We start from the raw sequence: 115,343 nt of genomic DNA on the forward strand, positions 1-115,343 counted from the left end.
ACGGCATCAAGATCGTGCACTGGGGCGAGGTGGCCGACGGCGAGGCGATGCGGCTGCGCGAGTACTTCCGTGACCAGGTCTTCCCGGTGCTCACCCCGCTGGCGGTGGACCCGGCACACCCCTTCCCCTACATCTCCGGGCTCTCGCTGAACCTGGCCGTGTCCGTGCGCGACCCCGAGACCGGCGCGCCGCGCTTCGCCCGGGTGAAGGTGCCCGACAACGTGCCGCGCTTCGTGCCGGTGGCGACCACCGAGGACGAGTCGGTGTTCCTGCCGCTGGAGGACCTCATCTCCGCGCACCTCAACCAGCTCTTCCCGGGCCTGGACGTCATCGACCACCACCTGTTCCGGGTGACCCGCAACGCCGACGTCGAGGTCGAGGAGGACCGCGACGAGGACCTGCTGCAGGCCCTGGAGCGCGAGCTGGCCCGCCGCCGGTTCGGTCCCGCCGTCCGGCTCGAGGTCACCGAGACCATGGACCCGCAGATCCTCGACGTGCTGCTGCACGAGCTCGAGGTCTCCCCCAGCGACGTGCTGCACGTGCCGGGTCTGCTCGACCTGGCCTCGCTGATGGCCCTCTACGGCCTGGACCGGCCCGAGCTCAAGGACGAGCCGTTCGTGCCGGCCACCCACCCGCGGCTGTCCGAGGGCGAGACGCCCAAGAGCGTGTTCGCGACGCTGCGCGAGGGCGACGTGCTGGTGCACCACCCCTACGACTCCTTCGCCACCAGCGTGCAGCGGTTCATCGAGCAGGCCGCCGCCGACCCGCTGGTGCTGGCGATCAAGCAGACGCTGTACCGCACCTCGGGTGACTCCCCGATCGTGCAGGCGCTCATCGAGGCCGCGACCGCCGGCAAGCAGGTCGTCGTCCTGGTGGAGATCAAGGCCCGCTTCGACGAGGAGGCCAACATCAGCTGGGCCCGCTCGCTGGAGCGCGCCGGCTGCCACGTCGTCTACGGCCTGGTGGGTCTCAAGACGCACTGCAAGACCGCGCTGGTGGTCCGCCGGGAGAACGGCGTGCTGCGCCGCTACTGCCACATCGGGACCGGCAACTACAACCCGAAGACCGCCCGGATCTACGAGGACCTCGGCATCCTCACCGCCGACCCGCGGGTGGGCGCCGACCTCACCGACCTGTTCAACACCCTCACCGGCTACTCCCGGCAGACCACCTACCGGTCGCTGCTGGTCGCCCCGCACGGCATCCGCGCCGGCCTGGTGGAGAAGATCCGCCGGGAGGCCCGGCACGCCGCCGAGGGCCGCGCCTCGGGCATCCGGATCAAGGTGAACTCCCTCGTCGACGAGGAGCTCATCGACGCCCTCTACGAGGCCAGCAACGCCGGGGTGCCGGTGGAGCTGTGGATCCGCGGGATCTGCGCGCTGCGCCCGGGGGTGCCCGGGATGAGCGAGAACATCCGGGTGCGCTCGATCGTGGGCCGCTTCCTGGAGCACTCCCGGGTGTGCACCTTCCTCAACGACGGCACGCCGGAGTGGTGGCTGGGCAGCGCCGACCTCATGCACCGCAACCTGGACCGCCGGGTGGAGGTGCTGCTGCGGATCGGTGACGAGCAGGCCCAGGCCCAGCTGGAGCGGATGTTCCAGAACGCCATGGCGCCGGAGACCCGCAGCTGGCAGCTGCGCGCCGACGGCAGCTGGGAGCGCACCGGCGAGCGCGACCACCAGGCGATGATCATGGCCGGTGAGCTCGCTGGCTGAGCGCCTCACCCCGGCCGCCGGGGGCGCGCTCTGGCGGCGTGGTCCCGGCGGGGTGCTGGAGACCGCGGTGGTGCACCGGCCCAAGTACGACGACTGGTCGTTGCCCAAGGGCAAGCTGGACGCCGGGGAGCACCCGCTGCAGGCCGCCGTCCGCGAGGTCGTGGAGGAGACCGGGCTGCAGGTCGCCGTCGGCCGGCGCAGCGTGCAGACCCGGTACACCCACCGGGCCGGCCCCAAGCGGGTCGACTACTGGACGATGCAGCACGTCGCCGGGGACTTCGTGGTCAACGACGAGGTCGACGAGCTCCGCTGGCTGCCCGTGCCCGAGGCCAGCCGGCTGGTCACCCACCCGCACGACGCCGCGGTGCTCACCGACCTGGCCCGCGCCGACGTGCCCCGGACGCCGACCCTGCTGCTGGTGCGGCACGCCAGCGCCGGGGAGCGGTCGGACTTCGACGGCCCGGACGACGACCGCCCGCTGGACGCCCGCGGCCGCTCGCAGGCCCGCCGGCTGGCCCAGGTCCTCACCGCCTTCGGTCCCACCGAGATCCTGTCCGCTCCCCCGCTGCGCTGCCGGCAGACCGTCGCCCCGCTGTCCCGGGCGCTGGGCCTGCCGGTCGGCGAGGTGCCCGAGCTGGGCGAGGACGGCTTCGGCGCCGACCCGGAGGCCGGGCTGGACGTCGTCCGTCGTCTGCTCGAGCCGCGCAGCACCCCGGGGGTGACCGTGGTGGCCAGCCAGGGCGGCGCCATCCCCTCGGTGCTCATGGCGCTGGGGGTGCAGCACGCCACCACCGGCGGTGCGCTCTGGCCGCCGGCGGCCAAGGGCAGCGTGTGGGTCCTCGGTGGTCGCCCGGGGGCGCTGCTGGCCGACTACTACCGGGACTTCCCGGTCGACCCGGACGCCCCGGCCTGAGGGGTCAGCGGCGGCGGCGGAGTGCGAGCGTGCCGCCGCCGGCAGCGAGCACCACGACGCCCACGGCGACCAGGGCGGCGGTGCTGCTCCCGCCCTCGTCGTCCTCGGTGCTGGCCGCGGCCTCGCTCGGCCGGGCCTGCTCCGGTGTCGTGGTGGCGGGCGCTGCCGTGGTCGCCGGCGCGGCCGTGGTGGGCACCGGGCCGGCGTAGCCGAAGGCGACCGTGCCCTCCAGCCGGTGGCCGTCGGCGGAGGTGACCGCCCAGGTGACGATGTGCGGGCCGGTCGCCGTCGGCGCCACCGGCACGGTGACCACCGCGCCGTCGGCGGTGGCCTCCCCGGTGGCCACCGCTGCCCCGTCCGGGCCGGCCACGGTCACCTCGGGCCCCCGGACGGCGGCGCTGAACGTGAGCGTGACGGCCGCCAGCGGCTCGGTGACCGTGCTGCCCTCGGCCGGGGTGGACGCGGTCAGGCCGGTGTGCGCCTGGGCGGTGCCGGCGGCGGTCAGCCAGGCGGCCAGCGCGAGCAGGAGGACGAGGACGGACCGGCGGGGTCGGGAGGTGGACACGGGTGTCCAGTCGCCGCCCGACCCCGCCGGGTTCCCGACGGTCAGACGACCGGCAGGGTCCGCGGCAACCAGGCCGGGCGGGCGGCCTCGAAGGCGGTCACGTCCTCGAGGTGCCGCTCGGTGAGACCGACGTCGTCCAGGCCCTCCAGCAGCCGCCAGCGGGTGTAGTCGTCGATGTCGAACCCGACCGTCCGATCGGCCCAGCGGACCTCCTTGGCGACCAGGTCGACGGTCACCTCGAGGGTGGGGTCGGCCTCGCTGGCGTCCTGCAGCGCCTCGACGTCGGCCGCGGGCAGCTGCACGGTGAGCAGCCCGGACTTGGTCGAGTTGTTGCGGAAGATGTCGGCGAAGCGGGCGCTGACCACGACCCGGAAACCGCCGTCGAGCAGCGCCCAGTTGGCGTGCTCGCGGGAGGAGCCGGTGCCGAAGTCCGGGCCGGCGACCAGGATCGAGGCGCCGGCGTACTCGGGCTTGTTGAGCACGAAGTCCGGCTCGTTGGTCCGCCAGGCCACGAACAGCCCGTCCTCGAAGCCGGTGCGGGTGATCCGCTTGAGGTACTCGGCCGGGATGATCTGGTCGGTGTCGACGTTGGTGCGCCGCAGCGGGGCGGCGGTGCCGGTGTGGGTGGTGAAGGCGTCCATCAGAGCGCTGCTCCCTGCAGGTCGGCCGGGGCGGTGAGCTTCCCGGTGATGGCCGTGGCGGCCGCGACGGCGGGCGAGACCAGGTGGGTGCGCCCGCCCTTGCCCTGCCGGCCCTGGAAGTTGCGGTTGGACGTCGAGGCCGACCGCTCCCCCGGGGAGAGCTGGTCGGGGTTCATCCCCAGGCACATCGAGCAGCCCGCACCGCGCCACTCGGCCCCGGCGGCGGTGAAGACCGCGTCCAGGCCCTCGGCCTCGGCCTGCTGCTTGACCCCGATCGAACCGGGGACGACGAGCATCCGGGTGTCGGCGGCGACGTGGTTGCCGCGCAGCAGCTCGGCGGCGACCCGCAGGTCCTCGATCCGGCCGTTGGTGCACGAGCCGAGGAACACGGTGTCCACGCTGATGTCCCGCAGCGGGGTGCCGGCGGTCAGGCCCATGTACTCCAGCGCGGACTCCGCGGCGGCCCGGTCACCGGCGTCGGCGATCTGCGCCGGGTCGGGCACCGAGGCGCCGATCGGCAGGCCCTGGCCGGGGTTGGTGCCCCAGGTGACGAACGGGGTGAGCGACGCGGCGTCGATGACGACCTCGCGGTCGAACACCGCGTCGTCGTCGGTGCGCAGCTGCGCCCAGGCCTCGAGGGCGGCGTCCCAGTCGGCGCCCTGCGGGGCGTGCGGGCGGCCGGCCAGGTAGTCGGCCGTCGTCCGGTCGGGGGCGATGAGCCCGGCGCGGGCGCCGGCCTCGATCGACATGTTGCAGATGGTCATCCGCGACTCCATCGACAGCGCCTCGATCGCGCTGCCCCGGTACTCGATGACGTGGCCCTGCCCGCCACCGGTGCCGATCTCGGCGATGACGGCCAGGATGACGTCCTTGGCGCTGACGCCCAGGGGGAGCTCGCCGTCGACCCGGACCGACATCTGCTTGGCCGGGCGCTGGGGCAGCGTCTGGGTGGCCAGCACGTGCTCGACCTCGCTGGTGCCGATGCCGAAGGCCAGCGCGCCGAAGGCGCCGTGCGTGGAGGTGTGACTGTCCCCGCAGACGATCGTCATGCCGGGCTGGGTGAGCCCCAGCTGCGGGCCGATGACGTGCACGATGCCCTGGTCGCGGTCGCCCATCGGGGCGGTGCGCAGGCCGAACTCCGCGGCGTTGTCGCGCAGGGCCTGCACCTGGGCCCGGCTGACCGGGTCGGCGATGGGCGCGAGCAGGTCCGTGGTCGGGACGTTGTGGTCCTCGGTGGTCATCGTGAGGTCCGGACGGCGCACGGTGCGCCCGGCCGCGCGCAGGCCGTCGAAGGCCTGGGGGCTGGTGACCTCGTGGACGAGGTGCAGGTCGATGTAGAGCAGGTCCGGTTCGCCCTCGGTGCGTCGCACCACGTGCTGTTCGTAGACCTTCTGCGCCAGGGTCTGCCCCACGGCTGCGCCTCCTGTGTCCGGTGACTTGCCATCCCACTGTGCGGGATGAGAGTGTCAGCTCGTGGGACAGCCTAACCCCGTTGCCGTGTTGGACAAAGCCGTCGCGATCCTGCACGCCGTCGCGGCCGAACCGGCCACCCTCGCCGAGCTGGTGGCCCGGACCGGACTGCCCCGGGCCACCGCGCACCGGCTCGCCGTGGCCCTGGAGGGCCACCGTCTGGTGCGGCGCACCCCCGACGGCTCCTGGACCCCCGGCCCGGTGCTGGCAGAGCTCGCCCGCGGCGGCGCCGACCGCACCGAGCAGCTCGCCGGCGCGGCCACCCGGCACCTGGTCGCGCTGCGCGACCTCAGTGGCGAGAGCGCCCAGTTCTACGTCCGGGACGGCTCGGTGCGGGTCTGCGTCGCCGCTGCCGAGCGGCTCTCCGGGCTGCGCGACACCGTGCCCGTCGGCGCCCGGCTGCCGATGACCGCGGGCTCCGCGGCCCACGCGCTGCTCGCCTTCGCTCCCGCCGACGAGGTCACCCCGCTGCTGTCGGCGGCCAGCTTCACCGCCCGCACCCTGCTCGACGTCCGCCGCCGGGGCTGGGCGCACAGCGTGGCCGAGCGCGAGCCGGGTGTCGCCTCGCTGTCCGCCCCGGTCCGGGACGGCGCCGGCGGGGTGCTGGGCGCGGTGTCGGTCTCGGGCCCGGTCGAGCGGCTGGGCCGCCGGCCCAGCCCCGCGGTGGTCGGCGCCGTCCTCGACGCCGCCGTCGCCATCGGCCGCGCCACCCGCTGACGCGAAGGGCGCTTCTCGTCAGCTGAGGCGGTGGGCTCCCGGGCCGGGGACGGCGACGAAGGTGCGGTAGGTGCCGCCGGCGGGCTGGACGGCGGCGGTGACGGCGTCCAGAGACCCCGTGTCGACCAGCACGATCGCGCTGCCGCCGAAGCCGCCGCCCACCATGCGCGCGCCGTGCGCGCCGGCGGCCAGCGCGGTGTCGACGACGGCGTCGAGCTCGGGGGTGGAGATCTCGAAGTCGTCGCGCAGCGAGGCGTGCCCGGCGGTGAGCACGGGGCCGATCGCCCGGGGGTCGCTGCCGTCGGTGAGCAGCCGGACGACCTCGAGCACCCGGTCGTCCTCGGTCACGATGTGCCGGGCGCGGCGGCGCAGCACGTCGTCGGCGATCGTCGCGACGGTCTCCACGGTGGCGTCCCGCAGCGCGGTGACCCCGAGGTCGGCGGCGGCCGCCTCGCACTCCCGGCGCCGGTCGCCGTAGCCACCGTCGGCGTGGCTGTGGGTGTGCCCGGTGTCGACCACCAGCAGCGCCAGGCCGGCCGCGGCCAGGTCCAGGGGCACGTGGGCGGTGGAGCGGTCCCGGGTGTCCAGGAAGAGCGCGTGACCGGCCCGGCAGAGCAGCGAGGCCGACTGGTCGAGGATCCCGGTGGGCGCGCCGACGAAGTCGTTCTCGGCCCGCCGGGCGACGTCGACGAGGTCGTCCACGGCGAGGTCCGGGCGGAGCAGGTCGCGCAGCGCCAGGGCCACCGAGCAGGTCACCGCGGCCGAGGACGACAGGCCGGCGCCGGCCGGGACGTCGCCGTCGACGAGCACCGACAGCCCGCCGGGCAGCTCGAACTGGGTGGCCACGCCGGCGACGTAGCCGGCCCAGCCCCCGGGGTTGCCCGGTCGCAGCTCGGTCATCGGCAGCTCGACGTGCACGCCGGGCTGCTGCACCGACGCCACCGAGAGCAGTCCGTCGGTGCGGCGCCCGACCGAGGCCAGCACCCGGTGCGGCAGGGCGATGGGCAGCACGTAGCCGCCGTTGTAGTCGGTGTGCTCGCCGATCACGTTGGCCCGGCCGGGGGCCAGCCAGACACCCTCGGGGTCGGCGCCGAACAGCTCGCGGAAGGTCACGGCAGGACCACCTGGCGCAGCTCCTCCGCGACGCCCTCGGGCGAGGTGTCGGAGACGAAGGCGCCCATCCCGGACTCCGAGCCGGCCAGGTACTTCAGCTTCCCCGGGGCGCGGGTGAAGGAGAACAGCTGCAGGTGCAGCCACCAGTCCTCGCGTCCCTCGTGCACCGGGGCCTGGTTCCAGGAGGAGATGTAGTTCATCGGGGCCTCGAAGCGGTGCGCGAACCGGCCCAGCACGTCCAGGTACAGCTCGACGAAGGCGTCCCGCTCGGCGTCGGTGAGCGCCGCGACGTCGGGCACCCGACGGTGCGGGAAGAGCTGGAGCTCGTAGGGCCAGCGGGCGGCACCGGGCACGAACGCCGTCCAGTGCTCGTTGGCCGCGACCACGCGGGGGCCGGTGCGCTCGGCGGCGAGCACGTCGGCGAACAGGTCGCCGTCGTAGGCCCGGGCCTGGGCCAGGACCCGCTGCACCCGGGGGGCGAGGAACGGGTAGGCGTAGACCTGCCCGTGCGGGTGACCCAGGGTCACCCCGATCTCCTCGCCGTGGTTCTCGAACAGGAACACCTGCTCCACCCCCGGCAGCGCCGACAGCACCTCGGTGCGCTGCGCCCAGGCGTCGACGACCAGCCGTGCCCGCTGGGCACCCAGGTCGGCGAAGGAGCGGTCGTGGTCGGCGGTGAAGACGATGACCTCGCAGCGGCCCTCCCCGGGCCGCAGGGCCACCAGCGGGTTCCCCTCGGCGTGCGTGGGCACGTCCCGGTCGACCTCGGTCGACAGCGAGGGGAAGCGGTTCTCGAACACCGCGACCTGGTAGTGGGCCTCGGGCACCTCGGTCGCCCGCTCCGGGGTCGAGGGACACAGCGGGCACTGGTCGGTCGGCGGCAGGAACGTGCGGGTCTGCCGGTGGGCGGCGATGACCACCCACTCCCCCAGCAGCGGGTCCCAGCGGACCTGGGAGCGCGTCGCCACCGGCGGGAGGTCCCGCGGGTCGACGGCGTCACGGGACACGGGCGCGTCGTCGAAGTAGACGATCTCGCGGCCGTCGGCGAGGTGGCGGGTGGTGCTGATCACGATTGTGAACGCTAACACCCGCCACCCGGACGCCCTAGATGGTGGACACCGACCCCGCGTCCACCCGGTAGTTGCTGCCGTTGACGAAGCTGGCGCGCTCGGAGCACAGGAAGGTGATCACGCTGGCGACCTCCTCGACCTCACCGCGGCGCCCCAGCTCCATGCCCGGCCGCTCCTCGTCCAGGAAGGACTCGATCGCCTCGTCGACGGAGGTGCCGTTCTCCTCGGCCCGCTTCTCCATCATCGCGTCGGTCATCGGGCTGGCGATGAAGGCCGGGGAGACGGCGTTGACCAGCACGCCGTCGGAGCCGTAGCTCTTGGACAGGCCCTTGGTCAGGCTGAGGACGGCGGCCTTGGCCGCGCAGTAGGGCAGCTCGTCGACGTAGGGCTGCACCGCGTCCTCGCTGGCGAGCAGGACGATGCGCCCCCAGCCGGCGGTGCGCATGCCGTCGACGAACGCCCGGACGACGCGGACGACGGCGAAGAAGTCGATCTCCAGGGTGGAGCGCCAGCCCTCCTCGTCGATCTCGTGGAAGAGCCCCTGCGCCCCGGTGATGCCGGCGGCGTTGACCAGGATCTGCGGGTCGCCGATGGCGGCGACGACCTCGGTCTTGAGGCGGTCGACGTCGGCGGCGTCGGTGAGGTCGGCGGCGATGGCGGTGACGCCGTCGCCCAGCTCGGCAGCGGCCTTCTCGAGGGCCTCGGCGTCCACGTCGGTGATGACGACGCGCACGCCCTCGGCGAGCAGCATGCGGGCGGTCTCGCGGCCGATGCCGGAGTCCGCTCCGGTGACGAGTGCGGTGCGGCCGCTGATGCCGAGGTCCATGGGGTCTCCCGTGGTCGTGCACCCGTGGGCCGGGTGCGTCCGGGGGTCTTCCTCCCCCGGACGCACCAGGCTGACACCCGGTGTCAGCAGCTCCTCAGCCCTTGGCGGCGACCTCGGCGGCGTACCGCTCGGTCATCGTGGCCACGGCCTGCATCTGCTGGGCCGCGTAGTCCTCGCGCTTGAGACCGGCCCGCTCCTTGGCCTCCAGCGTCGACTGCGCGTGGGTGACCTGGCCGCCCTGGAAGTGCGGGAAGACGTGCTGGGCGATCAGCTCGTAGGAGCGCTTGGTGGCCTCGGGGGCGGCCCACTCGTGGGCGAGCAGCAGCATCGCGCCGAAGCCGCCGGACTGGTCCCAGAGCTTCTGCACCTGCGCGCGGGCGTCCTCGACGGTGCCGATCGCACCGATCCCGGCGTCGTTGATGAAGTCGATCATCTCCTTGACGTCGCCTCCCTCCACCGCCATCTGCGGGAAGGCCGCGGTCTTCTGGAAGTACCGGAACCACGACTCGATGCCGAACTGGACGTCGGCGTAGGCCTGCTCGCGGGTCTCCGCGATGTGCATGAGCCCGACCAGCCGCCAGTCGGCGCGGGAGACGGTCTTCCCGTGGGCCTCGGCGCGCTCCTCCACGACCGACCAGTGGTGGGCGAGGGCGTCGAAGCCGTCCGGGGAGAGCGTGGCGCCGATGGACAGCAGCCCGATGCCGTGGGTGCCGGCCTGGCGGGGCCCGGTGGGCGAGGCGACGGCCGCGACCGTGACGTCGAAGAGCGGCTCGCTGTAGGGCCGCAGGTGCAGCCGGGCGTCGACCAGGGTGTGCGTGCGGGTGGTCGCCGAGACGGTCTCGCCGTGGAGCAGCCGCATGATGATGTCGAGGTTCTCGGCCAGCAGCTCCCGCGTGTCGGTGGGGTCCAGGCCCAGCATCATCGAGTCCGTCGGCAGAGAGCCCGGGCCGCAGCCGAGCATCACCCGCCCGCGGGTCAGGTGGTCCAGCAGGACCATGCGCTCGGCCACCCACAACGGGTTGTGGTAGCTGATCGAGGTCACGCCGGTGCCCAGCTTGATCCGCTTCGTCCGCTCGGCGGCCGCGGCGATGAAGATCTCCGGCGAGGCGATGATCTCGCTGCCCGCGGAGTGGTGCTCCCCGATCCAGGCCTCGTCGTAGTCCAGCCGGTCCAGGTGGGCGACCAGCTCGAGGTCGCGCTGGAGTGCCGTCGTGGGGTTCTCCCCCGCCGGGTGGAACGGGGCCAGGAAGATGCCGAACCGGAGCCTGCTCATGGACGCCTCCGCGCTGAGGGGTGGGTGAGACCCCGATCACACGGCACCCGGCGGGGAGCGTCAACGGTTGCACCGGGTTGCCCGCCGGACGCAGAAACACCCCCCGACCCGGGCGGGTCGGAGGGTGTCTGGTGGTGCGGTGTAGCCCCGAAGGGATTCGAACCCTCGCTACCGCCGTGAGAGGGCGGCGTCCTGGGCCGCTAGACGACGGGGCCAGAACTGTGTGCAGATGTTACCTGAGGAGATCACGCTTCCTCGCTGGGGTACCAGGACTCGAACCTAGACTAACGGAACCAGAAACCGTCGGGCTGCCAATTACCCCATACCCCATGGGCTGTGCTGTTGTCAGCGCCTCTCAGCGCCGTCGGAGACACTACCCGATGCCCTCCCGGGCTTCACGCACCCCCCTGCCGTGACCACCGCGGGTCGGGCGCCGGCGGACCCGGCGCCCCGCCGAACGGGGGCAGCGGCGGGGCCGGCACCCAGGTGGGCTGCCGGACCGGTGTCCCCCGGAGGTCGACGGCCGGGCTGACGAGCTCGGGCCGCAGCACCGCGCGGGAGCGGGCGACGAGCCAGACGTAGGCGCCCATGGCGACCAGGTCGAGCAGGGTGACCAGCAGCCCGATGCCGGCCGGGGGCACCGCGGTGGCCACCTCGTCGCCGAGGAGCCCGATGGTCAGGAAGACCACCACGTTGTTCACCGCGTGCAGCACGATCGCCGCCTCCAGCCCCCCGGTGAGGTTCGTGACCCACGAGGCGGCGAGCCCGAAGGCGAACCGGTCTGCGAAGGTCAGCACGTCCGGCGGGGCGTGTGCGGCCGAGAAGAGCGTGGCCGTCACCAGCGCGGCGACGACCGGCCCGGCCTTCTCCGAGCGGATCCACGCGGTGAGGGCCTGGGTCAGGTAGCCGCGGAAGACGTACTCCTCGGCGGCGGACTGCAGCGGCGTGGTCAGCAGCACCACGAGCACCAGCCAGACGTAGCTGGAGTCGGGGCCGGTGATCGTGCCGGACTCGGCGGTCAGGCTGATCCCGATGGTCACCAGCACGCCGACGCCCAGGGTGAGCAGGGCGCGCCAGGTGAGCGGTCGGAACAGCCGCCAGCGCAGCCGGCCGGTGACCGAGGACGACCAGCCCGGCCGCATGCCGTGCGCGACCGCCCAGCAGGCCCAGACGATCGGGATCGCGACGATGAGCGACAGGTTGGTCATCAGCAGCACGCCGGGGTCGACCAGGTCGAGCAGGTTGGCCTCGGGCACCACGCCGGTGACCAGCACCGCGACCACGACGAGGACGGCGGCCACGGCGTAGAGCACGGAGAACAGCAGCAGGCCCAGCACCGGACGCCACCAGGCCCAGTCGCGGGCCCGCATCAGCCGCTCGTAGGGCTGCGGTCGGTCGAAGGGCGGGGCCCCGGGCGGGGTGACCGGTCGACCTCCCACCGGCCGTGGCGGCAGCGGTGGCGGCGGCGGGGCGGGCACCCAGCCGCGGGGCACCTGCGCCGGTGCCCCCCACCGGCCGGTGGGGGGCGGGCCGCCGTACTGCCAGGGCTGCGCCTGACCCTGCTGGGGACCCGCTCCGCCGGGCATCACGCGCTCGCGCGCTCCCGGGCGACGGCGAGCCGGGCCAGGGTGGTCTCCCGGCCCAGCAGCTCCATCGACTCGTAGAGCGGCGGGCTGACCGTGCGCCCGCTGATCGCGACCCGGACGGGCCCGAAGGCCTGCCGCGGCTTGCGGCCCAGCTCCTCGACCAGGGCCTGCTTGAGCGCGGCCTCCAGCTCGGGGGTGGTCCAGTCGGTCAGTGCGGTCAGCGCAGCGGTCGCGGCGTCCAGCACCTCCACGGCGTCCGGTCCGGACAGCTGCTTGGCCACCGCCGCCTCGTCGAACACGACGTCGTCGGTGAAGAGGAACCCCAGCAGGCCGACGGCCTCGGAGAGCACGACCATCCGCTCCTGGGCCAGCGGCGCGATGGCGTCGAGCACCCGCTGCTGGTCGGCCGTCGGCGGCTCCGCGACCAGGCCGGCGCCGGCCAGGTACGGGGTCACCCGGGTGACGAACTCCTCCACCGGCAACGCGCGCAGGTGGGTGGCGTTGATCGCCTCGGCCTTCTTCAGGTCGAAGCGGGCCGGGTTGGGGCTCACCCGGCGGACGTCGAAGGCCTCGACCATCTCGGCCATCGAGAACACGTCCCGGTCCTCGGCGATCGCCCAGCCGAGCAGCGCCAGGTAGTTGGCCAGGCCCTCGGGGAGGAAGCCGCGGTCGCGGTAGAGGTCCAGGTTCGACGTGGGGTCGCGCTTGGACAGCTTCTTCGCGCCCTCCCCCATCACCAGCGGCAGGTGCCCGAAGCGCGGGGCGCCCTGGGTCACCCCGACGGCGGTGAGCGCCTCGTAGAGCGCGAGCTGGCGGGGGGTCGAGGACAGCAGGTCCTCCCCGCGCAGGACGTCGGTGATGCCCATCAGGGCGTCGTCCACCGGGTTGACCAGCGGGTACAGCGGCTGGCCGCCGGCCCGGGCGAGCACGAAGTCCGGCACGGCGCCGGCGGCGAAGGAGACCTCGCCGCGCACGAGGTCGTCCCAGGCCAGGGCGTGGTCGGGCATCCGGAGCCGGTAGACCGGCGAGCGGCCCTCGGCGCGGAACGCGGCCTTCTGGGCGTCGGTGGTCTCCCGGTCGGCGCCGTCGTAGCCCTGCTTGGGGTCCTGACCGGCGGCGACCCGGCGGGCCGACACCTCCTCGGGGGTGGAGAAGGACTCGTAGGCGTGCCCGCCCTCGACCAGCTTGGCCAGCACGTCGCGGTAGACCTCGCCGCGCTCGGACTGCCGGTAGGGCCCGTGCGGGCCGCCGACCTCGGGGCCCTCGTCCCACTCCAGGCCCAGCCAGCGCAGGCTGTCCAGCAGGTGCCGGTAGGACTCCTCGGTGTTGCGCGCGGCGTCGGTGTCCTCGATGCGGAAGACGAACTGCCCGCCGGTGTGCCTGGCGTAGGCCCAGTTGAACAGCGCGGCCCGCATGACGCCGACGTGCACCGTGCCGGTCGGCGAGGGGCAGAACCGGGTGCGGACCGGCCCGGTGGGGGCCGTCACGACGCGGTGGAGACGGTGTCGGCGCCGGTGACGGTGTTGGTCAGCTCGCCCAGGCCCTCGATGGCGCAGGTGACCGCCCCGCCGGCCCGCAGCGGGCCCACCCCGGCCGGGGTGCCGGTGAGGACGACGTCCCCGGGCAGCAGGGTCATCACCTGCGAGATGTAGGAGATCAGGGTGGGGACGTCGAAGAGCAGCTGGCTGGTGCGGCCGTCCTGGCGGAGCTCGCCGTCGACGGTGGCGGTGACCGACAGGTCGGCGGGGTCCTTGCCGATGCCGGGCAGGTCGGTCTCGATCCACGGGCCGATCGGGCAGAAGGAGTCGAAGCCCTTGGCCCGGGTCCACTGGTTGTCGCTGCGCTGCATGTCCCGCTCGGTGACGTCGTTGCCGATCGTGTAGCCGAAGACGCTGGACAGCGCCTGCTCCGGGGTGACGTGCCGGGCCCCGCGGGCGCCGATGACGACGGCCAGCTCGGCCTCGTGGTGCACGTTGGTGCTGCCCGGCGGGATGCGGATCGCGTCGCCGGGCCCGATCACCGAGGTGGAGGGCTTGAGGAAGAGCAACGGCTCCTTCGGGGCGTCCCCGGTCTTCATCTCCGCCACGTGGTCGGCGTAGTTCTTCCCGACGCACACCACCTTGCTGGGCAGGATCGGGGAGAGCAGCCGGACGTCGGCCGCGGCGTGCCGCTGACCGGTGAAGGAGATCTGGCCGAAGGGGTGGCCCTCGATCTGGGCCACCTGGCCGTCCCCGTCGAGGACGCCGAAGGACATGCCGGACGGTGAGGCGTAACGGACGATGCGCACGCGTCGAGGTTACTGACCTGGTGCCACCGGCTCCCTGCGGCCAGGATCGGGCGATGGCCTCCCGCATCACCGCCGTCGCCGTCGACGCCCTGGACCCGCCCGCGCTCGCCGCCTTCTGGGCTGCCGTCCTCGACTGGGAGGTGGTCGGCGAGGAGGACGGCGTGGTCAGCATCGCCCCGCCGGGCCAGCCGGAGAAGGGCCCGGTGCCGGGGCTGGACTTCCTCCCCACCCCCGACCCCACGCCCGGGAAGGTGCGGCTGCACCTGGACCTGAACGCCACCGACCGCGACCAGGCGGCCGAGCTCGAGCGGCTGCTGGCGCTGGGGGCGACCCGCGCCGACGTCGGTCAGGGCCCGCCGTCCGAGGACATGACCTGGGTCGTGCTCGCCGACCCCGAGGGCAACGAGTTCTGCCTGCTGGCCTCCACGGTGGCACCGCTCAGCGCACGCTGACCCCGTCCGGCCGACCCGGGGCTCAGCCGGAGGCGAGGGCCGCCAGGCGGTCGCCGACCTCGGCGGTGCGCAGCGGGGAGCGCTTGTCCCGGGTGGAGAGGTCGAAGGCCACCGCGGCGTTGACCTTGCGGGCCTGCTCCGGGCGCCCCAGGTGCTCCAGGAGCAGCCCGACCGACAGCACCGTCGCGGTGGGGTCGGCCTTGCCCTGACCGGCGATGTCGGGCGCCGAACCGTGCACCGGCTCGAACATCGACGGGTTGGTGCCCGAGGCGTCCAGGTTGCCGCTGGCGGCCAGCCCGATGCCACCGGTCACCGCAGCGGCGATGTCGGTCACGATGTCGCCGAACAGGTTGTCGGTGACGATCACGTCGTAGCGGCCGGGGTCGGTCACGAAGAACATCGCGGCGGCGTCCACGTGCTGGTAGGCCACGGCGACGTCCGGGAACTCCGTGGAGAGCTCCTCCACCGTGCGCGACCACAGCGACCCGGCGTGGCTGAGCACGTTGGTCTTGTGCACCAGCGTCAGGTGCTTGCGCGGGCGGGTCACGGCGCGTTCGAAGGCGTACCGGACCACGCGCTCCACGCCGAAGGCGGTGTTCAGGCTGACCTCGGTGGCCACCTCGTGCGGGGTGTCCTTGCGCAGCACGCCGCCGTTGCCCACGTAGGGGCCCTCGGTGCCCTCGCGCACGCACAGCATGTCGATCTCGCCGGGGGCGGCCAGCGGGCTGGTGACGCCGTCGTAGAGCTTGGCCGGGCGCAGGTTCACGTGGTGGTCGAGCTCGAACCGCAGCTTCAGGAGCAGCCCCCGCTCGAGGATGCCGGCGGGCACCGACGGGTCGCCCACCGCACCCAGCAGGATCGCGTCGTGCTGGCGCAGCTCGTCGAGCACCGTGTCGGGCAGGAGCTCCCCGGTGCGCTGCCAGCGGGCGGCCCCGAGGTCGTAGTGGGTGCTCTCGACGTCGGGGGCCACCTCACCGAGGACCTTGAGGCCCTCGGCCACCACCTCGGGTCCGATGCCGTCTCCAGGGATCACAGCCAGCCGCATGGGGCCCGAGGCTAGTGCCCGGCACGGACGGCGTCCCCACCCGGACACACCGGCGCCCCCCGCACGGGTGTGCGGGGGGCGCCGGGTGCGCGGTGGTGCTGCCGGGTCAGCCGGCGGGCGGGGCGTCCGCGGGCGTCTCGACCGGGGCGTCGGCCGGGGTCTCGACCGGTGCCTCCGCGGGCTCCTCGGTCACCGGGGGCACCGTGGTGGTGTCCTCGGGCGCCGGCTCCACCGGGGTGGTGTCGGCCGGCGGGACCTCGGTGGTGGTCGAGGTGTCGGCCGCCGTCCCGGCGATCGGGACGGTCTGGGTGCGGCCCGCGCCGGTGCTGTTCTGGCTGAGCAGCACCATCGCGGCCTTCTCCCCGCCCACGGCGGTGTCCGCGGCGTAGGACGCCGCGTCCTGGGTCACCGTGATCTCGGTGCCGTCGGCGGCCGGGACCACGATCGCGGACTCGCCGTCGACGTCGAAGGACAGCCCGGGGGCGGTCGGGTCGAAGCTCATCGCCTGGGGCGCGAGCTCGGGCAGACCACCGGTGGTGACCGTGCCGACGTCGTCCACGGTGCCGTTGGCGCTGGAGGACTGGACACCGAAGGTGATCCGGCCCAGCGGCTCCGGGAACGCCGACAGCGGGACGCTGAGCACCTGGACGTCGGAGTCCATCGCGTTGGTGTCGACGAGGCCGTCGTAGACGTTCATCGGCGTCACGACGGGCTCACCGCCCGGCCCGACGAGGTTGAAGTCCCGGTCGGTCAGGACGACCAGCGGCACGTCGTAGTCCTCGATGCGGGTGGTCGTGACCTGGTAGTCCCAGACCCCGTCCTCGGTCGCGTCGAGGAACACCCCGTAGTTCACGGCCGTCTGCGCGGTGGTGAAGCGCCCGTGCGCGGAGACCGCGAAGTACAGGCCGGCGTCGTCGTACTGCAGCACGTCGGAGGCGACCCCGACGCCGGCCAGGTCGACCGACCGCTCGAGCTCGGTCTTGTAGCAGTCCGAGGCGGGGGCGGTGGTGCACTCGGGCAGCTCCGGGCTGTAGCCGAGCTGCTCGAACCCGCTGACCAGCGAGGTGTAGCTGCTGGGGTCCAGGGCCGGGCCGTTGGCCACGCCCTCACCGGTGAGGGTGATGGACGAGCCGTCCTCGGCTGCCGTGGCGGCCAGCGTGGAGGAGGGCTTCGGGTTGGCGTGCACCGGCACCCGCAGGGTCTCCCCGCGGTTGTTCTGCGGGGTGAAGAAGACCCGACCGCTGGCCTCACCGACGAACTGGCGGCCGTCGTCGACGACCATCGTCGGGTCGGCGACCTTGAGCAGCTGGTCCTGGGTGGCGGTCATGGTGACCGTCACCGTGCGGCTCTGGCCCGGGGGCACGGTGAGCCGCTGGGCGGACAGCGCGTACCGGACGCCCGGCTGGGCGACGAGGGCGTCGTAGGACACCCGGTAGACCGCGGCCCGGTCACCGGTGTTCTCCACCGTGATGGTCCGGCTGTCGCTGACCTGCTCGGCGTCGACCTCGACGACCCCGAAGGACGCCGACACGACGCCCGAACCGGCCTCGGCGTAGGCGAGCACCTCGTTGGCCAGCGCCGCCGACGCGTCGATCCGGCCGGCGCCGACCCGGTTGGGCCCGTAGACCTCGCCGGTGCCGTCGGGGCCGGTGGTCAGGTCGTGGCCGGCAGTGTTCATCAGGTCGGCCTTGACCTGCTCGGTGCTCCACTCCGGGTGCGCCGCGCGGATCAGCGCGGTGACGCCGGCGGTGACGGGAGCGGCCATCGAGGTGCCGGAGAGGGTGGCCCCACCGGAGCCCTGCCCGACACCGGCGGAGAAGACGCTCACGCCGGGGGCGGCGACGTCGGGCTTGACGCCGTCGGCCTGCCGGACCCCGCGGGAGCTGAAGGACGCGAGCTGGTCGACCTGGCCCGGGTCGGTGGTGACCGAGGAGGACTTCAGGCCGGGGCCGAAGGTGACCGTGACGGTCGTGCCCGCGGCGACGGCACCGGTGAGGGCCGCACCGTCGGTGGCGGTGACCAGGATGCCCGGGATCTGCGGGACGCCGGTGATGCCGGTCTCCAGGGCGTCGCCGTCGTCGACGATGACGAAGCCGATGGCCCCCGCGTTCACCGCGTTGGTGCCCTTGACGACCGAGCCGCAGGTGAACCCGTCGGCCTCGATCAGCAGGATCTGGCCGGTGGCGTAGCCGGGCGGCAGGGCCGCGCAGCCGGACTCGTTGCCGGCCGGTGCGGCGATCAGGTCACCGGTGACGTCGGGCTTGATCGTGCCGCCGTCGTCGGTGTCGCTGTAGGCGATGGACCGCAGGCCGGGGCGGGCGCCCTCGACCAGGCCCTCGGGCGAGACGACCTGCCAGCCGTCGAGCACCGCGTAGCCGTCGTTGCTGGCCGCCACCGCGATGCCGCGGGGGGCGTTGCCCGGCGAGCCACCGATGTCGTAGCTGTCGGCGGCGTTGCCGGCGGACAGCACGGCGAGCATGCCGAGCTCCATGGCCCGGTCGATGGCCATCGAGTCGGCGTCGTCGGCCAGGCCGTAGTCCGAGCCCAGGGAGAGGTTGACGACGTCGAGGTGGTCCTCGGGGTTGCCGTCACCGTTGGGGTCCAGCGCCCACTCGATCGCCTGCATGGTGACGTCGGTGGAGCCGTCGCAGCCGAAGACCTTCAGCGCGTACAGCTCCGCACCGGGCGCCATGCCCGGCCCGATGGACAGGTCCGAGGGGACGCCGTCGTCGTAGCCGCCGCGGTAGGTGGTGCCGTCGGCGTTCACGCCGTACCCGGCCGACGTGCCGGCGACGTGCGAGCCGTGGCCGTTGCAGTCCAGCGGGTTGTCGTCGGGCATGGCGACCGGCTGGTAGGCCGGGCTGGCCGGGTCGGCGTTGTAGCTGTCGCCGACGAAGTCCCGGCCGCCGACGACCTTGGCGTTGGGGTAGATGCCGGCCGGGGCGGGCTGCGCCTCGTAGGCCTGCAGGGTCTCGTACTGGTCGACGCTGCCGCTGCCACCGAAGTCGGTGTGGGTGTAGTCGATCCCGGTGTCGATGATGCCGATGGAGACGCCCTCGCCGGTGTTGCCGAGGTCCTCCCAGGCCTGCACGGCCTCGACGACCGACGCGGCACCGGTGTTGCTGATCTGCTTGGGCGCGATCGGGTGCACGGCCACCACGTCGGGCAGCGCGGCCAGCGCCTCGTAGTCCGCGGCGTCGGCACGGACGGCGACCCCGGAGAGCACGGTGGTCGTGGAGTACAGCACCTCCGCGGCGGGCACCGCGGCCGGCACCTCGCTGGCGACGGCGGCCGCAGCGGCCTCGGCTGCGGGCTGTGCGGCAGCGGCGGCGACACCGGCGGCGGCCTCCCCCGAGCCGGGCAGCGTCTCGGCGAACACCTGGGACGTCGAGGGCGTACCGGTCTCGACGAAGAAGGAGGTCGGTCCGCTGTCGGGCAGCCCGGCGGGGCGGCTGCCGTCGCGGCGGGCGTCGAGCTGGCCCTGGACCTGCTGCAGCTGGTCCCCGGTGAGGGTGACCGGCTGCTGGCCGGCGCGGGCTGCGATGTCGGCCGGGGCGGCCAGCGCGTTGCCGGCCCCCGCGGTCATGGTGAGGGCCGCCGCGATGGCGACGACCCCGCTCCGGGCGAGGACGCGGTCGCGTCCGGCCCGGGTGGTGCTGCTCGTCCTGGGAACCACGTGCACCCCTGTCAGCGATGAACTGGATGTGTCGGCGTCGGCCGGCCCCCCGCGCACACCTCGTGTGCGCCTGGTCGCCGCCTGCGAGAAAGCGTGGTCGTCAGCACGGCTAAGCACCATGGGCCACCTGGCCCACACCGGGCGCTGCAGGTGCGCGCAGACGGCTCTAGGGACCGCCCGGTACCGGTCGAACCGCCCGGGCGTCGCGCAGACGGGGGCTGATCGCGCGCAGACGGCCCAGCGGGACACCGCCGGACGTCGTGGTCGACACGCGTTCAACCACCTGGCTGGCAGTCCGCTGTCCGTCCGGTGGACACCACCCGTACACGCGACAGCGGCGCCGACCCCGGTGGGGTCGGCGCCGCTGGCAGGTCGCGGGGGTCGGTCAGATCGGGTTGAGGTCGGCCGCCCGGGCCTCACGGGCCCCGATGCGACCGGCGATGTCGGCGAGCAGCTCGCCGGTGACCTCGCTGTCGACGGTGACGGCCATCAGGGCCTCCCCGCCCTGCGTGGTGCGGCTGACCTGGGCGCCGGCGATGTTCACCCCGGCCTCGCCGAGCGCGGCCCCCACGGTGCCCACCACGCCCGGCCGGTCGGCGTAGGTGAAGAACAGCAGGTAGCCCTTGGCCTCGAGGTCGATCTCGAAACCACCCACCTCGGTCAGCTTGGGCACCTGGTTCTTGCCGTACAGCGTGCCGGAGACGGTGACCCCGGTGCCGTCGGCCATCGCACCGCGCACGGTGATCAGGTTGCGGTAGTGCGGGCTCTCCACGTCCTTGGTCAGCGTGACGTCCAGCCCGCGCGCCTCGGCCAGCAGCGGGGCGTTGACGTAGCTGACCTGCTCCTCGACGACGTCGGTGAAGACCCCGCGCAGCACGGCCAGCTGGACGACGGAGACGTCGAACTCGGCGATCTTGCCCAGCACCTCGACCGACACCGACTGGGCCAGTCCACCGGCGACGGCGGTGAAGACCCGGCCCAGCTTCTCCGCCAGCGGCAGGCCCGGACGCACGTCGGGGGCGACGACGCCACCGGCCTGGACGTTGACCGCGTCGGGCACGAAGTCGCCCTGCAGGGCCAGCCGGACGCTGCGCGCGACCGCCGTCCCGGCCTTGTCCTGGGCCTCCGTGGTCGAGGCACCCAGGTGCGGGGTGACGACGACGTTGGGCAGCGCGAAGAGCGGGCTGTCGGTGCAGGGCTCCTTGGCGTAGACGTCGATGCCGGCCGCACCGACCTGACCCGACTGCAGCGCCTCGGCCAGCGCGGCCTCCTCCACGAGCCCACCGCGGGCCGCGTTGACGATGATCACGCCCTTCTTGGTCATCGCCAGCTGCTCGGCACCGATCATCCCGAGCGTCTCGGGGGTCTTGGGCAGGTGGATGGTGATGAAGTCCGACTCGCGGAGGAGGTCCTCCAGCGACACCAGCCGGACGCCGAGCTGGGCGGCGCGCCCGGGCTGGATGTAGGGGTCGTAGGCGATCAGCGTGACGCCGAAGGCGGCCAGCCGCTGGGCCACGAGCACGCCGATCCGGCCCAGGCCGACGACGCCGACGGTCTTCTCGGTGACCTCGACGCCGGTGAACTTCGAGCGCTTCCAGGTGCCCTCGCGCAGCGAGGCGTCCGCGGCCGGGATGTGCCGGGCGGCGGCGAGGAGCAGGGCCACCGCGTGCTCGGCGGCGCTGACGATGTTGGAGGTGGGGGCGTTGACCACCATGACGCCGCGGGCGGTGGCCGCCGGGACGTCGACGTTGTCCAGCCCGATGCCGGCGCGCGCGACGACCTTGAGGTGCGGGGCCGCGGCGAGGGCCTCGGCGTCCATGGTGGTGGCGCTGCGCACCATGACCGCCGCCGCGTCGGCGAGGGCCGGCAGCAGGGCGGCCCGGTCGGCGCCGTCGACGTGCCGGATCTCGAACTCCGAACCCAGCACCTCCAGCGCACTGGGGGCGAGCTCCTCGGCGATCAGGACGACGGGCGCAGGGGTGGTCACGGCTGGACAGCCTAGGGCGCGCGCCCCCGGCACCTCCCGGGGAGCCCGTGCCGGAGCTGCCCGGCGACACCCGGGAGGGTCGGCCCTGCTTGCCCGGTGGGGGTGCCACGGCCATCCTGGCTGTTCACCGCCGGTCCCCCGGGACCGGCCCCGCGTGGAGGAGACCATGAGCGACGAACGGGACGAGCAGGGCCGACCGGAGTCACCCCGGTACGGACAGGACCCGTCTCCGGGGTCGAGCGGCTGGGGCCGGTCGGCCGACCAGCCGTCGTACGGGCAGCCCCCGCAGGACCAGTCCTCCTACGGCCAGTCCTCGTACGGCCAGTCCTCCTACGACCAGTCTTCCTACGGCCAGTCCTCCTACGGCCAGGGCGGGTACGACCCGTCCGCCTACGGCCAGGGCGGGTACGTGCAGCCCGCCTACGGCCAGGAGGCGTCCCCGTACGGCTACCAGGCCGCCTACGGCCAGGGCGGGGTGCAGGGCCAGGGCTGGGGCACCGCTCCCCCGGCCCGGCCCGGTGGCGTGATCACCGCCGCCGTCCTCGGCTTCGTCTTCGGCGCGATCGGCGTCCTGGTCACGGCCCTGTTCCTCATCGGCGGGGCCGCCCTCACCGGGGCCAGCTCCAGCGCGAACTCGCTGGACGACGAGTTCGGCCTCGGCCAGGTGTTCGGCAGCGGCTTCGCCGCAGCCGCGGGCGTGGTCTTCGTCTTCGGCCTGCTGGCCCTGGTCTGGACGGTGCTGGTCATCTGGGGCTCGGCGTGGGCGCTGACCGGCCGGAGCCGGGTGCTCCTGCTGGTCGCCGGTTCCGTCTCGATCGCGGCCACCGGGCTGGCCTTCATCGGTGCGCTGAGCGGCGCGGGACAGGAGGGCGCTGCCGGCGGGCTGGTGGTCACGCTGCTCTTCTTCGCCGGGGCGATCGCGATCGTGGTGCTGCTCTCGCTGGCACCGGCGAGCCAGTTCTTCGCCGCCCACCGGGCCCGTCGCGCCGCCCTCGGCTGACCAGCGCCCGGACATGACCGACGGGGGGCCGGGGCCGGACGACGCGTCGACCGGCCCCGTGGCCGCGCCCCGGCAGGTCACGGCGCCCCTGTCGGTCCCGCCCCGGACCGCCGAGGGCTACGGGGGTCCACCGCCCACCCGGCGCCCGCTGCCGGCACGGGTGCCACCCCCGCCGTCCTGGGGGCAGGCTCCCCCGCCGTGGGCCGCCACGCCCCCGCCCTGGGGAGGGTGGGGGCCGCCGCCCGGTCGGCCGTGGCAGCCGCCTCCCCCGCCCCCACCCCCGGGTCCCCGCCCCTGGACGACGACCACCGCCGTGGTGCTGGGCCTGGTGCTGGTCGGCTACCTGGGCTGGCTCACGGTCGACCTCGCGGCGACCGGTCTGGACGCCCGGGGCAGCGGGGGCACCGACCCGGACCTGGGCGACAGCCTGCGCCGGGGTGTCGGGGGGTTCCTGGTGGCCCTCTCGGTCGGGCTGACCCTCGTCACGATCGGGGTCGCCGCGGCCGTGCTGGCCTGCGCCACCGGACGGACGCGGGTGCCGCTGCTCGTGGTCTCCACCGTGGGCGGGGTCCTGCTGCTGCAGCCGGTGCTGTCGACCCTGGTGGGGGTCGGTGACCCGGGGGCGACCCGGGCGCTCACGCCGCCGGTGCTGCTGGCCTGCGTGCTGACGGTCGTGTTCCTGTCCTTGGCACCGTCCGCGCGTTTCGACGCCGCCCACCGGGCGCACCGGGGGTGGGCCGTCCATGATCGAGCCCCCGTACCCAGGTGAGAGTGAGCCGATGACCAGCCCGAACCCGCCCCAGGACCCGAACGCCGGCTGGCAGCAGCCCCAGCCCGGCTGGTCCCCCGCCCCGGACGGCCCCACCGCCGGCGTCCGGCCGCCCCAGGTGACCGGTGCCGCGGTCGCAGCCGTGGTGATCGGCGCCCTCGGCGCCCTGGGGGGCCTGCTCAACCTGGCCGTCATCGGCACCGTCTTCGACGTCAGCCCGTTGCTCGGTGTCCTGGTGCTCGTCTCGCTGGTCGTCGCCCTCGCCGTGCTGGCCGGCGGCATCCAGCTGCTGCGCGGAGGGGACGAGAAGCTCCTGCTGACGGCGCTCTACGCCTCGATCGCGCTCAACCTGCTCGTGGTGGTGCTCAGCCTGGTCGACGGTTCCTTCCAGTTCTTCAACCTGCTGGGCTTCCTCATCCCGCTGGTGATCGTCTTCCTGCTCCGCCAGCCCCCGGCGCAGCAGTACCTGGCCGGGCGCCGCGCCGCGTGACCGCCGGAGGCACCGGGCGTCCCCCGCCGGCGGTCGTCGCCGCGGCCGCCCTCGCCGGACTGCAGGCGCTCTTCTGCCTGCTCCCCGGGTTGTCCGGGCTGAGCCTGGGCGTCAACGGGCGACTGGACTTCCTCGCGCTGGGCCTGCTCTACCTGGTGCTCTCGGCCGGGGCGGTCTACGGCGCCGTGCTGGCGGTCCGCGGGCGCAACGGCCGGGTGCTGACCGTCGTGGGGGTGGCGCTGGTCGTGGTGTGGGCGGTCAACGAGGTGCTGTCGGTCGTCACCGGGATCGGCTTCGACGTCCTGTCGGCCCTGCTGCTGGCCCTCGCCGTGGCCGTCGTGGTGCTGATGCGCCGTCCCGACGTCGCCGCCTGGACCGCGCCGGCCGCCTGAGCCCGGACGCACGACAGCCCCTCCCCGCAGGTCGCGGGGAGGGGCTGTCGTCGTCGTGCGGGGGTCAGCGCTGGGCGCTGCCGGTGTAGTCGTCGCTGGCGGAGACCCAGCTCATGAGGCCGCGCAGCTGGCGCCCGGTCTCCTCGATCGGGTGCGCCTCGGCGGCGGCGCGCTTGGCCGTGAAGTCCGGCGCACCGGCGTCCTGGTCGGCGATGAAGGCCGCGGCCCAGGTGCCGTCCTGGATGTCCTTGAGGACCTGGCCCATCGTCTCCTTGACGCGGGCGTCGACGACCCGCGGCCCGGAGGTGTAGTCGCCGTACTCGGCGGTGTCGGAGACCGACCAGCGCTGCTTGGCGATGCCGCCCTCGTACATGAGGTCGACGATCAGCTTGAGCTCGTGCAGGCACTCGAAGTAGGCGATCTCGGGCTGGTAGCCGGCCTCGGTGAGGGTCTCGAACCCGGCCTGCACCAGGGCGGACATGCCGCCGCAGAGCACGGCCTGCTCGCCGAACAGGTCGGTCTCGGTCTCCTCGGCGAACGTCGTCTTGATGACGCCGGCGCGGGCACCGCCGATGGCCTTGGCGTAGGACAGCGCCAGGGCCTGGGCCGAGCCGGAGGCGTCCTGCTCGACGGCGATGAGGCAGGGCACGCCCTTGCCGTCGACGAACTCGCGGCGGACCAGGTGACCCGGGCCCTTGGGGGCGACCATGGCGACGTCGACACCGGCCGGGGGCTTGATGTAGCCGAAGCGGATGTTGAAGCCGTGGCCGAAGAACAGCGCGTCGCCGTCCTGCAGGTTGGGCTCGACGGACTCGGCGTAGAGCTTCCGCTGCACGTGGTCCGGCGCCAGGATCATGATCAGGTCGGCCTCGGCGGCCGCCTCGGCGGGGGTGACGACGCGCAGGCCCTCGGCCTCGGCCTTGGCCCGGCTCTTCGAGCCCTCGAGCAGGCCGACGCGGACGTCCACGCCGGAGTCGCGCAGCGACAGCGAGTGGGCGTGGCCCTGGCTGCCGTAGCCGATGACGGCGACGGTGCGCCCCTGGATGATCGACAGGTCGGCGTCGTCGTCGTAGAAGATCTCGGCGGCCATGTGCGGGTGACTCCTCTGGGTTGGGGTGGTGGGGTCTAGGCGGAGCGCTCGACGGGGCGCAACGTACCGGCGCCGCTCATCGAGCGTGGGCCGCGGCCCAGGGCCACGGTGCCGGACTGCGCCATCTCCTTGATCCCCAGCGGGGCGAGGACGGCGAGCAGCGCCTGCAGCTTCTCGGGGGTGCCGGTGGACTCCAGGGTGACGGTGTCGGTGTTGACGTCGATCACCCGGGCCCGGAACAGCTCGGCGGTCTGCAGCACCTGGGCGCGGTCGGCCAGCGGGGCCCGGACCTTGACCAGCAGCAGCTCGCGCTGCACCGAGGCGCCGTCCAGCTCGACGATCTTGATGACCTCGATGAGCTTGTTCAGCTGCTTGGTGATCTGCTCCAGCGGCTGGGACTCGACGTCGACCACGATCGTCATCCGGGACAGGTCCGGGTTCTCGGTGGGTCCGACGGCGAGGGACTCGATGTTGTAGCCGCGGCGGCTGAACAGCGCCGAGACGCGGGCCAGCACACCGGACTTGTTCTCGACCAGCACCGACAGCGTGTGCCTCGGCATCAGACCTGCCCCTCTCCGAAGACCGGGCGGACGTCCCGCGCGGCGAGGATCTCGTCGTTGCTCGCACCGGCGGCGACCATCGGCCACACCTGGGCGTCGGAGCCGACGGTGAAGTCGATGACCACCGGCCGGTCGTTGATCGCCATGGCCTGCTCGATCGTGGCGTCGACGTCCTCGGCGGTCTCGCAGCGCAGCCCGACACACCCCAGCGCCTCGGCCAGCAGCACGAAGTCCGGGATGCGCACGCCGGCCCGGCGGGTGCCGTCCTCGTTCTGCACGTGCAGCTTGGTGTTGGAGTAGCGGCCCTCGTAGAACAGGGTCTGCCACTGCCGGACCATGCCCAGGTTGCCGTTGTTGATCACGGCGACCTTGACCGGGATGCCCTCGATGGCGCAGGTGGCGAGCTCCTGGTTGGTCATCTGGAAGCAGCCGTCGCCGTCGATGGCCCAGACCGTGGCCTCGGGCCGACCGGCCTTGGCGCCCATCGCGGCCGGGACGGCGTAGCCCATCGTCCCGAGCCCGCCGCTGTTGAGCCAGGTGCCCGGCTTCTCGTACTTGACGAACTGGGCGGCCCACATCTGGTGCTGGCCGACCCCGGCGCAGTACACGGCGTCCGGCCCGGCGATCGCACCCAGCCGCTCGATGACGTACTGCGGGGACAGCGCGCCGTCCTCGGGCAGGTCGTAGCCCAGCGGGTAGGTGGCACGCCAGCTGTCCAGCTGGGTCCACCAGGCGGACAGGTCGGGGCGGCCCTGGTCCTCCTGCAGGTCCCGCAGCGCGGCGACCAGCTCGGTGATGGTCTCCTTCGCGTCGCCCACGATCGGCACGTCGGCCTTGCGGTTCTTGCCGATCTCGGCCGGGTCGATGTCGGCGTGCACCACGGTCGCGCCGGGGGCGAAGGTGGACAGCTGGCCGGTGACCCGGTCGTCGAAGCGGGCGCCCAGGGCGACCAGCACGTCGGCCTTCTGCAGGGCGGTGACCGCGGTGACGGTGCCGTGCATGCCGGGCATGCCCAGGTGCTGGGGGTGGCTGTCGGGGAACGCGCCGCGGGCCATCAGGGTGGTGACGACGGGGGCCCCGGTCAGCTCGGCCAGCTCGGCGAGGACCTCGCTGGCGTGCGCCTTGAGCACCCCGCCGCCGACGTAGAGCACCGGCTGCCGCGCGGCCTGGACGACGGCCGCGGCCTCGCGGACCTGCTTGCCGTGCGGGCGGGTGGTCGGCTTGTAGCCGGGCAGGTCGATGCGTGGCGGCCAGGAGAAGTCGGTGGTGGCCTGCAGGACGTCCTTGGGGACGTCGACCAGCACCGGCCCGGGCCGACCGGTGGAGGCCAGGTGGAAGGCCTCGGCGATCCGCTGGGGGATCTCGGCGGCATCGGTGACCAGGAAGTTGTGCTTGGTGACCGGCATCGTGATGCCGCGGATGTCGGCCTCCTGGAAGGCGTCGGTCCCGATCGCGCCGGAGGGCACCTGGCCGGTGATGGCCACGATCGGCACCGAGTCCATGTAGGCGTCGGCCAGCGGGGTCACCAGGTTGGTCGCGCCGGGCCCGGAGGTGGCCATGCAGACCCCGACCTTCCCGGTGGCCTGGGCGTACCCGGTGGCGGCGTGCCCGGCGCCCTGCTCGTGGCGGACCAGGACGTGGCGCACGGAGGAGTCGAAGAGCGGGTCGTAGAGCGGGAGGATGGCCCCGCCCGGGATGCCGAAGACCATCTCCACCCCGACCGCCTCGAGGGAGCGGACCAGGCTCTGCGCACCGGTGATGCCGGTGGCCGGCTGGTGGGTGGCGGGGGCGGCGGCCTCGGCCACCGAGCCGGCTGCGGTCTCCAGACCGGCCAGCGACTCGGCGGCGGCGGCGGTCGGGGCTTCGGCGGTGGTGCTCATCTGGGTGGTTCTCCCTGGACGCGAGGGTGGGTGTGCGGAGCGGGTCCGGCGGGTTCCGGCCAACAAAAAACCCCTCGTGCCAGGAGGCACGGAGGGGTGAGCGCGTCGGTCGGTGGACCGACGCGCTAGTCGATGACTACGAGGAGCCGGGAGCGCAGCACGCCCACACTGTGCGCCCTGGCACGTGTCGCCGTCAACCACGTCGTCCCAGTCAGTGGAACGACGGCGACCGTTCCGTGGGACGCAGGACCTCGGGGTCGAAGCCGTCCACCACCGCGGCGAGATCGGCGGCCCGGGCCGGGCGGGCGAGCAGGAACCCCTGCACGAACCGGCAGCCCAGCTCCTGCAGCGCGGCCAGCTCCCCCGGCGTCTCCACGCCCTCGGCGACGACGTCGATCTGCAGCTGCCGCCCGAGGGCGATGACGCTGCCCACGACGGCCGCGCCGCGGGCGTCGTGCTCGATGCCGGCGAGGAACTCCCGGTCCATCTTGAGCACGTCCACCGGCAGCCGGGCCAGGTAGGCGAAGGAGGAGTAGCCCCGCCCGAAGTCGTCCAGGGACACCACGCAGCCCATGTCGTGCAGGGTCTGCAGGTCGCTGTCGAGCCGGTCCTGCTCGCTCATCAGCACCGACTCGGTCACCTCGATCATCAGCCCGTGCGGGGGCAGCCCGGAGGCGGCCAGCGCCTGGGCGACGTCGGCCACCAGACAGCCCGCCTGCAGGTGCCGCACGCTGATGTTCACGCCCAGCTTGAGGTCGCGCCCCCCGGCCCGGAGCGCGGCCAGCTCGCCGCAGGCCCGGTCGAGGACCCAGCGCTGCAGCGGCACGATCAGCCCGTCGTCCTCGGCCAGCGGCACGAACTCGTCGGGCCCGACCTCCCCCAGCACGGGGTGGTCCCAGCGGACGAGCGCCTCCACGCCGAGCACCCGGCGCTCGAGCACCCCGACCACGGGCTGGTAGTCCACCCGCAGCTGGCCCGCGGCCAGGGCCTGCGGGAGGTCCCGGGCGAGCCGGGTGCGCCGGGTGGTGGCGGCGTCGGCGGCGTCGCCGTGGCTGCGGACGCAGCTCTTGCCGGCGGCCTTGGCCGCCCGCAGCGCCAGGTCGGCCTGGCGCAGGGTGGTCGCGACGTCGTCCTCGGCGCGCAGCTCGGTGACCCCGATGCTGGCCGACAGCGCGAACACCGGACCGTCCGGTGACCCGTCGGGCGCCGAGGCGCGGTGCTCGCGGTCCAGCCCGGCGACGACCCGCTCGGCCAGCGCGGCCGCCTCGGTCAGCCCCGACCGCACCAGGACGGCGAACTCGTCCCCACCGAGGCGGGCCACCAGGTCGGGCTCGCGGACCAGCCCGCGCAGCTCGTCGGCCACCTCGGCCAGCAGCCGGTCCCCCGCCTCGTGCCCGGCGACGTCGTTGACGGACTTGAAGCCGTCGAGGTCCAGCAGCAGGACGCTGGCCGGGCCGCCCTCCTGCGCGCGGGCCCGGGCCACGCCGAGGGCGGCCATCAGCCGGGCCCGGTTGGGCAGCCCGGTCAGGAAGTCGGTGAACGCCATCCGCTGCAGCTCGCGTTCGGCGGCCCGCCGGTCGGTGACGTCGCGCAGGTGCAGCACCCGGCCCTCGACACCGGCCGCGCCGTCGGTGCCCCCACCGAGGGCCTCGACCTCACGCCAGGCGCCGGCCCGGGTGCGCACCCGGAAGGCGTGCGCGCCGGGCTCCCCGGCCACCGCGGCCGACAGCGCGGCGCCGTCCTCGGGGTGCACGAGGTCCGCGAACGCCCGGTCGGCGAGCTCTCGGGGCCCGTAGCCCAGCCGGCCCTGCACGGAGTCCGACACCCAGGCCAGCCGGGTGCCGCGGTGCAGGACCACGGTCACGTCGTCGGCGTCGAGCACGAGCGAGCGGAACCAGGCCTCGGCCCGGGCCAGCCGACGGGTCAGCCGCTCACCGTCGGCCACCCACAGCACGCTCCGGGCGGCGGTGAGCAGCAGCAACACCAGCGCTCCGACGCCCTCGGCGAGACCCACCGGGCTCCCGGCGGCCACCCCGGCGACGAGCAGCACCCCCACGGCCGACGCCGAGCACCAGCTCAGCAGCACCCCGGACAGCGGTTGGGTGCCCGCCTCCGCACGGGGCGGCGGGACACCGGGCCCGGGGTCGGCGGCCGCGCCGAGCACCACCGCGACGAGCACGACGGCCCAGGCCACGACGGTGAGCAGGTCGAGGGTGGCCGAGTCCAGCGCGGCCGCGACCGCGCCGTTGACCGCGACCACGGCCGTGGCCAGCCACTGCACGGTCACCCACGACCCGGTGGCCCGCCGCCCGGCGGGCAGCACCGCGGCGGTGAGCAACCCGATCGCGGCCAGCAGCGCCCCGACCGCAGGGAGTGCGGCGGCCACCAGGGGGTCCCCGGCCGTGCCGGAGCTGCCGAGCGCCTCGCCGACCACGACGGCGGCCACCACGGAGACGGCGACCAGCACGATCCCGGCGTCCAACCAGGAGCGCGAGCCCACCCGGCTCCACCAGCGGCCGGGTCCCTCGCCACCCAGCAGCGCCACGCTGCCGGCCAGCACGAAGGGGACGGCGAGGACCAGGGGCAGGTCCTGCGGACCGCTGCGGCCCGGGTTGAGTCCCACGCCCAGCAGGCCGGCGACCGCCTGGCCCGCCCCGACCAGCAGCAGCGCGACCCCGAGCAGCCGCCAGGGCCGCCCGGCGCGACCGGGTCGGGCGATCCGCCGCAGCAGGGCCGCGCCGGTGCCGGCCGAGGCGACGGCGAGCCCGGCGGGCAGCACCCGGTCGGCGAGACCGGGGACGGCCAGGCTCGACGCGACGGCGACCACCAGGACGGTGCTCAGCGCGCCCAGCAGCGGCCCGACCCGGGGGCCGGCCGGGGCCGTGGGGTCGGGGGTGGTCGGTGCCGGCAGCGAGGTGCGCGACGCCATCGACTCAGACCCGCCCGACCAGTCCCGGCCACAGCTGGCCGGCGTCGGCCTCCAGCATCCCGACGAAGCGGGGCAGCGAGAGCGGGCGGGACAGCAGGAAGCCCTGGGCGAAGCCGCAGCCCATCGAGCGCAGCACGGCGAGCTGGCTGGGGGTCTCGACGCCCTCGGCGACGACGTCGATGCCCAGCCGGGCGCCGATGCCGATCACCGACTCGCACAGCGCCCGGGTCTGGGTGTCCTTGTCCAACCGGGCCAGGAACGTGCGGTCGAGCTTGATGATGTCCACCGGGAGCCGGGTCAGGTGGGCCAGCGAGGAGTAGCCGGACCCGAAGTCGTCCAGGGCCAGGTGCACGCCCATCAGCCGCAGCGCGGCGAAGTCGGTCTCCACGTGCATGCCGTCGGCCAGCACGGTGGACTCGGTGATCTCGATGACCAGCCGCTCCGCGGGCAGCCCGCTGGCCTGCAGGGCCCGCGAGACGTCCCCGACGAGGGTGCCGCTGGCCACGTGCACCGCAGAGACGTTGACCCCCAGCTTGAGCGGGGTGTCCCCGGGCTGGGGCAGGGCGACCGCGGCGGTGGTGGCCTCGGCGAGCACCCAGCGCTGCAGGTCCCCGATGAGGCCCGAGCGCTCGGCGATCGGGATGAACTCCTCCGGCTCGAGCTCGCCGTAGGAGGGGTGCCGCCAGCGGGCGAGCGCCTCCACACCGGTCACCCGCTGGGTGGCCAGGTCGACGATGGGCTGCCAGGCCAGCGCGAACTCACCGCGGGCCCGGGCGCCGACGAGGTCCTCGCGCAGCCGCTCCCGGCGGTCGCGGGCCGCGCCCATGGCCGGGTCGTACCGGCGCACCGACCCCGGCCCGGCGGTCCTCGCGGCGACGACGGCCAGCTCGGCCCGGTCGATGACCCCCGCAGGGGTGTCCCCGGCGGCCAGGGGGACGAGCCCGACGGCCGCGGAGAGGTCGACCAGGCCCAGCTCGGTGGTGACCGGCTGCTCCACGACCGACAGGCAGCGGGCGGCCACCAGGTCGGGCTCGCCGTCCACCCCGTGGGCCAGGACGGCGAAGAGCTCGGGCCCCACGCGGGCGACCTGGTCGTCGCCGCGGACGGTGGCGCGCAACCGGCGGCCGACCTCGACCAGGGACACGTCGACGACGTCGCGGCCCACGTTCTCCCGGGCCTCGGCCAGGCCCTCCACCTCGAACAGCAGCAGGGCCACCCCGGGGGCGTCCCCCACCTCGCGGAGCTCCTCGGTCAGGGCCCGGACGTGGGCGGCGCGGTTGGGCAGTCCCGTGACCGGGTCGCTGAAGGCCAGCGACCGCAGCTCGTCCTCGGTGTCCAGCCGGGCCGTGATGTCGCGGCACTGCAGGACCAGGGCCGCGACGTCGGCGTCGGCCCGCAGGTCGGTGATGCCGACCTCCAGCACGCGCCAGGTGCCGTCGGCGCCGGGCAACCGGAAGCTGCGCAGGCCGGAGAGCCGGCCGACCGGCACCGCCGGGTCGGTGAGCCAGGCACGGACGGCGTCGACGTCCTGCGGGTGCACCCGGTCCAGGACCGGGGCGCCGGTGAGCGGCAGGCCGGACCGCTCGGCCGGCCCGGCCAGCGCGGGCGCCGCCCAGGTGACGGTCAGGTCGGCGTCGAGCACCAGGACGGCGTCGCTGCTGGAGCGCACGAGGGAGCGGAACCAGGCCTCGCTGCGCTGCAGGCGAGCGCCGACCCGGACCTCGTCGCGGGCCGAGACGCCCCGGTGCACGGCGGTGAGGACGAGCCCGAGGGCCACGGCGACCAGGGCGGCGCCGGTCGGGGGGTGGCCGAGCAGGGCGGAGCCCAGCAGCAGGACCGCGGCCACGACGACGACCACGTGCGGCAGCAGGTGCCCGGCCATGGTCAGCCGGTCGGTGAGCCGGTGCTGGTCCCCGGGCGCGGCGTCGTCGTCGCCGTCCCCGTCGTCCCGACCGGGATCGGCCGCCGAGGCGGCCAGGAGGAGCGTCGCACCCACCAGCAGCAGCGCGCGGGCCGCCAGCGCGGTGCCGGTGAAGGGGGCCTCGGAGCCCAGGGCGCCGAGGGCGTCGCCGACGGTGAGCGTGACCAGGGCGGCCAGCACCAGGGCACCGGTGACCCGGCGGGTGGCGTCGGCGGCGGTGGCGAGGGTGAGTCCGGCGCCCAGGAGGACCGTGGCGGCCAGGCAACTGGCCTCCAGGGCGGCCCGGGAGGTGGTGTCCAGGTCGTCGGCCAGCGGGCTGACCACCAGCACCTGGGCCAGCACGAAGGCGGCGGTGCAGAACAGGGCGATCTCGGTGAGCAGCCGGGCACCGCCGGCCCGCAGCCGGCCGCGGCCCAGCAGCACCAGCACGCCGAACGCGCCGAGCAGGTGGGCGGGGACCGAGGCCGCGGTGCGCCAGGCGTCCACCTGGCCGGTGCCGCCGGAGACCAGTTCGGCCAGCCCCGCGGTGGCGAGACCGACGAGCAGGGCGACGCCGAGGGTGCGCCACCCGCGGGCCGCGCCGGCCCCGCCGCGGCGCAGCAGGAGCAGACCGGTCAGCGCCGTGACCGCGGCCACGAGGGCCGCAGCGGCGAACCGGCGGTCCTCGGCCGGGAGGGCGAGGACGCCGGCGAGCAGCACCAGGGACGCCAGTCCCAGCGTTGCCGCTCCTCGACGCAGATGATCCACACGCTCAGTGTCGGCAGCTCTACTTAGCGTGAACAGGCGAGGCTCGCCGGGAGTCACCCGTTCGGGCGGTCCCGGTGGTCACCGGAGTGTGACCACCGGGACCGGTGACTCACCCGCAGATGGCGCCCTGGGCGGCCGAACCGACGAGCTTGGCGTACTTGGCGAGGACGCCCCGGGTGTAGCGCGGGGCCGGCGGGGCCCAGCCCTCGGCCCGGCGGGCCAGCTCGTCGGCGTCGACGTGCAGGTCCAGGGTGCGGGCGGCGAGGTCGAGGACGATCCGGTCGCCGTCCCGGACGAAGGCGATCGGCCCGCCGTCGGCGGCCTCGGGGGCGATGTGGCCCACGCACAGCCCCGTCGTCCCCCCGGAGAACCGGCCGTCGGTGAGCAGCAGGACGTCCTTGCCCAGCCCGGCGCCCTTGATCGCCCCGGTGACGGCCAGCATCTCGCGCATGCCGGGCCCACCCCGGGGGCCCTCGTAGCGGATGACCACGACGTCGCCGTGCTTCAGCGTGCCCTCGGTGACCGCGGCCATCGCGCCGGCCTCGCCGTCGAACACCCGGGCGGTGCCGTCGAAGACCTCGGCGTCGAAGCCGGCGCTCTTGACCACCGCGCCGTCCGGCGACAGCGAACCGCGCAGGACGGTGAGGCCACCGGTCTTGTGGATCGGGTCGTCCATCGCCCGGATGATCGCGCCGTCGGGGTCCTGCGGGCCGATGTGCGCGAGGTTCTCGGCCATCGTCCTCCCCGTGACGGTCAGGCAGTCCCCGTGCAGCAGCCCGGCGTCCAGCAGCGCCTTCATGACCACCGGCACCCCGCCGATGCGGTCGATGTCGGTCATCACGAAACGGCCGAAGGGCTTCACGTCGGCCAGGTGCGGGGTCTTGTCCCCGATCCGGTTGAAGTCGTCGAGGGTGAGGTCGACGTCGGCCTCGTGCGCGATGGCCAGCAGGTGCAGCACGGCGTTCGTGGAGCCACCGAGGGCCATGACCACGGTGATGGCGTTCTCGAACGCCTCCTTGGTCATGATGTCGCGGGCGGTGATGCCCTGGCGCAGCAGCTCGACGACGGCCTTGCCGGACTCCACGGCGTAGCCGTCCCGGCGCTTGTCCGGGGCCGGCGGGGCGGCGCTGCCGGGCAGGCTCATGCCCAGCGCCTCGGCGGCCGAGGCCATGGTGTTGGCGGTGTACATGCCGCCGCAGGCGCCCTCACCGGGACAGGTCGCCTTCTCGATCGCGGTGAGCTCCTCGCGGGTGATCTTGCCGGCCGCGCAGGCGCCGACGCCCTCGAAGACGTCGATGATCGTGAGGTCCCGGTCACCGAGCTTGCCGGGCATCGTGGCGCCGGCGTAGAGGAACACCGCGGCGAGGTCCAGGCGGGCCGCGGCCATCAGCATGCCGGGCAGCGACTTGTCGCAGCCGGCCAGCAGCACCGAGCCGTCCAGCCGCTCGGCGAACACGACGGTCTCCACCGAGTCGGCGATGACCTCGCGGGACACCAGCGAGGCGCGCATGCCCTCGTGGCCCATGGAGATGCCGTCGGAGACCGAGATGGTGCCGAACTCCAGCGGGAACCCGCCGCCCTCGTGCACGCCGGTCTTCACGGCCTTGGCCAGCCGGTCCAGGCTGAGGTTGCAGGGGGTGATCTCGTTCCACGACGAGGCCACACCGATCTGCGGCTTCGCGAAGTCGTCGTCGCCCATGCCCACCGCGCGCAGCATGGCGCGGGCCGGGGCCTTGGCGTCACCGTCGGTCACCTCGTGGGAGCGGGGCTTGATCGAGGCGTGCGTCGGTGCAGGAGTGCTGGTGTGCGGTTCGTCGACGGTCGTCACGCCCGGGATCGTATGCCCGCACGGCGACCCGCCGTCTGGGAGCATCGACGGACGTGAAGACAGCACAGCTGCGGATGAGCCGCACGGCGTTGGTCCCCGTCGTGATCCTGCTGGTGTGCGTCGTCCCGATCGCCGGCGCTGCGTGGTGGGGTCTCCCGCTGCTGCTGGTGCCCGTCGTCGCCGCGGCCTGGGTGCTGCGGGTCGGCGTCGACGTCGGCGCCGCCGGGGTCACCCCGCGCAGCCTGCTGACCGCCCGCACCGTGCCCTGGGACCAGGTCGCCGGCATCCGGGTCGGCGAGGACCAGGACCTGTGGCTGGTGCGCACCACCGGCACCGAGGTCCGGCTCCCCGTCGTCCGCGCCCGGGACCTGCCCCAGCTGTCCGCCGCCTCCGCGGGCCGCATCCCCGACCCCAGCAGGTGACCGCGTGGAACGGCCTGGCCGCAGGGTCCCGCGGCGCGCGGAGCGTGTCGTGGGGGGCGGTCAGGTCCTTCTAGTAGGCGTCGACGACGTTCTGCAGGGGCTGGCCGGCGAGCACCCGGTCGAGCTGGTCGAGGACGGCGTCGGTCGCCCGCTCGGCGGTCTGCGGCACGGCTCCGCCGACGTGCGGGGTGAGCAGCAGGTTCGGGGCGGCGAACAGCGGGTGGCCCTCGGGCAACGGCTCGGGCTCGGTGACGTCCAGGGCGGCGCGCAGCCGGCCGGAGATGAGCTCGGCGAGCAGCGCGTCGGTGTCGACGACGACGCCGCGCGCGGCGTTGACCAGCAGGGAGTCGTCGGGCATCGCGGCCAGGAAGGCCGCGTCCACCATGCCGGTGGTCTCCGGGGTGACCGGGACGATGAGGACGACGACGTCGGCCTCGGGCAGCAGCTGGGGCAGCTCGTTGGTGGAGCGGACGCCGTCCCGGGCGGTGCGGGCCACGAAGGTGAGGTCGACGTCGAACCCGGCCAGCATCTCCCCGATGGTGCGGCCGATGTCCCCGGCACCGACGACGAGCACCCGGGCCCCGACCATCGAGTGGTGGGTGCCCGGCGTCCAGCGCCCGGCGTCCTGCTCGCGGACGAAGGTCGGGATGCCGCGCTGGGCGGCCAGGGCCGCGGTGACCGCCCACTCGGCGGTGGCCGGGGTGTGTGCGCCCCGGGCGTTGCAGAGCGCGACGCCGTCGGGGGTCTTCCCGACGAACCGCTCGGCGCCGGCGCTGGTCAGCTGGACCAGACGCAGCCGGGGCAGCGCGTCGAAGAGCCCGTCGGGCACGCCGCTGCCGTCGGGCACCCAGACCTGGGCCTGCGCGGCCTCCCCGGTGGGCGGGCCGTCGGCGGGGTCGAACCGGTGCGCGCGGATGCGGGAGGACAGCCCCTCCAGGGCCTCCCCCATGGCGCGCGAGGGCACCAGCACGTGCAGCGTCTCGTCGTCGGACAGGTCGATCGTCAGGGCGTCGGGCACGGTTCCCGACCGTAGGGGGCTCCTGCGTCCACGGCGATCCCGGCCCCGACCCCCGTACCCTCGAAGGCGTGACCGGGGGGACGAGACGCGCGCCGTGGCTGGTGGCCGTGGCGGCGTCCTGCCTGCTCGTCACCGCGTGCAGCAGCGGGTACGAGCCGGCCGGCCCGTTCCGCGCCGTGCCCGAGGGCCCGGGCCCGCAGGTGGCCCCGCCGACCGACACGGCGCCCGGCCCGCTCCCGGAGGACCCCTCGACGCCGGGCACGGAGGACGAGCAGCCCGGTGACCCGAACGTGCTGGCCACCGACCTCGCCGTCCCCACCGGACTGGTGCTGCTGCCCGACGGCACCGGCATCGTCGCCGAGCGGGAGACCGGCCGGTTGCTGCAGGTCTACCCCGACCGCTCCCCCGCCCGGGAGCTGATGACCGTCGCCGGGGTCGACACCACCGGTGACGGCGGCCTGCTGGGCCTGGCCCTCTCGCCCACCTACGCCGAGGACGGCCTGCTCTACGCCTACCTGTCCACCGCGACCGACAACCGGGTGGTGCGCTTCCCGCTCGGCGGTCAGCCCAACGAGGTGGTCACCGGCATCCCGCGCGGGGAGACCCGCAACGGCGGCGGCCTGGTCTTCGGCGCCGACGGCACGCTGTACGTGGGCACCGGCGACACCGGCAACGCCGCGCTCGCCCAGGACCCGGCCTCGCTGGCCGGGAAGGTGCTGGCCTACGACGTGTTCGGCCAGCCCGTCGGCGCCAGCGCGGTCTACAGCCAGGGTCTGTCGAACGTGACCTCGCTGTGCGTCGGCGACGACGCGGTCTACGCCACCGACGACGCCGCGACCGGTCCCGACGACCTCGAACGGCTCGTCGCCGGCGGCGACTACGGCTCCCCCACGGCGCTGCCCGGGTCCAACGCCCCGGTCCTCGCGGTGCCCGAGGCCGTCGCCGGGCTGGCGGGCTGCGCGGTCTCCGGGGACTTCGTCTACCTCGGGGCCCTGGACGGCCGGCAGGTGCACCTGGTCACCCTCGGCCCGGACGGCGCACCGACCGGTGACCCGGTGCCCTTCCTGGCCGAGGAGTACGGCCGGCTGCGCACGGTGGTCGTCGACGCCGAGGGCGCACTGTGGATCACCACGTCGAACACCGATGGCCTGGGCACCCCCGCCGAGGACGACGACAAGGTGCTGCGCATCCAGCCCCCGAACTCCGACGCCGACAGCCCGCTCTAGAGCTCCAGCCGGTAGACCACGTGGTCGCGGCTGTCGGCCGGGTCGTCCGGCTCGAGTTCGCCCTCGGCGACCCGGGTGAAACCGGCCTTCTCCAGGGCGCGCCAGGAGCGTCGGTTCTCCGCGTGCACGGGGACGACGACGTCGCGCGCGTCGGGGTACAGCGCCTGCAGCTCGGCGACCGCGGCTGAGACCAGGGCCGGCCCGACCCCGCGCCCCCGCGCACTCGGCACCCCGAGGAGGTAGTCGACGCTCACCGCGCCGTCGGGGACCGGCCAGACCGTCGCCATCGCCGCGAGCTCGGCGGGCTCGTCGGCCCAGCGGTACCCCTGCACCAGGCCGACGGGCGCCCCGTCGTCGAGCACCACCCACACCCGGGTCGGGTCGGTGCCGTCGACGGACGGGCCGTACTGGGCCTCCACGGCCTCGGCCGAGCTGTCGTCGGCCCACCAGCGCCGGACCAACGGCTCGTCCAGCCACGACCGCGGCAGCGCGAGGTCCTCGCGCTGCAGCGGCCGCAGCGTGATCACCCGAGCACGCGCTCCTCGAGCATCCGGCGCACGGTGGCGGCGTCGGCCTTGCCCCGGGTCTCCTTCATGACCGCACCGACCAGGGCACCCAGCGCCGCGGTCTTTCCTCCCTTGACCTTCTCGACCACGTCCGGAGCGCCGGCGATCGCGGCGTCCACGGCGGCACCGAGCTCGTCTGAGTCGCCCATGACGGCCAGCCCGCGGCCCTCGACCACCTGACGCGGGGAGCCCTCACCGGCGAGCACGCCGTCGAGCACCTGGCGGGCCAGCTGGTCGTTGACGGTGCCCTCGCCGACGAGCGCGACCAGTTCGGCGACCTGCTCCGGGGTGACGGCGAGCTCGGTGAGCTCGACGCCGGCGTCCTTGGCGCGGCGGGAGAGCTCGCCCAGCCACCACTTGCGGGCGTCGGCGGGGGGTGCGCCGGCGGCCACGGTGTCGGCGACCAGCCCCAGGGCGTTGGCGTTGAGCAGCCAGGCCATCTCGGTGTCGGAGAGACCCCACTCCTCGCGCAGCCGCACGCGACGGGCGGCGGGGAGCTCGGGGAGCCCCGCGGTCAGCTCCTCGACCCAGGTGGCGTCGGGTGCCATCGGGACCAGGTCGGGCTCGGGGAAGTACCGGTAGTCGGTGGCCTCCTCCTTGCTGCGCCCGGAGGACGTGGAGCCGGTGTCCTCGTGGAAGTGCCGGGTCTCCTGGACGATCCGGCCGCCGTCGTCGAGCACGGCACCCTGCCGACGCATCTCGTAGCGCACCGACCGCTCGACCGAGCGCAGCGAGTTGACGTTCTTGGTCTCGGTCCGGGTGCCCCACTCGAGGCTGCCGGTCGGCGCCAGGGAGATGTTGACGTCGCACCGCAGGCTGCCCTGCTCCATGCGCACGTCGGAGACCCCGAGGGCCTGGACGATCTCGCGCAGCTCGGTGACGTAGGCGCGGGCGACCTCGGGGGCCTTGGCGCCGACGCCCGGGACCGGCCGGGTGACGATCTCCACCAGCGGGATGCCGGCCCGGTTGTAGTCGACCAGCGAGTGGTCGGCACCGTGGATGCGCCCGGTGGCACCGCCGACGTGCAGGTTCTTGCCGGTGTCCTCCTCGAGGTGCACCCGCTCGATCTCCACCCGGTAGGTCTCCCCGTCGACCTCGACGTCCAGGTGCCCGGCCGTGCAGAGCGGCTCGTCGTACTGGCTGGTCTGGAAGCCCTTGGGGATGTCGGGGTAGAAGTAGTTCTTCCGGGCGAAGCGGCACCAGGTCGCGATCCGGCAGCCCAGGGCCAGCCCGATCTTGATGGTGGCCTCGATCGCGGCGGCGTTGGCCACCGGCAGCGAGCCGGGCAGGCCCAGGCAGACCGGGCAGGTCTGGATGTTGGGCTCGGCGCCGAAGGTGGTGGCGCAGCCGCAGAACATCTTCGACGCGGTGCCCAGCTCGACGTGGGTCTCCAGCCCGATGACCGGCTCGTACCGGGTCAGGACGTCGTCGAACTCCAACAGGCGGTCACTGCTCACGACGTGCCACCGATCCCGCTCTGCGCGGCGCTCTGCTTGCTGATCGACCGGGCGGTCAGCACCGCACCGACGGCGGTCACCACGCCCAGGACGACGAAGACGGCGAAGACCGGGCGACCGGTGAACACCCACAGCAGGACGCCGGCGACGGCGACCAGGTCGGCGAGGAAGAAGGCGAGCATCAAGGGGCGGTTCACGGTGCGACCTCCTGGGTGGGGACCGGGTGCGGGCGCTGCTGGCTGAGGAACGTGCCCCCGCGGGCGGCGTCCCCGGCTGCTTCGAGCGCCGCAGCGACCCGGTAGCAGCGGTCGTCGGCGAGTGCGGGTGCCATCACCTGGAACCCGACGGGCAGGCCCTCGCTCAGGCCGCAGGGCACCGAGATGGCCGGGGTGCCCGCGAGGCTGGCGGGCAGGGTGCAGAGGTCGGCGGCGTACATCGACAGCGGGTCGTCGACCCGGGCGCCGAGCGGGAACGCGACCATCGGCGAGGTGGGGCTGACCAGCACGTCGACGCCTGCTCCCTCTGCACCGAACGCCGCCGCGAAGTCCCGGCCGATGAGCGTGCGGACCTTCTGCGCCTGGCCGTAGTAGGCCTCGTAGTAGCCCGAGCTCAGGGCGTAGGTGCCCAGGATGATGCGGCGCTTGACCTCCGGGCCGAAGCCCTGCTCCCGGGTGAGCGCCATGACCTCGTCGAGGTCCCGGCTGCCGTCGTCGCCGACCCGCAGGCCGAAGCGGACGCCGTCGAAGCGGGACAGGTTGGACGAGGCCTCGCTGGGCGCGATCAGGTAGTAGGCGGCCAGCGCCAGGTCGAAGCTGGGGCAGGACACCTCCCGGACCTCGGCACCCAGGGCGCGCAGCTGGTCGACCCCGGCGGAGAAGGCGGCCAGCACCCCGGGCTCGTAGCCGTCGGTGTGCCCCTCGCCGCCGAGTTCGCGGACGACGCCGACGGTCACCCCGGTCAGGTCGCCGGTGGCCCCCTGACGGGCGGCCGCGACGAACGGCGCGGCCGGGGCGTCGATGCTGGTGGAGTCGGAGGGGTCGTGCCCGCCGATGACCTCGTGCATGAGGGCGGCGTCGGCGACGGTGCGTGCCATCGGGCCGGCCTGGTCCAGGCTGGAGGAGAACGCGATCAGGCCGTAGCGGGACACCGAGCCGTAGGTGGGCTTGTGCCCCACCAGGCCGGTGACGGCCGCCGGCTGGCGGATCGAACCACCGGTGTCGGTGCCGATCGCCCACGGCGCCAGGTGCCCGGCGACCGCGGCCGAGGACCCGCCGGAGGACCCGCCGGGGATGCGGTCGTGGTCCCACGGGTTGCGGGTCGGGCCGTAGGCGGAGTTCTCCGTGGAGGAGCCCATCGCGAACTCGTCCATGTTGGTCTTGCCCAGCAGCACGGTGCCGGCGGCCTTGAGCCGGGCGGCGACGGTCGCGTCGTAGGGCGGGGTCCAGCCCTCGAGGATCTTCGAGCCGCTGGTGGTGGGCACGCCCTCGGTGACGACGACGTCCTTCAGGGCGACGGGGACGCCGGCCAGGCGGCCCAGCTCCTCCCCCGCGGCGCGACGGCGGTCGACGTCGGCAGCCGTGGCCAGCGCCGCCTCGCCGTCGACGAACAGGTAGGAGTTCAGCGCGCCGTCCTCGGCGGTGATCGCGTCCAGGTGGGCCCGGGTGACCTCGACGGCGCTGGTGCTGCCGTCGGCCAGGGCGGCCTGCAGCGCGGTCACGTCCAGCCGGGTCAGCTCGGTGGCGCTCATGCCTCGTCCTGCAGGATCCGCGGGACCCGGAAGCGGTCGTCCTCGGCCGCGGGCGCGCCGGCGAGCACCTGCTCGCGGGTCAGGCTCGGGGTCACGACGTCGGGCCGGTACACGTTGGTCAACGGCACGGCGTGCGTCGTCGGGGTGACGTCCTCGGTCGGGGCGTCCTGCACCCGGGCGACGGCGCCCAGGACGACGCCGAGCTGACCGGCGTAGAGGTCGAGCTCCTCGTCGGTGACGGCGAGCCGGGACAACTGCGCGAGGTGCGCGACGTCCTCTCGGGTGAGGCTGCTGGGAGTGCTCATGCGCTGGCGGGACCCCACTGTCGGTCTGCTCGGTGCGGTGGCTGGTGTGCTGCGTCGTACGGGTGCTGGGCCGGGACGGACCGTGGTCCGCTCCAACCCGGGCAGTCTACGTGGGGCGGACGACGTCCCCCGTCCGCGAGCCGGGTTGGCCTCGACGGGGGCTGATGGGGCAGGGTGGGCGCCGTCCCTCGATCGACGGAGATCGGCTGCCCGAGTCGTCGCGCTGGTGTCCCCGCGGAGGATCACGTGTCCTACCTGCTCCGGCTGGTCGTGCCCGACCGTCCCGGCATCCTGGGCGCGGTGGCCACCGCACTGGGCCTGGCCGGCATCGACATCGTCTCGGTCGACGTGCTGGAACGGGGCAACGGCGTCGCGGTCGACGACATCGTTGTCGAACTGCCCGCCGACCGGGTGCCCGACGGCCTGATCACGGTGGTCATGAGCGTGCCCGGGGTCGAGGTCGAGTCGCTGCGGCCGTACTCCGGGCCGCTGGACACCCACCGCGAGCTGGAGCTCCTGGAGGCGCTCGCCCGCGGTGGTGGCGGCACCGCGCAGCTGCTGGCGACCGAGCTCCCCCGGGTGCTGCACGGCGGGTGGGCGGCGGTGCTCAGCGGCGGTCCGGACGACGTGCGGGTGCTGGCCGCCTCCGACGCCGCGCCGGCCCTGGCTGCCCTCACGCTGCCCTGGCTGCCGCTGACGTCGCCGGTGCTGCTGCCCAGCGAGGACGACTGGGTGCCCGAGCGGTGGCGGGAGATGGCCATCGAGATGATGGCCGCACCCTTCGACGGCTCGGGGACCGCGGTGCTGCTGGGCCGCTCGGGCGGGCCGGCGTTCCGCCGCTCGGAGCTGCTGCGGCTGGCGCACCTGACCGGCATCGCGGCCACGGTGGCTCAGCTCCCCCCTGCCTAGGCCTCCTCCTCGGCCGGGACCTCCTTCTTCTTCCTCGGGGCGCGCTTCTTCGGGGCGGGTGCCTCCGCGTCGTCGGCGGCGGGCGGCTCGGGCTCGCTGCCGTCGCCGATGGTGGCCACCTCCCGGGCGGCCTCGGGCCCCTGCTCGAGGAGGACGGTGAAGCCGTCGTCGTCGAGCACGGGGGCCTTGACCTGGACCGCCTTGTCGTACTTGCTGCCCGGGTCGGCGCCCACGACGACGAAGCCGGTCTTCTTCGACACCGAACCGGTCACCTTGCCGCCGCGCTCCTGGATGGCGGCGATCGCCTGGTCCCGGCTGTGGTCGCGCAACGAGCCGGTGACCACGACGGTCACCCCGGTGAGCGGGCCGGGCCCGGCATCGGACTCCTCGTCGGCCATCCGGACGCCGTCCCGGGCCCACTTGTCCACGACCCCCCGGTGCCAGTCGACGGCGAACCAGTCGCGCACCGCGGTGGCGATCGTGGGGCCGACCCCGTCGGCGGCCGCGAGCTCCTCCTCGGAGGCGGCCACCAGCCGGTCCATGGTGCGGAACTCCCGGGCCAGGGCCTGCGCGGCGGTCGGCCCGACGTGCCGGATGGACAGCCCCACGAGCACCCGCCAGAGCGGGACGTCCTTGCGGGTCTGCAGGTTGGTGAGCAACCGGGCGCCGTTGGCCGACAGCGTGCCGTCCTTCTTGGTGAAGAACGGGGCGCGCTGCAGCTTCTCGGCGTCGAGGGAGAACACGTCGCCCTCGTCCTCGAGCAGGTGGCTCTCCAGCAGCGCGATCGAGGCCTCGTAGCCGAGCACCTCGATGTCGAAGGCGCCCCGGCCGGCGACGTGGAAGACCCGCTCCCGCAGCTGCGCCGGGCACGACCGGGCGTTGGGGCAGCGGATGTCGGCGTCGCCCTCCTTCTCGTGCCGGAGCTCGGTGTGGCACTCGGGGCAGTCGCGCGGCATCTCGAAGGCGACCTCGTCGCCGGTGCGCACGTCGACGACCGGACCGAGGATCTCCGGGATGACGTCGCCGGCCTTCCGGATGACCACGGTGTCGCCGATGAGCACGCCCTTGCGGACGACCTCGCTGGCGTTGTGCAGGGTGGCGAGCTGCACCGTGGACCCGGCGACCTTGACCGGCTCCATGTAGCCGAACGGGGTGACCCGCCCGGTGCGTCCGACGTTCACCCGGATGTCCAGGAGCTTCGTCGTCGCCTCCTCCGGCGGGTACTTGAACGCGATCGCCCACCGCGGGGCACGGCTGGTCGAGCCCAGCCGGCGCTGCAGCGCCACCTGGTCGATCTTGACCACGACGCCGTCGATCTCGTGCTCGACGGAGTGCCGCTGCTCCCGGTACCGCTCGATGTAGGCCCACACGGCCTCGAGGTCGGGGACCACCTCGAAGCGGGTGCTCGTGGGCAGCCCGAACGCCGCCAGCTTCTCGTAGGCCTCGGACTGCCGTTCGAGGTCGAAGCCGGTGCGGGCGCCGATGCCGTGCACGAGGAGCCTGAGCGGGCGGGTCGCCGTCACCCGGGGGTCCTTCTGCCGCAGCGAGCCGGCGGCCGCGTTGCGCGGGTTGGCGAACGGCGCCTTGCCCGCCTCGACCTGCGCGGCGTTGACCTCGGCGAAGGCGGCGACCGGGAAGTAGACCTCCCCCCGGACCTCGACGAGCTCCGGCACGTCGTCCCCACGGAGCTGCTGGGGGACGTCGGCCATCGTGGCGACGTTGGCCGTCACGTCCTCCCCCGTCGTCCCGTCGCCCCGGGTGGCGGCACGGACCAGCCGGCCCCGCTCGTAGACCAGGTCGATGGCGAGCCCGTCGATCTTCAGCTCGCAGAGGTACCCCGCTCCCCCGGCGCCGTCGCGGTCGGCCCGGGCGGCCCAGGCCGACAGCTCGTCGGAGCTGAACGCGTTGTCCAGGCTCTGCATGCGCTCGAGGTGGATGACCGGGGAGAAGGTGGCGCCGAAGCCGCCGTTGACCTTCTGGCTGGGCGACTCGGGGGTGACCAGCGCAGGGTGCGCGGCCTCCAGGGCCTTCAGCTCGCCCATCAGCTCGTCGTACTGGCCGTCGCTGACGTGCGGGGCGTCCTTGACGTAGTAGGCGAAGGACAGCCGGTCGAGCTCCTCGGACAGCTCGGTGTGCCGGGTGCGGGCGTCGTCGGGGACCTCGGTGACGTCGGCGCGCTCGCTCGCAGCTGTCACGTCAGGGGTGTCGGCGGGGTCCACCACGGCCTCGGTGCTCACGGTCGAGACGGTAGCCGGGGGGTACGACAGGACGCCCCGCTCACTCGGGGAGCAGGTACCTCGCCGCCTCGCGCACGTGCGCCATCGCCGCGCGTGCGTAGGCCGGGCTGGCCCCGGCCAGCCCGCACGAGGGGGTGAGCGTGACGGCCTCGTGCAGGGACTCGGCGGGGAAGCCGAGCTCGTTCCACCAGGCCTGCAGCCGCGTCGCCGTCGCCTTGGGTGCGGGCAGCTGCCGGTCGGTGCCGGGGACCACGCCCAGGAACAGGTGGGTCCCCGCCTCCACCGCCTGCCCGATGTCGTCGAGGTCCTGGACGAGGCCGTGGTCGAAGGAGAGCGCGTCGGCCCCGGCGGCCCGGATCAGGCCGAGCGGGGCGCGGGTGGCGCAGCAGTGCACGACGGTGCGGTGGCCGAGGGCGGACAGGAAGCCCTCGAGCTCCTCCTGGACGACCTGGGCCTCGATCGCGGCGAGCTTGCCGAACCCGCTCTGGGTGGGCAGCCCGCCCAGCAGGACCGCGGGCAGCGAGGGCTCGTCGACCTGGATGACGACGTCCGCGCCGGGCAGCCGGGCGGCGACCGCGGCGGCGTGCGCCCGCAGGCCCTCGGCGAGGGACTGGGCGATGTCGCGGCGGGCGCCGGGGTCGGTGACCGCCCGGTCGCCCCGGGTGCGCTCGAGTCCGGCGGCCAGGGTCCAGGGTCCGGCGGACTGCACCTTGAAGGGCCCGGTCCAGTCGGCGGCGACGTCGTGCAGGGCGTCGAGGTCCCGGTCGAGGAACTCGTGCGCGCGCTGCTCGTCGCGACCCGGGCGGGGAACCAGTCGCCAGCCGGCCGGGGTCAGGTCGACGTGCACGTCGACGAGCAGGCCTGCGCTGCGCCCCAGCACGTCGGCGCCCACCCCGCGGGCGGGCAGCTCGGGGAGGTGCGCGAACCCGGGGAGCTCGCCGACGACCAGGCGGATCGCCTCGGCCGGGTCCGTGCCGGGCAGGGACCCGACGCCAGAGGCCGGCCCCCAGGGTGCGGGGACCGGCCTCGGGTCGTCGGTGCCGTTCTCGGTGGTGCCGTGCTCAGGGGTGCTGTCAGTCGGCGAGGCCACGCCGGCGACGGTAGCCCGCCGCGGTGGCGACCCCACCGGTCAGGAGCAGCAGCGCACCCAGGCCGAGCATCTGCCCGGTGGCCGCGCCGGTGTTCGCCAGCTGACCGGTGCCGATCCCGTTGCCGGGGTTCGCCACCGGGTCCACACCCGGGGTGGGCGTGGTCGGCGGGGTGGTCGGCGGGGTGGTCGGAGCAGCCGGGCACGGGTACCCCGCAGCAGCGGTGCCGGTCGTGCCGGTCGGACCGGTGGCAACGGCGTTGCCGCCGTTCTCCCCAGCCCCGGAACCGCCACCGGCAGGCGGCGTCGCCGGGTTCGCGGCCCGTCCGTCGGTGACAGCCGTGCCGTGTCCGATGGGCGGCGCGGTGTACGGGTCGTTGTCGCCGAAGAACGCGATGGCGGTCTCCACGTCGACCGGCCCGGTCACCTGCAGCGTCCCGTTGCGGAAGGCGGTGAAGCTGTCACCGCCGCCGGCGAGGAAGGAGTTCGCCACGACGCGGTAGGTGGTCGTGGGGACGACGACCTGCGGGTCGAGCGCCGGGGTGCTCGGGTCGTCGAGCTGGATCGAGGCCGGGTCCACCCGGTCGTAGGCCGGGCGGGCCAGGTCGTAGGAGTAGGAGAAGCCCTCCGACGTGCCCAGCCACAGCTGCGACGTCCGCCCCGGGGTAGCGAACTGCTGCTCCAGCAACAGCCGGATGTCGGCGCCGGTCAGGGTGATCGCGTTGGCGTAGTTGCCGAACGGCTGGACGGCGAACGCCTCGGCGTACGTGATCGCGCCGGTGTCGATGTTGGCCCGCAGACCCCCGGGGTTCATGAACGCCACCGCGGGCAGACCCCCGCCGAAGGTGGCGGCCGGGTCCCCGTAGGTGGTGGGGTCGTCCTGCAGGCCGACCAGCTGCGCCTGGGCGACGGTGTTGCCCAGCACGGACTCCGCTCCGCGGTTCTCGGTCCCGGCGGAGTTGACAGCCCGGGCGAGGGGGGTCGTCGTGGACCCGACCTGACGGCTCCCGACAGCGGTCGCCTGGCGGCTCCAGAAGGAGACGATGCCCGCGGTGGCCGCATCCGGCGTCCGGGCTGCGCGGTCGGTCGGCACGTTGGTCACCGAGTAGGTGCCGCAGAGCCGGTCGACGTCGCCGGTGGCACCGTCGATGACGAAGCGGACGTCACCGACGAGCCGGCCGTAGTAGCCGGACTGGGCCACCAGCCGGGGCTGACCGGCCGGGTCCTGGAGGTAGCAGCTGTAGTTCTGGTGGGTGTGGGCCGACAGGACGACGTCCACGGCGGGGTCGGTGCGGTCGTTGATGTCCACGATCGAGCCGTTGAGCTGACCGCAGCCGTTGACGTCGGCCGGGGTGGCCGGCGTCCCGCCCTCGTGCACCAGGGCCACGATGGCCTCGATGCCCTGCGCCTGGAGCACGGGCACCCAGCGGTTGATCGCGGTCGCCTCGTCGATGAACTCGACGTCGGCGATCCCAGTCGGGGCGACGATGCCCGCGGTGGTCTCGGTGACGACTCCGATGAAGCCGATCCGCTGGCCGTCGACCTCCTGGACCGCGTAGGGCGGCAGCATGGGCTCGTCGGTGCCGGCCCGCAGGACGTTGGCGGCGAGGTACGGGAAGTCGGTGCCCGCGAAGGGCGCCCCGGTGCTGTCGGTGAAGCAGCCGTCGACGCCGGCGGTCACGCCCTCGCACGCCGTCTGGTCGTCGGAGAAGGTCCGGTCGGTGGGCCCGGAGAGGCGACGGAGCTCGGTGGTCCCGCGGTCGAACTCGTGGTTGCCCACCACGCTGACTGCCATGTCGAGGCCGTTGAGCACCTCGATGGTCGACTCGTCGCGGAAGCCCGCGGAGTCGAACGGGGAGGCGCCGACCAGGTCACCCAGTCCGATGAACAGCGAGTTGTCCGCCGCGCCACCGCCGGCCACGAAGGCCTGCCGACTGGCGTTGACGGTGCTCGCCACGTTCGCGGCACCTCCGACGGTCGCGGTGCCCAGGGTCGCGTCGGCAGCGGTGGTGTCGGCGATCCGGCCGTGGAAGTCGTTGATCGTCAGCAGCTGGACCGGGACGTCGGGAGCGACGGCCGGCGCCGGCGCGGCAGACGCCACCGACGGGATGCCGACGACGGCGGCCGAGGCCACCAGGGTCAGCGCGAGAGAGAGGCGCGTACGGCGCAAGGGTCCTCCGAGGTGTGGGCCCGGCCCGACGACTCCCCGTGGTCGTCCGGTCACAGAGCTTGACTAAGTAGCGGAGCTCACGAAGAGCGCCCGCCGAAAGCTAGCCCGGACCCGTGACGAATCCAAGAGTCAGCTGAGAACTGACGCCTGTCGTTCACCTGCGCGGAACACGGTGGCCTGCCCGAGCACCCGGTCGCCGCGCTCGGCGTCGGGGGCGTAGAGCACGGCCGACTGGCCCGGGGCGACACCCCGCTGCTGGTCGTGCAGCTCGAGCTGCAGCCCGGCCGACCCGTCCCGCGCCGAGACCGTGCACGGCACCGACGCCCCGTGCGCGCGTAGCTGCACGACCGCCGCGAAGGGCAGCTCGGGCACCGGCCCGGTCCAGGTCGGCGCACCGGTCAGCACCTCGTCGACGCCGGCCTGGTCGGCGGTGCCGATGGTGACCGTGCGGGACACCGGCTCGATACCCAGCACGTACCGCGGCCGCTGGTCGCCGACGGTCACGCCCAGGCCCTTGCGCTGCCCGATCGTGAAGCCGTGGGTGCCCTGGTGCTCCCCCACGGTCGCGCCGGTCGCGGCGTCCACCACCGGTCCGGGGGCCACGCCGAGCCGCCGGTCCAGAAAGCCGCGGGTGTCGCCGTCGGGGATGAAGCAGATGTCGTGGCTGTCGGGCTTGGTCGCCACGGCGTACCCGCGCTCGGCGGCGATCTCGCGCACCCGCTCCTTGGTCATCTCCCCCAGCGGGAAGACCGCCCCGGCCAGCTGCCGCTCGGTGAGCACCCCGAGCACGTAGCTCTGGTCCTTGGCGGCGTCCACCGACCGCCGGAGCTCGCCGCCGACCAGCCGGGCGTGGTGGCCGGTGACGACGGCGTCGAACCCCAGTGCCTGCGCGCGGTCCAGCACGGCGGCGAACTTGATCTTCTCGTTGCAGCGCAGGCACGGGTTCGGCGTCCGGCCGGCGGCGTACTCGGCGACGAAGTCGTCCACGACGTCCTCGGCGAACTGCTCGGCCATGTCCCACACGTAGAACGGGATGCCCAGCTCGCCGGCCACCCGGCGGGCGTCGTCGGCGTCCTCGACGCTGCAGCACCCGCGGGACCCGCTGCGCATCTGCTGCCGGTGCTGGCTGAGCGCCAGGTGCACCCCGGTCACGTCGTGCCCGGCCTCGACGGCCAGCGCGGCGGCGACGGCGGAGTCCACCCCGCCGCTCATCGCGGCGATCAGCTTCACGCCGACCGCCGGCCCAGGCCCGCCCGACGGGCCCGCTCGACGACCGGGGCGATCACGTCGAGGACGGCGTCCACGTCGGCGTCGGTGGAGGTGTGGCCGAGGCTGAACCGCAGGGAGCTGCGCGCCCGGTCGGGGTCGGCACCGGTGGCCAGCAGCACGTGGCTGGGCCGGGCCACCCCGGCGCTGCAGGCCGAGCCGGTCGAGCACTCGATGCCGTTGGCGTCCAGCAGCATCAGCAGGGCGTCGCCCTCGGCACCGGGGAAGGACAGGTGAGCGTTGCCCGGCAGCCGCCCCGGTCCACCGGCCACCACGGCGTCCAGCGCGGGGCCGTTGAGCTGCACGTCGGGCACGCGCGCGACGACCCCGGCCACGAGCCGGTCGCGCAGCGCGGAGACCCGGGTGGCGCGCTCGACCCGGTTGCCCACGCTCGTCGTCGTCGCCACGGCGAGCCCGACGATCGCGGCGACGTCCAGCGTCCCGGAGCGCACGTCGCGCTCCTGCCCGCCGCCGTGCAGCAGCGGGGTGCAGTCCGCGTCCCGGCGGAGCACCAGCAGACCCGCGCCCATCGGGCCGCCGAGCTTGTGCCCGGTCATGGTGAGCGCGTCGACGCCGCTGGCCGCGAAGTCCACCGGCACCTGGCCGACGGCCTGCACGGCGTCGGTGTGCAGCGGGACGCCGACGGCGTGCGCGACCTCGGCCAGGGCGGCCAGGTCGCTGACCGCGCCGACCTCGTTGTTGGCCCACATGACGCTGACCAGCGCGACGTCGGTGCCGTCGCCGAGAGCCTCGGCGAGCGCTGCGGGGGTGATCTCACCGCTGGGCGCGACGTCGACCCAGGTGATCTCCGCGTGGTCGTGCTCGGCCAGCCACTCGACGCTGTCCAGGACGGCGTGGTGCTCGGCCGGGCTGACCACGACCCGGGTACGGCGCGGGTCGGCGTCCCGGCGGGCCCAGAACAGGCCCTTGACCGCCAGGTTGTCGCTCTCGGTGCCGCCACCGGTGAAGAGCACCTCCGACGGGCGGGCGCCGAGCGCCTCGGCCAGCCGCTCGCGGGACTGCTCGGCCGTGCGCCGGGCGCCGCGGCCACTGGCGTGCAGGGAGGAGGCGTTGCCCACCCGGGCCAGCTGATCGGTCATCGCCGCGACGGCCTCGGGCAGCATCGGCGTGGTCGCCGCGTGGTCGAGGTAGGTCATGACGTGGCCAATGTAGTCGCGCGGACCCGTTCGGCCGACGGGGCCGCAGCCCGGCCGGCGACCAGGGACCCGAGCAGTGCCAGTCCGCTGAAGACCGCGATCGCGACGAGCAGGGCGGTGGTGAGCGACAGCACGCCGGTGGCGGCTGCGGCCACCAGCACGCCCCCGAACCCGACGCACAGCGCCGAGCCCACGACGTCGGAGATCTGCAGGGACGCCGAGTCGGCACCCCGCCGGTGCTCGGGCGACTGGTCGAGCAGCAGGACGCCCACGCTCGGCATGCCCAGGCCCATGCCCAGCCCGGCGACCGCCCAGCTCACGTAGGCGGTCCAGCCCCCGGTCGAGGGCAGCGCGGCGAACGCGGTGCCGGCCAGACCGATCGCGAGCAGGACGAAGCCGATCTGCAGCAGTCGCACCCGGGAGACGTCGGGACGGCGGGCCGACAGCGTGGAGGCCAGCGACCAGCCGATCGCCCCGGTGGTCAGCGGGATGCCGGCAGCGGTCGCGCTGAAGCCGTGCACCTCGGTGAGGGTCAGCGGCAGCAGGGTGTCGATGCCGAAGAACGACCCGGCCAGCAGCCCGCGGGAAGCGACGACGGTGGGCAGGCCGCGGCGGGCGGTGATCGTGCCGCGGGGCAGTAGCGGCCGGAGTCCCGCAGCCAGCGCGACCACCCCGACGACGGCGACCGCCAGGGCCACCAGGTCCAGCCGCTGCCCGGCGTACTGCAGGGCACCGATGCCGACCCCGGCGAGCACCGCCCACCAGCGCCGGGAGACCGCCGGCCGCGCGGTGCCGTCGGGCACGGCCAGCCGGGCGATCGAGGGCAGCACCAGGACCAGGCCGACCGCGACCAGCGGCAGGATGCCGAGGAACACCCAGCGCCAGGACGTGTGCGTGGTGATGGCACCGGCGATCAACGGGCCGAAGAGCGCGGGGAACACCCATGCCGCCGAGAACGCCCCGAACAGCTGCGGCCGCAGCTCCGGGGCGTACGCCTGCCCGGCGACGACGTACAGCGACACCGCGATGAGCCCCCCGCCCAGGCCCTGGACGGCGCGGCCGGCGATGAACAGGGTCATGTCGGCGGCCGCCCCGGACGCGACCAGGCCCAGGGCGAAGAAGCCCACGCCCCACAGCAGCGCGACCCGGGCGCCCCGACGGTCGCTGACGTCCCCGCCCAGGACCATCCCGACGACCTGGGCGACCAGGAACGCGGTGAACGGCCACGCGTACCAGGCCAGCCCGTCCAGCTCCCGGACGACGGTGGGCATCGCGGTGGCCACGGCCATCGACTCGAACGCGATGAAGGTGACCAGCATCAGCAGCCCGGCCGTGGTGAGCCGGTGCCCGCGGTCGAAGACGCCGACCGTGCTCGCGTTGCTCACCCGGCCCCCAACGCCTCGGCGTCCCCGCCTCTTCCCGCCAGCAGCGCTCGGACGGCGTCGATGGTGTCGGCGTCGGCGGGCTCCTTGTCGGGCCGGTAGCGGAGCACCCGGGCGAAGCGCAGTGCGACCCCGCCGGGGTAGCGCGGGCTGCGCTGGACCCCGTCGAGCTCGATCTCCACGACCAGCTCCGGACGCAGCAGCACCGACGCGCCGCGGTCCTCCCGCACCAGCCCGGGGAAGGTGGCGGTCTGCCAGCCCAGCAGCTCGTCGGTCATCCCCTTGAAGGTCTTGCCGACCATCACCGGCTCGCCGCCGTCGGGGTCGCGGGCGCCCAGGTGGATGTTGGACAGCGACCCGGTGCGCCGGCCGTAGCCCCACTCGGCGCCGATGACGACCAGGTCCAGGGTGTGCACCGGCTTGACCTTGCGCCAGGCCTTCCCGCGCCGGCCGGCCGCGTAGGGGCCGGCCAGGTCCTTCACGACGACACCCTCGTGCCCGGCAGCCAGCGCGGCGGCGGAGAACTCCTCGGCCTGCTCGGGCGTGGGGCGGACGACGCCGGGCATCCGGTGGTCCGGCGCGACCCGGGCCAACGCCTCGTGCCGGGCGGTCAGCGGCTCGTCGACCAGGTCGGTGCCGTCGACGTGCAGGCAGTCGAAGAAGAAGGGCTGCAGCAGCAGGGCGTGGGTGTCGGCGCCGAAGCGGGCGGCGGTCTCCTGGAAGGGCCGGGGCCGGCCGTCGTCGGTGAGCGCCAGGGTCTCCCCGTCCAGGACCAGGGAGCGGGCCGGCAGTGCGCGCACGACCTCGACCAGCTCCGGGACCCGGGCGGTGACCTCCTTGAGCGTGCGGGTCCAGACCCACACCTCGTCGCCGTCCTTGTGCACCTGGATGCGGGCGCCGTCCATCTTCTGCTCGACCACCACGTCGCCGTCCCCCAGCGACTCGGCCAGGGTGTCGGCCGGCGAGGCGAGCATCGGCCGCAGCGGCCGGCCGACCTGCAACCGCACCTCCTCCAGCGCGGGCACTCCCCCGGTCAGCGCTGTGACGGCGACGTCGGCGAGCACCCCGGAGAGGAAGAACGCGCGCCGGACGACGGGGGCCGGTGCACCGGCGGCCGCGGCGACGGCGTCCAGCACGACGCCCTCCAGCGCACCGTGCCGCAGCTCCCCGCCGAGCAGCCGGAGCAGGAAGGACTGCTCGTCGGCCGTGGCCGCCCCCAGCAGCTCGGCCAGCAGCGCGGAGCGGCGGGCGGTCGAGCCGGTGCCGGAGACCCCGGCCAGCGCGCCGAGGGCCGACTGGACCGCGGTGACGGTGAGCATCGGCTCGGCGGCGGGGTCTGCGTCGACGGCAGACAGCGTCCGCCAGCCGGCTCCGAGCCTGCCCTGGGTCGTGGCCCCGGACAGCCATGCGGTCACCGGTCCGATCTCCGCGGACCCGGCTGAACGGAGCAGGGCCGCGACGGTGGCGCTCTTCGCCGTCCGGGCTCGGGTGGCGCCCACCTGGGCGGACGCGGTGACGACGTCGGCGAACAGCACGGGCCCATCCTGCGCTCAGTCACCGGGGGTGTGCTCGGCGATGCAGAACAGGTGCCCGCCGGGGTCGGCCAGCGTCGTCCAGCGCACCCAGGGCATCTCGTCGAGGACGTCCCACCGGTGCTCGGCCCCCAGCGACACCGCACGGGCGACCTGGGCCTCCCGGGCGCCCCAGGCGACGGTGAGGTCGGGGTGCTCGGGGGCCGGGCCCTGCCGCGGGCGCACCAGCACGGAGAACCCGCCCGGCGGCCCCTGCACGAAGAGCATGCCGTCGACCTCGCCGGCGATCTCACCTCCGGTGAGCGCGGCCCAGAAGGCGGCGAGCCGGGGCGGGTCGTCGGTGTCGAGCGCGACGGCGCCGAGGGTGATGGCGGGGGTGTCGGTCATGTCCGGGACCGTAGGGGCGGGCACCGACACCACGTGCTCCACCCTCACCAACAGCTGTCCCCCCTCACCAGCGTTGGTGAGGGGGGACAGACGTGGATCAGGAGACCTGATCCACGCTGGGGTGCCTGGACGCGTTACTTGCGGGCGGAGATCTGCTCCGTCGCGGCCGGGACGACGGTGTTCAGGTCGCCCACGACGCCGAAGTCGGCGAGCTCGAAGATCGGCGCCTCGGTGTCCTTGTTGACCGCGATGATCGTCTTGGAGGTCTGCATGCCGGCCCGGTGCTGGATCGCCCCGGAGATGCCGACCGCCACGTAGAGCTGCGGGGACACCGTCTTACCGGTCTGCCCGACCTGGAAGGAGTGCGGGTAGAAGCCGGAGTCGACGGCGGCGCGGGAGGCACCGACGGCGGCACCGAGGGAGTCGGCGAGGCCCTCGATGACCGAGAAGTTCTCCGCCGAGGCGACCCCGCGGCCACCGGAGACCACGATCGCGGCCTCGGTGAGCTCCGGGCGCGAGGACTTCTGCTCGACGACCCGGTCCAGCACCTTGGTCTGCTTGGCGGCCTCGGAGATCGAGACGGTGACCGTCTCCTCCTCGGCCGCACCGGCGGCGGCCTCGGGGGTGACCGAGTTGCCGCGCAGGGTGTAGATCGGGGTGCCGACGGTGACCTTCGAGTGCACGATCGTCGCCCCGGCGAAGGCCACCTGGGTGGCGGTGCCGTCGGCGGCGATCTCGGTGACGTCGGTCAGGAAGCCCGAGCCGGTCTTGATCGCCAGGCGGCCGGCGATCTCCTTGCCCTCCGGCGTGGAGGGGATGACCACGGCGGCCGGGGACTTCTCGCCCACCAGCTGGGCGAGCACTTCGGCCTTGGGGGCCACGAGGTAGGCGTCGACGTCGTCGGACTCGGCGACGTAGACCTTGGCCGCGCCGTACTCGGCGAGGGTGTCCTTCACGCCCGCGGCGGTGCCGGGGGCACCGAGCACGACCGCGGAGGGCTCGCCGAGGACGCGCGCTGCGGTGAGCGCCTCTAGGGTGGTCTTGCGGACGCCGGATCCGTCGGGGGCGACCTCGACCAGGACCAGTACTTCAGCCACGACTGTTCTCCTGTCTCTCTGGGTGCGGGGTCAGACGATCTTCTGGGCGGCCAGGTAGCCGACCAGCTTCTCGGCGCCGTCGCCCTCGTCGACGACCTTCACGCCCTCGCCCTTGGGCGGGCGGCCGGCGAAGTCGAGCACCTGGCTGGTGGCCGAGGCCAGGCCGACGGTCGACGGGTCCACCCCGAGGTCGGCCAGCGACATCGTCGTGACCGGCTTCTTCTTGGCGGCCATGATCCCCTTGAAGGAGGGGTAGCGGGGCTCGTTGATGGTGTCCCAGGTCGACACGATCGCCGGGGTCTGCGCCTCGAGGGCCCAGTAGCCGCCGTCGGTCTGCCGCTCGACGTGCAGCGTGGTGCCGTCGACGGTGAGCTTGCGGGCACCGGACAGGTGCGGGATGCCCAGGCGCTCGGACAGCAGCGCCGGCATCACCGAGACCTGACCGTCGGTGGACTCCGCGCCGCAGACGACGAGGTCGTACTCGAGCTGGGACAGCGCGGCGGCGATCACCGCGGAGGTCTGCACGGCGCACGAGCCGTGGATGGCCTCGTCGGTGACGTGCACGGCCTTGTCCGCGCCCATGGACAGGGCCTTGCGGATGGCGTCGGTCGCGGTGGAGGGGCCGATGGTCAGCACGGTGACCTCACCGCCCTGCGACTCCTTGACCGTCAGCGCCTCCTCGATGGCGTACTCGTCCATCTCGTTGATGACGTTGTCGGCGCTGGCGCGCGCGACGGTGTTGTCCGAGCTGTCCAGCGCGCGCTCGCTGCCGGAGTCGGGGACCTGCTTCACAAGAACGACGATGTTCATCGCACCTCCGCGGGTGGGATCGAGGTGGGGGCGGACGCACGAGCGCCCGCACTGGCTCCGATGATGGACGTTACCCGCGGGTAACGTGCGGCCGGACGGGGCTCGTCGGTGACCCCGCTCACGACCACTCCCCCGTGGCGGCGAAGTGCTCCAGCGTCGCGGTGTGCGGCGCGAGGTCCATCCCCTGCCCGGCGATCCAGTCGTCGGAGTAGTAGGTGTGGGCGTACCGCTCGCCCCCGTCGCAGAGCAGCGTCACGATGCTGCCGGTGCGCCCGGCCGCGACCAGTTCGGCCACCAGCTGGAAGGCCCCCCACAGGTTGGTGCCGGTGGAGCCGCCGGCCCGCCGGCCGGTCACCTGCTCCAGGTGCCGCATCGCGGCCAGCGACGCGGCGTCGGGCACGCAGAACATCCGGTCGACGATCGTCGGCACGAACGAGGGCTCCACCCGCGGTCGGCCGATGCCCTCGATCCGGGAGGGCCGCCCGGTCGCGGTCGGGTCGGCGTCCCGCCAGCCGGGGAAGAACGCCGAGCCCTCGGGGTCGACGACGGCCAGCCGGGTGGGCAGTCGGCGGTAGCGCACGTACCGGCCGATGGTCGCGCTGGTGCCCCCGGTGCCGGCGCCGACGACCACCCAGTCGGGGACCGGGTGCTCCTCGGCGGACAGCTGCTCGAAGACCGACTCCGCGATGTTGTTGTTGCCCCGCCAGTCGGTCGCCCGCTCGGCGTGGGTGAACTGGTCCAGGTAGTGCCCGCCGGTCTCGCCGGCGATCCTGCGGGCCTCGTCGTAGACGGTGCCGGCGTCGGTGACCAGGTGGCAGCGGCCACCCTGGCCCTCGATCAGCGCGATCTTCTCCCGGCTGGTGGAGGCGGGCATGACCGCGACGAAGGGCAGCCCGAGCATCCGCGCGAAGTAGGCCTCGCTCACCGCCGTCGACCCGCTCGAGGCCTCCACCACCGTGCTCCCCCGGCAGATCCAGCCCGAGCAGAGCGCGTGCAGGAACAGCGAGCGGGCCAGCCGGTGCTTGAGACTGCCCGTCGGGTGGGTCGACTCGTCCTTGAGGTAGAGGTGCACGCCCCACTCCGGCGGCAACGGGTACACCAGCAGGTGGGTGTCCGCGCTGCGCCGGGCGTCGGCCTCGACCAGCGCGACCGCCCGCTCCAGCCAGGCCCGTCCGTCGTCGTCGCAGCGGTCGAGGTGGGCGGGACGATCGGGGGCACTCACCCGTGCATCCTCACACCGCGCTGACGAGCACCGGCCGCTCGGCGGGGGTGACCGTGACCGCGGTGCCCGGGGTCAGCCGCTGGCTGTCGGCACTGGCCACGTCGGCCACCACCTCGCTGCCGTCGGGCAGCGCCACCGCCAACCGGGTGGAGGCACCGGAGAAGGTCCGGGTCACGACCCGGCCCACGCCGGCGTCGTCCTCGCGGACCAGCAGGGACTCCGGCCGCACCAGCGCCACGACGTCCCCGGCGGACGGCACCGGCCCCACCACCGGGCGGCGGACGCCGAGCAGTTCCACCCCGTCACCGGACCGGGTCGCCGGCACCCGGTTCATCGTGCCGACGAACTCGGCCACGAACGCCGTCGCCGGCCGCTCGTACAGCTCGTCGGGGCCGGCCACCTGCTCCAGCCGGCCGGCCCGCAGCACACCGACCCGGTCGGCCACCGAGAGCGCCTCGGCCTGGTCGTGGGTGACGAAGACGGTGGTGATGCCCAGCTCGAGCTGGATCCGCCGGATCTCCTCGCGCAGCTGCACCCGCACCTGGGCGTCCAGCGCCGAGAGCGGCTCGTCCAGCAGCAGGACCTTGGGGGCGACGGCGAGCGCCCGCGCCAGCGCGACGCGCTGCTGCTGCCCGCCGGAGAGCTGGTGCGGGTAGCGGCCGGCGTTCGCGGCCAACCCGACCAGCTCCAGCAGCTCCGCGGCCCGGGCCTTGCGCTCCTTGGCCGGACGCCGTCGCACCTGCAGCCCGTAGGCCACGTTCTCGGCCACGGTCAGGTTGGGGAACAGGCTGTAGGCCTGGAAGACCATGCCCATGTCCCGCTTGGACGGCGGGGTGTCCGTGACGTCCCGGCCGTCGATGAGCACCTGACCGTCGTCGGGCCGCTCGAAGCCGGCGATGGCCCGCAGCGCGGTGGTCTTGCCGCAGCCCGAGGGCCCCAGCAGCGCCAGGAACTCACCCCCGGCGATGTCCAGGTCGAGCCCGTCGAGGGCGAGCACGTCGCCGTAGCGGCGGGTCAGCCCGGCCAGCCGGACCCCGACGCCGGGGGTGTCGCGCAGCGCCTCGACCCCGGCGGGTCTGTCCGTGGTGGTGGTCATCAGGAGTCCTTCCCCGCACGGCGGCGGTCCAGCGCGGAGATGAGCAGGAGCAGGCCCCAGGTGACGACCAGCGAGAGCACCGAGACCGACACCGACAGCTGCGGCTGGGACCCGGCGATCTCCACGATCCAGGTGGGGAAGGTCTGGAAGCCCAGGATCACCGCGATCGTGTACTCCCCCAGCACCAGGGCCAGGGTGAGGAACGCGGCGTTGAGCACCGAGGTGCGCAGCACCGGCAGGACGACGCCCACCAGCACCCGCGGCCAGGAGGCCCCCAGGCTGCGGGCGGCCTCGGTGAGGGTCTTGAGGTCCACCGAGCGGATGCCGGCGTCCAGCGCGCGGTAGACGAACGGCAGCGCCAGCACCACGTAGACCAGGACCAGGATCCAGGGCAGCGAGGGCTCCTGGAGGGCGAAGAACGCATCGGCCAGCGGGGTGCCGTAGAAGTAGTCCGGCGCCCAGGCGAGCACGCTGCGCACCCCGACGACCAGCGCGATCGGCGGCAGCACCAGCGGGAGCAGCGTGAGGATCTCCACCGTCGACCGCAGCCGGGGCAACCGCAGGTCGATGAGCACCATCGTCGGCAGCATCAGCAGCAGCGAGATGACCACGGTGAGGACGGCGAGGGTCAGCGAGCGGCCGAAGGCCTCGGCGAAGCCCGGGGCGCTGGGGATGCCGGTGTAGAACTCGGCGGTCAGCTCGCCGTTGCTGCGCGAGGAGTACCAGACCGAGGCCGCGATCGGGATGAGGAAGTACAGCCCGAGCACCGCGAGGACGACGACCCGCCAGGCCCCGTTGCCGCGGCGGCGCACGCGCGGCGCGGACTCCGGGGCGACCGTGGTCGGGATGGTCGCGGTCACTGCAGCCACCGCTGGGTGCGCCGCTGGACCCAGGTGTAGAAGACCATCACGATGCCGACCAGCACGACCATGCCCAGCGCGAGGGCCTTGCCCAGGTTCTCCGAGCCGACCAGCACGTTGGAGCTCAGCGCGTCGGCGATCTGCAGCGGCACCAGCGGCACGCTGGAGCCGACCAGGGCGCGGGCGGTGGCGTAGGCGGCGAACGCCGAGGCGAACAGCAGCATCGTGGCGCCGATGACCGGCGGGGCGAGCACCGGGCCGCCCACGTGGCGCCAGTACTGCCAGCTGCTGGCACCCAGGTTGTCCGAGGCCTCCCGCCACTGGGGGCGCAGGCCCTCCAGCGCCGGGACGATCGTCAGCACCATCAGCGGGACCAGGAAGTAGAGGTAGACCAGGCCCAGCCCGGTCATCGAGTACAGCGAGAAGCCACCCAGCCCGACGCCGAGGTCGCCCAGCAGCGCGGTGACCACCCCGCTGGTGCCGATGGTGGCGATGAACGCGAACGCCAGCGGGATCCCGCCGAAGTTGGCCAGCACGCCCGAGGCGGTGAGCACCAGCCGGCGCAGCAGCCGGCCCCGCTTCGCCTGGAGCACCGCCACGGCCAGCGCCAGCCCGAGGACGGCGGCCAGCAGCGCCGTGGTGGCCGACAGCTGCAGGCTGCCCAGGTAGGCACGCCGGTAGGCGCCGTCGGTGACGGCGACGATGGAGTCGGTGGACCAGGACTCCTGGTAGGTCACCGGGTCGGTGGCGCGGAACGCCTCGACCGCGAGCACCCCGATCGGCAGCAGCAGGAAGACCGCCAGGTAGCCGAAGAACGGCACCGTCCCGAGGGCGGCGAGCAGGCCTGCTCGCCGCCCCCGGGACCGCCGCGGGGTGGTGCTGGTGCTCAGCCCGAGATCTCCTGGTTCCACCGGCCGGCCACGACCTGCTGGGCCGCGGTCTGCTGCGCCTCGGTCGGGAACTCGGCGGTCCCCTCCACGGCGGGCAGCGCGGCCAGTGCGTCGGCGTCGGCGGTGCCGGCCTCCTGCATCGAGGGGAGCCGGACCGGGCGGGCGCCGCCCTCGAGCCAGGTGTTCTGCCCGGCGTCGGAGTACAGGTACTCCTGCCACAGCCGCGCGGCGGCCGGGTGCGGGGCGAAGGCGCTGATCGCCTGGCTGTAGTAGCCACCGAAGAGGCCGTCGGTGGGCACGTTGACCTGCCACTCGACGCCCTGCTCGGACAGCGTGTCGGTGAGCCCGGAGTTCAGGTAGTCCCAGTCGATGGCCAGCGGGGTCTCCCCGGACTGGATGGTGGCCGGGGTGATCTCGACCGGGTTGAAGTTCCCGGCGTCCTTGACGTCGACGAAGAAGTCGATCCCGGGGCCGATGTCGTCCAGGCTGCCGCCGTTGGCCAGCGACGCCGCCCACACGCCACCGAAGGCGGCAGCGGCCTGCGTCGGGTTGCCGTTGAGGGCGACCTGACCGGCGTACTGCGGGTCGAGGAGGTCCTCCATCGTGGTCGGGCAGACCTCGATCACGGTGGCGTTGCAGCCGATGGAGATGTAGCCGCCGTAGTCGTTGTACCAGAGCCCGTCAGGGTCCTTCTGGTCCTCGGGGATCTCGTCCCAGGTGGCCACCTGGTAGGGCGCGAGCAGGTCCTGGGCCGCTGCCTGCTGGGCGAACGCCGTCCCCAGGTCGAGCACGTCGGGGGCCCGCTCCTGGCCGCGCTGGCTGGTCACGGCGTTGAGCTCGTCCTGGCTGGAGCCGTCGGGCGTCGCCGAGTTGATCTCGATGCCGTACAGCTCGCTGAACTCGTCGAGCATGGTGCCGTAGTTGGCCCAGTCGCGGGGCAGCGCGATGACGTTGAGCGTGCCCTCGGCCTGGGCGGCCGCGACGAGGGCGTCCATGTCACCGAAGTCGTCGAGGGAGGTGGCCGAGGCGGCGTCGCTGTCCGAGCCGCCGCCGGACCCGCTGTCGCTGGATCCGCAGGCGGTGAGGGCGAGTCCCGCCGCGACCATCGCGGTCGTGGCTCGCAGGGTGGTCCTGTTCACGTTCGGCTCCTCCGTGGTCCGCCCGGCCGTCGCGACCCCGTGGTTGGAGACGCGGCGCACAGACGTGACCTGCGGAAAGTAGCCCGCTGCGGGCCGCATGGACAGCAACGGGGACGTGACGAACCGATGACGGCCCGGGTGGTCTCGCTCCCGGGCCGTCCACCGGCGCGTGCTCAGCGACCGGTGAAGGTCGCCTTCCCGGGGCCGTTCTCCAGGAACGAGATCATCCCGGTCTTCTGGTCCTCGGTGTCGAAGAGCCCGGCGAAGAGCTCGGACTCCAGCTCCAGACCGGCGTCCAGGGTGCCGTCCAGACCCTGGTCGATCGCCCGCTTGGCGGCCGCCAGGGCCAGCGGCGGACCGGCGGCGAACTTGCGCGCCATCGCCACGGCGGTCGCGTAGACCTCGTCGTCGGCCACCACCGCGTCGGCCATGCCGAGCTCGAGGGCCTCCTCGGCGCCCACGTGCCGGCCGGTGAAGACGATGTCCTTGGCCTTCGCCGGGCCGACCAGCCGGGCCAGCCGCTGGGTGCCGCCGGCGCCGGGGATGACCCCGAGCAGGATCTCGGGCTGGCCGAGCTTGGCCGAGCTGCCCATCACCCGGAAGTCCGCGCACAGCGCCAGCTCGTAGCCACCGCCTAGGGCGTAGCCGGTGATCGCGGCGACGACGGGCTTCGGGATCCGGGTGACCTCGCGGAAGGAGTGCGTGAGCTCCCGGCCCCAGGCGACCATCGAGGACCCGGTCAGCTGGGCCATCGCCTTGATGTCGGCACCGGCGGCGAAGACCCGCTCCCCGCCGTAGAGCACCACGGCCCGGACGTCGGCGCGGCTGGCGCACTCCTGCGCGGCGGCCCGGACCTCCCAGTGCAGCTGCTCGTCGATCGCGTTCATCTTGCCGCGGTCGAGGCGGATCGTGCCCACCCCGTCCTCGACCTGCAGGGTCACGAACTCCGGCTCGGCCATGTGCGGTGCTCCTCGTGGTGGGACGACGTCGTCGGCTCGACCCTAAGCCGGTGGACTCGCCCGACGTGCGGTGAAGCGGCCGCGGACCCGGCCCAGGGCGAGGGGGAGACCGAAGGTGTCGCTGAGCAGCTCGGGGGTGACGACGTCGTCCACCGGGCCGGCGGCGACCACCTGGCCCCCGCGCAGCAGCAGCGCGTGGGTGTAGCCGGGCGGGATCTCCTCGACGTGGTGGGTGACCAGCACCTGCGCCGGCGCCTGGTCGTCGCGGGCCAGGTCGGTGAGCCGGGACACCAGGTCCTCGCGGCCGCCGAGGTCCAGCCCGGCGCCGGGCTCGTCGAGCAGCAGCAGCTCGGGGTCGGTCATCAGCGCCCGGGCGATCTGGGTGCGCTTGCGCTCGCCCTCGCTCAGGGTGCCGAACGGCCGGCCCGCGTAGGGCGCCACGCCCCACTGGTCCATGAGCATCGCCGCGCGGGTCAGGTCGTGGACGTCGTAGCGCTCGCGCCACCGGCCGACGACGGCGTACCCGGCGGAGACGACGACGTCCCCGACCCGTTCGGTGCCCGAGATCCGCTGGGCGAGGGCGGCGCTGGTGAGCCCGATGCGGGTGCGCAGCTCGAAGACGTCGACCGCGCCCAGGGTCTCCCCGAGCACGGTGACCTCACCGCGGGTGGGGTGCATCTGCGCCGAGGCCAGCTGCATGAGGGTGGTCTTGCCCGCGCCGTTGGGGCCCAGGAGCACCCAGCGCTCGTCGGAGTGCACCGTCCAGTCGACGGCGCGCAGCAGGTGGGACTCCCCCCGCACCACGTCGACACCGCGGAACCGGACGACCTCGTCAGCTGGCACACCCCCATCCAACCAACCCGCCTGCGGGGAGCGCGGGTCCGACTCGGGCACCATCTGCCGGGTGATCCATCGCGCAGCCCCCGAGGTCTGGCCCGGCAGTCCCGCACCGCTGGGTGCCCACTGGGACGGCACCGGCACCAACGTGGCCCTCTGGTCGGCCGGCGCGCAGGCCGTGGACCTGTGCCTGTTCGACCCCGACGGCACCGAGCACCGCCAGCGGCTGCAGGAGACCACCCACCAGGTCTGGCACGGCCGGCTGCCCGGCGTGGGCCCGGGCCAGCGCTACGGCTACCGCGTGCACGGCGGCTACCACCCGGCCTCGGGCGCCCGCTACAACCCGGCCAAGCTGCTGCTGGACCCCTATGCCCGGGCCGTCGACGGCGACCTGACCCTCGACCCGGCGCTGTTCGGCTACGCCGACGGGCACCCCGACGCCGCCGCGGCCGACCGTCTGGACTCCGCGCCCTTCGTCCCCCGCGGGGTCGTCGTGCACGACTCGTTTCCGTGGGACGGCGACGTCCGCCCGGGCACCGCCTGGTCGGACACCGTCGTCTACGAGGTGCACGTCAAGGGCGCGACGATGCGGCACCCCGACGTCCCCCCGGCACTGCGCGGCACCTACGCGGGGCTGGCCCACCCGGCGTTCATCGAGCACCTGGTGTCCCTGGGCGTGACCGCGGTCGAGCTGCTGCCGGTGCACCACTTCGTCTCCGAGCCGCACCTGCTGCGCCGCGGGCTGACCAACCACTGGGGCTACAACACACTGGGCTACTTCGCCCCGCACGCCGCCTACTCCTCCGCGGGCTCTGCGGGCCAGCAGGTCACCGAGTTCAAGGCCATGGTCAAGGCCCTGCACGCCGCGGGGATCGAGGTGATCCTGGACGTGGTCTACAACCACACCGCCGAGGGCGACCACACCGGCCCGACGCTGTCGTTCAAGGGCATCGACAACGCCGGCTACTACCGGCTCAGCGGCCACGGCGCCCGGTACACCGACTACACCGGCTGCGGGAACACCCTCGACGTCCGCCGTCCGCAGGTGCTGGCCCTGCTGATGGACTCGCTGCGCTACTGGGTCACCGAGATGCACGTCGACGGGTTCCGCTTCGACCTGGCCTCGGCGCTGGCCCGCTCGATGCACGACGTGGACCGCCTGTCGGCCTTCTTCGACGTCGTCCACCAGGACCCGGTGGTGTCGCAGGTGAAGCTGATCGCCGAGCCGTGGGACATCGGCGAGGGCGGCTACCAGGTGGGCAACTTCCCCCCGCTGTGGACCGAGTGGAACGGCAAGTACCGGGACACCGTGCGCGACGTGTGGTGCGGGGCGCACGTCGGCGTCCGGGACCTGGCCTACCGGCTCACCGGTTCCTCGGACCTGTACCGCTCCGACGGCCGCCGGCCCTTCGCCTCGGTCAACTTCATCACCGCCCACGACGGCTTCACGATGGCCGACCTCGTCACCTACGAGCACAAGCGCAACGAGGCCAACGGCGAGGACAACCGGGACGGCGAGAGCCACAACCGGAACTGGAACTGCGGCGTCGAGGGCCCCAGCGACGACCCCGCGGTGGTCGAGCTGCGCGCCCGCCAGGTGCGCAACATGCTGGCGACCCTGCTGCTGTCCACCGGCGTCCCGATGCTCACCGCCGGAGACGAGCTGGGCCGCACCCAGGGCGGCAACAACAACGCCTACTGCCAGGACAACGAGATCTCCTGGCTGGACTGGGGCTCGATCGACCCCGACCTGTGGACCTTCGTGTCCCGGCTGACCGCGCTGCGCAAGGCCTCCCCCGTGCTGCGTCAGGAGGCGTTCTTCGACGGCCACGAGGTGGCCGGCAGCGGCGGCACCCGCGACCTGGCCTGGTTCGCCCCCGGCGGGGGCCAGCTGACCGACCGGGACTGGTTCGACCACGGCCTGCAGACCATCGGCATGTACCTCGACGGCCGGGGCATCCGGCACCGCGACGAGCGGGGCCGCCCGGTCCTCGACGACTCCTGGCTGGTGTGGCTGCACGCCGGACCCGACCCGGTCACCGTGCACCTGCCCGAGGCGCCGTGGGGCGACGGCTACGAGTTCGTCGTCTCCACCGAGTGGCCCACGGGCGCCCCGCCGCGCCCGGCCGTCGTCGGCCCGGGCCCGATCGAGATGCCCGGCCGCTGCGTCTGGGCCCTTCGGGTGCTCCGCCGCCCGTAGGCCCTCAGCAGCAGCGCTCGTGGGCGTGCGCGGCGGCGACGTCGGTGCGGTGCCGCTCGAACGCCCGGCGGGTCATCGGCTCCCGGCCCTCCGCGGCGCAGGCGGCGAGGTGCCGGTCGTACCGGTCCTCGCCCGTCAGCGCGCGCAGGTACCAGTGGACGCCGGCCCACGCCCGTCGGATCACTGCTGACCCGACGGTTCCCGCTCGGCCGCCAGCCGCGCCCGCTCGGCGTCCAGCAGCTCCCGCTCCTCGGCGGTCGGGAAGAACCCGGCCGGCTCGACGATGCGGCTGGGCTCGGCGGGCACCTCGGTCGTCGGCAGGCCACCGGCACGGACGGCGCGAACGATCACCCATGCGCCGTTGAGCACCACGACCAGGGCCAACACGGCGAAGACCGACTGCAGCACCCCGTTCGTCGTGGAGTTGGTGACCACCTGCTGCATCGCCTCGCCGTCGGCAGCCGGGGCGAGCACCTCACCGCGCTCCAGGGCGTCGGCGTACCGGGCGCGCTGGGCGAAGTAGCCCACCGCGGGGTCGGCGGAGAACACCTTCTGGAACGAGGCCGTCATCGTGATGGTCAGCACCCAGGCCAGCGGGACGCCGGTGACCCACGCGTAGCGGGTCTTGCCGTGCTTGACCAGCAGCACCGTGCACAGCGTCAGCGCGATCGCGGCCAGCAGCTGGTTGGCGATGCCGAACAGCGGGAAGAGCTGGTTGATCCCGCCCAGGGGGTCGGTGACCCCGACGTACAGGATGTAGCCCCAGGCGCCGACGACCACGGCCGAGGCGATCCAGCTCGCCGGCCACCAGGTCAGGTCGCCGAACTTCTTCCACACGTTGCCGACCGTGTCCTGCAGCATGAACCGGCCCACCCGGGTGCCGGCGTCGACCGCGGTGAGGATGAACAGCGCCTCGAACATGATCGCGAAGTGGTACCAGAAGGCCTGCAGCCCGCCACCGAACGCGGTCTCGAAGATCTCCGAGATGCCGTACGCCAGGGTCGGGGCGCCGCCGGTGCGCGAGACCAGCGTGGACTCCTCGATGGTGTCCGCGGCGGCCTGCAGCTCGGCCGGGCCGATGCTGAAGCCGAGGTTGGCGACGAACGCCGAGGCCCCCTCGACGGTCCCGCCGGTGGCACCGGCCGGGGCGTTCATCGAGAAGTACAGCGCCGGGTCGAGGATGCAGGCCGCGATCAGCGCGCTGATAGCGACGAAGGACTCCATCAGCATGCCGCCGTAGCCGATCACCCGGACCTGGCTCTCCTTGGCGACCATCTTCGGGGTGGTGCCGCTGGAGATCAGCGCGTGGAAGCCCGAGAGCGCACCGCAGGCGATGGTGATGAACACGAACGGGAACAGCGAGCCGGCGAAGACCGGGCCGTTGCCGTCGAGGGCGAAGCTGCTCACCGCGTCGGCCTGCAGCACCGGCATCGCGATGACCAGCCCGACGGCCAGCAGCACGATGACGCCGATCTTCATGAACGTGGAGAGGTAGTCGCGCGGGGTCAGCAGCAGCCAGACCGGCAGCACGGAGGCGACGAAGCCGTAGACCACCAGGGCGATGACCAGGGTCGTCTTGTCCAGGGTCAGCGCGTCACCCAGCGGGGTGCCGTCGACCATCCCGCCGCCGATGATCGCGGCCAGCAGCGCGACGACGCCGATGGCGCTGGCCTCCAGCACCCTGCCCGGTCGCAGCACCCGCAGGTAGACGCCCATGAAGAGGGCGATGGGGATGGTCAGCGCGATCGAGAAGACACCCCAGGGCGACTCGGCCAGCGCGTTGACCACGATCAGCGCCAGCACCGCCAGGATGATGATCATGATGGCGAACACGGCGATCAGGGCCGCGATCCCGCCGACCACGCCGATCTCGGCGCGGATCATCTGACCCAGGCTCTGCCCGTTGCGGCGCATCGAGAAGAACAGCACGACCATGTCCTGCACCGCGCCGGCGGCGATGACGCCGACGATGATCCACACCGTGCCGGGCAGGTAGCCCATCTGGGCGGCGAGCACCGGGCCGACGAGCGGGCCGGCGCCGGCGATCGCGGCGAAGTGGTGGCCGAATAGCACCCGGCGGTCGGTGACCTCGAAGTCCCGGCCGTTCTCCAGCCGCTCGGCCGGGGTGGCCCGCCGGTCGTCGACCTCCAGGACCCTGCGGACGATGAACCGGGAGTAGAAGCGGTAGGCGATGGCGTAGCTCGACAGCGCGGCGAACAGGATCCACAGCGCGCTGACCGACTCCCCGCGGGAGACGGCCAGCACCGTCCAGCAGACCGCCCCGACCAGGGCGACCAGCGACCAGACGACGACTCCCTTCGCAGAGGGGCGACGGCTCCGCCGGGTCTCGGGCTCGTCCGGTGTCCGCAGCGCTGCGGTGTCGGTGCTCACCCGGCGGAACCTAGCCGCCGCCCACACAGCTGGCACACAACCGCGCCACAGTGTGACGAGGCTGTGACCGGACCCGCGGGCCCGGGTGGGTCAGGCGGCGGGCTGCTCGAAGGTGATGACGGTCCAGCCCAGCAGCAGCCGGTCGCCGTCGGAGAGCGCGTGCGCCACCCCGGGCTCCAGCTGGGTCCACTCGGTGGCCTCGGGGCCCGCGACGTGGGTGCCGTTGAGGGAGCCCAGGTCGACCAGGGAGACCTCGCGACCGGCCCGCTGCACCGCGGCGTGGGCCGAGGAGAGCACGTTCTGGGTGTCGGCGATCGGCACGGCGGTGGCGGTGCCGCTGGTGACCAGCTCGTGGCCGTCGGGACGTCGTCCCAGCACGAGGTCGTTGTCCACGGTGACGACCATGCCGTCGTCGAAGCGGAGCACCGGCGCCGCGGGCGGGGAGTCCGGCTGCCAGAACGCGGTGGACTCGCCACCGGCCTGGGCCGGGGCCTGGGCGGGCTCCTCGGCGGCGGGCTCCCACGCGGCCGGCTCGGGGGCCGGGGCGGCGGGGGCGCTGAAGCCGGAGTCCGAGCCCGCGGAGAAGCGCTCTGCCGGCGGGCTGCTCACCGGTGCCGCGACCGGGACGGCGACCGAGGGCGGGGTGGCCGCGGTCAGCTGCAGGCTGGCGCCGCTGCCGGGGACGGTGCCCTCGACCAGGTCGTAGGCCACGCCCGGGGGCACCGGGGACGGGGCGGAGCCGGGGCCGACGTAGAGGGAGGAGCCGAGGTCGAAACCGGCGGCCAGGGTGCAACCGCCGTCGACCTGGCGACCGGAGACCGGCACGCCGTCGACCGAGGGCTGGCCCTTGCCCGACCACAGCGCCACCCCGGAGCCCGAGCCACCGGCGGTGTCGGCGAGGACCAGGGCGAAGGAGGCACCGGAGTCGGCCAGCGCGCCGACCTGACCGGCGACCGCGCTCAGCACCCGGTCGGCACCGGGGCCCGAGACCCCCAGGCAGGCGTACAGCGTCGCCACCAGGGCGGGCGAGCCGGGGGCGTCCACCCACAGCAGGCCACCGCCACGGCGGGCGACGACGTTGTCTCCGGGGAGCACCTCACAGCGGTCGGGCATGCGGCGAGACTAACGGCGCGAAGACGATCACGTGATCCGCCGTGCCGGTGAGGGAGAGACCCGTGCGTGTCGCCGGTCTCTCCCTCACCGTGAGGCTCAGGCGTTGCTGACCACGCCCAGCTCGGCGGGGTCGGCCAGGTGCTCCGAGTGCGGGAGCACCCGGACGGTGTAGCCGAAGGCGCCGGTGCGCTCCAGCGGCACCGTCGAGGTGAACCAGTGCCGGGAGCCCTCGGTGGCCTCGTGGGTCATCGCCACGGTGGTCACCTCGTGCAGTCCGTCGGTGTCGTCGACCCGGCCGTAGGCGGCCTGCACCTGGACGTCGGCCGGCACCAGGCCCGGCAGCTCCACCTCGGCCCGCAGGTCGATGGTCGAGCCGATCTCCGGGGTGTCCCCCACCCCGGTGGCCTCCACGTGGGCCACCCGGACGCTGCCCCAGTTGCCCAGCAGGTGCGCCCGCCAGGCCGCCTGGTCACGGGCCACGGCGTAGCCGCCCTCGGCCAGCGCCCGGCTGCTGCGCGCGGCCGGGACGTACAGCTGCTGCACGTAGTCGGCGACCATCCGGCTGGCCAGCACCTTGGGGCCGAGGTCCTTGAGGGTGTGCTTGACCATCTCGACCCAGCGGGTGGGCACGCCGTCCCGGTCGGTCTCGTAGAACCGGGGCAGCACCTGCCGGTCGAGCAGGTCGTAGATGGCCTGGGCCTCGACGTCGTCCCGCCGGTCGGCGTCCGCGACGCCGTCGGCGGTGGGGATCGCCCAGCCGTTCTGGCCGTCGAACCACTCGTCCCACCACCCGTCCTTGATGGACAGGTTGAGCCCGCCGTTGAGCGCGGACTTCATCCCCGAGGTGCCGCAGGCCTCCAGCGGCCGCAGCGGGTTGTTCAGCCAGACGTCGCAGCCCCAGTAGAGGTACCGGGCCATGCCGATGTCGTAGCCGGGCAGGAACGCGATCCGGTGCCGGATCTCCGGGTCGTCGGCGAACTTCACCATCTGCTGGATGAGCTGCTTGCCGCCGTCGTCGGCCGGGTGGCTCTTGCCGGCGATGACCAGCTGGATCGGCCGCTCGGGGTCCAGCAGGAGGGCCTTGAGCCGCGCGGGGTCGCGCAGCATGAGGGTCAGTCGCTTGTAGGAGGGCACCCGGCGGGCGAACCCGATGGTCAGCACGTCGGGGTCGAACACCGAGTCGGTCCAGCCGACCTCGGCCTCCGACGCCCCGCGGGACAGCGCGGTCTCCCGCACCCGGCGACGCACCTCGTCGACCAGCCGGCCGCGCAGCAGCCGTCGCGTCGTCCACAGGTCACCGGGGTCGATCCGGTCGACCCCGTCGAACCGGACCGGTCCGGTGACGTCGACCGGGTCGCCCTGGCTGGTCCGCTGGGTGCCCAGCTCGACCAGCTCGCGCGCGGTCCAGGTCGGGGCGTGCACGCCGTTGGTGATCGAGGAGATCGGGACGTCGTCCTCGTCGAAGCCGGCCCACAGGTCACCGAACATGCCGCGGCTGACGTGCCCGTGCAGCTCGCTGACGCCGTTGGCCCGCTGGCCCAGCCGCAGGCCCATGTGCGCCATGTTGAACTTCGAGGCGTCCTCCTCGGCGCCCAGCGGCAGCAGCTCGTGCACCGGGACGCCGAAGCCCGGGAAGTAGCGCTCGATGAGCGCCCGCGGGAAGCGGTCGATGCCGGCCGGGACCGGGGTGTGCGTGGTGAAGACGGTGCCGCCGCGCACGGCCTGCAGCGCCTCGGCGAAGGACAGCCCGTGGGACTCGGTGAGCTCGCGGATGCGCTCCACGCCCTGGAAGCCGGCGTGGCCCTCGTTGGCGTGGAAGACCTCGGGCTGCGGGGTGCCGGTGAGGGAGCAGAACGCGCGGACGGCGCGCACGCCGCCGATGCCCAGCAGCATCTCCTGGCGCAGCCGGTGGTCCTCACCGCCGCCGTAGAGCCGGTCGGTGACCCCGCGCTCGGCCGGGGCGTTCTCCTCGATGTCGCTGTCGAGCAGGAGGAGGGAGACCCGGCCGACCTGGGCGCGCCAGACGTGCGCGTGCAGGGTGCGGCCCTCGGGCAGCGGCACGGTGATGACGACCGCGGCACCCTCGGCATCGCGCAGGAGCTTCACCGGCAGGCCGTGGGGGTCCAGGGCCGGGTAGTGCTCCAGCTGCCAGCCGTCGGCCGACAGCCCCTGGGAGAAGTAGCCGGCCCGGTAGAGCAGCCCGACGCCGATCAGCGGGAGGCCCAGGTCGGAGGCGGCCTTGAGGTGGTCCCCGGCCAGGATGCCCAGCCCGCCGGAGTACTGCGGCAGCACCTCGGTGATGCCGAACTCGGCGGAGAAGTAGGCGATCGACCCGGGCGCGTCGGCGCCCAGGGACTGGTACCAGTGCGGGGCGTCCAGGTACTCCTGCAGGTCGTCGCTGACGTCGGAGAGCCGACGCAGGAACTTGCGGTCCCGGGAGAGCTCGGCCAGCCGCTGCGCGGAGACCTCGCCGAGCACCCGGACGGGGTCGTTGCCGCAGGTGCGCCACAGCTCGGGGTCCAGCGTCTCGAACAGGTCGCGGGTCTCCGGGTGCCAGGACCAGCGGAGGTTCATCACCAACGTGGAGAGCGGGGCCAGTGCCTCGGGGAGGGAGGCTCGGACGGTGAGTCGACGGAGGGCTCGCACGACGCCGACCCTAGCGGCCCCGGGCGGTCTCACCGAGCCCTGCGTCACACTCTCCCGGGCCCTGGACCGCCGACGTGCCGCGGCTCCCGCACGCCGATAGCGTGACGCCGATGACTGGCCGCGCTGATCTCCGTCTCGGCATCACCGATGTCGCCCCCGTCGTGTCCTGCGGGTCGTTCTCGTCCCGCGCCGTGGTCGGCGAGCACGTGCCGATCACCGCCACCGTGTTCCGCGAGGGGCACGACGCCGTGGCGGCCAACGTGGTCTGGAACCCCCCGGCCACCCCCGGCAAGCGGGCCACCCGCCCGCCGCTGGTGCGGATGGCCCCCTTCGGCCCCGAGCCCGACCGATGGACCGCGACCGTCGTCCCCGACCGGGAGGGCCTGTGGACCTACCAGGTCGAGGCCTGGGACGACCCGATCGCGACCTGGCACCACGCCGTCGAGGTCAAGGTCGAGGCCGGCCAGGGGGCCGAGGACCTCGCCAACGACCTCGAGGAGGGCGCCCTTCTCCTCGACGAGGTGCAGAAGACGGTGCCCCGCGAGCACCGCAGCGCCGTGGCCGCGGCCGCCGTCGCGCTGCGCGACACCTCCCTGGAGCTCACCGCCCGGCTCTCCCCCGCGCTGGCGTCCTCGATGACCGAGCTCCTGCACGCCCACCCGGTGCGCCGGCTGGTCACCCGCTCCCCCCGCTACGAGGTCTGGGTCGACCGGGTCCGAGCGCTCTACGGCTCCTGGTACGAGTTCTTCCCGCGCTCCGAGGGCCCCGTCGTCGCCGGCCGGCCCACGCACGGCACGTTCGCCCAGGCGGCCGAGCGGCTCCCCGCGATCGCCGGGATGGGCTTCGACGTGGTCTACCTGCCCCCGATCCACCCGATCGGCACGGTCAACCGCAAGGGCAAGAACAACACCCTCACCACCGAGGACGGCGACGTCGGCTCCCCGTGGGCCATCGGCAGCGCCGACGGCGGCCACGACGCCGTGCACCCCGAGCTCGGCACGATGGCCGACTTCGAGGCCTTCGTCGCCCGCACCCGTGAGCTGGGCATGGAGGTGGCGCTGGACTTCGCGCTGCAGGCCGCGCCCGACCACCCGTGGGTGACCAGCAACCCGGAGTGGTTCACCACCAAGCCCGACGGCACCATCGCCTACGCGGAGAACCCGCCGAAGAAGTACCAGGACATCTACCCGATCAACTTCGACAACGACCCGGCCGGCATCTACGCCGAGGCGCTGCGGGTGCTGCGGGTCTGGATCGCCGCCGGGGTGAAGGTGTTCCGGGTCGACAACCCGCACACCAAGGCGCTGAACTTCTGGCACTGGGTGATCTGGGAGGTCAAGAAGACCGACCCCGACGTGCTGTTCCTGGCCGAGGCGTTCACCCGCCCGGCGATGATGCACCAGCTGGCCCGGGTCGGCTTCACCCAGAGCTACAGCTACTTCACCTGGCGCACCGAGAAGCAGGAGATCGAGGAGTACGGCCGTGACCTGGCCGGGACCGCGCACTACATGCGGCCCAACTTCTTCGTCAACACCCCGGACATCCTGCACGCGTCGCTGCAGTTCGGCGGCCCGCCGATGTTCAAGATCCGGGCCGTGCTGGCCGCGCTGATGAGCCCCACCTGGGGCGTCTACTCCGGCTTCGAGCTCTTCGAGCACGTCGCGCTCAAGCCGGGCAGCGAGGAGTACCTGGACACCGAGAAGTTCCAGCTCCGGCCCCGTGACTACGCCGCCGCCGAGGCCCAGGGCCGCTCGCTGGCGCCCTACCTCACGATGCTCAACCGGGTCCGCCGCGAGCACCCCGCGCTGCAGCAGCTGCGCACGCTGACCTTCCACCCGGTCGACAACGAGAACCTGCTCTGCTTCTCCAAGACCGACCCGGGCTCCGACGACGCCGTGCTCGTGGTCGTCTCGCTGTCCAGCCAGCACACCCAGGTCGGCACCACGGCCCTGGACCTGTCGGCGCTGGGGATGGACTGGAGCGACCGGTTCACCGTGGTCGACCAGGTCACCGGCGACGAGTACGAGTGGGGCCAGTTCAACTACGTCGAGCTGGACCCCTACCGCGAGCCCGCGCACGTCTTCGCCGTCCGCCGGCACACCCCGTTCGGCTGACCGCGACCCCCGACAGCCACCCCAGACACCCAGAGTCGAGGACCGACCTCCCCATGACCGTGCCCGTCCCCAACGCCGCCCGACCGGGTCTCCCCGCCCCCGGCGCCGATCCGGAGTGGTACAAGCGCGCCGTCTTCTACGAGGTGCTCGTCCGCGGCTTCGCCGACAGCAACGGCGACGGCATCGGCGACCTGCGCGGGATGATCGGCAAGCTGGACTACCTGCAGTGGCTCGGCGTCGACTGCATCTGGCTGCCCCCGTTCTTCGCCTCCCCGCTGCGCGACGGCGGCTACGACGTCGCCGACTACACCGCGGTGCTCCCCGAGTTCGGCGACATCGACGACTTCACCGAGCTGGTCGCCCAGGCTCACGGCCGCGGCATGCGCGTGATCATCGACTTCGTCATGAACCACACCTCGGACCAGCACCCGTGGTTCCAGGCCAGCCGCAACGACCCGGAGGGTCCCTACGGGGACTTCTACGTGTGGAGCGACGACGACACCGAGTACGCCGACGCCCGGATCATCTTCGTCGACACCGAGGTGTCGAACTGGACCTTCGACCCGGTGCGCAAGCAGTACTTCTGGCACCGGTTCTTCAGCCACCAGCCCGACCTGAACTTCGAGAACCCGAAGGTGCAGGAGGCGATCGTCGACGCCCTGCGGTTCTGGCTGGACCTGGGCATCGACGGCTTCCGGCTGGACGCCGTGCCCTACCTCTTCGAGGAGGAGGGCACCAACTGCGAGAACCTCCCGAAGACCCACGAGTTCCTCAAGCACGTCCGCCGGGTGGTCGACGCCGAGTACCCCGACCGGGTCATGCTCTGCGAGGCCAACCAGTGGCCCGCCGACGTCGTCGAGTACTTCGGCGAGGACGGCGACGAGTGCCAGATGGCCTTCCACTTCCCGGTCATGCCGCGGTTGTTCATGGCCGTGCGCCGGGAGCAGCGCTTCCCGATCTCGGAGATCATGGCCCAGACGCCGGCCATCCCGGACAACTGCCAGTGGGGCATCTTCCTGCGCAACCACGACGAGCTGACCCTGGAGATGGTCACCGACGAGGAGCGCGACTACATGTGGGGGGAGTACGCCCAGGACCCCCGGATGAAGGCCAACATCGGCATCCGCCGCCGGCTGGCCCCGCTGCTGGACAACGACCTGGACACCCTCGAGCTGTTCACCGCCCTGCTGCTGTCGCTGCCCGGCTCGCCGGTCATGTACTACGGCGACGAGATCGGCATGGGCGACAACATCTGGCTCGGTGACCGCGACGGCGTCCGCACCCCGATGCAGTGGAGCCCCGACCGCAACGGCGGGTTCTCCACCGCCGACCCCCAGCGGATGCACCTGCCGCTGATCGCCGACCCGGTGTACGGCTACCAGGTCACCAACGTCGAGGGCCAGCTGCGCAACTCCAACTCGCTGCTGCACTGGACCCGCACGCTGATCTCGGTGCGCAAGGAGCACCCGACCTTCGGCGTCGGGAGCTTCACCGAGATCGGCTCGCGCAACCCGACGGTGCTGTCCTTCGTCCGCGAGTTCGGCGACGACGTCGTGCTCTGCGTGAACAACCTGTCCCGCTTCCCGCAGCCGGTGGAGCTCGACCTGCGCCGCTTCGAGGGGTACGTGCCGGTCGAGCTGACCGGGCGGGTGGAGTTCCCCGAGATCGGGGTGCTGCCCTACATGCTCACCCTGGCCGGGCACGGCTTCTACTGGTTCGAGCTGTCCAAGCCCACCGCCGCGGCCACCGCGGAGGACGACGAGGCCTGGGAGACCGCCACCAGCTCCAGCGTGGCCCAGAACCTGCTCGACGCCGGCATCGTCGGCTCGGTCGACGACGCCCCCGGTGGCAGCGGCGGCCTCGGCCTGGAGGGGACCCGATGAGCGCACTGACCGACCTGCTGACCGAGTGGATGCCGCACCAGCGCTGGTTCAGCGGCAAGGGCCGCGAGTGGGCCGGCGTCACCGAGGACGGCTTCTTCCTCGACGAGAGCACCCCCGCGCTCTCGGTGCACCGGGTCCGGGTGGCCTACGCCGACGGCGCCGAGGAGCTCTACCTCGTGCCGCTGTCGTGGCGGGACACCCCGGCCGAGGACCTCGAGCACGCCTTCGTGGGCTCGATCGGCGGCGCCGGCGGGGAGAGCTACGCCTACGACGCGATGCGTGACCGGGAGGCCACCGTCCCGTGGCTGACCCACCTGGTGGCCGCCTCCACCGTGGGGCCGATGCACTTCCACCCGGCCGGGGTCGCCTACATCCCCGAGGGCCTGCCCGGTGACGTGATCTCCACCGAGCAGTCCAACACCTCCCTGGTGTTCGGCGAGACGGCGATCATGAAGCTCTTCCGTCGGCTCGAGCCGGGGCTGAACCCCGACGTCGAGGTGCACGAGGCGCTGCGCCGCACCGAGAACCCGCACATCGCCCCGCTGCTGGGCCACGTGGAGATCGACGACCCGGTCGCCGGCACGGAGCCTGCGACGGTGGCGTTCCTGCAGTTCTTCGTGCCCAACGCCAGCGACGGCTGGCGGCTGGCCACCTCCAGCGTGCGTGACCTCTACGCCGAGGCCGACCTGCACGCCGACGAGGTGGGCGGGGACTTCGCCGGGGAGGCCGAGCGGCTGGGCGAGGCCACCGCCAGCGTGCACCGCGACCTGGCCGCGGTGCTCCCGTCCGCGCCCGCCGCCCCGGGCTGGTACGCCGAGCTGGCGGCCCAGCTGACCGCCCGGCTGGACGCTGCCACCGCGATCGTCCCCGAGCTCGCCGAGCACGCCGAGGGGCTGCGCGCCCTCTACGCCGACGTCGCCGCGGCCACCGAGCCGGTGACCGTCCAGCGGGTGCACGGCGACCTGCACCTGGGGCAGGTGCTGCGCACGACCACCGGCTGGATCGTGCTGGACTTCGAGGGCGAGCCGGCCCGTTCGCTGGCCAGCCGCCGGGAGCCGGACTCCCCGCTGCGCGACGTCGCCGGGATGCTCCGCTCCTTCGACTACGCGGCCAAGCACATGCTCGTGGAGCAGTCCGACGACCCGCAGCGCGCGTACCGCGCGCAGGAGTGGGCAGAGCGCAACCGGAGCGCCTTCTGCGCCGGGTACGCCGCAGCCAGCGGCACCGACCCGGCCGCGTCGGCGCTGCTGCGGGCCTTCGAGGCGGACAAGGCGGTCTACGAGTGCGTCTACGAGGCGCGCAACCGGCCGCACTGGCTCATGATCCCGCTCAGCTCGCTGGCCCGGCTGGCGACCGACGGATGAGGTCTCGGCGCACCGGGGACGGCCCCCCACCCTGCACACGACGGACGGAGCGACGATGACCACCCAGGACGACCCGCAGGACCCGCTCGACCCCCAGGACCTGCAGCGCGCGGTCGAGGAGAAGACCAAGGCCTTCCAGGAGGAGCTCGAGCAGGCCGAGCGCGACCGGCCGAGCAACCCGGGCCAGGGCATCACCGCCGTCCCGGTCATCGCGCCGGCCCCGATCGCCGAGCCCGGCAACCCCTCGGCACCCTCGGCCCCCCAGCCCGAGGCCCCGGACGGCGACCCGGCCGAGGTCTCGCACCCCGAGCCCCGCGAGGACGGCCGGCAGGCCGGCACGGGCGGTGACTCCCCGGCCGAGACCACCGAGATCAGCCCGGCCTCCACCAGCCCGGACGTGGACGACGCCCCGGCTGCCGAGCCCACCTCGCTGGCGTCCGCGGGACGCACCCGCACCCCCCCGCCCCCGGTCAGCACCCCGCCGGTGCCGGTCGGTGAGGACGAGCCGGGTCGGCACGCCGCCGTCATCGGCACGCCGGCGGCTCCCGCCAGCGGTGCGACGGTCTACGACACCCCCGAGCAGGCCCCGCCGGTCGAGCTGGCCCCGGTCAGCGACCCGCAGCCCGGCACCGGCACCTCGGTCGACGGCGAGGCCCTGCGGGCCGTGGTCGAGGGCTGGTCGCACGACCCGCACGGCCTGCTCGGCGCCCACCAGGCCGGCACCGGCTGGGCGGTGCGCACGCTGCGCCCGGACGCGGTGTCCGTCGCCGTCCTCGACGAGGACGGCAGCCGGTACGAGGCCGTCCAGCTGCACGGCGGCGGCGTCTACGAGGCGTCGCTCCCCCGCCAGCCGGGCGACTACCGCGTGGAGGTCGTCTACGGCGACGGGGACGGCGGCACGACCACCGTCACCGCCGACGACCCCTACCGCTGGCTGCCGACCCTGGGCGAGGTCGACCAGCACCTGATCCGCGAGGGCCGGCACGAGCGGCTCTGGGAGGTGCTGGGCGCGCACCTGCGCTCCTACGACACCGCCCGCGGCACCGTCACCGGTGCCTCCTTCGCCGTCTGGGCCCCGAACGCCCGCGGCGTCAAGGTGACCGGCGACTTCGACTGGTGGCAGGCCCGCGCGCTCCCGATGCGCTCGCTGGGCTCCTCCGGCGTGTGGGAGCTGTTCGTCCCCGGCGTCGAGGTCGGCCAGCGCTACCGCTTCCACGTCCTGGGGTCCGACGGGGTCTGGCGGGAGAAGAGCGACCCGATGGCCTTCGCCACCGAGGTCCCGCCGCTGAACGCCTCGGTGGTCACCGAGTCCCGGTACGAGTGGTCCGACGACGCCTGGCTCGCCGACCGCGCCGAGGGCAACTGGCACGAGCGGCCGATCAGCGCCTACGAGGTGCACGTCGCGTCGTGGAAGCAGGGCCTGTCCTACCGCCAGCTCGCCGACGAGCTCGTCGAGTACGCGGTGCACGCCGGCTTCACCCACCTGGAGTTCATGCCGGTCGCCGAGCACCCCTTCGGCGGTTCCTGGGGCTACCAGGTCACCTCCTACTTCGCGCCCTCGGCCCGCTTCGGCGTCCCCGACGACTTCCGCTACCTGGTCGACAAGGCCCACCAGGCCGGCCTCGGCGTGCTCATCGACTGGGTGCCCGCGCACTTCCCCAAGGACGAGTGGGCGCTGGGCCGCTTCGACGGCACCTCGCTCTACGAGCACGGCGACCCCCAGCGCGGCGAGCAGCTGGACTGGGGCACCTACGTCTTCGACTTCGGCCGGTCCGAGGTCCGCAACTTCCTGGTCGCCAACGCCCTCTACTGGCTCAAGGAGTTCCACGTCGACGGCCTGCGCGTGGACGCCGTGGCCTCGATGCTCTACCTGGACTACTCCCGCGAGGAGGGCCAGTGGACGCCGAACGTGCACGGCGGCCGGGAGAACCTCGAGGCCGTGGCGTTCCTGCAGGAGATGAACGCGACGGTCTACCGCGAGGTCCCCGGGGTCATGACCATCGCCGAGGAGTCGACCGCGTGGCCGGGCGTCACCCGGCCCACCTACCTGGGCGGCCTGGGCTTCGGCTTCAAGTGGAACATGGGCTGGATGCACGACTCGCTCGGCTACGTCGAGAAGCAGCCCGTGCACCGCGTCTACCACCACAACCAGCTGACCTTCTCCCTGGTCTACGCCTACAGCGAGAACTACGTGCTGCCGATCAGCCACGACGAGGTCGTGTACGGCAAGGGCTCCCTGCTGCGGAAGATGCCCGGGGACCGCTGGCAGCAGCTGGCCAACCTGCGCGCCTACCTCGCCTACATGTGGGCCCACCCGGGCAAGCAGCTGCTCTTCATGGGCCAGGAGTTCGCCCAGGACGGCGAGTGGGCCGAGTCCCGGTCGCTGGACTGGTGGCACCTCGACGACCCGGCGCACCGGGGGGTGCTGTCGTTGGTGTCGGACCTGAACGGCCGGTACACCCAGAACGAGGCGCTCTGGAGCCAGGACGTCGACCCGGCCGGCTTCCAGTGGATCGACGCCAACGACGCGGCGGGCAACGTGCTGAGCTTCCTGCGCTACGGCAAGGGTGGGCAGGCACTGGCGTGCGTGGCGAACTTCGCCGGGCAGCCGCACGAGGGCTACCGCATCGGGCTGCCGCGGGGCGGGCGCTGGCGTGAGGTGCTGAACACCGACGCCGAGGCCTACGGCGGTTCCGGGGTCGGCAACCTGGGCGGTGTGGACGCCGTCGCCGAGCCGTGGCACGGCCAGCCCTTCTCGGCGACGCTCTCCGCGCCGCCGCTGGGCACCGTCTGGTTCCTGCACGAGGACTGAGCACCTGCGCCCACGGCCCGCCCTCCCGTCCGGACGGCGGGCCGTGGCACGTCCCGGGTTCCCCCACCCGGGTGTCCCGGCACCGCGCCTCGATGCGGGCCGGGGGCGACTCGGCCATGATGGGCGGGCCGCCCGGCCCCCTGCCGGTCCGACGAGAACGGGGAACCATGTCCACGTCGTCCCGCCCGGTGGGCGCCGCTGTCGGCGGTCTGACCCTGGCGCTCGTCCTGTCGGGCTGCGCCGCGTCGATCGTCCCCGGTCAGGCCTCCTCCGCCGAGCCCGCGGTCGTGGACGTGTCCCAGGCCGAGTTCGAGATCTACGGCGCCGGCGACGGCCCGGCCGACGTCACCGCCCGCAACGCCTTCGCCGACCTGAACACCTTCTGGGGGCAGGTCTACCCCGAGGTCTACGGCGAGGACTTCCCCCAGCTCACCGGCGGGTACTTCTCGGTCGACCCGGGTGACTTCGACCCCTCGCAGTACCCGAACGGCGCCGAGCTCCCCTGCGACGCGGGTCCGGCCGACGTGGAGCAGAACGCCTTCTACTGCCCGCCGGAGGCCCCCGGGGGCGACGCGATCGCCTACGACCGGGTCTTCATGCAGGAGCTCTACGACACCTACGGGCGGTTCCTGCCCGCGCTGGTCATGGCGCACGAGTTCGGCCACGCCATCCAGGGCCGCGAGGGCTACCCGGCCGACGACACCTCGATCAACACCGAGACCCAGGCCGACTGCTTCGCCGGCGCCTGGACCCGCTGGGTCTCCGAGGGCAACGCCGCGCACGAGACCATCCGGGCACCCGACCTCGACGACCTGCTCCGCGGGTACATCGTCGTCCGCGACCCGGTGGGCACCGGCGTCGAGGAGGACGGCGCCCACGGCTCCTACTTCGACCGGGTGTCGGCCATCCAGCAGGGCTTCGACGGCGGGGTCGCCTCCTGCCGCGACGGCTTCGAGGACGACCGCCGGTTCACCCAGGGCGAGTTCCAGACCGACGAGGAGGCCCAGTCCGGCGGCAACGCCTCGCCCGAGGAGGTCACCAGCCTGATCGAGTCCGCGCTCCCGGAGTACTACGAGGACTCCTTCCCCGAGGACCTCGGCGCCGACTTCAGCGCGCCCACCATCGAGGCGTTCGAGGGCACCGCCCCGGAGTGCGAGGGCGTCTCCCCCGACGCGAACGTCTACTACTGCGCCGCCGACGACACCGTCGGCTACGACACCGTCGACCTGGCCGACCCGGCCTACAGCGACATCGGGGACTACGCCGTGCTGACCGCGGTCGCCATCCCCTACGGCCTGGCGGCCCGGGAGCAGCGTGGGCTGTCCACCGACGACCAGGACGCGATCCGGTCGGCGGCCTGCCAAGCCGGCGCGTTCTCCGGTGCGGTGCTGAACGCCGAGGTCCCCAGCATCACCATCTCCCCCGGGGACTTCGACGAGGCCGTGCAGTTCCTGCTGACCTACGGCACCGACCGGACGGTGTTCCCCGACGTCGGGCTCAGCGGGTTCCAGCTCGTCGACGTCTTCCGCACCGGCTACCTGCAGGGCCTCACCAGCTGCGGGCTGTGAGGCCCCGCCCGCTCAGAAGAGCGCGGCAGACAACTGGCGGCGAGCGGCCCCCACCCGGGGGTCCTCGTCGCCGACCACGCTGAACAGCTCGACCAGGTGCACCCGGGCTGCGTCCCGGTCCTCACCGGCGGTGCGACGGACGACGTCCAGCAGCCGGGCGAAGGCCCCGTCGACGTCCCCGGTTCCCAGCAGGAAGTCCGCGGCCCGGGTCTGCGCGGCCACGTCGTCGGGGGCGGCGTCGGCCTCGGCCAGCGCGTTCGGGCCGGCCTCCTCGGCCCGCCGGAACAGCTGCACCTGCTTGATCGCCAGCGAGGCGACCGGGTGCGCGGGCTCGGCGTCGAGGACCTGCTGGTAGGCGGCCTCGGCAGCAGCCAGGTCGCCACGGTCCAGCGCCGCCTCGGCGGCGTCCAGGCGGGGGTCCTCGGGCTCCTCGGGCTCAGTGCCCTCGGCACCCTCGGGCAGCCCGCCACCGGTGGTGGCGCCGACCAGCTCGGTGAAGAACTGGCGGGCCTGGTCCTCGGGGATGGCGCCGGTGAACTCGGCGACCAGCTGGCCCTGCCAGACCGCCTTGACCGCGGGGATGCCCTGCACCTTGAGGCCCTGGGCCAGATTGGGGTTGGCGTCCACGTCGACCTTGGCCAGCACCCACGCGCCGCCACCCTCGACGGCGAGCTTCTCCAGCACCGGGGAGAGCTGCTTGCAGGGCCCGCACCACTCGGCCCACAGGTCCAGCACGACCGGGACCTGGAACGAGCGGTCGATCACCTCGGTCTGGAAGGTGGCCTCGTCGACGTCGACCACGGCACCGCCGGGGGCACCGGCCGGGGCGGTCGCGCTCGGCGGCGGGGCGGCCGCGGCGCGGGCGGCAGCGTCCGAGCGGGCCTTCACCGCGGCCAGGTCGACGGCACCGGCCAGCGAGGCGGCCATCTGCGCCTGCTGCGCCGCGGCGCGCGGGTCGGAGGACGGACCGGGGCGGGCAGGGCGGTTCGGCTGCATCCCCCGATCATCCCACCGCCGGGTCGGCCACGCCGAGGGCCGCCCACCCTGGTGACACCGGTCACCCCGGAACCGCCCCAGCCCCCGGTTGCGCGCCTCTGACCTGCACGGGAGCACGACCGGGAGGGCTCCCGGCGGGTTTGCGGTCCTCCCCCCTCGTCTGTCTACGGTGTGGCTCGCCGTCACCGGCAACCGCCACCCGCACCGGGTCGCACCGGGACGGCACCGCCGGTCGAGCCGGAGGGCCCGTGGGGCTGCCGCCGAGCGCCCCTGCCCCTGCTCCTCTCCCCCGCACCGCCCGTCCGTGGCGTGCCCGTGAGGACCGGCGGTCGATGCGAGGAAGGGAGTGCCGCCTGATGGCGACCACCCACCCCACCCAGTCCTGCTCCCCCCGGCCGCTGCTCGGGCGCCTGAGCCGCGTCGTCGTCACCGGCGCCGCCGCGGCCGCCCTGTCCGTCGGCGTGCTGCCCGGCGTCGCCTCGGCCCAGACCGCCGCACCGGCGGCCGCGACGGCCGCCGTCGCCGCCACCCCCTCCCCCGTGGCCCAGGCCGCCGCCGAGACCGCGCTGGCCGAGGTGGGCAAGGGCTACGCCTACGGCGGCAACGGTCCCGCGTCCTTCGACTGCTCCGGCCTGACCACCGCTGCGTTCGCCGCGCACGGTGTGGCGCTGCCGCGCACCAGCAGCGCCCAGGCGCAGGTCGGCCACTTCGTGTCCCGGGCCGACCTGATCCCCGGTGACCTCGTCTTCTACTACTCCCCGGTCAGCCACGTCGGGGTCTACGTCGGCAACGGCCAGATCGTGAACGCGCTCAACTCGAGCACCGGCGTGACCGTCAGCAGCGTGGACATGGCCGGCTACACCACGGCCCGCCGCGTCGCCTAGCCCCGCGTCTCCCGGGCCCCTGCCCTCCGGTCCCCGCCCGATGTGACATCGAGCGGTGTCGGGCCCTCTCGTCACCGCTCGTTGTCACATCCGGGGCCCGCGGGTGCAGGGGCCGGGGCTGTGGACGGCGGGAGCGGGCGGCGGCCCCGGTACTCGACGATGCGTCGGTGCCCCCCACCCCGGCCTGTCCACCCCGACTGCGCGCCACCGTCTTCCGCGGGTCGGAGGCCGTCGCCCGCGGTGACCTGACCCGGGCACAGCTGCGGTCCCGGGCCTTCCACAGGCTCTTCCGCGACGTCCACGCCGGGCCCGACGTCGTCCGGACACACCGGCTGCGCACGGAGGCAGCCGCGCGGCTGCTGCTGCCCGGTGCCGTCGCGACCGGGCGGAGCGCCGCCGTCCTGTGGGGCGTCGACCTGGCCGGCCCGGACGACGACGTCGAGCTGACGCTGCCACCCGGCTGCACCTCCGGACGGGTCCAGGGCATACAGGTCCGACGCAGGAGCCTGCCGCCGACCGACGTGGTCGTGCGGCACCGGGTCCCGGTGACGTCTCTCCTGCGCACTGGTCTCGACCTGGCCGTCGCCGCTCCTCGGGACGAGGCCGTAGTGCTGGTGGACCGCTTCCTGGCCGGCGTCCCCGTGACGGCGTCCGAGCTGCTGGCGGCAGCCGCGGCCGACGCGGCGCGGGGGGCCCGCCAGGCCGAGGTCGTGGTCCGGTTGGCCGACGGTCTGGCCGGGTCCCCGCAGGAGACCCTGCTACGCCTGCTGCTGCACCGATCCCGGCTCCCCCGGCCGGTGGCCCAGTTCCGCGTGGTGCACGGCAGGCGGGAGGTCGCCCGGGTCGACTTCGCGTGGCCCGAGCAACGGGTCGCCGTGGAGTACGACGGGCTGTGGCACGGCGACCCGACCCAGTTCCGCCGGGACCGGGCCCGGTTGAACCGGCTCACGGCAGCCGGGTGGCGGGTCGTCTTCGTCACCGCCGCCGACCTCCGCGACCCGAGGGCGCTGGTGGCCAGGATCGACCGCGAGCTGCGCCGCACGATGTGACTCGTTGCGGTGTCCGGGCGCGCAGACACCGCTGGATGTCACATCGAGGGGCCTGCGGCGGGCTTCAGGCAGGGGACGTCGCGGACGCCGAAGACGCGCTTGAGGGCGACCCGGGCGGCGTTGTCGCCGCACATCCCGTGCACGGCCGGGCCGGGCGGGGTGGCCGCCGAGGCGAGGAAGACGTTGTCGATCGGCGTCCGGTAGGTGTTCCAGCGGGGCACCGGGCGGGCGAGCATCTGGCGCAGCGAGGCCTCGCCGTTGGAGATGTCCCCGCCGACGTCGTTGGGGTTCCACTGCTCCATCTGCGGCGCCGTCATCGTCGCCCGGGCCAGGATCGTGTCCCGGAACCCCGGGGCGAACCGCTCGACCTGGGCCTCGATCTGCTCGGTCATGTCCACCGTCGAGCCGTGCGGCACGTGCACGTAGGCCCAGAACACGTGCTTGCCCTCCGGCGCCCGGGTCGGGTCGACCACGGTGGGCTGCACGGCCAGCACGTAGGGCTTGTCGGTGATCCGACCGGCCGCGGGCGCAGCCTCGCCGGCGATCGTCTCGGCGAGGGTGCCGGCCACGTGCAGCGTGCCGGCCCGGCGGACGTCGGGGTGCGTCCACGGCACCGGGTCCGACAGTGCCCAGTCGATCTTGAAGACACCGGGCCCGTGCTTGTAGCGGGTCACCCAACGGGCGTAGCCGGGGTGCATCCGGTCGCCGGCCATCGCCACGAAGGCGCCGGGCGAGGTGTCCAGCAGCACCGCGGGGACGCCGTCGAACTCGCGCAGGTCGGTGACCTCGTGGCCGAGCTCGACCGAGCCGCCCTGCTGCTCCAGGGCGGTGACCATGGCGTCGGCCATCTTCTGGGTGCCGCCCTCGGGCAGCGGCCAGCCGCGGTGGTGGGCCAGCATCGACAGCACCATCCCCAGGCCGGCGGTGAGCGGCCGGGTGAGGTCGAGCATCCCGTGGGCGGCCGCCCCGCCGAGCAGGGCCTGCGCCTGGTCGCCGTCGAAGGCCTTGCGGGCCAGCCAGCTGACGTTGGGCAACGCGTTGAGCGCGAAGCGGGTGATCGCCGGGATGCTCCGGGTGGGGAGCCGGCGGAACGCCGAGGACAGGAAGAAGTCGATGACGTCGGTGCCGTGCTCGACCAGCTCGCCGAACAGCATCCGGTAGGCGTCGCCGTCGGCGCCCAGCCCGGCGGCGGTCTGCTCCAGCGAGCGGTACGCCAGCGCGGCGCGGCCCCCGTCCAGGGGGTGGGCGTAGGCCACCTCGGGGTGCAGCATCCGCACGCCGCGGGACTCCCAGTCGAACTCGCGGAAGAACGGCGAGGCCACGCCCATCGGGTGCACCGCGGAGCAGATGTCGTGCTGGAACCCGGGGAGGGTGACCTCCTCGGTGCGCATCCCGCCGCCGGGCCGGTCGCCCCGCTCGACGACCTGCACCCGCAGGCCCGCGGCCGACAGGCGCAGGGCCGCGGCCAGTCCGTTGGGGCCGGCTCCGACGACGACGGCGTCCGGCTTCGAGGTCATGGACGCCAGTCTGCCCCGCTGCGCGTCAGAGCCGCCCGACGAGCTCGTCGGCGGCCGCGTACGGGTCCAGCTCGCCGGCCACCACCCGGTCGGCGAGGGCGTCGATGGCGGCCGCACCGCCCACGTCGCCCATCCGACGGCGCAGCTCGCCGACGGCGATCGCCTCGACCTCCCGGGCGGCCCGCACCCGACGCCGGCGCACCCCCTCGCCCGAGGAGGCCAGCCAGTCGCGGTGGTCCTCGACCGCGGCCAGCACCTCGTCGATCCCCTCGTCCCGGGCCGCCACGGTCCGCAGCACCGGCGGCGTCCAGCCCGACGCGGGCGCCATCGTCAGCATCGAGCGCAGCTCGCGGGCGGTGCGGTCGGCGCCGTCCCGGTCGGCCTTGTTGACCACCAGCACGTCGGCGACCTCCAGGATGCCGGCCTTGGCCGCCTGCACCCCGTCGCCCATCCCAGGCGCGACCAGCACCAGCGTGGTGTCGGCCAGCGAGGCCACCTCCAGCTCGGACTGACCCACCCCCACGGTCTCCACGACGACGACGTCGCAGCCCGCCGCGTCGAGCACCCGCAGCGCTTGCGGGGTGGCCCAGGACAGCCCGCCCAGGTGGCCGCGGGAGGCCATCGACCGGACGTACACCCCGGGGTCCTCGGCGTGGACGCCCATCCGGACCCGGTCCCCGAGCAGGGCACCACCGGAGAACGGCGAGGACGGGTCGACGGCCAGCACCCCGACCCGCTTGCCGGCCGCCCGCAGACCGGTCACCAGCGCCGTCGTCGACGTGGACTTGCCCACGCCGGGCGGGCCGGTGACCCCCAGCACCTGGGCGTTGCCGGTGTGCGGGGCCAGCGCGGCGGCGACCTCGCGCAGCAGGGGGCTCTCCTGCTCGACCAGCGAGATCAGCCGGGCCACCGACCGGGGGTCGCCGTCCCGGGCGCCGGTGACGAGCGCACCGACGTCCGGGGAGCGGCGTCCCACGCTCAGGCGGCGGGCACGTGCAGGACCAGGGCGTCGCCCTGGCCGCCGCCGCCGCACAGCGCGGCAGCACCGACGCCGCCGCCGCGGCGCTTGAGCTCCAGCGCGAGGTGCAGGGCGATCCGGGCGCCGCTCATGCCCACCGGGTGGCCCAGCGCGATGGCCCCGCCGTTGACGTTGACGCGCTCCGGGTCGAGGCCCAGCTCCCAGGTGGAGACGATGCCGACCGCGGCGAAGGCCTCGTTGATCTCGACGAGGTCCAGGTCGGTCGGGTCGATGCCCTCGCGGGCGCAGGCCGCGGCGATCGCCCGGGAGGGCTGCTGCTGCAGCGAGGCGTCCGGGCCGGCGACGACGCCGTGCGCGCCGATCTCGGCCAGCACGGTGAGCCCGAGCTCGGCGGCCTTGGCCGCGCTCATCACCACGACCGCGGCAGCACCGTCGGAGATCTGCGAGGCCGTGCCGGCGGTGATCGTGCCGTCCTTCGCGAACGCCGGCTTGAGCCGACCCAGGGACTCCGTCGTGGTGTCGGCGCGGATGCCCTCGTCCTCGCGGAACTCGATCGGGTCGCCCTTCCGCTGCGGGATGGAGACGGTGACGATCTCGTCGTCGAACAGGCCGTTCTTGTGCGCGGCCGCCGCACGCTGGTGGCTGGCCGCACCGAAGGCGTCCTGCTCCTCGCGGGTGAGGGCGTACTGCGCGTTGTGCTGCTCGGTGAGCACGCCCATGGCGACCTGGTCGAAGGTGTCCGAGAGCCCGTCGTGGCTCATCGAGTCCACCAGCGCGGTGTCGCCGAACTTCGTGCCCGAGCGGGAGTTCGCCAGCAGGTGCGGGGCCTGGGTCATCGACTCCATGCCCCCGGCGACGACGACGTCGAACTCACCGGCGCGGATCAGCTGGTCGGCCAGCGCGATCGCGTCCAGCCCGGACAGGCAGACCTTGTTCAGGGTGAAGGAGGGCACCGACATCGGGATGCCGCCGGCGACCGCGGCCGGACGGGCCGGGTTCTGGCCGGCGCCAGCCCCGATGACCTGGCCCATGATCACGTAGTCGACCTGGTCGCCGGTGATGCCGGCCTTCTCCAGGGCGCCCTTGATGGCGACGCCGCCCAGGTCGGCTGCCGAGAAGTCCTTGAGCGAGCCGAGCAGTCGACCCATCGGGGTGCGGGCGCCTCCGACGATGACGGAACGGTTCTTGGCTGCGGGTCGGGTCATGCGGGCCTCCACTCGGTCAGGCCACCCTCGTTGGCAGCCTCGTCCGGTCTCCGAGGATAGGGCGGGCCGCGGCGCGGGTGCCGGGTGTACGTGCCCGGCAGACGGGTAGTGCACAACCGACTTCGTCCCGAGACCCAGGAGGAACACCATGGCCACGCTGACCGTCGGCACCGAGAACAGCGCACCGATCGACCTCTACTACGAGGACCACGGCTCCGGCCGTCCGGTCGTGCTGATCCACGGCTGGCCGCTGTCGGGAAAGTCGTGGGAGGCCCAGGTCCCCGCGCTGGTCGAGGCCGGCCACCGCGTGGTCACCTACGACCGCCGCGGCTTCGGCGAGTCGTCCAAGCCGTTCGAGGGCTACGACTACGACACCTTTGCCGCCGACCTCGACGCGCTGCTCACCCACCTCGACCTGACCGACGTCACCCTGGTCGGCTTCTCGATGGGTGGCGGTGAGGTGGTCCGCTACGTCTCCCGCTACGGCACCGACCGCATCCACTCGGCCGTGCTCGCCGCCGCCGTCCCGCCGTACCTCTACAAGAGCGACGACAACCCCGACGGCGGGCTGGACGACGCCACCATCGAGTCCTTCCAGGCCGGCGTCACCGGTGACCGGTTCGCCTTCCTCGAGGACTTCACCGAGAACTTCTTCGCCGCCGGCGACAAGGGCGACCTGGTGAGCTCGGCGCAGAAGGCCTTCGCCCGGCAGATCGCCAACGTGGCCTCCCCCAAGGGCACGCTGGACTGCATCACCGCCTTCGGCCGCACCGACTTCCGCGGCGACGTCGCGAAGATGACCGTGCCGACCCTGGTCATCCACGGCGACAGCGACGGGGTCGTCCCCTTCGAGGTCTCCGGCAAGCGCTCCGCGGAGCTGATCGAAGGCGCCGAGCTGGTCGTCATCGAGGGCGGCCCGCACGGCATCAACGCCAGCCACCCGCAGGAGTTCAACACCGCGCTCGTCCAGTTCCTGGCCGAGTAAGAGCCCCCACCGGTGCCCGTCGTCCCCCCGGGGCGGCGGGCACCGCTGTGTCCAGGGTCACCGCCTCCCGGGGCTGCCCGCGACGCCGGTGCGCGGCAGCATGCGCCCATGAGCGTCGACGAAGCCGCCAGCCCCACCGGCCTGCCCACCGAGCTGTTCACCACGATCGACCACGTGGGGATCGCCGTCCCCGACCTGGACGAGGCGATCGCCTTCTACGACCGGGCCTTCGGCATCCGGTCGGTGCACGAGGAGACCAACGAGGAGCAGGGCGTCCGCGAGGCGATGCTCGCCGTCGGCGACGGCCAGACCCGCATCCAGCTCCTGGCCCCCCTGACGCCGGAGTCCACGATCGCGAAGTTCATCGGGCGGTCCGGGCCGGGTCTGCAGCAGCTGGCCTTCCGGGTCGCCGACCTGGACGCGGTCAGTGCCGTGCTGCGTGAGCGTGGCCTGCGCCTTCTCTACGACCAGGCCCGACGGGGCACCTCGGACAGCCGGGTCAACTTCGTGCACCCCAAGGACGCCGGGGGCGTGCTCGTCGAGCTCGTCGAGCCGGCCGCACACCACTGATCACTACTCGCCAGTAACATCCGACAGCGCACCACCCGCTCCTCCGAGCCAACGACGACCCGGGAGACACACGTGAACGAGATCAGGGACGCGATCCTGTCCGACCACCTCAGCGACATCGGGGGGCTGGCCGTGCCGGACTCCTACCGAGCGGTGCTGGTGCGCAAGGACGAGCAGGACATGTTCGAGGGCCTGCCCACCAAGGAGAAGGACCCACGGAAGTCCCTCCACGTGGAGGAGGTGGCCACCCCCGAGCTCGGGCCCGGCGAGGCGATCGTCGCCGTGATGGCCAGCTCGGTGAACTACAACACCGTGTGGACGTCGATCTTCGAGCCGGTGAGCACGTTCGGGTTCCTGGCCCGCTACGGCAAGCTCTCCGAGCTCACGAAGAAGCACGACCTGCCCTACCACGTGGTGGGCTCGGACCTGGCCGGCGTCGTGCTGCAGGTGGGCCCCGGGGTGAACCGGTGGAAGGCCGGCGACGAGGTGGTCGCGCACTGTCTGTCCGTGGAGCTGGAGGACCCGGCCGGCCACGACGACACGATGATGGACCCGCAGCAGCGGATCTGGGGCTTCGAGACGAACTTCGGCGGTCTGGCCGAGCTCGCGCTGGTCAAGAGCAACCAGCTCATGCCCAAGCCCGACCACCTCACCTGGGAGGAGGCGGCCGCCCCGGGGCTGGTCAACTCCACCGCCTACCGCCAGCTGGTGAGCCACAACGGCGCGAACATGAAGCAGGGCGACACCGTCCTGATCTGGGGCGCCTCGGGCGGACTGGGCTCCTACGCCACCCAGATGGCCCTCAACGGCGGCGCCATCCCGGTCTGCGTGGTCTCCAGCCCGGAGAAGGCCGAGATCGTCCGGAGGATGGGCGCGGACCTGGTCATCGACCGCTCGGCCGAGGGCTACGCCTTCTGGAAGGACGAGGCCACCCAGGACCAGAAGGAGTGGCAGCGGCTGGGCAAGAAGATCCGGGAGCTCACCGGCGGCGACGACCCCGACATCGTCTTCGAGCACCCGGGCCGGGAGACCTTCGGCGCCAGCGTCTACGTGGCCAAGAAGGGCGGCACGATCGTCACCTGCGCCTCGACCAGCGGCTACATGCACGAGTACGACAACCGGTACCTCTGGATGAACCTCAAGCGGATCATCGGCTCGCACTTCGCGAACTACCGCGAGGCGTGGGAGGCCAACCGGCTCATCGACAAGGGCCTGATCCACCCCACGCTGTCCAAGGTCTACGGCATGGACGACGTCGGCCAGGCCGCCCTCGACGTCCACCGCAACGCCCACCAGGGCAAGGTCGGCGTGCTCACCCTGGCCCCCGAGGAGGGGCTCGGCGTGCGCGACGAGGCCAAGCGGGCCCAGCACCTGGACGCGATCAACCGCTTCCGCGGACTCTGAAGGAAGGACCCCGTCGCCCCCCACCACGTGCTCCGCACGCGGCGGGACCCGGCGACGGGGCCGTTCCATCGGGCTCGTCTTCTGCGAGGATCAGGTCATGAGCGACCCCCGCCCCGACCTGCTGCCGCTCCGCGAGGCCACCTACTCCTTCGAGGTGGTCCGCAAGGGCTACGACCGCGACCAGGTGGCCGAGGCCATCGAACGCCTGGACGCCGACCTGCGCGTCACGATGGCCGACCGGGACGCCGCCGCGACCCGCTCGTCGGACCTGGCCGCCCAGCTCTCGGCGCTGCACCAGGAGATGGAGGGCCTGCGACGCAAGGCCGCGAGTGCCGGGGCGCCCACCTTCGAGAACATGGGCGAGCGCATCTCGCACATGCTGCGGCTGGCCGAGGAGGAGGCCGCGGAGATCCGCCGGTCCGCCCAGGAGGAGGCAGAAGGGGTCCGCGAGCGCATCGCCGCCGACGACCAGACCGCCCGCCAACGGCACGCCGCCGCCGAGGCCGAGGTCCAGCGGCTGGTCGGCGAGGCCCGCCAGCAGGCCGAGCAGGCCACCACCGAGGCCCGGACCGCCGCCGAGGAGCAGCTGACCGCAGCCCAGGAGCGGGTCGCCCGCCTCGACGCCGAGTCCCAGGCCCGGCGGACCAAGATCGAGGAGGACTTCGAGATCGCCCAGCGGTCGCGCCGCACCGAGGCCGCGCGCCTGGAGGAGGAGCGGGACCGCGGCTCGCAGCAGGCCGCCGAGCAGCGGGTGGCCGCCGCCCAGGAGCACGCGGCCGGTCTCGTCGCCGACGCCGAGGCGCAGGCGGCCTCCATCCGCCGGGTGCGGGAGGAGCTGACCTCCCGGTTGCACGAGGTGCGGACCCTGCTCGGGAAGCTCCCGGACCTGGGCGACCGCCCCGACCCGCAGGCCCCGGAGTCGCCCCGGCAGCAGCCCGCCCCGACGCCCCAGCAGGGCCAGCCGGCCCCCGCCGGCGCAGCGCAGGCCGGCGCCGGCCGTCCGTCCGCCCCGGCGGCGCCGGCGTCGACCGGCTCCACGGCTGCCTCGGCGACCCCGCCGGCCACGCCGGCCACCACCACGGACGACGACGGCGGCCCCTCGACCGCCGTGCAGCCCGCCGTCCGGGACGTCCCGGCCACCGGCAGCCAGCCGGTGCAGCAGGGGACCCGTCGCTGACCTGCCCGAGGGCCCCGCACGGGGCGACCAGCACGGTCCACCACCGCCCGTCCGCCCCTCCGGCAGGCGGGCGGTCGGCGTTCCCGGGCTGGCCTCTGCTCACCCAGCGTGGCAAGATCAACACGGAGACCGACCCGTCTCGCTGGTGCTGACGGGTCCCGCCGTGGAGGGGGACCGTGTCCGAGCCCCGGTGGCACGCGCTGGCCCCGCTGTCTGCCGTGCTGGTCACGGCCCTGGTGGGTGCCCGTGACCTCCGCAGCACCCCGCTGGCCGACGACGGCGCGCTCACCGCGCCGGCCTGGTCCTGGCTGCAGGGGGGCCCGGCCCCCGCGCCCCTGACCCCCGAGGGCCTGGGGACCCTGCACACCGCCGCGTGGGCCACCGTCACCCGGGCGTTCGACCGCTACGACGGGCTCGCCGCTGCCGGCCGCGAGCTGCTGTGGACCACCCTGGTGGTCTCGGCGCTGCTGCTGTGGCGGGTCGCCCGCCGGACCGGACTGGGCAACGGCGCCGCCACGGTCGCCGTGCTGTCGTTCGGTGCGGTGCCCGGGCTGGTCGTGCTGCACGCGGTCAGCACCCCGGCCGCGCTGGCCGTGCCCTGGCTGCTGCTGGCCGCGCTGCTCGCCCGGACCCGGCACGTCCTGACCCGGGTGGCCGCCGCACCCGCCGTCGTCCCCGCCGTGCTGCTCGCGCCGGACGTCGCCCTGCTGGTGGTGGCCGGACTGGCGGGCGCACTGGCCGCGGACCGGGTCGCCCGCGGCTGGTCGGGCACCGCCCGGCTCGTGATCGCCGGCCTGCTCGCCCCCGTCTTCGTGGGCCTGGTGCTCCTGCTGCCCCGCTGGGACCCCCAGCCCGACGTGAGCGCGCCGTGGGCCGCCGGGGAGACCCGGTCGGTCCTGCTCACCGCCGCCCTGCTCGCCGCCGGGGCGCTGGCGGCCTGGGTGCTCCCCCGCTGGCGTCCCCCGGCAGCCGCCCTCGCCGTCACGACGCTGGCCGCCGTCGCGCCCCCCGGCCGGTTCTCCGCCCTCGTCGTCTGCCTGCCCGTCGGTGCCCTGCTCCTCGGCGCTCTGGTCCAGTGGTCGGCCGCGCGACCCGGCCTGGCCCGGGTGCGACCGGCCGCTGCCGCACTCGGTGTGGTCGGCCTGGCCGCGGCACTCGTCCTGGCCGCGGTGGCCCTCCCCCGCGCCCCGGTCGACGACTTCGGCGCGGCCGACCGGGCCGACCTCGTGGACTGGCTGGCCGAGCAGGTGCCGGCGGGCACCCCGGTGGCCGCCACCGGCCTGCTGGCCCGCGACCTGGCCCGGGACGGCGTCCCGGTGGGTCCCGGCGGGCTGGTGGTGACCCGCGGCGCGACCGACGCCGAGGTGCTCGCGCGGTTCGGCTCGGATCCGGCCACCACACTCGTCGTCGTGGACCCCCGGACGGTCCCGCCGACCGCCGAGCAGGCCGAGTCCCGACGGCAGCTCTCGGCCGCCCTGCTGACCAACCCCACCACCGCCGACGCCGGGCAGGCCACCGGCGTCCTGCTCTCCGGGGACGTCGACCCCCGGCTGCTGACCCTGCTCGCCGGGATCGCGGCCCGGTACGGCGTCGGGTTGTCGGCCCTGCCCGCGGTGCCCGGCGAGGTGGCGCCCACGATCCGCGAGGCCGTGGTGGACAGCGTCGGCGGCGTGCGGCTCGCCGACGACCCCGCACTGGCCGACGTGGTCCGCGCGTGGCTCGACGCGCAGCTCGCGCCGTACGCCCCCGACCGGGTCGAAGCCGTCCCCGGTGGGCTGCTGATCGGCTACGACCACCTGCCCGACCCCGACCGGGTGGTCAGCGGCGCCACCGGGTGAGCGCACCCGCCCGGGGCCCGGCATCATGGTGACGGACCGGTCACGGTCCGCCCCCGTCGCCCCGCACCACGAGGAGAGCACTGTGCCGTCCCGGCTGACCCGAGGTCTCTCCGTCCTGCTGCTCACCGGGCTCCTCGCCCTGGTCGGTGGCACCTCGGCGGCGAGCGCGGCCGACGGCGGGATGCTCCGCCTGGCGCACCTGTCCCCCGACACCCCCTCCGTCGACGTCTACGTCGACTCGGTGAGCACGCCGGACACCGGCATCGTGCTGGCCGGGGTCTCCTACGGCGCGGTCTCGGGCTACCAGTCGGTCCCGGCCGGCACCTACACCGTGTCGATGCGGGCCGCCGGGGCCGCGGCGACGTCGGCCCCGGTGCTGTCCACGACCGTCACCGTCGACTCCGGCACCGCCTGGACCGTCGCGGGCGTCGGCACCTTCGCCGACCTCGGCCTGGCCGTCATCTCCGACGACCTGACGCTCCCCGCCGCCGGCGACGCCCGGGCGCGGGTCATCAACGCCGCCCAGACCCTCAGCCCGGCGACCGTCACGCTGGCCGACGGCGCCGACGTCGCGGCCGGGCTGGCCTTCCCCGACCAGAGCTCCTACGTCACGGTCCCCGGCGGCCAGACCACCCTGCAGGTGAGCGGTGGCTCCAGCGCCGCGACCGACCTCCCCGTCGAGCTCGCCGACGGCTCCACCTACACGGTCCTGCTGCTGGACACCGGTTCCGGTGTCGAGGTGCAGACCGTGCTGGACGCCGCCTCCCCGGGCGTCGTCCCGACCGGCGGCGTCGAGGCCGGCGGCGGTGGCGCTGCCGGCAGCCTGCTCCCGGTGGGCTTCGGGGCCGTCGCCGCGGTGGCCCTGGTCGGGCTGCTGGCCACCGCCGGCCGTCGGCTGCCGCACCGGCACGCCGGTGCCGCCCGGCACGCGGCCTGACCCCTCCCTCCGACAGCGCGACCGCGCCGTGCCCACGCACGCCGTCCACCGGCACCGCCGTCGCCGCCCGGGGCTGAACGCCCTGCGGCTGGCGCTGGCGGTCCTCGCCGTCACCGCCGGGGTCGTCGCCCTCACCGCGCCGGGGGCCTCCCCCACCGTGGCCGGTTCGCCACCCGCACCGGAGATCCGGGCCGCCGCCGGGACCACCGGTGCGGCGCCCACGCCGGTGTCGGTGTCGGTGCCCTCGGTGGGACTCGCCAGCAGCCTGGTGGACATCGGCGTGGACGACGCCGGCGCCCTGGTGCCCCCGGCGGACTACCAGCAGGCCGGCTGGTTCGACGCCGGTCCGGCCCCGGGCCAGGTCGGCCCGGCCGTGCTCGCCGGCCACGTGGACTCCCGCAGCGGACCCGCGGTCTTCTACCGACTCGAGGAGATCGAGGTCGGCGCCCAGGTGCTCGTCGGACGTGCGGACGGCAGCACCGTGACCTTCGAGGTCACCCGGGTCGCGGAGTACCCCAAGACCGAGTTCGCGACCGCCGAGGTCTACGGGCCGACCGTCGACGCCCAGCTGCGGCTCATCACCTGCGGCGGGGAGTTCGACCGCTCCCGCCGCAGCTACACCGACAACGTGGTGGTCTTCGCCCGCCAGGTCTAGTGCCGGCGGTCCCGCGAACGCCAGCAGACGGTGTGCCAGTGCCGGCGCCAGTCCACCGAGGACTCGGTGTCCCAGGGGTCGAGGTCGGAGTCCCGGGCGTAGACCGGCCAGGTGACCACGTGCGGCGTCCCCGGCCGGATCTCCTGGTCGCACCCCGGGCACCGGTAGGTGCGGGTGCTGGCCGCCCCGCTGACCGGGCGCACCACCCAGTCGCCGTCGCCCGCGCTCTCGACCGGCTCGGGCCGGGTGAGCGGTGGTCGGCCGGTCGCGTTCGGCCGCCGCCGTCCCCTGCCCATGTCGGGGACGACGGTACCGGCGCGTGCCTCAGCGGGCCGTGTGGTCAGCGCGAGGTGTGGTCAGCGGGAGGTGTGGTCGCGGAAGCCCCGGCCGGTCTTGCGGCCCAGGTAGCCCGCGGTCACCAGGTGCTCCAGCAGCGGGGCCGGGGCGAACCCCGGCTCACGGAACTCGGTGTACAGCTCCCGCTCGATGGCCAGCGACACGTCCAGCCCCACGACGTCCAGCAGCTCGAAGGGCCCCATCGGGTACCCGCAGCCGACCTTCATCGCCGCGTCGATGTCGTCGGCGCTGGCGTAGTGCGCCTGCAGCATCTTGACCGCGTCGTTGAGGTAGGGGAACAGCAGGGCGTTGACGATGAACCCGGCCCGGTCGGTGCAGGACACCGCGTGCTTGCCCAGCTGGGCGCAGACGGCGTGCGCGGTGGCCGCGACGTCGGGGTCGGTGGCGATGGTGGAGACCACCTCGACCAGCTTCATCACCGGGGCGGGGTTGAAGAAGTGCAGCCCGACGACGTCGCCGGGGCGCTCGCTGGCCTTCGCGCACTCGATGACCGGCAGGCTGGAGGTCGTCGTGGCGAGCACCGCGCCGGGCCGGCAGATCTCGCCCAGCGCCGCGAACAGCGTCTGCTTGACCGCCAGCGACTCGACCACGGCCTCGACCACCAGGTCGACGTCGGCCAGGTCGTCCAGCGCGGTGCTGCCGGTGACCCGGCCGAGCACCTCGTCGCGGGTGGCCTCGTCGAGCCGGCCGCGCACGACCTGCTTGTCCAGGCTCTTCGCCAGCGCCTTCTGCACCGCCTCGACCTTCTCCGGCGCGCGGGCGACGAACAGGGTGTCGAAGCCGCCCTTGGCGAAGACCTCGATCATCCCGGTGGCCATCGTCCCGGAGCCGACGACGCCGACCCGGCGCACCGGGCGGGCTCCCTCGGCCGCACCGCCCTCGGTCGGGGTGGCCGCGTCGGGCACCACGTCGGCGGAGTCCCGGCCGGCGTAGGTGTAGAAGCCGCGACCGGACTTCCGGCCCAGCAGACCGGCGGTCATCATCTGCTTGATCATCGGTGCCGGGGCGTGCAGCCGGTCCCGGGACTGCCGGTACATCGTGTCCAGGATCTCGTAGGCGGTGTCGATCCCGATCAGGTCCATCAGCGCCAGCGGACCCATCGGCAGGCCGCAGCCCAGCCGCATGGCCGCGTCGACGTCCTCGCGGCTGGCGTAGCGGCTCTCCAGCATCGAGACGGCGTGGTTGAGGTAGCCGAACAGCAGGGCGTTGGCGATGAAGCCGGCCTTGTCCCCGATGGTCACGTCGGTCTTGCCGAGCCGGGCGGCGAGCGCCTCGACGTCCTCGACCACCGAGGGCTCGGTGACCACCGTCCGGACGAGCTCCACCAGCTTCATGACCGGGGCCGGGTTGAAGAAGTGCATCCCGACGACCTTGCTCGGCCGGCCGGTGGCCACCGACAGCTCGGTCACCGACAGGCTCGAGGTGTTCGTGGCCAGGATGGTGTCCGGCGGGCAGATGCCGTCGAGCTCGGCGAAGAGCGCGGTCTTCAGCTCCATCCGCTCGGGCACGGCCTCGACGACGAGCTCGGCGTCGGCCAGGTCGGTCAGCGCGGTGGTGAACCGGACCCGGTCCAGCATCGCGGCCTGGTCGGCGATGTCGAGCTTGCCCCGCTCCACGGCCTTGTCGGTGGACTGCTGCACGTGGGCCCGACCGCGCTCGAGGGCAGAGGCGTCGATCTCCACAGCGGTGACCTGGAGCCCGGCCCGGGCCAGCACCTCGACGATCCCGGCACCCATGGTGCCCAGTCCGACGACGCCGACCTCGCTGAGTTCTCTGGCCACGGTGCCACTCCCTCGTCACGGCGCGACCTCGTCGTCGCAGCCCGTGCCGCCGGAGTCTGCCAGACCTGGTTACTGGCCGGTAACCACCATGGCGGTGACGGTCACCCGACCCGTCAGAACAGCCGGGCGGACGGGTCGTCGGTGCCCTTCAGGACGGCGTAGTCGACAGTGAGGCAGTCGATCCCCCGGTCGGCGGCCAGCACCCGGGCCTGGGGCTTGATCTCCTGGGCGGCGAACACGCCCTTGACCGGGGCCAGCAGCGGGTCGCGGTTGAGCAGCTCCAGGTAGCGGGTCAGCTGCTCCACGCCGTCGATCTCCCCGCGCCGCTTGATCTCCACCGCGACCACGGCGCCCCCGGCGTCCCGGCACAGCAGGTCGACCGGCCCGATCGCGGTGGGGTACTCCCGGCGCACCAGCGACCAGCCGGCCCCGAAGGTCTCCACGTGCAGGGCGAGCAGCCGCTGCAGCTCGGCCTCCACGCCGTCCTTCTGCAGGCCGGGGTCGGGCCCCAGCTCGTGCTTGACGTCGTGCACCACCGACTCGATGGTGACGATGAGCTGCTCACCGGCCTTGTTGGTCACCGTCCAGGTGCCCGCACCGTCGACCAGCTCGTCCCTCAGGGAGCACGGGGGGCTCATCCAGTTCAGCGGCTTGTAGGCCCGGTCGTCGGCGTGCACCGACACCGACCCGTCGGCCTTCACCAGGAGCAGACGGGTGGCCAGCGGCAGGTGGGCGGTGAGCCGACCGACGTAGTCCACGGAGCACTTCGCGATGACCAGACGCACGGGCGCCGACGCTACCGCGCCGACGCCCGTGCTCCGTACCGGTGACTCAGACCGTGGCGGGCTGCTTCTCCGCGTCGGTCTCGCCCAGCGAGCGGATCGGGTCGACCGTCGAGGTCGAGTCGAAGACCGCCCGGTCGAGGATGCCCTCGCGCTTGGCGACGATCGTGGGCACCAGCGCCTGGCCGGCGACGTTGGTCGCCGTCCGGCCCATGTCGAGGATCGGGTCGACGGCCAGCAGCAGGCCGACCCCGGCCAGCGGCAGGCCCAGGGTGGACAGCGTGAGCGTCAGCATGACGACCGCGCCGGTGACCCCGGCGGTGGCGGCGGAACCGACGACCGACACCAGGGCGATGAGCAGGTAGTCGGTGATCCCGAGGTCCACGCCGAAGAACTGGGCCACGAAGATCGCGGCCAGCGCCGGGTAGATCGCCGCACAACCGTCCATCTTCGTCGTCGCACCCAGCGGGACGGCGAAGGAGGCGTAGCTGCGCGGGACGCCCAGGTTGGCCTCGGTGACCCGCTCGGTCACCGGCAGCGTCCCGATCGAGGAGCGGGAGACGAAGCCCAGCTGGATGGCCGGCCAGGCGCCGGCGTAGAACCGCTTCGGGGAGAGCCCGTGCAGCTTGAGCAGCACCGGGTAGACGACCAGCAGCACGATGGCGAGCCCGGCGTAGACGGCACCGACGAAGACGCCCAGCGAGCCGAGGGACTCCCAGCCGTAGCTGGCCACGGCGTTGCCGATCAGGCCCAGGGTGCCCAGCGGGGACAGCAGGATGACCCACCAGAGGACCTTCTGCACGATCGCCAGGGCCGAGCGGGTGAAGGACAGGAACGGCTCGGCGGCCTGACCGACCTTGAGCGCGGCGATGCCGACGGCGACCGAGACGACGATCAGCTGCAGCACGTTGAACGACAGCGAGCCGTCGGCGGAGCCCTCCAGGCCCAGGATGTTCGAGGGCACCAGGCCGGTGAGGAAGTCCCACCACGAGCCGGTGCTCGAGGGCTCGGCGGCGGCGGACTCTGCGACCGAGCTGTTGCGGCCGGGCTGGGTCAGCAGGCCCAGCGCGATGCCGATGCCCACGGCGATCAGCGCGGTGATCGCGAACCACAGCAGCGTCTGCCCGGCCAGCCGGGCGGCGTTCCCGACCTGCTTGAGGTTGGCGATGCTGACGATGATCGCGGTGACGATCAGCGGGATCACGATGACCCGCAGCAGCCCGACGAACGTCGAGCCGATGGTGTCCAGCGTCGAGGTCAGCCAGTTCTGGTCGGTGCCGGGGACCAGCTCGCCGTCGACGAACGAGCCGGGCACGGTGCCGATCGAGCGGGCCAGCAGGCCGAGGAGCACGCCGAGGACGAGGGCGATGCCGACCTGGGCCGCGAAGGGCACGCGGCGGAGGCGAGAGAACACGGGTGGGGCCTTTCGGGAGGGGACGGACGGCGGGGCTGCGCCGTCGTCAACCCTCCGAGGTCACCCGACCGAAGTCGACGACCCTCCGCTTGGTCAGCCACAGGTCACGCACACGGAGTCCAACCACGCGGGCGCTCAGGTCTTCCCGCCCTCAGTCGGTCCACACCGCGTGCCGCTTGCCCAGGAAGGCGGCCATGCCCTCGCGCGCGCCGTCGAGCTGGGACGCCGCGGCCATCACCTCGACGGCCTGGGTGTAGGCGTCGCGCTCGGGCCGGTCGAGCTGGGCGTACATCGTCTGCTTGCCCCACGCCTTGGACGCCCGCGAGCCGCGGGTGGCCCGGGCCATCAGGTCGGCCACGGCGTCGTCGAGCTCGTCGTCGGGGACGACGCGGTTCACCAGCCCCCAGTCCAGCGCCGTCCGGGCGTCGATGACGTCCCCGGTCAGCGCGAGCTCCATCGCCCGCTTGCGGCCCACGTTCCGGGCGATCGCGACCATCGGGGTGTGGCAGAACCAGCCGCCCTTCCCGCCCGGGGCGGCGAAGCCGGCGGACTCCGCGGCCACCGCCAGGTCGCAGGAGGCGACCAGCTGGGCCCCGGCTGCCGTCGCCAGCGCGTGCACGCGGGCCAGCACCACCTGGGGCACCTCGTGCAGGGTCTGCATGAGCTCGGTGCACAGCACCAGCAGCGAGCGGACGTCGGCCAGCGGCTGGTCGGCCACGTCGGCGAAGTCGTGGCCGGCGCTGAACACCGGCCCCTCGGCGGCGAGCACGATGCCGGTGGCGTCGGAGCCGCCCACCTCGGTGACCGCGGCCAGGAGCTGGGTCAGGTGCTCGCGGGACAACGCGTTGCGCCGGGCCGGCCGGGCCATGGTGATGGTGACGACGTCCTCGTGCCGCTCGACCCGCGGCGCACCCTCGGTGGTCATGTGACCGACCACACCACGCCCCGGGGGCGGTGTCGAGTCCGCCGTCGTGGGCATCCTCGACAGGTGCAGCCCGAACCCGTCACCACCACGACCCCCCGCCCGGTCGAGCGCACCCTGTTCACCCAGGGCTGGCGCGACCTGGCGTTCCTGCACTGGGCGGTCGACCCGGCACTCGTCGCCCCGCACCTGCCGGCCGGCACCGTGCCCGACACCCTGGACGGCGTCACCTACGTCGGGCTCATCCCGTTCCGGATGCGCCGCATCGGGTTCTTCGGCCTGCCCGGGCTGCCGTACCTGGGCTCCTTCGCCGAGACCAACGTGCGGCTCTACTCGGTGGACGAGCGGGGCCGGCGCGGCGTCGTCTTCGCCTCGCTGGAGGCCGACCGGCTGCTGCCGGTGGCCGCCGCGCGCTGGGCCGCGCGGCTGCCCTACGTCTACGCCCGGATGCGGGTGACCCGGGACGGCGACCTGCGGCGCTACACCTCGCTGCGCCGCTGGCCCGGCCCGGTGACGGCGCACAGCGCGATCACCGTGCGGGTCGGCGAGGCCATCACCGACCCCGGCCCCGTCGAGCGGTTCCTCACCTCCCGGTGGGGCCTGCACGAGCCGTTCTACGGCCGCACCGCCTACTGGGCCAACGAGCACCCGGAGTGGCCGCTGCACCGCGCCGAGCTGGTCGAGCTCGACGAGTCGCTGACCGCCGCCGCCGGGGTGCCGGTCACCGGCGCCCCGGACAGCGTGCTGTTCTCCCCCGGCGTCGACGTCCGGTTCGGCTGGCTCAGCTCACGCTGAGTTCGTTGGCCTCGCGGACGACGTCGACGATCTGGCCCATGATGTCGGTCATCCCGAAGTCCTTGGGGGTGAAGACCCGGGCCACGCCCTGCTCGCGCAGCACCCGCGCGTCGGCGTCGGGCACGATGCCGCCGACCACCACCGGGACGTCGTCCAGCCCGGCCTCGCGCAGCCCGGCCAGCACGGCGGGGACCACCTGCAGGTGCGAGCCGGAGAGCACCGACAACCCGACGACGTGCACGTCCTCCTCGACCGCGGCCGAGACGATCTGCGCCGGGGTCAGCCGGATCCCCTGGTAGACGACCTCGAAGCCGGCGTCCCGGGCCCGGACGGCGATCTGCTCGGCGCCGTTGGAGTGCCCGTCCAACCCGGGCTTGCCGACCAGGAAGCGCAGCCGGCCGCCCAGCTCCTCGCCGGTGGCCCGCACCCGCTCGCGGACGTCGGTCAGCGACACGTCGGCCTCCCCGGTGCTGGCCGCCGACACCCCGGTGGGTGCCCGGTACTCCCCGAACACCTCGCGCAGCACCCCGGCCCACTCCCCCGTGGTCACCCCGGCGCGGGCGCAGTCCAGCGTCGCGGCCATCAGGTTGGTGTCGGTGCCCGCGGCCTCGCGCAGCGCCTGCAGGGTGGCCCGGGCGCGGTCGTCGTCCCGGTCGGCCTTCCACTGCTCGAGCGCCCGCTGGGCGGAGGCCTCCACGGCCGGGTCGACGGTCTGGATCGCGGTGTCCAGGTCGGCGGTCAGCGGGTTGGGCTCGGTGGAGGTGAACCGGTTGACCCCCACCACCACGTCGTCCCCGGACTCCATCCGGCGGCGACGATCGGCGAGCGAGCCGACCAGCTCGCCCTTCATGTAGCCGGTCTCGACGGCGGCGACGGCACCGCCCATCTCCTGCACCCGGGCGATCTCGGCGCGGGCGCCCTCGACGAGCTCGGCGACCTTGGCCTCGACCACGACCGAGCCGGTGAACAGGTCCTCGTACTCCAGCAGGTCGGTCTCGAAGGCCAGCACCTGCTGCAGCCGCAGCGACCACTGCTGGTCCCAGGGCCGGGGCAGCCCCAGCGCCTCGTTCCAGGCCGGCAGCTGCACCGCCCGGGCCCGGGCGTCCTTGGACAGCGTGACCGCGAGCATCTCCAGCACGATCCGCTGCACGTTGTTCTCCGGCTGGGCTTCGGTGAGGCCCAGGGAGTTGACCTGCACGCCGTAGCGGAAGCGCCGCTGCTTGGCGTCGGTCACCCCGTACCGCTCGGCCGTCAGCTCGTCCCAGAGCTGGCCGAAGGCGCGCATCTTGCACATCTCCTCGACGAACCGGACCCCCGCGTTGACGAAGAAGGAGATCCGGGCGACCACCTCGCCGAAGCGTTCCTCGGGCACCTGGCCGGAGTCCCGGACGGAGTCCAGCACCGCGATGGCGGTGCTCATCGCGTAGGCGATCTCCTGCACCGGCGTCGCCCCGGCCTCCTGCAGGTGGTAGCTGCAGATGTTCACCGGGTTCCACTTGGGCATCGTGGTGACGGTGTAGGCGACCATGTCGGTGATCAGCCGCATCGACGGCGCCGGCGGGAAGACGTAGGTCCCGCGGGAGAGGTACTCCTTCACGATGTCGTTCTGCGTCGTCCCGGTCAGGGCGGCGACGTCGTGCCCGTGCTCCTCGGCGACGGCCTGATACAGCGCCAGCAGCCACATCGCCGTGGCGTTGATCGTCATCGAGGTGTTCATCTGGTCCAGCGGGATGCCGTCGAACAGCGCCCGCATGTCGCCGATGTGGCTCACCGGCACCCCGACCTTGCCGACCTCGCCCACGGCGAGCTCGTCGTCGGGGTCGTAGCCGGTCTGCGTCGGCAGGTCGAAGGCGACCGAGAGACCGGTCTGGCCCTTCTCCAGGTTCCGCCGGTAGAGGGCGTTGGACTCGACGGGTGAGGAGTGACCGGCGTAGGTGCGCATGACCCAGGGGCGGTCGCGGTCCTTCGGCGCTGAAGGGAACGGCATGTCCGCGGATCCTAGGGCTACCGGCCGGTAGCGACCCTGTTGCACACGTCACGCCCAGCTCTCCCCCGGCCCGTGCACCGGTGGCACACTCGGATCGGTCCACTCCCCCGTGGACGACGAGCCCGAGGGAGCACCGCCGTGCCGATCGACGCCGGCAGCCTGCACTACGCCGTGGGACCGGCCATCGCCGGCGTCATGCTGCTGGTGCTGTCGTTCTTCCTGCGCTGGGCGTTCGCCTCGAACACCCCCAAGGCCACGAAGGCGCCCTCCGCCGACGACGGGCTGCTCACCCGGGTGGCCACGCTGAGCAGGCGGGAGTCCGCCCTGGCCCTGCGGGCCGTGCTGTCCGACGCCGGGATCCGGTCGACGGTCCGCTTCCCCGCCCCGCACCGGGCCGACGTCCTGGTCTTCCCCGAGGACGCCGGTCAGGCCCGCGTGCTGGCGAGCTCCTTCACCAACTAGTCGCGGGTGGTCCGCTCGACGGTGGCGCCCAGCCCGCGCAGCTGCTCGACGAAGTCGGGGTAACCGCGGTCAACGTGGTGCACGTCGGCGACCTCGGTGACGCCGTCCGAGCACAACCCGGCCAGCACGAGGCCGGCCCCGGCCCGGATGTCGGTGGCCAGCACCGGGGCGCTGGAGAGCTTCTCCCGGCCGCGGACGACGGCGTGGTGCCCGTCGATGCGGACGTCGGCACCCAGGCGCACCAGCTCGTTGACGAACATGAACCGGCCCTCGAAGACGTTCTCGGTGATCAGCGCCGTCCCGGTGCTGACCGCCGCCAGCGCCACCGCCATCGGCTGCAGGTCGGTCGGGAAGCCGGGGAACGGCAGGGTGACGACGTCGACGCAACGCGGCCGGTCGGCCATCGCGACCCGGACCCCGCCCTCGACCTGCTCGACGGTCGCGCCCGCGGTGACCAGCTTGTCCAGGGCCACGTGCAGGTGCTCCACGGCGGCGCGCTCGATGACGACGTCGCCCCGGGTCATCACCGCCCCGATCGCCCAGGTGCCGGCCACGATCCGGTCGGGCACGGTCGTGTACTCGACCGGGTGCAGCTCGGTGACGCCCTCGACGGTGATCGTCGAGGACCCCGCACCGGAGATCTGTGCGCCCATCGCGCTGAGCATCGCGCAGAGGTCGACGATCTCGGGCTCGCGGGCGGCGTTGTCGACCACCGTGGTGCCCTCGGCCAGCACCGCGGCCATCACCAGGTTCTCCGTGGCCCCGACCGACGGGAAGTCCAGCCAGATGGAGGTGCCGACCAGCCGCGGGGCGGTGGCGATGAGGTAGCCGTGCTCGCTGACGATCGTGGCGCCCAGCCGTTCGAGGCCGGCCACGTGCATGTCCAGCCCGCGCGAGCCGATCGCGTCACCGCCGGGCAGCGCCACCTTGGCCGTCCCGCAGCGGGCGACCAGGGGACCCAGCACGCTGATCGAGGCACGCATCCGGCGGACCAGGTCGTAATCGGTCTCGCTGGAGGGCATCTCCGGGACGTCGACGACCACCCGGCCGCCCCCGCCCCCGCGGCCGTCGGTGTACCGCTCGAACGTCACGCCGCAGCCCAGCCGGCGCAGCACCTCGCTCATGATCGCCACGTCGAGGATGTCCGGGACCTCCTCCAGCGTCGTCCGTCCGCTGGCCAGCAGCGCCGCCGCCATCAGCTTCAGCGCGCTGTTCTTGGCACCGGTCACCCGGACCCGTCCGCGCAGCGCCGTCCCGCCGGTCACCTGGAAGCACTCCACGCAGAGCACGGTACGTCGGCCCGCTGCAGGGTCCCGCTGCGCGCCTGCGAGGAGTGGGGGGCAGCGGGTCCTGTCACTAGGGTCGGGGCATGACCGTCCGGCTGACCCGCATCTACACGAAGACCGGCGACGCCGGCCAGACCCACCTCGGGGACATGAGCCGGGTGGCCAAGACCGACGTCCGGCTGGCCGCCTACGCCGACGTCGACGAGACCAACGCCGTCATCGGCATCGCACTGGCCGTGGGGGCACCGACACCCGAGCTCACCGAGCTGCTGCGCAGCGTGCAGAACGACCTCTTCGACGTCGGGGCCGACCTGTGCACGCCGATCACGCCGTCGCCGGAGTTCCCGCCGCTGCGGATCACCGCGGCCTACACCGAGCGGCTGGAGGCGGCCTGCGACGAGCACAACGAGGCGCTGCCCAAGCTGAACTCGTTCATCCTGCCCGGCGGCACGGCGCTGGCCGCGTTGCTGCACCAGGCCCGCACGGTGACCCGACGGGCCGAGCGGAGCGTGTGGGCCCTGCTGGAGGCCGACGCCGAGCGCACCAACGAGGAGACGGCGAAGTACCTCAACCGGCTCTCGGACCTGCTGTTCATCCTGTCCCGGGAGGCCAACCCGGGCGGGGACGTGCTGTGGGAGCCCGGCGCGCACAGCGGGGTGCACGCCCAGCGGGCCGCGATGTCCGAGCGACCGACGGACTAGCGCCCGAGCGGGGGCGCCGACTCGATCCAGGAGAGGAAGCCGGTCACGGTCGAGGTGTCCATCGCCAGCTCCTGGGGGCCGGCGCCGGTGCGGCAGATCAGCACCTGGCTGTCCTGCGGCACGGCTCCGTCCTCCGGCGTCGGGCGGCGACGGCCCTCGACGTGGAACTCGGTGCGGCACAGCCGTTGGTTGGGGCGCACCGACAACGACAGGGCCCGGTACCAGAGCAGCTGCTCACCGGAGTACCAGGCCACCCCCACCGACCAGCGGGGTGAACCGACCGGACGCAGCCACATGGTGACCGCGCCGAGGCCGGAGAGCAGGAAGTGCCGGCGGAGCAGGAACGTGGCCACCAGGGCCACGAGCAGGACCCCGGCCAGGACCAGCAGCAGCGTGGTCACGGTCGCGGGGTCCAGGCTCGGCGGGAGGGGCTCAGGCGTCCTGGCCGGCGGCGCGGAGCCGGGACTGGGCCCGGCGCGCGGCGGCGAGGGTCTCCTCGTCGTCCTCGGCGGCCTCCGCGCGGCGCAGCGCCTCGCGGGCCCGCTCCACGTCGATCTCGGTGGAGATCTCCGCGGTCTCGGCGAGGATGGAGACGCCCTTCTCGGTGACCGAGAGGAAGCCGCCGTGCGCGGCGACGACGAGCTCGTCGCCGTCGACCGGCTTGATCCGCACGACGCCGCCGGGAGCCAGCTCACCGAGCAGCGGGGCGTGGCCGGGCAGCACACCGAGCTCGCCCTCGGTGGTGCGGGCGACGACGGTGCTGGCCTCGCCGGACCAGATCTTGCGCTCCACGGCAACGAGCTCGACCTGCAGGGTCGCCACGACACTCCTCGGGGGTCCACCGGACGAACCGGTGCGCTGGTCACCAGACGGCGACGGGTCCCCCACAGCCTAGCGGTGGCCGATGGTCAGTGGCCGCGGCGGTAGAGCAGCGTCCAGCGACCCACCCGCACGAGCGGACGACGGACGATCGAGCTGGGTGCCCACTCCACGCAGTCGAACCGGCGGCCACCGGCGGGCTCGAGCGGTGCGTAGGGCGGCCAGCTCCAGTCCATCGGGTCGTCGACGTCGGCGGACGCGCTGATGGTCGCCGCCGGTGCACCCGGTTCGCTGTCGTTCCCCACGGTCGTTCCTCACCACTGTGCCCGGTCCACCCGGGCTCCTGCTGTCATGTTCGGTCGCACGGGCGCCCGAGACGCACGCGTACCGCATCCTCCACCCGGAAGGGTGACACGGACCAGGCGCGCGGGGGTCTGACGGACCGCTGCACTGCGCTCCCGTACGTGCCGACCCTAGCCCCGAGGCGGGGGTCACCCCTCCCCGGCACGCACGACGGCCGGGCCCCCGTGCGGGGACCCGGCCGTCGTGGTGGGTGGTGCCTGAGCCGGTGGCTCAGCCCTTCTTGAGCTTGTCGGCGTTGCGCTCGAGGTCCTCGAGCCCACCGCACATGAAGAAGGCCTGCTCCGGCACGTGGTCGTACTCGCCCTGGGTCAGCGCCTTGAACGCCTGCAGGGTCTCAGTCAGCGGCACGTAGGAGCCCGGCTGCCCGGTGAAGGCCTCGGCCACGAACATGTTCTGGGACAGGAAGCGCTCGATGCGACGGGCCCGGTTCACGGTGACCTTGTCCTCCTCACCGAGCTCGTCGATGCCGAGGATGGCGATGATGTCCTGCAGCTCCTGGTAGCGCTGCAGGATCCGCTTGACCTCCGACGCCGTGTCGTAGTGCTCCTGCCCGACGTACTGGGCGTCGAGGATCCGGCTGGTGGAGTCCAGCGGGTCCACGGCCGGGTAGATGCCCTTCTCCGAGATGGGCCGCGACAGGTTCGTCGTGGCGTCCAGGTGGGCGAACGTGGTGTGCGGCGCCGGGTCGGTGATGTCGTCGGCGGGCACGTAGATCGCCTGCAGCGAGGTGATGGAACGCCCTCGCGTCGAGGTGATCCGCTCCTGCAGCTCGCCCATCTCGTCGGCCAGGGTCGGCTGGTAGCCCACCGCGGAGGGCATGCGGCCCAGCAGCGTGGAGACCTCGGAGCCGGCCTGGGTGAACCGGAAGATGTTGTCGATGAAGAGCAGGACGTCCTGGTCCTTCTCGTCACGGAAGTACTCCGCCATCGTCAGCGCCGACAGGGCCACGCGCAGACGCGTGCCCGGCGGCTCGTCCATCTGGCCGAAGACCAGGGCGGTGGAGTTGATGACGCCGGACTCGGTCATCTCGGTGATGAGGTCGTTGCCCTCACGGGTGCGCTCGCCGACACCGGCGAACACCGAGACGCCACCGAACTCCTGGGCGACGCGACGGATCATCTCCTGGATGAGGACCGTCTTGCCGACGCCGGCCCCGCCGAACAGGCCGATCTTCCCGCCCTTGATGTAGGGCGTGAGCAGGTCGATGACCTTGATGCCGGTCTCGAGCAGCTCGGTGCGACCCTCGAGCTGGTCGAACTTGGGCGCGTGCCGGTGGATGGTCCAACGCTCGCCGTCGTCGCCGTAGCCGGGGGTGTCCATGCACTCGCCCAGGGCGTTCCACACGTGACCGGTGACGGCGTCGCCGACGGGCACCGAGATGGCCGAGCCGGTGTCGCGGACCTCGGCACCGCGGACCAGGCCGTCGGTGGGGGCCATGGAGATGGTGCGGACCACGTTGTCACCCAGGTGCTGGGCGACCTCGAGGGTCAGCGTCTTGCCCAGGTCGGCGAGGGTGACGTCGACCTTGAGGGCGTTGAACAGCTCGGGCATGGCGTCGCGGGGGAACTCGACGTCGACGACCGGGCCGGTGACCCGGACGACGCGGCCGGAGCCGGTGGTCTCGCTCGTGCTCGGACGGTCCTCGGTGAGGGTCATCGTGTCGCTCTCCTGGCTCGGTGGGTCGTGCTCGCGTGCAGCGTGGTGGTGCGGGCGGACATCAGACGTCCGACCCGGTGGAGACGAGGGCGTCGGCACCGCCGACGATCTCGCTGATCTCCTGGGTGATCCCGGCCTGGCGGGCGGCGTTCGCCTGCCGGGACAGGTTCTTGGCCAGCTCCTCGGCGTTGTCCGAGGCCGACTTCATCGCCCGGCGGCGCGAGGCCGACTCCGACGCGGCGGACTCGAGCATCGCCGCGTAGATCCGGGTGCTGATGTACTTCGGCAGCAGCGCGTCCAGCAGCGCCTCGGCCGAGGGCTCGAACTCGTAGGACGAGGTGGGACCGTCGCTGGCCTTCTGGCCGGCCGCGGCTTCCTCGCGCTCGTGCTCGAACTCGTCGACCTCCTCCACCTCCAGCGGTGCCATCCGCTTGGCGACGGGCACCTGCGCCAGCAGCGAGCGGAACTCGGTGTAGACGATGTGGAGCTCGTCCACGCCCTCGATCCCGTCGGCGCCGCCGCCGGCCTCGTCGTCGTCCAGGCCCGCGGTGAAGGCCTCGATCAGCGTGCTGCCGACGGCCTGGGCGTCGCTGTAGTTCGGCTGCTCCGAGAACCCGGTCCAGGTCTCCTCGACCGGACGGTCACGGAAGCGGTAGTACGTCTCGCCCTTGCGACCGACGACGTAGAGGACCGGGTTCTTGCCCTCGCTGCGCAGCAGACCGAGGAGCTCCTCGGTGCGACGCAGCACGTTGACGTTGTACGAGCCCGCGAAGCCACGGTCGGAGGTGATCACGAGGACCCCCACCCGACCCGGCTTCTCCCGCTCGGTGAGGAGCGGGTGGTCCAGGCTCGCCGAGGACGCCAGCGCCGAGAGCACCCGGGTGATCTCCCGGGCGTAGGGCTTGGAGGCCTCGACCCGGTTCTGGGCGCGCACGATGCGGGCACCGGCGATCAGCTCCTGGGCCGAGAAGATCTTCTTCGTCGACCGGGTGGAGCGGATGCGGCGCCGCAGCGCGCGGAGGGAAGCAGCCATCGGGTCAGGCCTTCTTCTTGACCTGGACGCGCTCCTGGCCGCGCTCGGACGCGTCCATGGCCTCGACCTCGGGCTCGTTGACCTGCAGCGACTCGCCGTCGCTGGTGGTGAACTGGCCGTAGAAGGCCTCGACGGCGTTCTCCAGGTTGCGCACCGTGTCGTCCTCGAGCTTCTTGGTGTTCCGGATCGCGTCCAGGGCACCGGAGTCACCGCGGGACACGGAGTCCAGGAACTCGGACTCGAAGCGACGCACGTCGGCGACCGGGACGACGTCGAGCTTGCCGGTCGTGCCCAGCCACAGCGAGACGACCTCGCGCTCGACGGAGAACGGCTGGTACTGGCCCTGCTTGAGCAGCTCGACCAAGCGCTGACCGCGGCTCAGGGTGGCCTTGGAGGTGGCGTCCAGGTCCGAGGAGAACGAGGAGAACGCCTCGAGCTCACGGAACTGGGCCAGGTCCAGCCGCAGCCGGCCGGCGACGGACTTCATCGCCTTGATCTGGGCGGAACCACCGACGCGGGACACCGAGATGCCCACGTTGATGGCCGGGCGCACACCGGAGTTGAAGAGGCCGGTCTCCAGGAAGATCTGGCCGTCGGTGATCGAGATGACGTTGGTCGGGATGTACGCCGAGACGTCGTTGCCCTTGGTCTCGATGATCGGCAGACCGGTCTGCGACCCGCCGCCGAGCTCGTCGGACAGCTTCGCGCAGCGCTCGAGCAGACGGGAGTGGAGGTAGAAGACGTCGCCGGGGTAGGCCTCACGGCCCGGGGGACGACGCAGCAGCAGCGAGACCGCGCGGTAGGCCTCGGCCTGCTTGGAGAGGTCGTCGAACACGATCAGGGTGTGCTTGCCCTCGTACATCCAGTGCTGACCAATGGCCGAGCCGGTGTAGGGGGCGATGTACTTGAAGCCGGCCGAGTCCGAGGCGGGAGCCGCGACGATGGTCGTGTACTCCATCGCGCCGGCCTCCTCCAGGGAGGACTTGATCGAGGCGATCGTCGAGCCCTTCTGGCCGACGGCGACGTAGATGCAGCGGACCTGCTGGGCCGGGTCACCGGTGGCCCAGGCGGCCTTCTGGTTGATGATCGTGTCGATCGCGATCGCCGTCTTGCCGGTCTGGCGGTCGCCGATGATCAGCTGACGCTGGCCGCGGCCGATCGGGGTCATGGCGTCGATGGCCTTGATCCCGGTCTGCATGGGCTCGTGCACCGACTGCCGCTGGACCACCGAGGGGGCCTGCAGCTCCAGGGCGCGCCGACCGGTGGAGGCGATCTCGCCGCCGCCGTCGATGGGCTCGCCCAGCGGGTCGACGACGCGACCGAGGAAGGCGTCGCCCACCGGCACGGAGAGGACCTGACCGGTGCGCTTGACCGTCTGGCCCTCCTCGATGGAGGCGAAGTCACCCATGACCACGACGCCGACCTCGCGCACGTCGAGGTTCAGGGCCAGGCCACGCACGCCGCCCTCGAACTCCAGGAGCTCGTTGGTCATGACCGAGGGCAGGCCCTCGACACGCGCGATGCCGTCGCCGGCCTCGGTGACCGTGCCGACCTCCTCGCGGGAGACGTCGGACTCGTAGTCACTGACGTAGTTCTGGATGGCACTGCGGATCTCGTCCGCGGAGATCGTGAGCTCTGCCATGGCCCTGGGTGTCCTCTTCCCTGCTCCGGTGCTGTCTGGGGTGGTGCCTGCGCCGTCGGGCGCGGTGATCGGTCGTGCCGGGTGCTTGCCGGGTGCTTGCCGGGTGGCGCGGTGGTCAGCCGGCGAAACGCCGGCCGGCCGCCTCCAGCCGGTGGCTGATGCTGCCGTCCACGACCTCGTCGCCGACCCGGATGACCAGGCCCCCGACGATGGCGGGGTCGACCTGCACCTGCAGGCCGATGGTGCGCCCGTAGGTCCGCTCCAGGATGCCCGTCAGTCGCTCACGCTGGGCGTCGGTCAGCTCGACCGCGCTGGTCACGTGGGCGACGGACTGACCCCGGCGCGCCGATGCCGCGACCGAGATCCGCTCGACGGCGTTCGCTGCGTTGTGCACGTGCGAGCTGGTGAGCGAGTTCCGCACCAGCTTCTCGGTGACCGGGGAGACCCGGCCGGTGAGCAGCCGGTCCAGCAGTGCCGTCTTCCCCTCACGGGAGGCGCTGCGGTCACCCAGCACGCGGGCCAGGGCGTCGTCCCCGTCGATGATCCGGCTGAAGCGGAACAGCTCGTCCTCGACGGTGTCGAGCTCCCCACGGGACTCCGCGGCGTCCAGCGCCGTGTCGGTCGCGAGGGTCTCGACGGCCTCGACCAGGTCCAGCGGGCGCGACCAGCGCTGCCGGGCCACCGTCTCGACGACGTCGACGGCGGCGGCCGACAGCTGGGAGGAGAGCAGCCGGTTGGCCAGCCCCGCCCGGTCGTCGGGCCGCACCGAGGCGTCGGCCAGGGCCCGCCGGAGCGAGACCTGACCCTCGAGCAGGTGCGCGACGGAGAACAGCTCGTCGGCCAGGGACAGTCGCCCCTGGCCGTCGGCGGTCCCGACCCGTTCGGCCAGGCGCTCACGCGAGTGCGTCAGCGCCTCCCGGCTCGAGGCGTGCATCAGCGGTTGCCCTCGGGGGCGTAGACCGTGCTGCCACCGGTGGGTGCCTGCGACGACGTGCTGGCGGACATGCCGTCCAGCTCGTCGAGGAAGCGGTCCACGGTGCCGCGGCGGCGGGCGTCGTCCTCGAGGGACTCCCCCACCACGCGACCGGCGAGCGAGACGGCCATGGAGCCGATCTGCCCACGCAGCTCGTTCACGACCTGCTGGCGGGAGGCAGCGAGCTGCTCCTCGCCGCGGGCGGTGATCCGGGCGGACTCCTCCTGGGCCTGGGTGCGCAGCTCCTCGAGGATCTGCTGCCCCTCGGCGCGGGCGGCGTCACGGATCTGCGCGGCCTCGGTGCGGGCCTCGGCCAGCTGCGCGCGGTACTGCTCGAGCGCGGCCTTCGCCTCGGCCTGAGCGGCCTCGGCGCGCTCCATGCCGCCCTCGATCGCGTTGCGGCGGTCGTTGTAGGCCTTGTCGATCACGGGGAAGACGAACTTCACCACCACGAACGCGAGGATCGCGAAGGTCAGCAGGCCGACGATGATCTCGCCGACCGGCGGCAGCAGCGGGTTCGGTTCCCCTTCAACAGCCAGGATGAGCACGGACGTCACCTCCTACGGGTCTCGCTGGTCGGCAGGATCAGGAGCCGAAGATGAAGGGGACGACCAGGCCGATGAGCGCGAGCGCCTCGGAGAGGGCGGCACCCAGGAAGGCGTAGGTACGGGTGAGGCCGGCCGACTCGGGCTGGCGGGCGGTGGCCTGGATGTAGGCCGCCCAGACGATGCCGACACCGATGCCGGGGCCGATCGCGGCGAGACCGTAGCCGACCGAACCGATGCTGCCGGTCAGCTCTGCGAGAACGTCCATTGCGGGGTGTTCCTCCTGTGTCGGTCACCCGGGGTCCCGGGTGGCTGGCGGGGTGGTGCGTGGTGCTGTGGGACGTGGTGCGGTGGTGCGTTCTGGGCCGCGCCGGGCGCGGGGGACCTCAGTGGTGCGGCTCGACGGCCCCGTTGAGGTAGGTGGCGGTGAGGACGGTGAAGACGTAGGCCTGCAGCACGATGACCAGGACCTCGAAGAACGTCATCGCCAGCGCCATGAGGAACGAGAACGGCGCGAAGATGATCGAGAAGTTCCCGACCTGGAGCAGGTAGACCGTGCCCAGGGAGAACACGACCAGCAGCATGTGCCCGGCGAAGAGGTTGGCGAAGAGTCGCACCGCGAGCGTGAAGGGCCGGATGACGAGCGTAGAGAGCAGCTCGATCGGGGTCACCAGGATCAGCGCCCCGACGGGCACTCCCGGGGGGACGGCGATGCCCTTGAAGTACGGGCCGACGCCCTGCTCCCGGATCCCGACGGCGTTGTAGAGGATCCAGACGAGGACCGCGAGCACCAGCGGGATCGCGAACTTGCTCATCGGCGAGATCTGGAAGAACGGGATGATGCTCATCGCGTTGTTCGCCAGGATGAAGAAGAACAGCGCGCCCAGGAACGGTGCGAACGTCCGGCCCTTGGGCCCGATCACGTCACGGGCGATGCCGTCGCGGACCAGCCCGTAGCCGCTCTCCATCAGCCACTGCGCCTTGCGCGGGACGATGGTGGGCTTGCGGGTGGCCAGCACCATGAAGGCGAGGATCGCGGCGGTGGCGATCCACATGATCACCGTGATGCGGGTGATGGAGAAGTCGAGGCCGAAGACCGAGAACTCGAACAGCGATGGCGGGTAGAACTCGGCGATGCTCGGGGCGACGAAGCCGCCGCCGGGGTCGCTCTCGACCGCGAGCACGCTGGAGAGCGCGTGGGCGCTGGAGGTCACCGTTGTCCCTTCTGCGTCCTGGGCCGGCTCCGACGGCCGCCCGGGGTCCTGCGGTACGTGCTGTAGCTCGAGGAGCTGATCTTGCTGTAGCTGGTCGAGCTGATCGTGGTCGGCTGGTCGGTGGCCCCGCCGTACTTGACGGCCACCAGGTAGATCGCGACCGCGAGGCCGACGATCCCGCCGACGACGATGAACACGCGGGTGTCCAACCAGCGGTCGACCAGCCAGCCGGCTGCACCCCACACGATCAGCCCGGACAGGAGCGTCCCGGTGATCCCCCAGCCGAGGTCGGAGCCACTGGGACGCGGTTCCTGGTCGGCAGGTCGAGCGGTGCGAGGTCGGCGGCCACCGTCACGCGTGGAGGCGCTGTCCATCGGTTCGGACACTATCAGCCGTCCTGACGCTGCTCGGCCGGGTGTTCTACGTCGTGTGGCTGAACGCCGGCTGTGTGCACCCCACCGACCTGCTGGGCCGGGGGCGCCGGTGGGGTCGTGTAGTAGAGCTGCCGGGTCCACACCCAACGGGCCTGCACGCCGCTCCACAACAGTGCGCCGGCGATGACCGTCCACGCGGCCGCGACCCGGTCCGGCCACCCGTCGGCGGGCAGTGCCTGGAGCAGGGCGAAGAAGCCGATCACCTTGACGAAGAAGGCACCCATCGCGGCGGGCAGCGTGAACGAGTCGTCGATCTTGCCGGCCCAGGCAATGGCGAAGCCGGACAGGCAGAAGAACGCCGTGACGATCGCCGCGCCCAGCACCACCCCCAGCGCCTCGGCCCACCCGGCCAGCAGCCCCACGACCGGGACGGCCACGACGGTGGCGGCCAGCGTGACCAGCGTGCCCACCCGCAGGAAGGACAGGTCCCAAGGGCCGGCGGCGCTGCGCGGGCCCGAGGGCACCCCGGGTCGGCGGGCGGCGGGCTGGGTCATCGGGGGGCTCCGGTCGGGTCGGGGGTGCGGGCGGGAGCAGGGGCGGGGACGGCGGGCAGGCCGCCCCGGCGCACCGACACGGTCTCGCGTCGGCGTCGTCGTCCCCAGGGCCGGCGTCGTGCGGTGCGGGCGGCCCGGCTCTCCGAGGCGGCCACCGAGGCCGCCGTCCGATCGGCCCGGCGGGCCCGCGGGCTGAGCACCACGACCACCCCGACCACGAGCAGCGCGGAGACGACCACGAGCACCTCGACGGTGCCCCCGGTGATGGACAGCGCGATGACGCCGAAGCTGAGCAGCGCGGCCCAGAAGTACATGATCAGCACCGCTCGCCGGTGCGAGTGGCCGATGGTGAGCAGCCGGTGGTGCAGGTGCATCTTGTCCGGGCTGAACGGCGACTGGCCCTTGCGGGTGCGCCGGACGACGGCCAGCACCAGGTCGGTGAAGGGGATGAAGAGCACCGCGAGCGGGACGAGCAGCGGCAGGGCCAGCGGGAGCACGCTGGCCGCGGAGTCGAAGCTCTGGGTGTCCACCCGCCCGGTCGCCGACACCGCGGCGGCCGAGAGCATCAGGCCGACCAGCATCGACCCGGAGTCGCCCATGAAGATGCGGGCCGGGGAGAAGTTGTGCGGCAGGAAGCCCAGGCAGGCTCCGGCGAGCACGGCGGTGATCAGCGCGG

General features: G+C 73.5%; 99 protein-coding genes and 2 tRNA genes (2 of these 101 cut by a window edge). 29 read left to right on the forward strand and 72 right to left on the reverse strand.

Going from position 1 to position 115,343, the window contains the following annotated elements; translation table 11 throughout:
* Together ASG36_RS14940 and ASG36_RS14945 are read left to right on the forward strand one after the other, a co-directional pair.
* Window positions 1–1,715: the 3' portion of an RNA degradosome polyphosphate kinase gene (locus ASG36_RS14940; RefSeq protein WP_200944510.1), read on the forward strand. Its footprint begins 358 nt before the window's first position; 1,715 of the gene's 2,073 nt are visible here — the last part of the coding sequence; the start codon falls outside the window, past its left edge; its stop codon occupies window positions 1,713–1,715.
* Window positions 1,699–2,628 carry an NUDIX hydrolase gene (locus tag ASG36_RS14945; RefSeq protein WP_055765524.1) on the forward strand — a complete coding sequence of 310 codons (930 nt, stop codon included), beginning with the start codon at window positions 1,699–1,701 and terminating at the stop codon, window positions 2,626–2,628. The genes ASG36_RS14940 and ASG36_RS14945 overlap by 17 nt, the downstream gene beginning before the upstream one ends.
* Before the next feature lie 4 nt (window positions 2,629–2,632).
* Here ASG36_RS14945 and ASG36_RS14950 read toward each other — a convergent pair whose 3' ends face one another.
* The 3 genes from ASG36_RS14950 to leuC are packed head-to-tail and all read right to left on the reverse strand — an operon-like array spanning window position 2,633 to window position 5,246.
* Complete coding sequence (locus ASG36_RS14950) at window positions 2,633–3,193, reverse strand: copper resistance CopC family protein (RefSeq protein ID WP_055765527.1); 561 nt, start codon at window positions 3,191–3,193, stop codon at window positions 2,633–2,635.
* A gap of 41 nt (window positions 3,194–3,234) precedes the next feature.
* Entirely contained in the window at window positions 3,235–3,834 is a 600-nt protein-coding gene (gene leuD / locus ASG36_RS14955) for a 3-isopropylmalate dehydratase small subunit (protein WP_055765530.1), read from the reverse strand.
* Window positions 3,834–5,246 carry a 3-isopropylmalate dehydratase large subunit gene (gene leuC, locus ASG36_RS14960; protein ID WP_055765531.1) on the reverse strand — a complete coding sequence of 471 codons (1,413 nt, stop codon included), beginning with the start codon at window positions 5,244–5,246 and terminating at the stop codon, window positions 3,834–3,836. The genes leuD and leuC overlap by 1 nt, the downstream gene beginning before the upstream one ends.
* 61 nt (window positions 5,247–5,307) lie before the next feature.
* On the opposite strand from leuC, the gene ASG36_RS14965 reads away from it, so the two are divergent.
* Window positions 5,308–6,021, forward strand: coding sequence for an IclR family transcriptional regulator (locus ASG36_RS14965; protein ID WP_055765534.1), 714 nt, complete (start codon window positions 5,308–5,310; stop codon window positions 6,019–6,021).
* An 18-nt stretch (window positions 6,022–6,039) separates the two neighbouring features.
* Here ASG36_RS14965 and galK read toward each other — a convergent pair whose 3' ends face one another.
* The 9 genes from galK to ASG36_RS15010 all read right to left on the reverse strand — a co-directional run bounded on the left by galK (window position 6,040) and on the right by ASG36_RS15010 (window position 14,176).
* Complete coding sequence (galK, locus tag ASG36_RS14970; RefSeq protein ID WP_055765537.1) at window positions 6,040–7,134, reverse strand: galactokinase; 1,095 nt, start codon at window positions 7,132–7,134, stop codon at window positions 6,040–6,042.
* On the reverse strand, window positions 7,131–8,204 hold the full coding sequence (gene galT, locus ASG36_RS14975) for a galactose-1-phosphate uridylyltransferase (protein WP_055765541.1): 1,074 nt from the start codon (window positions 8,202–8,204) through the stop codon (window positions 7,131–7,133). The genes galK and galT overlap by 4 nt, the downstream gene beginning before the upstream one ends.
* Before the next feature lie 34 nt (window positions 8,205–8,238).
* Entirely contained in the window at window positions 8,239–9,030 is a 792-nt protein-coding gene (locus tag ASG36_RS14980; protein ID WP_055765543.1) for an SDR family NAD(P)-dependent oxidoreductase, read from the reverse strand.
* A 94-nt stretch (window positions 9,031–9,124) separates the two neighbouring features.
* Entirely contained in the window at window positions 9,125–10,303 is a 1,179-nt protein-coding gene (locus ASG36_RS14985; protein WP_055765544.1) for an LLM class flavin-dependent oxidoreductase, read from the reverse strand.
* 142 nt (window positions 10,304–10,445) lie between these two features.
* Window positions 10,446–10,518: transfer RNA gene (locus tag ASG36_RS14990), tRNA-Glu, on the reverse strand.
* Between the two features lie 43 nt (window positions 10,519–10,561).
* Window positions 10,562–10,633 (reverse strand) — tRNA-Gln (locus tag ASG36_RS14995).
* 65 nt (window positions 10,634–10,698) lie between these two features.
* Entirely contained in the window at window positions 10,699–11,889 is a 1,191-nt protein-coding gene (locus tag ASG36_RS15000; protein WP_157498838.1) for a CPBP family intramembrane glutamic endopeptidase, read from the reverse strand.
* On the reverse strand, window positions 11,889–13,376 hold the full coding sequence (gene gltX / locus ASG36_RS15005) for a glutamate--tRNA ligase (protein WP_055765551.1): 1,488 nt from the start codon (window positions 13,374–13,376) through the stop codon (window positions 11,889–11,891). Before gltX ends, ASG36_RS15000 begins: the two co-directional genes overlap by 1 nt.
* Window positions 13,373–14,176, reverse strand: coding sequence for a fumarylacetoacetate hydrolase family protein (locus ASG36_RS15010; protein ID WP_055765554.1), 804 nt, complete (start codon window positions 14,174–14,176; stop codon window positions 13,373–13,375). The genes gltX and ASG36_RS15010 overlap by 4 nt, the downstream gene beginning before the upstream one ends.
* Before the next feature lie 53 nt (window positions 14,177–14,229).
* Here ASG36_RS15010 and ASG36_RS15015 point away from each other — a divergent pair, with 53 nt between their 5' ends.
* Window positions 14,230–14,628 carry a VOC family protein gene (locus ASG36_RS15015; protein WP_055765557.1) on the forward strand — a complete coding sequence of 133 codons (399 nt, stop codon included), beginning with the start codon at window positions 14,230–14,232 and terminating at the stop codon, window positions 14,626–14,628.
* Between the two features lie 22 nt (window positions 14,629–14,650).
* Here ASG36_RS15015 and ASG36_RS15020 read toward each other — a convergent pair whose 3' ends face one another.
* From ASG36_RS15020 to serA, 3 genes are all read right to left on the reverse strand, one after another.
* Complete coding sequence (locus tag ASG36_RS15020; RefSeq protein ID WP_055765560.1) at window positions 14,651–15,673, reverse strand: 3-isopropylmalate dehydrogenase; 1,023 nt, start codon at window positions 15,671–15,673, stop codon at window positions 14,651–14,653.
* Window positions 15,674–15,779: 106 nt separating this feature from the next.
* Entirely contained in the window at window positions 15,780–19,349 is a 3,570-nt protein-coding gene (locus tag ASG36_RS15025) for a S8 family serine peptidase (RefSeq protein WP_162245199.1), read from the reverse strand.
* A 385-nt stretch (window positions 19,350–19,734) separates the two neighbouring features.
* Window positions 19,735–21,336, reverse strand: coding sequence for a phosphoglycerate dehydrogenase (serA, locus tag ASG36_RS15030; RefSeq protein WP_055765564.1), 1,602 nt, complete (start codon window positions 21,334–21,336; stop codon window positions 19,735–19,737).
* Between the two features lie 166 nt (window positions 21,337–21,502).
* Here serA and ASG36_RS15035 point away from each other — a divergent pair, with 166 nt between their 5' ends.
* The 4 genes from ASG36_RS15035 to ASG36_RS15050 all read left to right on the forward strand — a co-directional run bounded on the left by ASG36_RS15035 (window position 21,503) and on the right by ASG36_RS15050 (window position 23,987).
* On the forward strand, window positions 21,503–22,336 hold the full coding sequence (locus ASG36_RS15035; protein WP_157498840.1) for a phage holin family protein: 834 nt from the start codon (window positions 21,503–21,505) through the stop codon (window positions 22,334–22,336).
* Window positions 22,337–22,649: 313 nt separating this feature from the next.
* Window positions 22,650–23,105, forward strand: a complete 456-nt coding sequence (locus ASG36_RS15040; RefSeq protein WP_055765570.1) for a hypothetical protein — start codon at window positions 22,650–22,652, stop codon at window positions 23,103–23,105.
* Between the two features lie 10 nt (window positions 23,106–23,115).
* A complete protein-coding gene (locus ASG36_RS15045) occupies window positions 23,116–23,595 on the forward strand; it encodes a hypothetical protein (protein WP_055765574.1) in 480 nt (159 codons plus the stop codon).
* The gene (locus ASG36_RS15050; protein ID WP_055765577.1) at window positions 23,592–23,987 is read left to right on the forward strand and encodes a hypothetical protein; all 396 of its coding nucleotides are present in this window, start codon (window positions 23,592–23,594) and stop codon (window positions 23,985–23,987) included. The genes ASG36_RS15045 and ASG36_RS15050 overlap by 4 nt, the downstream gene beginning before the upstream one ends.
* Before the next feature lie 64 nt (window positions 23,988–24,051).
* On the opposite strand, the gene ilvC is transcribed toward ASG36_RS15050, so the two are convergent.
* From ilvC to ilvD, 6 genes are all read right to left on the reverse strand, one after another.
* Window positions 24,052–25,077: a ketol-acid reductoisomerase gene (gene ilvC, locus ASG36_RS15055; protein ID WP_055765580.1), complete on the reverse strand. Its 1,026-nt coding sequence runs from the start codon at window positions 25,075–25,077 to the stop codon at window positions 24,052–24,054.
* A gap of 35 nt (window positions 25,078–25,112) precedes the next feature.
* The gene (gene ilvN, locus ASG36_RS15060; RefSeq protein ID WP_055765583.1) at window positions 25,113–25,637 is read right to left on the reverse strand and encodes an acetolactate synthase small subunit; all 525 of its coding nucleotides are present in this window, start codon (window positions 25,635–25,637) and stop codon (window positions 25,113–25,115) included.
* Window positions 25,637–27,517, reverse strand: coding sequence for an acetolactate synthase large subunit (locus ASG36_RS15065; RefSeq protein ID WP_082523173.1), 1,881 nt, complete (start codon window positions 27,515–27,517; stop codon window positions 25,637–25,639). Before ASG36_RS15065 ends, ilvN begins: the two co-directional genes overlap by 1 nt.
* Window positions 27,518–27,728: 211 nt before the next feature.
* Window positions 27,729–30,446, reverse strand: a complete 2,718-nt coding sequence (locus ASG36_RS15070; RefSeq protein WP_055765585.1) for a bifunctional diguanylate cyclase/phosphodiesterase — start codon at window positions 30,444–30,446, stop codon at window positions 27,729–27,731.
* A 4-nt stretch (window positions 30,447–30,450) separates the two neighbouring features.
* On the reverse strand, window positions 30,451–33,114 hold the full coding sequence (locus tag ASG36_RS15075; RefSeq protein ID WP_157498841.1) for a bifunctional diguanylate cyclase/phosphodiesterase: 2,664 nt from the start codon (window positions 33,112–33,114) through the stop codon (window positions 30,451–30,453).
* A gap of 109 nt (window positions 33,115–33,223) precedes the next feature.
* On the reverse strand, window positions 33,224–34,942 hold the full coding sequence (ilvD, locus tag ASG36_RS15080; protein WP_055765591.1) for a dihydroxy-acid dehydratase: 1,719 nt from the start codon (window positions 34,940–34,942) through the stop codon (window positions 33,224–33,226).
* A 53-nt stretch (window positions 34,943–34,995) separates the two neighbouring features.
* On the opposite strand from ilvD, the gene ASG36_RS15085 reads away from it, so the two are divergent.
* Window positions 34,996–35,364 (forward strand): PH domain-containing protein, encoded by a 369-nt coding sequence (locus tag ASG36_RS15085; protein ID WP_157498842.1) that lies wholly within the window; start codon window positions 34,996–34,998, stop codon window positions 35,362–35,364.
* A gap of 70 nt (window positions 35,365–35,434) precedes the next feature.
* Here the strand turns inward: ASG36_RS15085 and ASG36_RS15090 are convergent, their stop codons facing one another.
* Window positions 35,435–36,382: a 2-hydroxyacid dehydrogenase gene (locus ASG36_RS15090; protein ID WP_235495057.1), complete on the reverse strand. Its 948-nt coding sequence runs from the start codon at window positions 36,380–36,382 to the stop codon at window positions 35,435–35,437.
* 68 nt (window positions 36,383–36,450) lie between these two features.
* On the opposite strand from ASG36_RS15090, the gene ASG36_RS15095 reads away from it, so the two are divergent.
* The gene (locus tag ASG36_RS15095) at window positions 36,451–37,608 is read left to right on the forward strand and encodes a sorbosone dehydrogenase family protein (protein WP_055765596.1); all 1,158 of its coding nucleotides are present in this window, start codon (window positions 36,451–36,453) and stop codon (window positions 37,606–37,608) included.
* On the opposite strand, the gene ASG36_RS15100 is transcribed toward ASG36_RS15095, so the two are convergent.
* From ASG36_RS15100 to gatC, 5 genes are read right to left on the reverse strand one after another with little or no spacing between them, the layout of a single operon-like run.
* A complete protein-coding gene (locus tag ASG36_RS15100) occupies window positions 37,605–38,135 on the reverse strand; it encodes a GNAT family N-acetyltransferase (RefSeq protein ID WP_055765599.1) in 531 nt (176 codons plus the stop codon). The two genes, ASG36_RS15095 and ASG36_RS15100, sit on opposite strands and share 4 nt — an antisense overlap.
* Entirely contained in the window at window positions 38,132–39,631 is a 1,500-nt protein-coding gene (gene gatB / locus ASG36_RS15105; RefSeq protein ID WP_055765602.1) for an Asp-tRNA(Asn)/Glu-tRNA(Gln) amidotransferase subunit GatB, read from the reverse strand. Before gatB ends, ASG36_RS15100 begins: the two co-directional genes overlap by 4 nt.
* On the reverse strand, window positions 39,628–39,828 hold the full coding sequence (locus tag ASG36_RS15110) for a hypothetical protein (RefSeq protein ID WP_055765605.1): 201 nt from the start codon (window positions 39,826–39,828) through the stop codon (window positions 39,628–39,630). The genes gatB and ASG36_RS15110 overlap by 4 nt, the downstream gene beginning before the upstream one ends.
* The gene (gene gatA / locus ASG36_RS15115; protein WP_055765608.1) at window positions 39,825–41,378 is read right to left on the reverse strand and encodes an Asp-tRNA(Asn)/Glu-tRNA(Gln) amidotransferase subunit GatA; all 1,554 of its coding nucleotides are present in this window, start codon (window positions 41,376–41,378) and stop codon (window positions 39,825–39,827) included. The genes ASG36_RS15110 and gatA overlap by 4 nt, the downstream gene beginning before the upstream one ends.
* Window positions 41,375–41,683, reverse strand: coding sequence for an Asp-tRNA(Asn)/Glu-tRNA(Gln) amidotransferase subunit GatC (gene gatC / locus ASG36_RS15120; protein ID WP_055765611.1), 309 nt, complete (start codon window positions 41,681–41,683; stop codon window positions 41,375–41,377). The genes gatA and gatC overlap by 4 nt, the downstream gene beginning before the upstream one ends.
* Before the next feature lie 246 nt (window positions 41,684–41,929).
* Here gatC and ASG36_RS15125 point away from each other — a divergent pair, with 246 nt between their 5' ends.
* Window positions 41,930–42,592 carry an ACT domain-containing protein gene (locus ASG36_RS15125; RefSeq protein WP_055765614.1) on the forward strand — a complete coding sequence of 221 codons (663 nt, stop codon included), beginning with the start codon at window positions 41,930–41,932 and terminating at the stop codon, window positions 42,590–42,592.
* Here ASG36_RS15125 and ligA read toward each other — a convergent pair.
* The 17 genes from ligA to ASG36_RS15210 all read right to left on the reverse strand — a co-directional run bounded on the left by ligA (window position 42,589) and on the right by ASG36_RS15210 (window position 62,726).
* On the reverse strand, window positions 42,589–44,829 hold the full coding sequence (gene ligA, locus ASG36_RS15130) for an NAD-dependent DNA ligase LigA (RefSeq protein ID WP_082523175.1): 2,241 nt from the start codon (window positions 44,827–44,829) through the stop codon (window positions 42,589–42,591). The genes ASG36_RS15125 and ligA overlap by 4 nt on opposite strands.
* A gap of 40 nt (window positions 44,830–44,869) precedes the next feature.
* Window positions 44,870–45,919, reverse strand: coding sequence for a methionine synthase (locus ASG36_RS15135; RefSeq protein ID WP_157498843.1), 1,050 nt, complete (start codon window positions 45,917–45,919; stop codon window positions 44,870–44,872).
* Window positions 45,903–48,086 carry a bifunctional UDP-sugar hydrolase/5'-nucleotidase gene (locus ASG36_RS15140; protein WP_082523177.1) on the reverse strand — a complete coding sequence of 728 codons (2,184 nt, stop codon included), beginning with the start codon at window positions 48,084–48,086 and terminating at the stop codon, window positions 45,903–45,905. The genes ASG36_RS15135 and ASG36_RS15140 overlap by 17 nt, the downstream gene beginning before the upstream one ends.
* Before the next feature lie 129 nt (window positions 48,087–48,215).
* A complete protein-coding gene (gene mnmA / locus ASG36_RS15145; protein WP_200944511.1) occupies window positions 48,216–49,316 on the reverse strand; it encodes a tRNA 2-thiouridine(34) synthase MnmA in 1,101 nt (366 codons plus the stop codon).
* Window positions 49,313–50,509: a cysteine desulfurase family protein gene (locus tag ASG36_RS15150; RefSeq protein WP_055765617.1), complete on the reverse strand. Its 1,197-nt coding sequence runs from the start codon at window positions 50,507–50,509 to the stop codon at window positions 49,313–49,315. Before ASG36_RS15150 ends, mnmA begins: the two co-directional genes overlap by 4 nt.
* A complete protein-coding gene (locus ASG36_RS15155) occupies window positions 50,506–51,894 on the reverse strand; it encodes an MFS transporter (protein WP_055765620.1) in 1,389 nt (462 codons plus the stop codon). Before ASG36_RS15155 ends, ASG36_RS15150 begins: the two co-directional genes overlap by 4 nt.
* Window positions 51,891–53,426, reverse strand: a complete 1,536-nt coding sequence (locus ASG36_RS15160) for an ATP-dependent DNA ligase (protein WP_055765623.1) — start codon at window positions 53,424–53,426, stop codon at window positions 51,891–51,893. Before ASG36_RS15160 ends, ASG36_RS15155 begins: the two co-directional genes overlap by 4 nt.
* A gap of 15 nt (window positions 53,427–53,441) precedes the next feature.
* Window positions 53,442–53,810 carry a VOC family protein gene (locus ASG36_RS15165; RefSeq protein WP_055766263.1) on the reverse strand — a complete coding sequence of 123 codons (369 nt, stop codon included), beginning with the start codon at window positions 53,808–53,810 and terminating at the stop codon, window positions 53,442–53,444.
* Window positions 53,811–53,944: 134 nt separating this feature from the next.
* On the reverse strand, window positions 53,945–54,907 hold the full coding sequence (locus ASG36_RS15170) for an electron transfer flavoprotein subunit alpha/FixB family protein (RefSeq protein WP_055765625.1): 963 nt from the start codon (window positions 54,905–54,907) through the stop codon (window positions 53,945–53,947).
* 30 nt (window positions 54,908–54,937) lie between these two features.
* Window positions 54,938–55,717 carry an electron transfer flavoprotein subunit beta/FixA family protein gene (locus ASG36_RS15175; RefSeq protein WP_055765628.1) on the reverse strand — a complete coding sequence of 260 codons (780 nt, stop codon included), beginning with the start codon at window positions 55,715–55,717 and terminating at the stop codon, window positions 54,938–54,940.
* A 118-nt stretch (window positions 55,718–55,835) separates the two neighbouring features.
* On the reverse strand, window positions 55,836–56,939 hold the full coding sequence (locus ASG36_RS15180; protein WP_055765631.1) for a PLP-dependent cysteine synthase family protein: 1,104 nt from the start codon (window positions 56,937–56,939) through the stop codon (window positions 55,836–55,838).
* A 10-nt stretch (window positions 56,940–56,949) separates the two neighbouring features.
* Window positions 56,950–58,035 carry an ABC transporter ATP-binding protein gene (locus ASG36_RS15185; protein ID WP_082523178.1) on the reverse strand — a complete coding sequence of 362 codons (1,086 nt, stop codon included), beginning with the start codon at window positions 58,033–58,035 and terminating at the stop codon, window positions 56,950–56,952.
* The gene (locus ASG36_RS15190; RefSeq protein ID WP_082523179.1) at window positions 58,035–58,895 is read right to left on the reverse strand and encodes an ABC transporter permease; all 861 of its coding nucleotides are present in this window, start codon (window positions 58,893–58,895) and stop codon (window positions 58,035–58,037) included. Before ASG36_RS15190 ends, ASG36_RS15185 begins: the two co-directional genes overlap by 1 nt.
* Window positions 58,892–59,716 (reverse strand): ABC transporter permease subunit, encoded by an 825-nt coding sequence (locus ASG36_RS15195; RefSeq protein ID WP_235495061.1) that lies wholly within the window; start codon window positions 59,714–59,716, stop codon window positions 58,892–58,894. Before ASG36_RS15195 ends, ASG36_RS15190 begins: the two co-directional genes overlap by 4 nt.
* A gap of 65 nt (window positions 59,717–59,781) precedes the next feature.
* Entirely contained in the window at window positions 59,782–60,924 is a 1,143-nt protein-coding gene (locus ASG36_RS15200) for an ABC transporter substrate-binding protein (RefSeq protein WP_200944512.1), read from the reverse strand.
* Window positions 60,925–61,097: 173 nt separating this feature from the next.
* Entirely contained in the window at window positions 61,098–61,883 is a 786-nt protein-coding gene (locus tag ASG36_RS15205; RefSeq protein ID WP_055765637.1) for an enoyl-CoA hydratase/isomerase family protein, read from the reverse strand.
* 42 nt (window positions 61,884–61,925) lie between these two features.
* A complete protein-coding gene (locus ASG36_RS15210; RefSeq protein ID WP_235495063.1) occupies window positions 61,926–62,726 on the reverse strand; it encodes an ABC transporter ATP-binding protein in 801 nt (266 codons plus the stop codon).
* A 61-nt stretch (window positions 62,727–62,787) separates the two neighbouring features.
* Between ASG36_RS15210 and glgX the strand changes: the two genes are divergently transcribed.
* On the forward strand, window positions 62,788–64,920 hold the full coding sequence (glgX, locus tag ASG36_RS15215; RefSeq protein WP_055765642.1) for a glycogen debranching protein GlgX: 2,133 nt from the start codon (window positions 62,788–62,790) through the stop codon (window positions 64,918–64,920).
* A 4-nt stretch (window positions 64,921–64,924) separates the two neighbouring features.
* Here glgX and ASG36_RS15220 read toward each other — a convergent pair whose 3' ends face one another.
* The 4 genes from ASG36_RS15220 to glgP form a co-directional block, all read right to left on the reverse strand.
* A complete protein-coding gene (locus ASG36_RS15220) occupies window positions 64,925–65,104 on the reverse strand; it encodes a YbdD/YjiX family protein (protein WP_055765646.1) in 180 nt (59 codons plus the stop codon).
* Window positions 65,101–67,311 carry a carbon starvation CstA family protein gene (locus tag ASG36_RS15225; RefSeq protein ID WP_157498844.1) on the reverse strand — a complete coding sequence of 737 codons (2,211 nt, stop codon included), beginning with the start codon at window positions 67,309–67,311 and terminating at the stop codon, window positions 65,101–65,103. Before ASG36_RS15225 ends, ASG36_RS15220 begins: the two co-directional genes overlap by 4 nt.
* Before the next feature lie 90 nt (window positions 67,312–67,401).
* Complete coding sequence (locus ASG36_RS22915) at window positions 67,402–68,424, reverse strand: FHA domain-containing protein (protein ID WP_055765649.1); 1,023 nt, start codon at window positions 68,422–68,424, stop codon at window positions 67,402–67,404.
* Between the two features lie 96 nt (window positions 68,425–68,520).
* Complete coding sequence (gene glgP / locus ASG36_RS15235) at window positions 68,521–71,070, reverse strand: alpha-glucan family phosphorylase (protein WP_055765651.1); 2,550 nt, start codon at window positions 71,068–71,070, stop codon at window positions 68,521–68,523.
* A gap of 110 nt (window positions 71,071–71,180) precedes the next feature.
* Between glgP and ASG36_RS15240 the strand changes: the two genes are divergently transcribed.
* The 5 genes from ASG36_RS15240 (at window position 71,181) to ASG36_RS15260 (ending at window position 80,811) form a co-directional block, all read left to right on the forward strand.
* The gene (locus ASG36_RS15240) at window positions 71,181–73,184 is read left to right on the forward strand and encodes an alpha-1,4-glucan--maltose-1-phosphate maltosyltransferase (protein WP_055765655.1); all 2,004 of its coding nucleotides are present in this window, start codon (window positions 71,181–71,183) and stop codon (window positions 73,182–73,184) included.
* Window positions 73,185–73,237: 53 nt separating this feature from the next.
* Window positions 73,238–75,067, forward strand: coding sequence for a maltose alpha-D-glucosyltransferase (gene treS / locus ASG36_RS15245; protein WP_055765657.1), 1,830 nt, complete (start codon window positions 73,238–73,240; stop codon window positions 75,065–75,067).
* Entirely contained in the window at window positions 75,064–76,431 is a 1,368-nt protein-coding gene (locus tag ASG36_RS15250) for a hypothetical protein (RefSeq protein WP_055765660.1), read from the forward strand. The genes treS and ASG36_RS15250 overlap by 4 nt, the downstream gene beginning before the upstream one ends.
* Before the next feature lie 55 nt (window positions 76,432–76,486).
* The gene (gene glgB, locus ASG36_RS15255; RefSeq protein ID WP_082523181.1) at window positions 76,487–79,243 is read left to right on the forward strand and encodes a 1,4-alpha-glucan branching protein GlgB; all 2,757 of its coding nucleotides are present in this window, start codon (window positions 76,487–76,489) and stop codon (window positions 79,241–79,243) included.
* 167 nt (window positions 79,244–79,410) lie between these two features.
* Window positions 79,411–80,811: a neutral zinc metallopeptidase gene (locus ASG36_RS15260; RefSeq protein WP_055765663.1), complete on the forward strand. Its 1,401-nt coding sequence runs from the start codon at window positions 79,411–79,413 to the stop codon at window positions 80,809–80,811.
* 12 nt (window positions 80,812–80,823) lie between these two features.
* Here ASG36_RS15260 and ASG36_RS15265 read toward each other — a convergent pair whose 3' ends face one another.
* Window positions 80,824–81,807 (reverse strand): tetratricopeptide repeat protein, encoded by a 984-nt coding sequence (locus ASG36_RS15265; RefSeq protein ID WP_082523182.1) that lies wholly within the window; start codon window positions 81,805–81,807, stop codon window positions 80,824–80,826.
* Between the two features lie 356 nt (window positions 81,808–82,163).
* On the opposite strand from ASG36_RS15265, the gene ASG36_RS15270 reads away from it, so the two are divergent.
* Both ASG36_RS15270 and ASG36_RS15275 read left to right on the forward strand, forming a co-directional pair.
* Window positions 82,164–82,691, forward strand: coding sequence for a C40 family peptidase (locus tag ASG36_RS15270; protein ID WP_055765666.1), 528 nt, complete (start codon window positions 82,164–82,166; stop codon window positions 82,689–82,691).
* A gap of 167 nt (window positions 82,692–82,858) precedes the next feature.
* Window positions 82,859–83,740: an endonuclease domain-containing protein gene (locus tag ASG36_RS15275; RefSeq protein WP_055765669.1), complete on the forward strand. Its 882-nt coding sequence runs from the start codon at window positions 82,859–82,861 to the stop codon at window positions 83,738–83,740.
* 38 nt (window positions 83,741–83,778) lie between these two features.
* On the opposite strand, the gene ASG36_RS15280 is transcribed toward ASG36_RS15275, so the two are convergent.
* Genes ASG36_RS15280 through ASG36_RS15290 form a run of 3 tightly spaced genes read right to left on the reverse strand, consistent with a single transcriptional unit; the run spans window position 83,779 to window position 87,441 of the window.
* Complete coding sequence (locus ASG36_RS15280; protein ID WP_055765672.1) at window positions 83,779–85,257, reverse strand: NAD(P)/FAD-dependent oxidoreductase; 1,479 nt, start codon at window positions 85,255–85,257, stop codon at window positions 83,779–83,781.
* A gap of 25 nt (window positions 85,258–85,282) precedes the next feature.
* Window positions 85,283–86,233, reverse strand: a complete 951-nt coding sequence (meaB, locus tag ASG36_RS15285) for a methylmalonyl Co-A mutase-associated GTPase MeaB (protein ID WP_055765675.1) — start codon at window positions 86,231–86,233, stop codon at window positions 85,283–85,285.
* 2 nt (window positions 86,234–86,235) lie between these two features.
* On the reverse strand, window positions 86,236–87,441 hold the full coding sequence (locus ASG36_RS15290) for an acetyl-CoA C-acetyltransferase (RefSeq protein WP_055766282.1): 1,206 nt from the start codon (window positions 87,439–87,441) through the stop codon (window positions 86,236–86,238).
* A gap of 148 nt (window positions 87,442–87,589) precedes the next feature.
* Between ASG36_RS15290 and ASG36_RS15295 the strand changes: the two genes are divergently transcribed.
* The 7 genes from ASG36_RS15295 (at window position 87,590) to ASG36_RS15325 (ending at window position 95,007) form a co-directional block, all read left to right on the forward strand.
* Window positions 87,590–88,426 carry an alpha/beta fold hydrolase gene (locus ASG36_RS15295; RefSeq protein ID WP_055765678.1) on the forward strand — a complete coding sequence of 279 codons (837 nt, stop codon included), beginning with the start codon at window positions 87,590–87,592 and terminating at the stop codon, window positions 88,424–88,426.
* 108 nt (window positions 88,427–88,534) lie between these two features.
* A complete protein-coding gene (gene mce, locus ASG36_RS15300; RefSeq protein WP_055765681.1) occupies window positions 88,535–88,996 on the forward strand; it encodes a methylmalonyl-CoA epimerase in 462 nt (153 codons plus the stop codon).
* A 72-nt stretch (window positions 88,997–89,068) separates the two neighbouring features.
* Entirely contained in the window at window positions 89,069–90,400 is a 1,332-nt protein-coding gene (gene ccrA / locus ASG36_RS15305) for a crotonyl-CoA carboxylase/reductase (RefSeq protein ID WP_055765684.1), read from the forward strand.
* 97 nt (window positions 90,401–90,497) lie between these two features.
* Window positions 90,498–91,577, forward strand: a complete 1,080-nt coding sequence (locus ASG36_RS15310) for a hypothetical protein (protein WP_055765687.1) — start codon at window positions 90,498–90,500, stop codon at window positions 91,575–91,577.
* 176 nt (window positions 91,578–91,753) lie between these two features.
* Entirely contained in the window at window positions 91,754–93,415 is a 1,662-nt protein-coding gene (locus ASG36_RS15315) for a hypothetical protein (RefSeq protein WP_055765689.1), read from the forward strand.
* A gap of 82 nt (window positions 93,416–93,497) precedes the next feature.
* On the forward strand, window positions 93,498–94,352 hold the full coding sequence (locus ASG36_RS15320; protein WP_235495065.1) for a DUF4397 domain-containing protein: 855 nt from the start codon (window positions 93,498–93,500) through the stop codon (window positions 94,350–94,352).
* A gap of 28 nt (window positions 94,353–94,380) precedes the next feature.
* Complete coding sequence (locus ASG36_RS15325) at window positions 94,381–95,007, forward strand: class F sortase (protein WP_082523206.1); 627 nt, start codon at window positions 94,381–94,383, stop codon at window positions 95,005–95,007.
* On the opposite strand, the gene ASG36_RS15330 is transcribed toward ASG36_RS15325, so the two are convergent.
* The 5 genes from ASG36_RS15330 to ASG36_RS15350 form a co-directional block, all read right to left on the reverse strand.
* Window positions 95,004–95,303, reverse strand: coding sequence for a hypothetical protein (locus tag ASG36_RS15330; protein ID WP_055765692.1), 300 nt, complete (start codon window positions 95,301–95,303; stop codon window positions 95,004–95,006). The genes ASG36_RS15325 and ASG36_RS15330 overlap by 4 nt on opposite strands.
* Window positions 95,304–95,363: 60 nt before the next feature.
* The gene (locus ASG36_RS15335; RefSeq protein WP_055765694.1) at window positions 95,364–97,145 is read right to left on the reverse strand and encodes a 3-hydroxyacyl-CoA dehydrogenase family protein; all 1,782 of its coding nucleotides are present in this window, start codon (window positions 97,143–97,145) and stop codon (window positions 95,364–95,366) included.
* A 113-nt stretch (window positions 97,146–97,258) separates the two neighbouring features.
* Complete coding sequence (nucS, locus tag ASG36_RS15340; RefSeq protein ID WP_055765697.1) at window positions 97,259–97,930, reverse strand: endonuclease NucS; 672 nt, start codon at window positions 97,928–97,930, stop codon at window positions 97,259–97,261.
* A 46-nt stretch (window positions 97,931–97,976) separates the two neighbouring features.
* The gene (locus tag ASG36_RS15345; protein WP_235495067.1) at window positions 97,977–99,320 is read right to left on the reverse strand and encodes a dicarboxylate/amino acid:cation symporter; all 1,344 of its coding nucleotides are present in this window, start codon (window positions 99,318–99,320) and stop codon (window positions 97,977–97,979) included.
* A 172-nt stretch (window positions 99,321–99,492) separates the two neighbouring features.
* The gene (locus ASG36_RS15350; RefSeq protein ID WP_055765705.1) at window positions 99,493–100,266 is read right to left on the reverse strand and encodes an enoyl-CoA hydratase-related protein; all 774 of its coding nucleotides are present in this window, start codon (window positions 100,264–100,266) and stop codon (window positions 99,493–99,495) included.
* Between the two features lie 63 nt (window positions 100,267–100,329).
* On the opposite strand from ASG36_RS15350, the gene ASG36_RS15355 reads away from it, so the two are divergent.
* Entirely contained in the window at window positions 100,330–101,058 is a 729-nt protein-coding gene (locus tag ASG36_RS15355) for a YqjF family protein (protein ID WP_055765708.1), read from the forward strand.
* On the opposite strand, the gene ASG36_RS15360 is transcribed toward ASG36_RS15355, so the two are convergent.
* Complete coding sequence (locus ASG36_RS15360; RefSeq protein ID WP_055765711.1) at window positions 101,045–103,045, reverse strand: protein meaA; 2,001 nt, start codon at window positions 103,043–103,045, stop codon at window positions 101,045–101,047. The two genes, ASG36_RS15355 and ASG36_RS15360, sit on opposite strands and share 14 nt — an antisense overlap.
* Before the next feature lie 138 nt (window positions 103,046–103,183).
* On the opposite strand from ASG36_RS15360, the gene ASG36_RS15365 reads away from it, so the two are divergent.
* The gene (locus ASG36_RS15365; RefSeq protein ID WP_055765714.1) at window positions 103,184–103,507 is read left to right on the forward strand and encodes a hypothetical protein; all 324 of its coding nucleotides are present in this window, start codon (window positions 103,184–103,186) and stop codon (window positions 103,505–103,507) included.
* Here the strand turns inward: ASG36_RS15365 and murA are convergent.
* Window positions 103,504–104,787: a UDP-N-acetylglucosamine 1-carboxyvinyltransferase gene (murA, locus tag ASG36_RS15370; protein WP_055765717.1), complete on the reverse strand. Its 1,284-nt coding sequence runs from the start codon at window positions 104,785–104,787 to the stop codon at window positions 103,504–103,506. The two genes, ASG36_RS15365 and murA, sit on opposite strands and share 4 nt — an antisense overlap.
* 89 nt (window positions 104,788–104,876) lie before the next feature.
* On the opposite strand from murA, the gene ASG36_RS15375 reads away from it, so the two are divergent.
* Window positions 104,877–105,494: a cob(I)yrinic acid a,c-diamide adenosyltransferase gene (locus tag ASG36_RS15375; RefSeq protein ID WP_055765720.1), complete on the forward strand. Its 618-nt coding sequence runs from the start codon at window positions 104,877–104,879 to the stop codon at window positions 105,492–105,494.
* Here the strand turns inward: ASG36_RS15375 and ASG36_RS15380 are convergent.
* From ASG36_RS15380 to ASG36_RS15440, 13 genes are all read right to left on the reverse strand, one after another.
* Entirely contained in the window at window positions 105,491–105,895 is a 405-nt protein-coding gene (locus ASG36_RS15380; protein ID WP_055765723.1) for a DUF2550 domain-containing protein, read from the reverse strand. The two genes, ASG36_RS15375 and ASG36_RS15380, sit on opposite strands and share 4 nt — an antisense overlap.
* A 31-nt stretch (window positions 105,896–105,926) precedes the next feature.
* A complete protein-coding gene (locus ASG36_RS15385) occupies window positions 105,927–106,316 on the reverse strand; it encodes a F0F1 ATP synthase subunit epsilon (RefSeq protein ID WP_055765726.1) in 390 nt (129 codons plus the stop codon).
* 86 nt (window positions 106,317–106,402) lie between these two features.
* Window positions 106,403–106,618: a hypothetical protein gene (locus ASG36_RS15390; RefSeq protein ID WP_055765729.1), complete on the reverse strand. Its 216-nt coding sequence runs from the start codon at window positions 106,616–106,618 to the stop codon at window positions 106,403–106,405.
* Window positions 106,619–106,886: 268 nt separating this feature from the next.
* Window positions 106,887–108,332 (reverse strand): F0F1 ATP synthase subunit beta, encoded by a 1,446-nt coding sequence (gene atpD / locus ASG36_RS15395; protein WP_055765732.1) that lies wholly within the window; start codon window positions 108,330–108,332, stop codon window positions 106,887–106,889.
* A 61-nt stretch (window positions 108,333–108,393) separates the two neighbouring features.
* Window positions 108,394–109,365 carry a F0F1 ATP synthase subunit gamma gene (locus ASG36_RS15400; RefSeq protein WP_055765735.1) on the reverse strand — a complete coding sequence of 324 codons (972 nt, stop codon included), beginning with the start codon at window positions 109,363–109,365 and terminating at the stop codon, window positions 108,394–108,396.
* Between the two features lie 4 nt (window positions 109,366–109,369).
* A complete protein-coding gene (gene atpA / locus ASG36_RS15405) occupies window positions 109,370–111,007 on the reverse strand; it encodes a F0F1 ATP synthase subunit alpha (protein WP_055765738.1) in 1,638 nt (545 codons plus the stop codon).
* A gap of 115 nt (window positions 111,008–111,122) precedes the next feature.
* Entirely contained in the window at window positions 111,123–111,941 is an 819-nt protein-coding gene (locus tag ASG36_RS15410) for a F0F1 ATP synthase subunit delta (protein ID WP_055765740.1), read from the reverse strand.
* Window positions 111,941–112,528 (reverse strand): F0F1 ATP synthase subunit B, encoded by a 588-nt coding sequence (locus ASG36_RS15415; RefSeq protein WP_055765743.1) that lies wholly within the window; start codon window positions 112,526–112,528, stop codon window positions 111,941–111,943. Before ASG36_RS15415 ends, ASG36_RS15410 begins: the two co-directional genes overlap by 1 nt.
* A 37-nt stretch (window positions 112,529–112,565) precedes the next feature.
* A complete protein-coding gene (gene atpE, locus ASG36_RS15420; protein ID WP_055765746.1) occupies window positions 112,566–112,793 on the reverse strand; it encodes an ATP synthase F0 subunit C in 228 nt (75 codons plus the stop codon).
* Between the two features lie 118 nt (window positions 112,794–112,911).
* Complete coding sequence (gene atpB, locus ASG36_RS15425) at window positions 112,912–113,739, reverse strand: F0F1 ATP synthase subunit A (RefSeq protein ID WP_055765749.1); 828 nt, start codon at window positions 113,737–113,739, stop codon at window positions 112,912–112,914.
* Window positions 113,736–114,113 carry an AtpZ/AtpI family protein gene (locus ASG36_RS15430; protein WP_082523207.1) on the reverse strand — a complete coding sequence of 126 codons (378 nt, stop codon included), beginning with the start codon at window positions 114,111–114,113 and terminating at the stop codon, window positions 113,736–113,738. Before ASG36_RS15430 ends, atpB begins: the two co-directional genes overlap by 4 nt.
* Window positions 114,114–114,127: 14 nt before the next feature.
* On the reverse strand, window positions 114,128–114,667 hold the full coding sequence (locus ASG36_RS15435) for a hypothetical protein (RefSeq protein WP_235495069.1): 540 nt from the start codon (window positions 114,665–114,667) through the stop codon (window positions 114,128–114,130).
* Window positions 114,664–115,343, reverse strand: the 3' portion of a protein-coding gene (locus ASG36_RS15440) for a glycosyltransferase family 4 protein (RefSeq protein WP_055765755.1). Its footprint extends 592 nt past the window's final position; 680 of the gene's 1,272 nt are visible here — the last part of the coding sequence; its start codon lies beyond the right edge, outside the window; its stop codon occupies window positions 114,664–114,666. Before ASG36_RS15440 ends, ASG36_RS15435 begins: the two co-directional genes overlap by 4 nt.

Source organism: Geodermatophilus sp. Leaf369 (assembly GCF_001424455.1).
GTDB lineage: Bacteria > Actinomycetota > Actinomycetes > Mycobacteriales > Geodermatophilaceae > Klenkia.

Coding starts and splice junctions, on each gene's coding strand:
- leuD (WP_055765530.1), bottom strand. CDS start 3,834: ATGGACGCCTTCACCACCCACACCGGCACCGCCGCCCCGCTGCGGCGC.
- ASG36_RS14980 (WP_055765543.1), bottom strand. CDS start 9,030: ATGGACCTCGGCATCAGCGGCCGCACCGCACTCGTCACCGGAGCGGAC.
- ASG36_RS14985 (WP_055765544.1), bottom strand. CDS start 10,303: ATGAGCAGGCTCCGGTTCGGCATCTTCCTGGCCCCGTTCCACCCGGCG.
- ASG36_RS15000 (WP_157498838.1), bottom strand. CDS start 11,889: ATGCCCGGCGGAGCGGGTCCCCAGCAGGGTCAGGCGCAGCCCTGGCAG.
- ASG36_RS15015 (WP_055765557.1), top strand. CDS start 14,230: ATGGCCTCCCGCATCACCGCCGTCGCCGTCGACGCCCTGGACCCGCCC.
- ASG36_RS15020 (WP_055765560.1), bottom strand. CDS start 15,673: ATGCGGCTGGCTGTGATCCCTGGAGACGGCATCGGACCCGAGGTGGTG.
- ASG36_RS15035 (WP_157498840.1), top strand. CDS start 21,503: ATGAGCGACGAACGGGACGAGCAGGGCCGACCGGAGTCACCCCGGTAC.
- ASG36_RS15045 (WP_055765574.1), top strand. CDS start 23,116: ATGACCAGCCCGAACCCGCCCCAGGACCCGAACGCCGGCTGGCAGCAG.
- ilvC (WP_055765580.1), bottom strand. CDS start 25,077: ATGGCCGCCGAGATCTTCTACGACGACGACGCCGACCTGTCGATCATC.
- ilvN (WP_055765583.1), bottom strand. CDS start 25,637: ATGCCGAGGCACACGCTGTCGGTGCTGGTCGAGAACAAGTCCGGTGTG.
- ASG36_RS15065 (WP_082523173.1), bottom strand. CDS start 27,517: ATGAGCACCACCGCCGAAGCCCCGACCGCCGCCGCCGCCGAGTCGCTG.
- ASG36_RS15070 (WP_055765585.1), bottom strand. CDS start 30,446: ATGGCGTCGCGCACCTCGCTGCCGGCACCGACCACCCCCGACCCCACG.
- gatA (WP_055765608.1), bottom strand. CDS start 41,378: ATGAGCGCCACCGAGCTGACCCGGCTGGACGTGACCGCGCTGCAGGCC.
- gatC (WP_055765611.1), bottom strand. CDS start 41,683: ATGAGCACTCCCAGCAGCCTCACCCGAGAGGACGTCGCGCACCTCGCG.
- ASG36_RS15150 (WP_055765617.1), bottom strand. CDS start 50,509: ATGACCTACCTCGACCACGCGGCGACCACGCCGATGCTGCCCGAGGCC.
- ASG36_RS15165 (WP_055766263.1), bottom strand. CDS start 53,810: ATGACCGACACCCCCGCCATCACCCTCGGCGCCGTCGCGCTCGACACC.
- ASG36_RS15175 (WP_055765628.1), bottom strand. CDS start 55,717: ATGAACATCGTCGTTCTTGTGAAGCAGGTCCCCGACTCCGGCAGCGAG.
- ASG36_RS15185 (WP_082523178.1), bottom strand. CDS start 58,035: ATGACCACCACCACGGACAGACCCGCCGGGGTCGAGGCGCTGCGCGAC.
- ASG36_RS15205 (WP_055765637.1), bottom strand. CDS start 61,883: ATGGCCGAGCCGGAGTTCGTGACCCTGCAGGTCGAGGACGGGGTGGGC.
- ASG36_RS22915 (WP_055765649.1), bottom strand. CDS start 68,424: ATGCCCGACCGCTGTGAGGTGCTCCCCGGAGACAACGTCGTCGCCCGC.
- ASG36_RS15240 (WP_055765655.1), top strand. CDS start 71,181: ATGACTGGCCGCGCTGATCTCCGTCTCGGCATCACCGATGTCGCCCCC.
- treS (WP_055765657.1), top strand. CDS start 73,238: ATGACCGTGCCCGTCCCCAACGCCGCCCGACCGGGTCTCCCCGCCCCC.
- ASG36_RS15250 (WP_055765660.1), top strand. CDS start 75,064: ATGAGCGCACTGACCGACCTGCTGACCGAGTGGATGCCGCACCAGCGC.
- glgB (WP_082523181.1), top strand. CDS start 76,487: ATGACCACCCAGGACGACCCGCAGGACCCGCTCGACCCCCAGGACCTG.
- ASG36_RS15260 (WP_055765663.1), top strand. CDS start 79,411: ATGTCCACGTCGTCCCGCCCGGTGGGCGCCGCTGTCGGCGGTCTGACC.
- ASG36_RS15265 (WP_082523182.1), bottom strand. CDS start 81,807: ATGCAGCCGAACCGCCCTGCCCGCCCCGGTCCGTCCTCCGACCCGCGC.
- ASG36_RS15270 (WP_055765666.1), top strand. CDS start 82,164: ATGGCGACCACCCACCCCACCCAGTCCTGCTCCCCCCGGCCGCTGCTC.
- ASG36_RS15280 (WP_055765672.1), bottom strand. CDS start 85,257: ATGACCTCGAAGCCGGACGCCGTCGTCGTCGGAGCCGGCCCCAACGGA.
- ASG36_RS15290 (WP_055766282.1), bottom strand. CDS start 87,441: ATGACCCGACCCGCAGCCAAGAACCGTTCCGTCATCGTCGGAGGCGCC.
- ASG36_RS15295 (WP_055765678.1), top strand. CDS start 87,590: ATGGCCACGCTGACCGTCGGCACCGAGAACAGCGCACCGATCGACCTC.
- mce (WP_055765681.1), top strand. CDS start 88,535: ATGAGCGTCGACGAAGCCGCCAGCCCCACCGGCCTGCCCACCGAGCTG.
- ASG36_RS15310 (WP_055765687.1), top strand. CDS start 90,498: ATGAGCGACCCCCGCCCCGACCTGCTGCCGCTCCGCGAGGCCACCTAC.
- ASG36_RS15330 (WP_055765692.1), bottom strand. CDS start 95,303: ATGGGCAGGGGACGGCGGCGGCCGAACGCGACCGGCCGACCACCGCTC.
- ASG36_RS15350 (WP_055765705.1), bottom strand. CDS start 100,266: ATGACCACCGAGGGTGCGCCGCGGGTCGAGCGGCACGAGGACGTCGTC.
- ASG36_RS15360 (WP_055765711.1), bottom strand. CDS start 103,045: ATGCCGTTCCCTTCAGCGCCGAAGGACCGCGACCGCCCCTGGGTCATG.
- ASG36_RS15375 (WP_055765720.1), top strand. CDS start 104,877: ATGACCGTCCGGCTGACCCGCATCTACACGAAGACCGGCGACGCCGGC.
- atpD (WP_055765732.1), bottom strand. CDS start 108,332: ATGACCCTCACCGAGGACCGTCCGAGCACGAGCGAGACCACCGGCTCC.
- ASG36_RS15400 (WP_055765735.1), bottom strand. CDS start 109,365: ATGGCTGCTTCCCTCCGCGCGCTGCGGCGCCGCATCCGCTCCACCCGG.
- atpA (WP_055765738.1), bottom strand. CDS start 111,007: ATGGCAGAGCTCACGATCTCCGCGGACGAGATCCGCAGTGCCATCCAG.
- ASG36_RS15410 (WP_055765740.1), bottom strand. CDS start 111,941: ATGCACGCCTCGAGCCGGGAGGCGCTGACGCACTCGCGTGAGCGCCTG.
- atpE (WP_055765746.1), bottom strand. CDS start 112,793: ATGGACGTTCTCGCAGAGCTGACCGGCAGCATCGGTTCGGTCGGCTAC.
- ASG36_RS15430 (WP_082523207.1), bottom strand. CDS start 114,113: ATGGACAGCGCCTCCACGCGTGACGGTGGCCGCCGACCTCGCACCGCT.
- ASG36_RS15435 (WP_235495069.1), bottom strand. CDS start 114,667: ATGACCCAGCCCGCCGCCCGCCGACCCGGGGTGCCCTCGGGCCCGCGC.